The 115098-nt window shown below is 71.2% G+C and carries 100 protein-coding genes, 1 tRNA gene and 1 pseudogene (1 of these 102 only partly in view); 51 read left to right on the forward strand and 51 right to left on the reverse strand.

The window, feature by feature from the left end:
* The coding region (locus VB059_RS00050) for a response regulator transcription factor (RefSeq protein ID WP_323419972.1) at positions 1–604 on the forward strand (604 nt) is incomplete at its 5' end.
* On the opposite strand, the gene VB059_RS00055 is transcribed toward VB059_RS00050, so the two are convergent.
* Positions 571–1980: a HAMP domain-containing sensor histidine kinase gene (locus VB059_RS00055; RefSeq protein WP_323419973.1), complete on the reverse strand. Its 1410-nt coding sequence runs from the start codon at positions 1978–1980 to the stop codon at positions 571–573. The two genes, VB059_RS00050 and VB059_RS00055, sit on opposite strands and share 34 nt — an antisense overlap.
* A gap of 176 nt (positions 1981–2156) precedes the next feature.
* Here VB059_RS00055 and VB059_RS00060 point away from each other — a divergent pair, with 176 nt between their 5' ends.
* Positions 2157–3470: a phosphodiester glycosidase family protein gene (locus VB059_RS00060; RefSeq protein WP_323419974.1), complete on the forward strand. Its 1314-nt coding sequence runs from the start codon at positions 2157–2159 to the stop codon at positions 3468–3470.
* Between the two features lie 221 nt (positions 3471–3691).
* Positions 3692–4153, forward strand: coding sequence for a GNAT family N-acetyltransferase (locus VB059_RS00065; protein ID WP_323419975.1), 462 nt, complete (start codon positions 3692–3694; stop codon positions 4151–4153).
* Positions 4154–4242: 89 nt separating this feature from the next.
* On the opposite strand, the gene VB059_RS00070 is transcribed toward VB059_RS00065, so the two are convergent.
* On the reverse strand, positions 4243–6672 hold the full coding sequence (locus VB059_RS00070) for a heavy metal translocating P-type ATPase (protein WP_323419976.1): 2430 nt from the start codon (positions 6670–6672) through the stop codon (positions 4243–4245).
* 257 nt (positions 6673–6929) lie between these two features.
* Between VB059_RS00070 and VB059_RS00075 the strand changes: the two genes are divergently transcribed.
* Both VB059_RS00075 and VB059_RS00080 read left to right on the forward strand, forming a co-directional pair.
* On the forward strand, positions 6930–7913 hold the full coding sequence (locus VB059_RS00075) for an aldo/keto reductase (RefSeq protein ID WP_323419977.1): 984 nt from the start codon (positions 6930–6932) through the stop codon (positions 7911–7913).
* Between the two features lie 9 nt (positions 7914–7922).
* Complete coding sequence (locus tag VB059_RS00080) at positions 7923–8906, forward strand: aminodeoxychorismate lyase (RefSeq protein WP_323419978.1); 984 nt, start codon at positions 7923–7925, stop codon at positions 8904–8906.
* 47 nt (positions 8907–8953) lie between these two features.
* On the opposite strand, the gene VB059_RS00085 is transcribed toward VB059_RS00080, so the two are convergent.
* Complete coding sequence (locus VB059_RS00085) at positions 8954–9415, reverse strand: NUDIX hydrolase (RefSeq protein WP_323419979.1); 462 nt, start codon at positions 9413–9415, stop codon at positions 8954–8956.
* Between the two features lie 444 nt (positions 9416–9859).
* Between VB059_RS00085 and VB059_RS00090 the strand changes: the two genes are divergently transcribed.
* From VB059_RS00090 to VB059_RS00105, 4 genes are all read left to right on the forward strand, one after another.
* On the forward strand, positions 9860–10531 hold the full coding sequence (locus VB059_RS00090; RefSeq protein ID WP_323419980.1) for a 4a-hydroxytetrahydrobiopterin dehydratase: 672 nt from the start codon (positions 9860–9862) through the stop codon (positions 10529–10531).
* An 86-nt stretch (positions 10532–10617) separates the two neighbouring features.
* Positions 10618–12465, forward strand: coding sequence for a cation:proton antiporter (locus tag VB059_RS00095; protein ID WP_323419981.1), 1848 nt, complete (start codon positions 10618–10620; stop codon positions 12463–12465).
* Between the two features lie 281 nt (positions 12466–12746).
* A complete protein-coding gene (locus VB059_RS00100; RefSeq protein ID WP_323419982.1) occupies positions 12747–13532 on the forward strand; it encodes a PadR family transcriptional regulator in 786 nt (261 codons plus the stop codon).
* On the forward strand, positions 13529–15217 hold the full coding sequence (locus VB059_RS00105) for a DHA2 family efflux MFS transporter permease subunit (RefSeq protein ID WP_323419983.1): 1689 nt from the start codon (positions 13529–13531) through the stop codon (positions 15215–15217). The genes VB059_RS00100 and VB059_RS00105 overlap by 4 nt, the downstream gene beginning before the upstream one ends.
* 179 nt (positions 15218–15396) lie before the next feature.
* Here the strand turns inward: VB059_RS00105 and VB059_RS00110 are convergent, their stop codons facing one another.
* Both VB059_RS00110 and VB059_RS00115 read right to left on the reverse strand, forming a co-directional pair.
* Complete coding sequence (locus VB059_RS00110) at positions 15397–17826, reverse strand: nitric-oxide reductase large subunit (RefSeq protein WP_323419984.1); 2430 nt, start codon at positions 17824–17826, stop codon at positions 15397–15399.
* Between the two features lie 106 nt (positions 17827–17932).
* Entirely contained in the window at positions 17933–18772 is an 840-nt protein-coding gene (locus VB059_RS00115; protein WP_323419985.1) for a YhfC family intramembrane metalloprotease, read from the reverse strand.
* A 98-nt stretch (positions 18773–18870) separates the two neighbouring features.
* Here VB059_RS00115 and VB059_RS00120 point away from each other — a divergent pair, with 98 nt between their 5' ends.
* Positions 18871–19206: a PadR family transcriptional regulator gene (locus tag VB059_RS00120; protein ID WP_323419986.1), complete on the forward strand. Its 336-nt coding sequence runs from the start codon at positions 18871–18873 to the stop codon at positions 19204–19206.
* Positions 19203–20024 (forward strand): DUF5808 domain-containing protein, encoded by an 822-nt coding sequence (locus tag VB059_RS00125; protein ID WP_323419987.1) that lies wholly within the window; start codon positions 19203–19205, stop codon positions 20022–20024. The genes VB059_RS00120 and VB059_RS00125 overlap by 4 nt, the downstream gene beginning before the upstream one ends.
* A 113-nt stretch (positions 20025–20137) precedes the next feature.
* Here the strand turns inward: VB059_RS00125 and VB059_RS00130 are convergent, their stop codons facing one another.
* Positions 20138–20491, reverse strand: a complete 354-nt coding sequence (locus VB059_RS00130) for a GNAT family N-acetyltransferase (RefSeq protein ID WP_323419988.1) — start codon at positions 20489–20491, stop codon at positions 20138–20140.
* A 133-nt stretch (positions 20492–20624) separates the two neighbouring features.
* Here VB059_RS00130 and VB059_RS00135 point away from each other — a divergent pair, with 133 nt between their 5' ends.
* Positions 20625–21275 carry an NADPH-dependent F420 reductase gene (locus tag VB059_RS00135; protein WP_323419989.1) on the forward strand — a complete coding sequence of 217 codons (651 nt, stop codon included), beginning with the start codon at positions 20625–20627 and terminating at the stop codon, positions 21273–21275.
* 533 nt (positions 21276–21808) lie between these two features.
* The gene (locus VB059_RS00140) at positions 21809–22369 is read left to right on the forward strand and encodes a GNAT family N-acetyltransferase (protein WP_323419990.1); all 561 of its coding nucleotides are present in this window, start codon (positions 21809–21811) and stop codon (positions 22367–22369) included.
* Between the two features lie 133 nt (positions 22370–22502).
* Here VB059_RS00140 and VB059_RS00145 read toward each other — a convergent pair whose 3' ends face one another.
* Positions 22503–24314, reverse strand: a complete 1812-nt coding sequence (locus tag VB059_RS00145; protein WP_323419991.1) for a DUF885 domain-containing protein — start codon at positions 24312–24314, stop codon at positions 22503–22505.
* Between the two features lie 155 nt (positions 24315–24469).
* Here VB059_RS00145 and VB059_RS00150 point away from each other — a divergent pair, with 155 nt between their 5' ends.
* Positions 24470–25660 carry an amino acid aminotransferase gene (locus VB059_RS00150; RefSeq protein WP_323419992.1) on the forward strand — a complete coding sequence of 397 codons (1191 nt, stop codon included), beginning with the start codon at positions 24470–24472 and terminating at the stop codon, positions 25658–25660.
* Between the two features lie 222 nt (positions 25661–25882).
* Positions 25883–27202 (forward strand): MATE family efflux transporter, encoded by a 1320-nt coding sequence (locus tag VB059_RS00155; RefSeq protein WP_323419993.1) that lies wholly within the window; start codon positions 25883–25885, stop codon positions 27200–27202.
* A gap of 222 nt (positions 27203–27424) precedes the next feature.
* Here VB059_RS00155 and rplI read toward each other — a convergent pair whose 3' ends face one another.
* The 4 genes from rplI to rpsF all read right to left on the reverse strand — a co-directional run bounded on the left by rplI (position 27425) and on the right by rpsF (position 29311).
* Complete coding sequence (gene rplI / locus VB059_RS00160; RefSeq protein WP_323419994.1) at positions 27425–27871, reverse strand: 50S ribosomal protein L9; 447 nt, start codon at positions 27869–27871, stop codon at positions 27425–27427.
* Between the two features lie 22 nt (positions 27872–27893).
* Complete coding sequence (gene rpsR / locus VB059_RS00165; protein ID WP_317691612.1) at positions 27894–28127, reverse strand: 30S ribosomal protein S18; 234 nt, start codon at positions 28125–28127, stop codon at positions 27894–27896.
* A gap of 127 nt (positions 28128–28254) precedes the next feature.
* Positions 28255–28860 (reverse strand): single-stranded DNA-binding protein, encoded by a 606-nt coding sequence (locus VB059_RS00170; protein ID WP_323419995.1) that lies wholly within the window; start codon positions 28858–28860, stop codon positions 28255–28257.
* Positions 28861–29017: 157 nt separating this feature from the next.
* The gene (gene rpsF / locus VB059_RS00175) at positions 29018–29311 is read right to left on the reverse strand and encodes a 30S ribosomal protein S6 (RefSeq protein ID WP_323419996.1); all 294 of its coding nucleotides are present in this window, start codon (positions 29309–29311) and stop codon (positions 29018–29020) included.
* A 234-nt stretch (positions 29312–29545) separates the two neighbouring features.
* Between rpsF and VB059_RS00180 the strand changes: the two genes are divergently transcribed.
* Both VB059_RS00180 and VB059_RS00185 read left to right on the forward strand, forming a co-directional pair.
* Entirely contained in the window at positions 29546–30004 is a 459-nt protein-coding gene (locus VB059_RS00180) for a DUF805 domain-containing protein (RefSeq protein WP_323419997.1), read from the forward strand.
* Between the two features lie 251 nt (positions 30005–30255).
* Positions 30256–30960 (forward strand): DUF805 domain-containing protein, encoded by a 705-nt coding sequence (locus tag VB059_RS00185; protein ID WP_323419998.1) that lies wholly within the window; start codon positions 30256–30258, stop codon positions 30958–30960.
* Between the two features lie 122 nt (positions 30961–31082).
* On the opposite strand, the pseudogene VB059_RS00190 reads toward VB059_RS00185, so the two are convergent.
* Positions 31083–31508 (reverse strand): annotated as a pseudogene (locus VB059_RS00190) (transposase); the annotation flags it as partial.
* 1102 nt (positions 31509–32610) lie between these two features.
* On the opposite strand from VB059_RS00190, the gene VB059_RS00195 reads away from it, so the two are divergent.
* Positions 32611–32853 carry an NINE protein gene (locus VB059_RS00195; protein ID WP_323419999.1) on the forward strand — a complete coding sequence of 81 codons (243 nt, stop codon included), beginning with the start codon at positions 32611–32613 and terminating at the stop codon, positions 32851–32853.
* Positions 32854–33058: 205 nt separating this feature from the next.
* On the opposite strand, the gene VB059_RS00200 is transcribed toward VB059_RS00195, so the two are convergent.
* From VB059_RS00200 to VB059_RS00210, 3 genes are all read right to left on the reverse strand, one after another.
* Positions 33059–34921 (reverse strand): long-chain fatty acid--CoA ligase, encoded by a 1863-nt coding sequence (locus VB059_RS00200; protein WP_323420000.1) that lies wholly within the window; start codon positions 34919–34921, stop codon positions 33059–33061.
* Between the two features lie 8 nt (positions 34922–34929).
* Positions 34930–35988: an L-glyceraldehyde 3-phosphate reductase gene (mgrA, locus tag VB059_RS00205; protein ID WP_323420001.1), complete on the reverse strand. Its 1059-nt coding sequence runs from the start codon at positions 35986–35988 to the stop codon at positions 34930–34932.
* Positions 35989–36152: 164 nt separating this feature from the next.
* Positions 36153–36605, reverse strand: coding sequence for a DUF3592 domain-containing protein (locus VB059_RS00210; protein ID WP_323420002.1), 453 nt, complete (start codon positions 36603–36605; stop codon positions 36153–36155).
* Positions 36606–36826: 221 nt separating this feature from the next.
* Between VB059_RS00210 and VB059_RS00215 the strand changes: the two genes are divergently transcribed.
* The 7 genes from VB059_RS00215 (at position 36827) to VB059_RS00245 (ending at position 43631) form a co-directional block, all read left to right on the forward strand.
* The gene (locus tag VB059_RS00215) at positions 36827–37630 is read left to right on the forward strand and encodes a deoxyribonuclease IV (RefSeq protein WP_323420003.1); all 804 of its coding nucleotides are present in this window, start codon (positions 36827–36829) and stop codon (positions 37628–37630) included.
* Positions 37631–37649: 19 nt separating this feature from the next.
* Complete coding sequence (locus VB059_RS00220) at positions 37650–38435, forward strand: SDR family oxidoreductase (protein ID WP_323420004.1); 786 nt, start codon at positions 37650–37652, stop codon at positions 38433–38435.
* A complete protein-coding gene (locus tag VB059_RS00225; RefSeq protein WP_323420005.1) occupies positions 38425–38592 on the forward strand; it encodes a hypothetical protein in 168 nt (55 codons plus the stop codon). Before VB059_RS00220 ends, VB059_RS00225 begins: the two co-directional genes overlap by 11 nt.
* A gap of 38 nt (positions 38593–38630) precedes the next feature.
* Entirely contained in the window at positions 38631–39410 is a 780-nt protein-coding gene (locus VB059_RS00230) for a lysophospholipid acyltransferase family protein (RefSeq protein ID WP_323420169.1), read from the forward strand.
* The gene (locus VB059_RS00235) at positions 39407–41155 is read left to right on the forward strand and encodes an FAD-binding oxidoreductase (RefSeq protein ID WP_323420006.1); all 1749 of its coding nucleotides are present in this window, start codon (positions 39407–39409) and stop codon (positions 41153–41155) included. The genes VB059_RS00230 and VB059_RS00235 overlap by 4 nt, the downstream gene beginning before the upstream one ends.
* Positions 41156–41264: 109 nt before the next feature.
* Positions 41265–42416, forward strand: a complete 1152-nt coding sequence (locus VB059_RS00240) for a lipid II:glycine glycyltransferase FemX (protein WP_323420007.1) — start codon at positions 41265–41267, stop codon at positions 42414–42416.
* 150 nt (positions 42417–42566) lie between these two features.
* Entirely contained in the window at positions 42567–43631 is a 1065-nt protein-coding gene (locus VB059_RS00245) for an alanine racemase (RefSeq protein WP_323420008.1), read from the forward strand.
* A 178-nt stretch (positions 43632–43809) separates the two neighbouring features.
* Here VB059_RS00245 and VB059_RS00250 read toward each other — a convergent pair whose 3' ends face one another.
* The 3 genes from VB059_RS00250 to VB059_RS00260 form a co-directional block, all read right to left on the reverse strand.
* Positions 43810–44145: a hypothetical protein gene (locus VB059_RS00250; protein WP_323420009.1), complete on the reverse strand. Its 336-nt coding sequence runs from the start codon at positions 44143–44145 to the stop codon at positions 43810–43812.
* Between the two features lie 147 nt (positions 44146–44292).
* Complete coding sequence (locus VB059_RS00255; protein ID WP_323420010.1) at positions 44293–46737, reverse strand: YhgE/Pip domain-containing protein; 2445 nt, start codon at positions 46735–46737, stop codon at positions 44293–44295.
* On the reverse strand, positions 46734–49817 hold the full coding sequence (locus VB059_RS00260) for an MMPL family transporter (protein WP_323420011.1): 3084 nt from the start codon (positions 49815–49817) through the stop codon (positions 46734–46736). The genes VB059_RS00255 and VB059_RS00260 overlap by 4 nt, the downstream gene beginning before the upstream one ends.
* Before the next feature lie 319 nt (positions 49818–50136).
* Between VB059_RS00260 and VB059_RS00265 the strand changes: the two genes are divergently transcribed.
* Together VB059_RS00265 and VB059_RS00270 are read left to right on the forward strand one after the other, a co-directional pair.
* A complete protein-coding gene (locus VB059_RS00265) occupies positions 50137–50799 on the forward strand; it encodes a TetR/AcrR family transcriptional regulator (protein ID WP_323420012.1) in 663 nt (220 codons plus the stop codon).
* Positions 50800–50818: 19 nt separating this feature from the next.
* A complete protein-coding gene (locus VB059_RS00270; RefSeq protein ID WP_323420013.1) occupies positions 50819–51757 on the forward strand; it encodes an SMP-30/gluconolactonase/LRE family protein in 939 nt (312 codons plus the stop codon).
* Positions 51758–52303: 546 nt separating this feature from the next.
* On the opposite strand, the gene galE is transcribed toward VB059_RS00270, so the two are convergent.
* From galE to VB059_RS00315, 9 genes are all read right to left on the reverse strand, one after another.
* Positions 52304–53329, reverse strand: coding sequence for a UDP-glucose 4-epimerase GalE (galE, locus tag VB059_RS00275; RefSeq protein WP_323420014.1), 1026 nt, complete (start codon positions 53327–53329; stop codon positions 52304–52306).
* Between the two features lie 188 nt (positions 53330–53517).
* Positions 53518–53949: a DUF3955 domain-containing protein gene (locus VB059_RS00280; protein ID WP_323420015.1), complete on the reverse strand. Its 432-nt coding sequence runs from the start codon at positions 53947–53949 to the stop codon at positions 53518–53520.
* Positions 53946–54410 (reverse strand): RNA polymerase sigma factor, encoded by a 465-nt coding sequence (locus tag VB059_RS00285; protein ID WP_323420170.1) that lies wholly within the window; start codon positions 54408–54410, stop codon positions 53946–53948. The genes VB059_RS00280 and VB059_RS00285 overlap by 4 nt, the downstream gene beginning before the upstream one ends.
* Before the next feature lie 399 nt (positions 54411–54809).
* Positions 54810–56015: an ROK family transcriptional regulator gene (locus tag VB059_RS00290; RefSeq protein WP_323420016.1), complete on the reverse strand. Its 1206-nt coding sequence runs from the start codon at positions 56013–56015 to the stop codon at positions 54810–54812.
* 56 nt (positions 56016–56071) lie between these two features.
* Positions 56072–57097 (reverse strand): ABC transporter permease, encoded by a 1026-nt coding sequence (locus VB059_RS00295; protein ID WP_323420017.1) that lies wholly within the window; start codon positions 57095–57097, stop codon positions 56072–56074.
* Between the two features lie 3 nt (positions 57098–57100).
* Entirely contained in the window at positions 57101–58606 is a 1506-nt protein-coding gene (locus VB059_RS00300) for a sugar ABC transporter ATP-binding protein (protein WP_323420018.1), read from the reverse strand.
* 57 nt (positions 58607–58663) lie between these two features.
* A complete protein-coding gene (locus VB059_RS00305; protein ID WP_323420019.1) occupies positions 58664–59758 on the reverse strand; it encodes a sugar ABC transporter substrate-binding protein in 1095 nt (364 codons plus the stop codon).
* 453 nt (positions 59759–60211) lie between these two features.
* Complete coding sequence (locus tag VB059_RS00310) at positions 60212–60976, reverse strand: SDR family oxidoreductase (RefSeq protein WP_323420020.1); 765 nt, start codon at positions 60974–60976, stop codon at positions 60212–60214.
* A gap of 531 nt (positions 60977–61507) precedes the next feature.
* Positions 61508–62944: a DNA polymerase IV gene (locus VB059_RS00315; RefSeq protein ID WP_323420021.1), complete on the reverse strand. Its 1437-nt coding sequence runs from the start codon at positions 62942–62944 to the stop codon at positions 61508–61510.
* Positions 62945–63222: 278 nt separating this feature from the next.
* Here VB059_RS00315 and VB059_RS00320 point away from each other — a divergent pair, with 278 nt between their 5' ends.
* Positions 63223–63825, forward strand: coding sequence for a hypothetical protein (locus VB059_RS00320; protein ID WP_323420022.1), 603 nt, complete (start codon positions 63223–63225; stop codon positions 63823–63825).
* A 118-nt stretch (positions 63826–63943) separates the two neighbouring features.
* On the opposite strand, the gene gcvH is transcribed toward VB059_RS00320, so the two are convergent.
* The 3 genes from gcvH to VB059_RS00335 form a co-directional block, all read right to left on the reverse strand.
* Positions 63944–64327: a glycine cleavage system protein GcvH gene (gcvH, locus tag VB059_RS00325; protein WP_323420023.1), complete on the reverse strand. Its 384-nt coding sequence runs from the start codon at positions 64325–64327 to the stop codon at positions 63944–63946.
* Positions 64328–64379: 52 nt separating this feature from the next.
* A complete protein-coding gene (gene gcvT, locus VB059_RS00330) occupies positions 64380–65501 on the reverse strand; it encodes a glycine cleavage system aminomethyltransferase GcvT (protein ID WP_323420024.1) in 1122 nt (373 codons plus the stop codon).
* Positions 65502–65632: 131 nt separating this feature from the next.
* Positions 65633–68632 (reverse strand): glycine dehydrogenase (aminomethyl-transferring), encoded by a 3000-nt coding sequence (locus VB059_RS00335; protein WP_323420025.1) that lies wholly within the window; start codon positions 68630–68632, stop codon positions 65633–65635.
* 543 nt (positions 68633–69175) lie between these two features.
* Between VB059_RS00335 and VB059_RS00340 the strand changes: the two genes are divergently transcribed.
* Positions 69176–69928, forward strand: coding sequence for an MOSC domain-containing protein (locus VB059_RS00340; protein ID WP_323420026.1), 753 nt, complete (start codon positions 69176–69178; stop codon positions 69926–69928).
* A 115-nt stretch (positions 69929–70043) separates the two neighbouring features.
* On the opposite strand, the gene VB059_RS00345 is transcribed toward VB059_RS00340, so the two are convergent.
* Positions 70044–71375 carry a hypothetical protein gene (locus VB059_RS00345; RefSeq protein WP_416339467.1) on the reverse strand — a complete coding sequence of 444 codons (1332 nt, stop codon included), beginning with the start codon at positions 71373–71375 and terminating at the stop codon, positions 70044–70046.
* Between the two features lie 58 nt (positions 71376–71433).
* The gene (locus VB059_RS00350) at positions 71434–73596 is read right to left on the reverse strand and encodes a transglycosylase domain-containing protein (protein WP_323420028.1); all 2163 of its coding nucleotides are present in this window, start codon (positions 73594–73596) and stop codon (positions 71434–71436) included.
* Positions 73597–74228: 632 nt separating this feature from the next.
* Between VB059_RS00350 and VB059_RS00355 the strand changes: the two genes are divergently transcribed.
* From VB059_RS00355 to VB059_RS00375, 5 genes are all read left to right on the forward strand, one after another.
* Positions 74229–74301: transfer RNA gene (locus tag VB059_RS00355), tRNA-Ala, on the forward strand.
* A 587-nt stretch (positions 74302–74888) separates the two neighbouring features.
* Complete coding sequence (locus tag VB059_RS00360; protein WP_323420029.1) at positions 74889–75323, forward strand: BlaI/MecI/CopY family transcriptional regulator; 435 nt, start codon at positions 74889–74891, stop codon at positions 75321–75323.
* Positions 75316–76188: a hypothetical protein gene (locus VB059_RS00365; RefSeq protein WP_323420030.1), complete on the forward strand. Its 873-nt coding sequence runs from the start codon at positions 75316–75318 to the stop codon at positions 76186–76188. The genes VB059_RS00360 and VB059_RS00365 overlap by 8 nt, the downstream gene beginning before the upstream one ends.
* A gap of 150 nt (positions 76189–76338) precedes the next feature.
* Positions 76339–77079: an ATP-binding cassette domain-containing protein gene (locus tag VB059_RS00370; protein ID WP_323420031.1), complete on the forward strand. Its 741-nt coding sequence runs from the start codon at positions 76339–76341 to the stop codon at positions 77077–77079.
* Positions 77076–78584, forward strand: a complete 1509-nt coding sequence (locus VB059_RS00375) for a hypothetical protein (RefSeq protein WP_323420032.1) — start codon at positions 77076–77078, stop codon at positions 78582–78584. Before VB059_RS00370 ends, VB059_RS00375 begins: the two co-directional genes overlap by 4 nt.
* 234 nt (positions 78585–78818) lie before the next feature.
* On the opposite strand, the gene VB059_RS00380 is transcribed toward VB059_RS00375, so the two are convergent.
* Both VB059_RS00380 and VB059_RS00385 read right to left on the reverse strand, forming a co-directional pair.
* Positions 78819–79739, reverse strand: a complete 921-nt coding sequence (locus VB059_RS00380; protein ID WP_323420033.1) for a DUF4236 domain-containing protein — start codon at positions 79737–79739, stop codon at positions 78819–78821.
* A gap of 196 nt (positions 79740–79935) precedes the next feature.
* Positions 79936–81039: a type I restriction enzyme HsdR N-terminal domain-containing protein gene (locus tag VB059_RS00385; protein ID WP_323420034.1), complete on the reverse strand. Its 1104-nt coding sequence runs from the start codon at positions 81037–81039 to the stop codon at positions 79936–79938.
* Positions 81040–81250: 211 nt separating this feature from the next.
* Here VB059_RS00385 and VB059_RS00390 point away from each other — a divergent pair, with 211 nt between their 5' ends.
* Complete coding sequence (locus tag VB059_RS00390; RefSeq protein WP_323420035.1) at positions 81251–82384, forward strand: site-2 protease family protein; 1134 nt, start codon at positions 81251–81253, stop codon at positions 82382–82384.
* A gap of 100 nt (positions 82385–82484) precedes the next feature.
* Here VB059_RS00390 and VB059_RS00395 read toward each other — a convergent pair whose 3' ends face one another.
* Positions 82485–83594, reverse strand: coding sequence for an endo alpha-1,4 polygalactosaminidase (locus VB059_RS00395; protein ID WP_323420036.1), 1110 nt, complete (start codon positions 83592–83594; stop codon positions 82485–82487).
* A gap of 177 nt (positions 83595–83771) precedes the next feature.
* Positions 83772–84938, reverse strand: coding sequence for a hypothetical protein (locus VB059_RS00400; RefSeq protein ID WP_323420037.1), 1167 nt, complete (start codon positions 84936–84938; stop codon positions 83772–83774).
* A 254-nt stretch (positions 84939–85192) separates the two neighbouring features.
* Between VB059_RS00400 and VB059_RS00405 the strand changes: the two genes are divergently transcribed.
* Positions 85193–85999: an HAD family hydrolase gene (locus tag VB059_RS00405; RefSeq protein ID WP_323420038.1), complete on the forward strand. Its 807-nt coding sequence runs from the start codon at positions 85193–85195 to the stop codon at positions 85997–85999.
* 331 nt (positions 86000–86330) lie between these two features.
* Positions 86331–87212, forward strand: a complete 882-nt coding sequence (locus tag VB059_RS00410) for a Cof-type HAD-IIB family hydrolase (protein WP_323420039.1) — start codon at positions 86331–86333, stop codon at positions 87210–87212.
* A 9-nt stretch (positions 87213–87221) separates the two neighbouring features.
* On the opposite strand, the gene VB059_RS00415 is transcribed toward VB059_RS00410, so the two are convergent.
* The 5 genes from VB059_RS00415 to VB059_RS00435 all read right to left on the reverse strand — a co-directional run bounded on the left by VB059_RS00415 (position 87222) and on the right by VB059_RS00435 (position 93343).
* Positions 87222–87752, reverse strand: a complete 531-nt coding sequence (locus VB059_RS00415; RefSeq protein ID WP_323420040.1) for a YbhB/YbcL family Raf kinase inhibitor-like protein — start codon at positions 87750–87752, stop codon at positions 87222–87224.
* A 126-nt stretch (positions 87753–87878) separates the two neighbouring features.
* Positions 87879–88955, reverse strand: a complete 1077-nt coding sequence (gene amrS / locus VB059_RS00420; protein ID WP_323420041.1) for an AmmeMemoRadiSam system radical SAM enzyme — start codon at positions 88953–88955, stop codon at positions 87879–87881.
* Positions 88956–89318: 363 nt separating this feature from the next.
* Entirely contained in the window at positions 89319–90974 is a 1656-nt protein-coding gene (locus VB059_RS00425) for a fumarate hydratase (protein WP_323420171.1), read from the reverse strand.
* Between the two features lie 57 nt (positions 90975–91031).
* Entirely contained in the window at positions 91032–92330 is a 1299-nt protein-coding gene (locus VB059_RS00430) for an AI-2E family transporter (RefSeq protein WP_323420042.1), read from the reverse strand.
* 29 nt (positions 92331–92359) lie between these two features.
* A complete protein-coding gene (locus VB059_RS00435; RefSeq protein WP_323420043.1) occupies positions 92360–93343 on the reverse strand; it encodes a LysR family transcriptional regulator in 984 nt (327 codons plus the stop codon).
* 229 nt (positions 93344–93572) lie between these two features.
* On the opposite strand from VB059_RS00435, the gene VB059_RS00440 reads away from it, so the two are divergent.
* The 5 genes from VB059_RS00440 to VB059_RS00460 all read left to right on the forward strand — a co-directional run bounded on the left by VB059_RS00440 (position 93573) and on the right by VB059_RS00460 (position 97436).
* Positions 93573–94175 carry a hypothetical protein gene (locus VB059_RS00440; protein WP_323420044.1) on the forward strand — a complete coding sequence of 201 codons (603 nt, stop codon included), beginning with the start codon at positions 93573–93575 and terminating at the stop codon, positions 94173–94175.
* A 117-nt stretch (positions 94176–94292) separates the two neighbouring features.
* Complete coding sequence (locus VB059_RS00445) at positions 94293–95294, forward strand: LCP family protein (protein WP_323420045.1); 1002 nt, start codon at positions 94293–94295, stop codon at positions 95292–95294.
* A 205-nt stretch (positions 95295–95499) separates the two neighbouring features.
* A complete protein-coding gene (gene trxB, locus VB059_RS00450) occupies positions 95500–96435 on the forward strand; it encodes a thioredoxin-disulfide reductase (protein ID WP_323420046.1) in 936 nt (311 codons plus the stop codon).
* 41 nt (positions 96436–96476) lie between these two features.
* On the forward strand, positions 96477–96809 hold the full coding sequence (locus tag VB059_RS00455) for a thioredoxin family protein (protein WP_323420047.1): 333 nt from the start codon (positions 96477–96479) through the stop codon (positions 96807–96809).
* Positions 96810–96914: 105 nt separating this feature from the next.
* Positions 96915–97436, forward strand: coding sequence for a hypothetical protein (locus VB059_RS00460; RefSeq protein ID WP_323420048.1), 522 nt, complete (start codon positions 96915–96917; stop codon positions 97434–97436).
* 58 nt (positions 97437–97494) lie between these two features.
* Here the strand turns inward: VB059_RS00460 and VB059_RS00465 are convergent, their stop codons facing one another.
* Both VB059_RS00465 and VB059_RS00470 read right to left on the reverse strand, forming a co-directional pair.
* Positions 97495–98232, reverse strand: a complete 738-nt coding sequence (locus VB059_RS00465; protein WP_323420049.1) for a hypothetical protein — start codon at positions 98230–98232, stop codon at positions 97495–97497.
* Positions 98229–98885, reverse strand: coding sequence for a GNAT family N-acetyltransferase (locus tag VB059_RS00470; RefSeq protein WP_323420050.1), 657 nt, complete (start codon positions 98883–98885; stop codon positions 98229–98231). Before VB059_RS00470 ends, VB059_RS00465 begins: the two co-directional genes overlap by 4 nt.
* 91 nt (positions 98886–98976) lie before the next feature.
* Here VB059_RS00470 and VB059_RS00475 point away from each other — a divergent pair, with 91 nt between their 5' ends.
* The 4 genes from VB059_RS00475 to VB059_RS00490 are packed head-to-tail and all read left to right on the forward strand — an operon-like array spanning position 98977 to position 102589.
* A complete protein-coding gene (locus VB059_RS00475; RefSeq protein WP_323420172.1) occupies positions 98977–100293 on the forward strand; it encodes a PLP-dependent aminotransferase family protein in 1317 nt (438 codons plus the stop codon).
* A 19-nt stretch (positions 100294–100312) separates the two neighbouring features.
* Positions 100313–101404 carry a D-alanine--D-alanine ligase gene (locus tag VB059_RS00480; RefSeq protein ID WP_323420051.1) on the forward strand — a complete coding sequence of 364 codons (1092 nt, stop codon included), beginning with the start codon at positions 100313–100315 and terminating at the stop codon, positions 101402–101404.
* Positions 101405–101406: 2 nt separating this feature from the next.
* Entirely contained in the window at positions 101407–102177 is a 771-nt protein-coding gene (locus VB059_RS00485) for an SURF1 family protein (protein ID WP_323420052.1), read from the forward strand.
* Between the two features lie 19 nt (positions 102178–102196).
* A complete protein-coding gene (locus tag VB059_RS00490) occupies positions 102197–102589 on the forward strand; it encodes a DUF3817 domain-containing protein (RefSeq protein ID WP_416339462.1) in 393 nt (130 codons plus the stop codon).
* A 415-nt stretch (positions 102590–103004) separates the two neighbouring features.
* Here the strand turns inward: VB059_RS00490 and VB059_RS00495 are convergent, their stop codons facing one another.
* From VB059_RS00495 to rpmH, 8 genes are all read right to left on the reverse strand, one after another.
* Entirely contained in the window at positions 103005–104222 is a 1218-nt protein-coding gene (locus VB059_RS00495; RefSeq protein ID WP_416339463.1) for a ParB/RepB/Spo0J family partition protein, read from the reverse strand.
* Positions 104222–105148 (reverse strand): ParA family protein, encoded by a 927-nt coding sequence (locus VB059_RS00500; protein WP_323420053.1) that lies wholly within the window; start codon positions 105146–105148, stop codon positions 104222–104224. The genes VB059_RS00495 and VB059_RS00500 overlap by 1 nt, the downstream gene beginning before the upstream one ends.
* An 855-nt stretch (positions 105149–106003) precedes the next feature.
* Positions 106004–106726: a 16S rRNA (guanine(527)-N(7))-methyltransferase RsmG gene (rsmG, locus tag VB059_RS00505; protein ID WP_323420054.1), complete on the reverse strand. Its 723-nt coding sequence runs from the start codon at positions 106724–106726 to the stop codon at positions 106004–106006.
* A 3-nt stretch (positions 106727–106729) separates the two neighbouring features.
* Complete coding sequence (locus tag VB059_RS14490; RefSeq protein WP_416339464.1) at positions 106730–107431, reverse strand: protein jag; 702 nt, start codon at positions 107429–107431, stop codon at positions 106730–106732.
* Between the two features lie 76 nt (positions 107432–107507).
* A complete protein-coding gene (gene yidC, locus VB059_RS00515) occupies positions 107508–108578 on the reverse strand; it encodes a membrane protein insertase YidC (RefSeq protein WP_323420055.1) in 1071 nt (356 codons plus the stop codon).
* 14 nt (positions 108579–108592) lie between these two features.
* Entirely contained in the window at positions 108593–108928 is a 336-nt protein-coding gene (gene yidD / locus VB059_RS00520; protein WP_323420056.1) for a membrane protein insertion efficiency factor YidD, read from the reverse strand.
* 9 nt (positions 108929–108937) lie between these two features.
* The gene (rnpA, locus tag VB059_RS00525; protein WP_323420057.1) at positions 108938–109276 is read right to left on the reverse strand and encodes a ribonuclease P protein component; all 339 of its coding nucleotides are present in this window, start codon (positions 109274–109276) and stop codon (positions 108938–108940) included.
* Positions 109277–109299: 23 nt separating this feature from the next.
* The gene (rpmH, locus tag VB059_RS00530) at positions 109300–109437 is read right to left on the reverse strand and encodes a 50S ribosomal protein L34 (RefSeq protein WP_153571839.1); all 138 of its coding nucleotides are present in this window, start codon (positions 109435–109437) and stop codon (positions 109300–109302) included.
* 443 nt (positions 109438–109880) lie between these two features.
* Between rpmH and dnaA the strand changes: the two genes are divergently transcribed.
* The 5 genes from dnaA to gyrB form a co-directional block, all read left to right on the forward strand.
* The gene (gene dnaA / locus VB059_RS00535; protein ID WP_323420175.1) at positions 109881–111317 is read left to right on the forward strand and encodes a chromosomal replication initiator protein DnaA; all 1437 of its coding nucleotides are present in this window, start codon (positions 109881–109883) and stop codon (positions 111315–111317) included.
* 475 nt (positions 111318–111792) lie between these two features.
* Positions 111793–112944, forward strand: a complete 1152-nt coding sequence (dnaN, locus tag VB059_RS00540) for a DNA polymerase III subunit beta (protein WP_323420058.1) — start codon at positions 111793–111795, stop codon at positions 112942–112944.
* Between the two features lie 5 nt (positions 112945–112949).
* On the forward strand, positions 112950–114125 hold the full coding sequence (gene recF, locus VB059_RS00545) for a DNA replication/repair protein RecF (protein ID WP_323420059.1): 1176 nt from the start codon (positions 112950–112952) through the stop codon (positions 114123–114125).
* Positions 114115–114792, forward strand: coding sequence for a DUF721 domain-containing protein (locus tag VB059_RS00550; RefSeq protein ID WP_323420060.1), 678 nt, complete (start codon positions 114115–114117; stop codon positions 114790–114792). The genes recF and VB059_RS00550 overlap by 11 nt, the downstream gene beginning before the upstream one ends.
* A 132-nt stretch (positions 114793–114924) precedes the next feature.
* Positions 114925–115098, forward strand: the beginning of a protein-coding gene (gyrB, locus tag VB059_RS00555) for a DNA topoisomerase (ATP-hydrolyzing) subunit B (protein ID WP_323420061.1). Its footprint extends 1860 nt past the window's final position; the window shows 174 of its 2034 coding nt (coding positions 1–174); the start codon lies at positions 114925–114927; its stop codon lies off the right edge, out of view.

Below are 115098 nucleotides of genomic sequence, written 5' to 3' on the forward strand. Positions count from 1 at the left end.
CGCCGGCGCGCCCACCGGCCGCGACGGTCTGTGGATGGCGACCGAGGGCACGTACGACGTCGCGGTGATCGACATCATGCTGCCCGCGCTCAACGGCTACGATATCGTCAAGGGGATGCGGGCCCGCCAGGTCTGGACCCCGGTGCTGATGCTGACCGCGAAGGACGGGCCGTACGACCAGGTGGACGCCTTCGACGTCGGCGCGGACGACTACCTCACCAAGCCGTTCGACTTCGTCGTGCTGGTCGCCCGGCTGCGCGCGCTGATCCGTCGCGGCGCCCCGGAGCGACCGACCGTGCTGGCCGTGGGGGACCTCTCCCTCGACCCCGGCAGCCACCGGGTGTGGCGCGAGGAGACCGAGATCGAGCTCACCGCCAAGGAGTTCTCACTGCTGGAGTTCCTGATGCGTCACCGCGACCAGGTCGTCACCAAGTCGCAGATCCTCGACAGCGTGTGGGACCCGGAGTTCGCCGGGGACACCAACATCATCCAGGTCTACGTCAGCTACCTGCGCCGCAAGGTCGACGAGCCGTTCTCGCGGCACTCGATCGAGACGGTCCGCGGTGTCGGCTACCGCTTGGTCGACAGCCCGCCGGCGGGCTGAGCCGGCTCCGGGCTGTCCAGCGGGAGCCGTACGGTGAACCGGGCCCCGCCCAGCGCGGAGGCGTCGACGGCGACGGTGCCACCGTGGCTCGCGACGAGTTCGCGGACGATCGCCAGCCCGAGCCCGCTGCCGCCCTCGTCGCGGGTGCGGGCGGGGTCCAGCCGGACGAACCGCTCGAAGACCCGTTCCCGCTCCTCCGGCGGGATCCCCGGGCCGTCGTCCTCCACCCTGAGCACGGCGTGGCCGTCCTCGGTCTCCACCGACAGGACCACCCGCGCGGTCGCGGCCCGGACGGCGTTGTCGGCCAGGTTGCGCAGCACGCGGACCAGCTGCAGCCGGTCGCCGCGGACCCGGGCCGGCTCGACCTCGAACGCCACCTCGACCCGCCCCGGGCTGCGCGGCCGGCGGGCCTCCTCGACCACCAGATCGTCGAGGTCGACGTCACGCCACCGGCTGGCGGTGACCATCCCCGCGTCCCCCCGGGCCAGGGTGAGCAGGTCGTCGACCAGCCGCTCCATCCGCCGGGTCTCGGTCGACATCACCGGGGCCAGGTCCTGCCAGCGTCGCCCGGTGGGGTCGGCGGTGCCCATGTCGAGCGCGGTGTGCAGGCTGGCCAGCGGCGAGCGCAACTCGTGGCTGGCGTCGGCGACGAACTGGTTCTGCTGCTGACGGCCGCGTTCGAGCCGGCTCAGCATGGCGTTCATCGTCAGGGCCAGCCGGCCGATCTCGTCGTCGACCGTGGGGATCGGCACCCGGGCGTCGAGGTGGCGCGAGGAGATCGACTCGACCGTCGTCCGGATCGCCTCGACCGGGCGCAGCGACCGGCTGACCAGCCACCAGGCCACGACACCGGCGGCGATGACGATCAGCGGGGTGCCGACCAGCAGCAGTTTGAGGACCGTGTGGACCGCCTCGTACTGGGAGTCCTGGGAGACACCGACGACGGCTGTGCCGCGCTGGTCGCCGTACGCCACGCCGGTCGAGGCGACGACCAGACCGGGGTCGTCGGTCGGCTGCGGCAGCGGGGTCGCCCCCTCCAGGACGACCAGGCCGACGGCGGGCCGGGCCCTGGTCAGGGCGGTGGCGCCACCCGAGGAGTAGACCGTCGCGCCGTCGGCGCCGATCAGCTGCACGGTCACCCCTACGGTCACCGCGGCGCCGTTCTCACCGCTCAGCCCGTCGACCCCCTCACGGCCGACGAGGTCGGCCACCGCGGTGAGCTGGCCGGTGGCCTCCTTGGTCACCGAGGACATCAGTGCGGTGTAGAGCGCCAGACTGACGATGCCGGTGCCGACGACCAGGGCGATGCCGACGATCGCCATCGTGGCGGCGGCGAGCTTGACCCGCATGCCGATGCCGGGCACACCGCGTACCATCCGTCCTCCTGTACGGACCCCTGCGCACGGTCCGCGTCGGCCAGCCTAAGCGCCGCAATGGCACGAGGGACAGCGTTCTCACCCTCCTCTCACCGGAGGGCGGCAGGGTGGTGGGTGATCCGCTGGCCGGGGTTCGGGGTGACGACGCCCGGTCTGTCGCTCCCGGAAGGACCCCTGTGCCCGATCTCGTCTCCGACCCTCTCTCCCCGCATCCCCGCCGCGCCCTGCTGCCCTCGCACGAGACCGGACCCGCCCACCGCGCGCCCGCCCCGTCGCGCGAGGCCACCGGGGCACGGGGGACGTTCCCCGGGCCGCAGGCTTCGGTCTGGTCCCGCGAGGCCCACCAGGCCCCCGGGAGGCGCGGGATCCCGGCCGGGCGCCGCGCGAGGCGTACGCACCGATGGTGGCAGCGGCGTTGGCTGGCGGCCCCCGCCGCCCTGCTCGTGGCCGTCGTGCTGTGGACCTCGGTGTCGCTGGGGTCGGCGCTGGCGGCCCCGGGCACCGACACCACGGCCGCCCGGGTGGCCGAATGGGCCCGGGACCACTACCTGGGCGGGGTCATCACCCTGCTCGAACAGTGGCAGTACCAGCTCGACCCGCCGAAGTCGGGCGGCGCCCCGGACGCCTCCGCACTCGAGGTCGGCTCCAGCGCGACGGTCCGCACCAAGACCGCCCGGCCGGCGACCATCCCGTCCCAGGCGGGCCCGGCGCTGCCTGGCGAGGGGGAATGGCGACCGCTCTACTCGGCCAAGGGGGACACCGCGGCGATGGTCACCTCGCTGCGCCCCGATGCGGTGCACACCTCCTACGTGGTCCATGCGGTCTGGCTCGACCCGAAGCTCAACTCCTTCGTCCTGCACCCCGGCACGAAGGAGCCGGGGCCGGTCGCCGGCCAGTCCAGCCAGCTCACCGGGCAGGCGGCGGGCACGGTGCTGGCCAGCTTCAACAGCGGCTTCAAGATGTCCGACGCCAAGGGCGGCTACTGGCAGGCGGGCCACACCGTCGCCCCGCTGCAGGCCGGTGCCGCGTCGATGGTGCTGGGGACGAACGGCTCGCTGAAGGTGATGACGTGGCCCGGTGGCGACCCCGGCGAGGGGGTCGCGGCCGTACGTCAGAACCTCATCCCGCTGGTGCACGACGGCCGGGTCAGCCAGGAGGTCTCCGACCCGAGCGCCGCGGTCTGGGGCAAGACGGTCGGCAATGCGGCCGCGGTGTGGCGCAGTGGTGTCGGCACCCGGGCGGACGGCTCCACGGTGGTCGTGCTCGGGCCGTCGCTGACCGTCGGGGCGCTGGCCCAGATCCTGCACGACGCCGGCGCGGTCGAGGCGATGCAGCTGGACATCAACAAGGACTGGACCAGCTTCATCACCTACACCCACGGGTCGTCCACGCCCGCCGTCCCGAAGAAGCTCACCGACGACGAGACCGCCGCGGCGGACCGCTATCTGCAGCCCTCCAGCCGCGACTTCGTGGCGGTGATGCCACGGTGACGCTGCGATGATGCGGCGGTGGCACCGCGGTTGACGGCTTGGTGACGGCGCGCGGGTGAGCGCCGCACCGGGAGCCGCGGCCCGGCACCGATGGGGTCGACCGGCGTCAGCCGTACGACCCGCCGGCCCATACCACACCGGCACGAAACACTCAGAGTCTCCACAGGCAACCGTGGGCCATCGAGTTGGTGCGGCGACGTTACGGTGTCATCATCGTGCTCATGGCACTTACCCTGCCCTTGACCGTCCGACACACGACGGAGGGCGACATCGAGGCGATTCTTCGCCTGGAGAAGTCGACGGACACGGCTGAATGGCTCGGTCCGACAGGCCGCGACTACCACGAGGCGTCGCTGGCCGATCCCGACCAGGAACATCTTCTCCTCTTCGACGGCCACGACCTGGCCGGTTACGCCGTTCTGGCCGGCGTCCTCGACGGCGGCGACATCGAGCTCCGCCGCATGGTGATCGATCCGGCGCACCGGGGCAAGGGCCTCGGACACCTCTTCGTGCAGTACATCGTCGACTACGCCAAGGAGACGTACGCCAGCCGTGGCATGTGGCTCGACATGAAATGCCACAACGCCCGCGCCCGCCGGCTCTACGCCAGCGAGGGCTTCACCTCCTTCGTCCCGGCCCGCGACGGCAAGCTCGGCCGCTCGTACATGCGTCGCAAGTTCTGACCGCACCCCTGACCCGTGCCGGCCGGCGGTCGCCGACGGCCGTGGGCGGCCGGGGCGATCTCCCCGGCCGGGACGCCGATCGGCGCCGCTCAGATCTTCGCCAGGCGTAGCCGGGAGGCGTTGGTGATGACGCTGACCGACGACAGCGCCATCGCCGCCGCGGCGATCATCGGCGACAGCAGCACCCCGAAGGCCGGGAAGAGCACACCGGCCGCGATCGGGATGCCGATCACGTTGTAGATGAACGCGAAGACGAGGTTCTGGCGGATGTTGCGCATCGTCGCGTGCGACAGGTGCCGGGCCCGGACGATGCCGTTCAGGTCGCCCTTCAGCAGGGTGACCCCGGCGCTCTCGATCGCCACATCGGTGCCGGTGCCCATCGCGATCCCGACGGCCGCAGCGGCCAGGGCCGGCGCATCGTTGACGCCGTCGCCGGCCATCGCGACCACCCGGCCCTGCGCGGTGAGCTGCTTGACCACCTCACTCTTGTGCTCGGGCAGCACCTCGGCGCGGACCTCGTCGATGCCCAGCCGGCGGGCCACGGCCTCGGCGGTCGCCCGGTTGTCACCGGTCAGCATGACCACCCGGATGCCGTCGGCGCGCAGCGCGGCGAGCGCCTCCGGGGTGGTGGGCTTCACCGGGTCGGCAATGGCCAGGACAGCGTACGGACGGCCGTCGACCGCCAGGTGTACCACCGTGGCGCCGTCGGCCCGCAGCTCGTCGGTCCCATCGCCTTCGGTCCCGTCGTCTTCACCCCGAACGTTGTCGGTCCCGTCGCCGAGCGCGTACGTGGCGTTGCCCACGGCGACGAGGTGGCCGTCCACGGTGCCGCGGACGCCGCCGCCCGGCTCCGACCCGAAGTCGGTGACCTGGGACAGGGACAGCGCGGCGTCCTTCGCCGCGGCGACGACGGCTTGGCCGAGCGGGTGCTCGGAGGCCTGCTCGACGGCGGCGGCCAGCCGCAGTGCCGTCCGCTCGTCGGCGCCGGCCAGGGCGAGCACGCGGGTGACGGTGGGGCGGCCCTCGGTGAGGGTGCCGGTCTTGTCGACGACGAGGGTGTCGACGCGTTCGGTCACCTCGAGGGCCTCGGCATCCTTGACCAGGACCCCGGACCGGGCCCCGCGCCCGACGCCGACCATGATCGACATCGGCGTGGCCAGACCGAGGGCGCACGGGCAGGCGATGATCAGCACCGAGACCGCCGCGACCAGCGCGTGCGGCAACCGGGGGACGGGGCCGACCACGGCCCAGACGATCCCCGCGAGGACGGCGGTGCCGATCACCGCCGGCACGAAGACCTGGGAGACCCGGTCGGCCAGCGCCTGGATCGGGGCGCGGGAACGCTGCGCCTCGGCCACCATCGCGACGATCCGGGACAGCATCGAGTCGGCCCCCAGCGTCTCGGCGCGGACCACCAGCGCACCGCTGCCGTTCAGCGTGCCGCCGACCACCCGCTGACCGACCGACTTCTCGACCGGCAGTGACTCGCCGGTCACCAGGGACTCGTCCACCGCGGAATGTCCCGACTCGACGATGCCGTCGACGGCCACCTTGTCCCCCGGCCGGACCCGGACCAGGTCGCCGACCGCCAGCCGGTCCAGCGGCACCTCCTCCTCGGTGCCGTCCGGGGCGAGGCGCCGGGCGGTGGCCGGCGCGAGGTCGAGCAGGGCCCTGATCGCCCCCGAGGTCTGCTCGCGGGCGCGCAGTTCCAGCACCTGGCCGAGCGCGACCAGGACGGTGATGACGGCGGCGGCCTCGAAGTAGACCTCCACCAGCCCCTCGGGGGTACGGAAGGAGGCCGGGAACGCGCCGGGAACCAGCAGAGCGACCAGGCTGTAGGTGTACGCCGCCCCGACGCCGAGCGCGATCAGGGTGAACATGTTGAGCTCGCGGGTGACCAGGGAGCGGGCGCCCCGGGCGAAGAACGGCGCGCCGGCCCACACCACCACCGGGGTCGCCAGGACGAACTGGATCCACTGCGACACTCCCAGCGGGATCACGCCGTGCAGGGCCGGGACGAGCGGCACCAGCATCGACAGCAGCAGCACCGGCAGGGCCAGGGCGGCACCGATCCGGAACCGGCGGCGCATGTCGACCAGCTCGGGGTTGGGCCCCGACGCGGCCGTCATCACCACCGGTTCGAGTGCCATGCCGCACCTGGGGCAGCTGCCCGGCCCGGGCCGGCGGATCTCCGGGTGCATCGGGCAGGTGTACTCGACGTCCGCCCGGGCACGGCGCGGATGGCCGGCGTCCTCCGGTCGGGCGTGGTCCCGGTGCCCGGCGTGGTCCCGGTGGCCGGTGTGGTCCCCGCCGGCGTCGGCACGGGCGGCGGACGTGTCCGCGAGGTGGGCCACGTACGCCGCGGGATCGGCCTCGAAGCGGCGCAGACACCCGTCGGAGCAGAAGTGGTACGTACGGCCATCATGGACGGTGCGGTGGGGCGTGGTGGGGTCGACCGTCATCCCGCAGACCGGATCGATGACGCTGACCGCCGCGCGAGGGTCGGGCTGAGTGGCCATGGCGTTCCTCTCGACGGTTTCATCATACCCCTGGGGGGTATATGACGTGAAGGGTGGAATCGGGTACCGAGGGATCCCGGTGGCAAAGGATGCCGGTGGCGAGCGCGGTCGGGCGCGTACGCCGCACCTGTCGCCGCCTGTCCCCTTCCCGCCGGCACCTCCCCCTGGTCCTGTGCTCGCCGGCGCTTCCGCTGCGGATGTCAGCGGTGCCGCCTAGACTCCGCAGCAGCGACGTACCCCCATGGGAGGAGACGACGATGGACCAGATCCGGCTCGGGGACTCGGGCCTCCGTGTCAGCCCCGTCACCATCGGCTGCATGAGCTTCGGCACGCCCGGCGAGGGCCCGCAGAAGTGGGCGATGGGTGAGGCCGACAGCCGTGCGGTGATCCGCAGGGCCCTGGAGGCGGGCCTGACCACCTTCGACACGGCCGACATGTACGCCCAGGGGCGCAGCGAGGAGATCCTCGGCGCCGCGCTGGCCGACCTGACCCGCCGGGACAACGTGGTGATCGCCACCAAGGTGTTCTTCCCGATGGGCCCGGGGCCGTACGACAAGGGGCTGTCCCGCAAGCACATCCTGAGCGCGATCGACGCGAGCCTGACCCGGCTGGGCACCGACCACGTCGACCTCTACCAGATCCATCGCTGGGACTACGACACCCCGATCGAGGAAACGATGGAAGCCCTCCACGACGTGGTGCGGGCCGGCAAGGCCCGCTACATCGGCGCCAGCTCGATGTGGACGTGGCAGTTCGCGAAGGCGCAGTACACCGCCGACCTCAACGGCTGGACCCGCTTCGTCTCGATGCAGGACCACTACAACCTGTTGACGCGCGAGGAGGAGCGGGAGATGCACCCGTTCTGCCTCGACCAGGGCGTCGGCGTGATCCCCTGGTCGCCGATGGCGCGCGGCAAGCTGGCGCATCCGCTCGGCCACCACACGCCGCGGCAGGACACCGATCGGCTGGTCCGGGCCGGGATGTACGCGCACAACCCGGACTCCGATGCCGCGATCATCGGGGTGGTGCAGCAGATCGCGCAGGCCCGCGGGGTGTCGATGGCGCAGGTGGCACTGGCCTGGGTGATGTCGAAGCCGGCGGTGACCTCCCCGATCGTCGGGGTGACCCGGCCCGACCAGCTCGACGACGCGATCGCGGCGATCGACCTGCGGCTGAGCACCGAGGAGATCGAACGGCTGGAGGCCCCCTACACGGCACGGCACCCGGAAGGGCACGAGTAGGGGCCGGCCATGAGCCAGCAGCAGCCCGGCAGCCCGCCCCAGGGGCCCAGCTCGGAGCCCGAGCAGCGCGGCTCGGAGCCCGAGCAGCGCAGCAGTCCGCCGCGAGGACGCGGCTCCGGTCGCCAGGAGCACAGCCGTGAGCCACGGGAGCTGGTCGCGGTGCTGGGGCGCGGGATCGTCGATCCCGACGTCCCGGTGCTGTACGCCGACGACGCCGGCCTGACCCGTGGCGACGGCTGCTTCGACTCCTGCCGGGTGGTACACGACGGGACCGCCCGGGTGCTCCACCTCGAGCGGCACCTGGCCCGGTTCACCCGTTCGGCGGCGTTGCTCGGCCTGCCGGCGCCCGACCTGTCCGCCTGGCGCGGGCTGGTGGCCGAGGCACTGGCCGCCTGGACCGAGCCCGGCGAGGCGAGCCTCAAGCTGATCTGGACCCGCGGCGCCGCGCACCGGCCGGGGACACCGACCGGCCTGCTGCTGCTCACCACGGTCGACGCCGCCGCCCAGCAGCGGGCCCGGCGCGGGCTGCGCGTGGTGACGCTGAGCCGCGGTTACCGTTCGGACGTCTTCGCCGCCGCCCCGTGGCTGCTGGGCGGCGCCAAGACCTTGTCGTACGGGGTCAACGTCGCCGCGAAGCGTGAAGCGACGGCGCGCGGGGCCGATGACGTGCTGTTCGTGTCGACCGACGGCTACCTGCTGGAGGGGCCGACCTCGGGACTGGTCGTCGCCCGCGACGACCAGCTGGTCTCGGTGCCCACCGGGGACACCGGGGTCCTGGAGTCGGTGACGGTCGCCACCCTGATGGCCGCCGCGACGAGCGCCGGCCGGCGGACCGTCGCGCAACTACTGCGGCCGGCCGACCTGCTCACCGCGCGGGGCGCCTGGCTGGTCTCGACCGTCCGCGGGGTGTGCCCGGTGCTCGACCTGGACGGTGAGCCGTTGCCGTACGATCCGGCGCTGACCGCCGAGGTGGCCGGCTGGGCCGGCTTCTGATCCCCGGCCCGGTCCGGATCGCCGGCTCCGGCCGGTGGCAGGTGCGCTCAGCCGACCCCGTCGACCGGGCGCCCGTTCTCCAGGTAGACGCAGTGGCGGGCGTCCAGACCGCGGCGTACGCGCCGGCGGACCGGCTTGCGCAACAGAGTGAGCGCCTCGTCGAGCGGGGCGAAGCGGTGGTCCTCGATCTCCACCCGGTCGATCACGATGCCGAGGGCCTGTTCCGGGCGCAGGGCACCGCAGTGGAAGAGGAACCGCAGGCCGAGCTTGCGACCGTCGTGGGCCGGGCGGGTGTCCACACAGACCAGCCGGCCCGCCTCGACCACGAGCCCGACCTCCTCGAAGACCTCACGGCGGCAGGCCTGCCAGGGGGTCTCGCCGCTCGCCTCCATGATCCCGCCGGGGATCGTCCAGCCCGCCTTGTAGGTGGGCTTGAGGATCAGCAGCCGCCCCCGGTCATCGAGGATGATCGCTCCGGCCGAGACCGGGATCTCCTGCGGAACGAACATCGCTGACTCCGGTGACCCCGAGCCTGACCCCGGTAACCCCGAGCCTGACCCCGATGGGCCCGAGCCTGCGAGGGGCGCGGCATTGGCGTCGGTCATGCACCCAGCATGCCGCGTCAGCCCCCACCCGCGTACACAGGGGCTGGCGCGAACGCAGGTGTCCGCGCCGTCAGGTGCGGCGATGCGGGCGGAAGCGGCCCGCCCACGTACGGAGGGTTGGTCCGCGTCCGGAGGCGTCACCCTCATCCGAAGGAGTTGCCGGCGGACGGGTCCGCCGGCGGAGGGGCTGCGGCGGAGGGGTTCACAGGCCGGGGCGCAACGGTGACCATGGAGGCAGCGGCCGCGAGTCCGGCGGACAGCAGCCGTCCGCCGGACGCCGGCCGCGGCCCGCCCATCACGGCCCGGCCAGGAGGGACCTGCGATGAGCCCGACGAGGAAGGACCTGCCATGAGCACCGTACTGTCCAACCGCGAGGCGAGCGTCGCCGCACCCGGCTGGCGGCTCCTCACCGACCGCCTGCATCTGAGCGCCGACTTCGGCGACTTCGACCGGGCGCTGGAGTTCGTCACCGAGGTGGCCGACATCGCCCGTACGCTCAACCACCACCCCGACATCGAGATCCGCTGGTCCCGGGTCCACCTGACCGTCGCGAGCCACGACGTGGGCGCGATCACCGACCGGGACGTACGTCTCGCCACCCGGATCAGCGGGTTGCTCGCCGCGCGCGACGTGCAACCCGACCACCACCGGCTCACTGTCGTCGAGGTCGGCGTGGATGCCCTGGACCGGCCGGCCGTCCGGCCGTTCTGGGCGGCCGTGCTGGGCCGACCGATGTCGGTGGTGGACTCCCCGGAGGAGAGCGACCTGGCCCTGCCCGACCCGGACGGGCTCGGGCCGGCGGTCTGGTTCCAGCAGATGGACGCCCCCCGCCCGCAGCGGAACCGGATCCACCTCGACGTCTGGGTGGCCCATGATGAGCTGCAGCACCGGTTGGACGCGGCCCTCGGAGCCGGCGGCCGGCTGGTCAGCGACGCCCACGCGCCGGCGTTCTGGCTGCTCGCCGACCCCGAGGGCAACGAGGCGTGCCTGTGCACCTGGCAGGGCCGCGACCCGGACTGACCGAACGGGCCGGGCCCCGATCGCGGGTCGACGCCGCCGAACCGTCGGCCACGGCCCACGGACACCGCACCCCCTACCATCGGCGCATGGAGATCGTCGTCACGGTCACGCTGTTCACCTTCGTGGTGCTGGTGGTGACGTGGTGGGCCGACAGACTGCGGATATCGGCACCGCTGGCCCTGATCCTGGTCGGGATCGTGGGATCGGTGCTGCCGTTCGTGCGGGTCCCGGCGCTGTCGCCGGAGCTGGTGCTGGTCGGGCTGCTCCCGCCGTTGCTCTACGCCGCGGCGGTCAACACCCCACTCGCCGACTTCAGGTCCAACATCACCTCGATCGGCTGGCTGTCGATCGGGCTGGTGTTGTTCACCATGGTCGGGGTGGCCCTCGTGGTCCGGCCGATGCTCGGCGTGCCGTGGGCGGCGGCGTTCGCGATCGGCGCCGTGGTCGCCCCACCCGACGCGGTCGCCGCCACCGCGGTCGCCCGCCAGGTCGGCCTCCCCCGCCGGGTGGTCACCATCCTCGAGGGCGAGTCCCTGGTCAATGACGCCACCGCCCTGGTGAGCCTGCGCTCCGCAACACTGGCCCTCACCGCGGCCCTCTCGGCCGGCGCGGTGGCGCTCGATTTCGGCCGGGCCGTCGTGCTGGCCGTCGCGATCGGCCTCGGTGTCGCCCGGCTCGCCGGGCTGTTCTTCCGCCGGCTGCAGAACGCCGCGATGACGGTCGGTCTGTCGTTCCTCGTCCCGTTCACCGCGTACGCCCTCACCGAGCTCCTGCACGGCTCCGGGGTACTCGCCGTGGTGGTCGCCGGGATCGTGCTCGGGCACCGGGCCCAGCGCGAACAGACGGCCGAGGCCCGCCTCTCGGCACGGATCAACTGGCACACCCTGCAGTTCCTGCTGGAGAACGCCGTGTTCCTGCTGATCGGCCTGCAGACCCAGGAGATCGTCGCCGCCGCATGGACCTCCGACACCGGCCACGGCACGGTGATCGCCGTCTGCCTGGCCGCCCTGGCAGCGGTCATCCTGCTGCGGCTGGTCTGGTTGCTCGTCACCGGGGTGTTCCTGGTCCGCCGCGGGGCCCGGCCCTGGGCGGAGACGCTCGTCCTCGGTTGGGCCGGGATGCGGGGCGTGGTGACCCTGGCGGCCGCCCTCACCCTGCCGCTGGACACCCCCGGGCGTCCGGTGCTGGTGCTGATCGCCCTGGTCGTCACGATCGGCACCCTGCTGGTCCAGGGCCTCACCCTGCCGCCGCTCGCCCGCGCCCTGCGGCTGCGCGGCCCGGATGTCCGCGAGGACGCGATCGAGTCCGCGATGATCCTGCAGCGTGCGACCGCGGCCGGGCTCGCGGCGGTCGACGAGGCGGCCCACCCGGAGGACCGGGACACCGTCGCGCAGCTGAGAGCGGAGACCACCCACCGGCTCAACAATCTGTGGGAACGGCTCGGCCGGCCCGGCGCCGAGCTCGAGACGCCCGAGGCGGCGCACCGCCGGCTGCGCCGGGTGGCACTGGACCGCGAGCGTGAGGTCATCCTCGACATCCGCGACGAGGGCCGCGCCGACCAGACCGTCATCTCCGAGGTGCTGAACGTGCTCGATCTCGAGGACGTGATGACCCAGCGGTTGGTCGACCGCGGCGACGCCGTCCGCGGCGCCCTCGCCGTGCACAGCATCGCCGAGCCGTGCCTCCATCTGCAAGAGGCCAGGGACTGCGCGGTGCCCAACTCCTACACCGGCTGCCCCGACTGTGAGCGCGAAGGCCTGACGCCCGTGCACCTGCGGATGTGCCTGACCTGCGGCAACATCGGCTGCTGCGACTCCTCCCCCGGCAATCACGCCCGCAAGCATTTCGACGCGACCGGGCACCCGGTGATGCGCTCGTTCGAGCCGGGCGAGTCCTGGCGCTGGTGCTACCTCGACCAGGTGATCTCCGACTGAGCAGACCCCGGGATCCGGTCCCGGGACGTGGCTACTGGAATGTGGCTGCAGGGCGATGCTTGCCCCGACGGCTCGACCCAGGGCTGGTCCATGCCGCAATACTCCAGCTGGAATAGTTGGCACGGAACACCTATGGTGTGACGGCGACCACAGAACGGTCGCCACGGGAGCACCCGCACCGGACGGCGATCCCACGCGGCACCCGCAAGGCCACGAGGTCAACAGGCCCACGAGGTCAACAAGGCCACGGCCACGAGCCCGCACCCCCGGAAGGAGACCCGATGCCCCTCACACCGCTGCAGCTCTCGGCCCTGGCAATCCTCCACGAGGGCCCGTCGCACCCGTACGAGGTGTACCAGCTCATGCTGCAGCGCCGCGAGGACCGGGTGGTCAAGGTCCGCCCGGGCACGCTCTACCACGCGATCGGCCGGCTGGCCGACGAGGGGCTCCTCGCGTCGTGCGGCACGGACCGCTGCGGCAACCGGCCGGAGCGGACCACCTACCGGATCACCGAGGCCGGCCGGGCCGCACTGCGTGCCACCGTCGACGAATGGGTCTCCAGACCGGTGTACGAGTACCCGCGCTTCCCGTGCGCGGTGGCCGAGTTGCACGAACTGAGCGCCGAACGCGCCGTCGAGCTGCTGACCGTCCGCGCCGAGCGGCTCGAGGCCGAGCACGCGCTGCTCATCGGGGCCCTGGCGTACGTGGCCGACCGCGGTCTGCCGGAGCGGTTCACGCTCGATCTCGACTACCAGGCGACCCTCCTGCTCGCCGAGACCCGCTGGTTGCGGACGCTGGCCGGGCGGATCGTCGACGGGTCCGTCAGCTGGGGCGCCGCCGCGCCGCCGCGCGGTCCGGGCGCCCTGCCGGAGCGGCCGCTCAGCAGCTCGCCCTACTACGACCCGTCCCTGTACGGGCCCCCCGAACCGTCCGGGTACGGACCGCCGGAGACCCCGGCACCCGCGCCACCCGACAACCCGGCACCCGGAGCGCCGGCACCGGAGACCCCCGTGCCCGCGTACGCCACTGCCGCGTCCACCCCCTCCGATCCTGAGGAGCAGCCATGAGCACCACCCGTGACGAGAAGGCCGCACCGATCGGCACCGATGCCACCGGCTCCGACGCCACTTCCACCGCCCCCGATGCCACCGGCTCCGACGCCACCAGCACCGGCACCCTCGGCCCCGGCGCCGCCGGACTGCAGGTCGAGGACCACGGCGTCTCCACCCGGGACGCCTGGCGCGCCCTGGTCGCGCTGGTGGTGGGGTTCTTCATGATCCTGATCGACACCACGATCGTGTCGGTGGCGATGCCGCACATCATCACCGGCCTCGACACCACACTGAACGCGGCCATCTGGGTCACCAGCGCCTACCTGTTGGCGTACGCCGTGCCACTGCTGATCACCGGCCGGCTCGGCGACCGCTACGGCCCCAAGAACCTCTACCTGATCGGCCTGGCCGTCTTCACCATCTCCTCGCTGGCCTGCGGCCTGTCCCGCACCGCCGGCGCGCTGATCGCCTGGCGGGTCGTCCAGGGCCTCGGCGCCGCCCTGATGACCCCACAGACGATGGCCGTGATCACCCGGCTCTTCCCGCCGAAGGAACGCGCCCAGGCGATGTCCCTGTGGGGTGCGACGGCCGGGGTCGCGATGCTGGTCGGCCCGCTGCTCGGCGGCCTGCTCACCGACGGTTTCGGCTGGGAGTGGATCTTCTTCATCAATGTGCCGATCGGTGTCCTCGGCTTCCTCGCCGCCGTCCGGCTGGTGCCGGTCCTGCCCGTGCATGCGCACCGGTTCGACTGGCTGGGCGTCGCCCTCAGCGCGATCGGCACCTTCCTGCTGGTGTTCGGCATCCAGGAGGGCAACACCTACCACTGGGGCGCCATCACCACCGACCTGACCGTCGGCGGGCTGCACACGCACATCCCGGTGTCGGTCTGGGGGCTGATCAGCGCCGGCCTGGTGGTGCTCGGGCTGTTCGTCGTCTGGCAGGCGGTCAACACCCGCGAACCGCTGGTGCCGCTGGCACTGTTCCGGGACCGCAACTTCTCCGCCGCGAACGCCGCCATCACCGTGATGGGCTTCTGCGTGGTCGGGACCTCGTTCCCGCTGATGCTCTACTACCAGGAGGTGAGGGGGCTCACCCCGACCCAGGCGGCTCTCACGATGATCCCGATGGCCCTGCTCTCCGGCGGCCTGGCACCGGTGACCGGCAAGCTGCAGACCAGGGTCAACCCGAAGTGGCTGGCCGTCCTCGGTTTCCTGCTCTTCTCGCTGTCGCAGGTCTGGGCCTGGTCGATCACCAAGGTGGACACCCCGATCTGGATGTTCCTGCTGCCGCTGGCGCTGCTCGGCCTGGCGAACAGCCTGATCTGGGGCCCACTGTCGATGACCGCCACCCGCAACCTCCCGCCGCGGCTGGCCGGCGCCGGCTCGGGCGTCTACAACACCACCCGGCAGATGGGCAGCGTGCTCGGATCGGCCTCGATCGCGGCGGTGATGTCGGACCGCCTGCAGGTGCAGATGACCAGGACGGTGGCGGCCCTGCCGCCGGCCCAGCGCGCCGCCGTGCCGGCCGGGATGTCGACCGACGGCTTCTCCGGGACCCTGCCGGTGTTCCTGCACGACGCGTTCGCCACCGCGATGGGCCAGTCGCTGCTGCTCGGCGCCGGGGTGATCCTGCTGGGCCTGGTGGCGGCTCTGTTCTTCGCCAAGCCGCCGGCCGAGCACATGGACCGCCCGCTCCGCTGAGGCCCGCCGGGTCGTACGACCCCGCGGGAACGTACGACCCGCAGCACGTACGACCCGCAGCAGGCAATGCTCCGGAGCGGGTACCACCCGGCACACGGACGACGCGCAAAACACACGACCACAGCCGAGCGGCCCCCCCCCCAGTGCGGGCCGCTCGGTGTGCAAGGGGTGGGAGCGGGTCACTCCTCCGACGCCGCACCGGCGCCGACGGTGACCTCCTCCTCGTCGTGGAGCTGGTTGAAGACCGAGCCGCTGATCTGCTCGCCGCCCGACGTCCGGACCGACCAGCCGAACAGCAGGCCGACCATGAAGACACCGATCGACAGCCCGCCGATGGTGAAGACGATGTCGCCCGGGGTGCGCAGCCAGCGCAGCACGGTCAGCACCGGGGTGTAGAGGAAGTCGGAGCTGCGGGCGTACCACAGGCCGTGGGTGATCGACGCCCACGCCTGCGCCAGGCCGAGCGGCAGCAGCGACATCAGGCACATCATCAGCAGGCCGATGTTGAGCCCCCAGAAGCCGACGGCGATCGCCTTGTCGTTCCACTCCCGGCTCGGCATCAGCGAGCGCAGGCAGAACAGCATCAGACCGATGCCGAGCATGCCGTACACCCCGAAGAGGGCGGCGTGGCCGTGCAGCGGCGTGAGGTTGAGCCCCTGCACGTAGAACAGCGAGATCGGCGGATTGATCAGGAAGCCGAAGATGCCGGCACCGAGCATGTTCCAGAAGGAGACGGCGACGAAGAAGTAGACCGCCCACTTGTAGCCCACGGCCCACTCGCTGACCCGGAGCAGACGCAGGTGCCGGAAGGCCTCGAAGCCGACCAGGGCCAGCGGGACGACCTCCAGGGCGCTGAACGCGGCGCTCCAGGCCATCAGCAGGTCGTTCGACCCGGTGAAGTACAGGTGGTGGCCGGTGCCGATGATGCCGCCGGCCAGGAAGACCGCGGTCGAGGAGATGGTCGCCGTGGCCGCCGTCCGGGCGCGGACCAGGCCGAGCCGGGCGAAGAGGAAGGCGATCACCGTGGTGGCGAAGACCTCGAAGAAGCCCTCCACCCACAGGTGGACGACCCACCAGCGCCAGTATTCCTGGATCGACAGGTGCCCGCCGTCGGACATCCCGAAAGCCGCGCCGAAGAAGCTGGCGATGGCCAGGGAGCTCAGCAGCAGCATGACGATCAGCGAGCGCTGCCCGCCGGCGGCCAGCGGCGCGGTCTCGGTCGGCCGGTTGACCTCGCCACGGCGGGCCCGCCGGACCGCCGGCCACATCCCGCGGGCGACCAGGAAGAACCAGAGGAACAGGCCGATGAACAGGCCGATCTGCCAGACCCGGGCCAGGTCGAGGTACTCCTGGCCGGTGGTGCCGAGCCACCAGTTGATCGCCAGACCGTGGCCCATGTAGCCCATGATCGACAGCCACTCGCCGACCATGGAGCCGGCCACCACGACGATGAGCGCCCAGAACAGCACGTTGACGCCGAGCCGCTGGTACTTCGGCTCGCGACCGCCGACGGCCGGGGCGACGTACAGACCGGTGGCGAGCCAGGCGGTGGCGATCCACAGGATGCCGAGCTGGGTGTGCCAGGTGCGGGTCACTGCGTACGGCAGGATCTTGTCGATCGGGATGCCGTAGAGCGAGCCGCCCTCGACGCCGTAGTGGGCGCTGATGATGCCGACGGCGATCTGCGCCACGAACAGGGCACCGACGATGTAGAAGTACTTGATCGTCGCGCGCTGCGACGGGGTGGCCCGGTAGCCGAGCAACGGGTCGCGCTCCGGCACCTCGTCGGCGGACGGGGCCTCCTCGTCATCGGCGTGGTAATTGTGGTACCAGACCATGCCGGCGATGCCGCCGAGCAGCAGGATGAAGCTGATGATGCTCCACAGCACGTTGGTCGGAGTGGGGACGTTGTCGATCAGCGGCTCGTGCGGCCAGTTCTGCAGGTAGGTGGCGTCATGGCCGGGGGCGTTGGTCTCCGCCGCCCAGGCGCTCCACCAGAAGAAGTCGCTCATCTGCTGCAGCTGCGTCGAGTCGGTCAGCGTGCCGCTCGGGATCGCGTAGCGCTCGTTGCCCTGGGCGAAGACCTGGGCGAAGTGCGCCGAGTTGAGCTTCCAGGCCTCGGCCCGCAAATGGTCGATGGTGATGGTGTCGGTCGTCGCGTCGTACGTGTTGGTGCGGATGTCGGCCTTGAGACGGGCCTTCAGTGCGGCCTGTCGCTCGGCGTCGAGGGCGTCGTACGAGGCCGCCCCCTCCTTCCGGGCGTACTGGTCGAGGACGTAGGTCAGCTCGCGGTGCAGCGTGTCGGCCGTCCAGTCCGGCGCGACGTACGCACCGTGACCCCAGACGGAGCCGATCTCCTGGCCGCCGATGGACTGCCAGATCCGCTGGCCCTCGGTGATGTCCGCGCCGGTCATCAGGACGGCGCCGTTGGCGTCGACCACCTTCGCGGGGATCGGGGGCTTGCTGATCCGGATCTGGTCGCCGAGGAACAGCAGCACGGCGAAGGACGAGACGACGACGAGGACGAGTGCGGTCCACCATCGCCGATCACGGCGGTTCAGGGAACGCTGGTGCGCGGGTGGTGGGTTGAGATCCCGGACGGTCGACAACGGAGGACTCCTTTAAATACGGGTATGCCGTATTTAATATCGCAGACAGGTCCCCCGCGGCAAGACACTTGACGTCCGCCACCGGGCGATCGCGCTGTGGGTCTTGTCACACCGGGGGCACCGGGGGCGGCATCCGCCGCAGATCGGGGGCCACCTGCATGGCGAACGCCGGGCGCAGGCGTACCGCCAGCGCCAGCAGTGCCGCCGCGAGGACCAGCACGGCGAGCTCGATCCACCAGAGGTTGACCTTCGCGCCGGCCAACAGGACCGCGGTGAGGTTCACCGTGCCGTGGAGGACCACGGCGAGCACCCAGGCCAGCAGCTTGCGGGACCGGTGCACCCCCCACAGCACCAGCACCGACAGCGCCACGTGGACGCCGATCGCGCCGATCCGCTCGACCCCGCCGGCCAGGAACGTCGTCGGGGCCGTGCCGGTCATCACGTCGCGGATCTGCTGCGCCCGGTCCGCGGGCAGCGCGGCGGCGAGGGATGACCACCCACCGGTGTTGATCATCACGGCGATCACGAGATCGGACACGAAGGTGAGGCCGACCAGCGCCATCGCCTCCAGGCCGCCGTGCCCGAGGCCGAACGCGACGCCGTCGACCCAGCGGTGGAAACGGCGCAGCAGCAGCACCATCACCACCAGCCGGCCGGTCTCCTCGAACAGACCGGCGGTGTAGCTGGCAACCGGCCCGGACAGCAGGAAGGCGGCGACCGGGTGCGGCAGCTGGGGCACCACCACGGCCATCAACGGCAGCCGGGTGAGCAGCTGGGAGGCGGCGAAGGCGAGCATGCCGCAGAGGAAGGCCCGGCCGACCGCGGGGTACCGCGCGGCGCCGTCCGGCGTCCGCCGGGTCGCCAGCCAGGCCAGCCCGCCGAGCGGGATGCCGAAGCAGATGATGACGTCGACGACCAGGAACACGAGCGAGGCAACGGGGACCATGGCACTCTCCGGGGAGATCGGTGGCGCGGACCCGGTCGAGGGATCCGGGTGTCTCCAGCGTATTGACACGACCGGGTACTTTGCAATGCAATATAGGTATGCGCGCCGACCACCTGACCCAGTTGCGCAAGGGCGCTCTCGAACTGGCCGTCCTCGCCCTGCTCGACCGTGCTCCGTCGTACGGGTTCGAGATCGTCGAGGGTCTCGCCGGGCTGTCCGGGCTGGAGGCCACCACCGGCACCATCTACCCGCTGCTCACCCGGCTGAAGAACTCGGGCCTGGTCGGGACCACCTGGCGGGAGTCGCCGAAGGGACCGCCGCGCAAGTACTACACGCTCAGCGACGCCGGCCGCACCGAGCTCGCCGACCAGGCGGCGGCCTGGCGGCAGGTGGTCGCGGCGATGGACACCCTGCTCAGGGAGGAATCACGATGACCGACCCGATCTCCACCTACGTCGACGAGGTCGCCCGGCACCTGCGGGCCCGGGGGAACGCCCGGCGCCAGGCGCTGGCCGACCTCGAGGCCGCGTTGCGCGAGACGGCCGCCGGCTACGACGGACCCGACGACCCGTCGGCCGCGGCGGTGGCCTCGTTCGGCTCGGCCCGCGCGTACGCCGCCGAGCTCGACGAGGAACTGCGCACCGAGCGCCCGCTGAAGACGGTGTTCGGCATCCCCAACTCCCTCACCGCCGGGGTCCTCGAGCGGATGGCGGCGACGTTCGACCCGTCCGACCCGCACGTCGTGGTGCCGCACGTCTTCGGCATCGGCTGGGCCCTCAACATGGGCGCGATCGCCGCCCGCCTCGGCCTGCTCAACCCCGACGACCTCGACGACGAACTGCTCGAGCAGGCGATCGCGGGCCCGGGACGCTGGGCCCGCGCGCTGGCCTGGCTGAGCGTCGGGGCGGCCGCCGTGGCCACGGTCGGGACGATCGCGCAGCGTCGCCGGCTGGGGTTCACCGGCCGGCGGGCCTGGGCGGATGTCCCGGGGGCCGCGAGCATCGGCGCGGTGGCCGGCATCCTGGTCGCGCTCGGCGGCGACGATGGGCTACCCGCCCGCCAGCGGCTGGTGGCCCCGGCCTACGGTGCGCTCTTCGCCACCATCGGCGCCGCCGCACCGGGCGGTCTGCGCCCGGACGGCACCCGGCCCCGGTGGGCCGGCTGGTGGGGGCTGCCGCTGGGCACGGTGCTGTGGTGGGCCGCCACGTACGGTCCGGTGAAGGCCGCGGTCGGCCGGGCGGTGCGCCGCTGAGCGCACCCGGTCCGGTGCCATCCAGCCGTGGCCGGCGGCGGTCATGGCCCGCACCGAGCGTGGCGAGCCTGTGCCGGTCAGGCCTCCGAGTCCGGGTCAGGTCTGAGTCCAGCTCAGGCCTCCCAGTACTCCTCGGGGACGACCGACCGGTACTCGGCGGTCACCGGGGCCACGTGCGGCCCGTACTGCGGGTGCTTGCCGACGTACGCGCGGATGTAGGGGCACCAGGGCACGATGGTGAGGCCCTGGGCCACCGCGTCGTCGAGCGCCACGGCGGCCAGCCGGGCCGCGAGCCCCCGTCCGCCGTACTCCTTGTCGACCTCGGTGTGGTAGAGCACCCGGACCGTGCCGTCCGGCCCGTACGGCGCGTACGCCAGCTGCCCGATCAGCTTGTCGCCGTCACGCAGGACGTACTGCTGCCCCTGCGGGTCGGACTCGAGGGTGATGCCATCGGCGTCGTCACTCATGCGGCGAGCCTAGCCGCCGGACCGGAACGGCACACGGGACTACGGCGACCCCCGACCGGCGTGCGGGAGGTCGGCCCGGGCCACCCCGTGGCCGACGACGGCCACCGGGCCCGGCGACGATGACAATGGCCGGGTGAGATCACCGCACCACCTGACCGTCGGGATCCTCGGGGCCGGGCACCTCGGGATGGCGATCGCCGCCCGCCTGCTCGGCACCGACTACGACGTACGCCTCGCGACGCGGCGGCCGGCGCGGGTGACGGCCGAGCAGATCGCCCCGTTCCTGCCCGGGGTCGAGGCGGTCCCGCGCACCGAGGCGTACGCCAGCGACATCGTCATCGCCGCCATCCCGCTGCGGCGCTACCGCTCGCTGCCGGCGGAGCCGCTGGCCGGACGCATCGTCGTCGACGTGATGAACTACCTGCCCCTGATCGACGGGCGGATCCCCGAGATCGACGACGATCCCCGCTCGACCAGCGAACTGGTCCAGCAGCACCTGCCCGGCTCCTTCGTCGTCCGCACGCTCAACCACATCGGGGCCCGCGAGATCAGCACCGACACCCGCCCGAGCGGTGAGGAGGGGCGCCGGGCGCTGGCGGTCGCCTCGGACCGCCCCGAAGCGACGGCGAGGGTCAGTGCCCTGCTGGACGCCATCGGGTTCGATGCCGTCGACGCAGGGCCACTGGCCAACGGCAGGTTGTTCGCCCCGGGCACCCCGATCTTCCACGGGCGCTGGACGGCGGACGGGCTCCGTACAGCGCTGGCCGACGCGCTCGCCCGCTGACGTCCGCCGAACAGGCCCCCGCCGGGTGACTCCCGTCGAGCAGGTACGTCCGGGTGGGTGCCGGCCAGCAGGTACCGCCGACTGACTCCCGTCGAGCAGTACGGCCGGATGAGGCCCGGCCCTCGCCGCCGACGGCCGGGGAGACGCGGGAGGTGAAGACGACGCAACAAGCGGGAACATGGCGAGCCGGGTGGTGTGCAACAAATGGGGGATTGCCGTCCACCCGGCCCACCACCACGCTAGGGCGTCCACCCGGGCGCCGGCCATCATCGAAAGGCTATTCCCGCCGGCTCCCGGCGGGCCACCGGCCCGGGACCGGGGCGGGAACGGCCCGCGCGCGCCACCGGAGGAGGAGGGAGCTGGCGGCGCGGCGCGGGCACGCGGTGAGGTGCGGCATCACCAACAGCAGACCCTGCCCGACCGGGGCTGAGAACACGGTGAGGGAGGCGGCGAACACGGTGAGGGACGCCCACCTGTCCCGGCGGGGCCCCGGTGGACGGGCGGGCCGGGACCGTCCTAGCCTTGGGGACGCCATGCCGCGCAGTTCAGTTCTCAGCATCCGCCTCGCCTCCCCGGTGGACTTCCCCGCCGTGCAGGCGATCATTCGCTGTCAGGTGGGACACGAGCCGCTGCTCGGTGGACCGGACACCTTCCGCCACGACCCGTACGGATTCGCCCTCGTCGCGGAATCGGACCGTACGATCGTCGGGGTCTGCCTGGGCACCACGATGAAGCCCGGCCCGATGGCCCGGATGCTGCGCAGTGGCCTGCCCGATGTGCTCCATGCCCGGCGGATCGGCCTGCTCGACACGGTGGCGGTGCACCCCGACCACACCGGCCGCGGCCTCGGCACCCACCTCACCCAGGCGGCCCGCGAACAGCTCCGTCGGCAGCGCGCCGGGGTCTGGGCCGCGGTGGCCCGACAGACCCCGCACGGCGTCACGATGGGCGCCATCCTCGAGCGCGTCGGGCTGGAACCCTTCGCCGAGGTGCCCGGCTTCTGGAGCGTCGGCGAGAACGCGCCGGCCGGCTGCCCCGCCTGTGGTGGCGCGGCCTGCCGCTGCTCCGCGGTGATGTACGCCGGCGCGATCTGACCGCGCCGCCCCGCGGGCGCACCGGGACCGCCCCGGGGTCGACCGCCTGCGGCCGATCACCGGGATCGGGACCGTCGGGACTGCCCCGATCGGGATCCGGACCGCCGGGATCCGGGGCTACCGGGGTCGGGCCTCAGCCCGCGAGGGCCGTCCGCAGCACGTCGAGTGGCAGGGAGCCGAGGGACAACGCCCGGGCGTGGAAGTCGGCGGCCGAGAACACCGTCCCCCGCGCGACGGCAGCCGCGGCTGCGTCGGCGCGCAGCTCCTGCCACATCCGCTGGCCGATCATGTAGCTCGGCGCCTGGCCCGGCCAGGTGAGATAGCGGTTCCACTCGAACCGCAGCGTGCCCTCGTCGGAGGCGACGTAGTGCCGCAGGAAGGCCCATCCCTTGTCGGCGTCCCAGGTGCCGCCGCCGAACTCCTCCGGCGCCGGCTTGCCCAGGTGCACCCCGAGGTCGAACACCACCCGGGCCGCGCGCAGCAGCTGCGCGTCGAGCATGCCGAACCGGTCCCCCGGGTCGTCGAGGAACCCCAGCTCGGCCATCAGCCGCTCCGCGTAGAGCGCCCAGCCCTCGCCGTGCCCGGAGGTCCAGCAGACCAGGCGTCGCCAGGTGTTCAGCTCGTCCTTGTTGGCGACCGCCTGGCCGATCTGCAGGTGGTGGCCCGGCACACCCTCGTGGTAGACGGTGGTGCGTTCCCGCCAGGTGGTGAAGTCGCTGACCCCGGCCGGCACCGACCACCACATCCGCCCCGGGCGGGACCAGTCGTCGCTGGGCGCGGTGTAGTAGATGCCGCCGGTGTTCGTCGGCGCGATGCGACACTCCAGCCGACGCAGATCACCGGAGATGTCGAAATGCACCCCGTCGAGCGCCTCGATGGCCTCCCCGCTGACCCGGGTCATCCACTCCTGCAGCGCGTCGGTGCCGTGGATCCACCGCGCCGGGTCGGCGTCCAGGACCTCGATCGCCTGCCGCACCGTGGCACCCGGTCCGGCGATCCCGGCGGCGAGGGCCTGCTGTTCGGCGGCCAGCGTGCGCAGGTTGTCCAGGCCCCAGTCGTACGTCTCGTCCAGGTCGACGGCAGCGCCGACGAAGTCGCGGGAGAACCGCGCATAGCGCTCCCGGCCCACGGCATCGGCCTCCGGCGCACCCGGCAGCACCTCATCGCGCAGCACCCCGACCAGCCGGCTGTACGCCACGGCGGCGCCCTGGGCCGCCTGCTCGAGGCGGGCGGTCAGCGTGGAGTCGGCGAGCCCGGGCGCGGTGAGGTGGGTGACGAACCACGAGGCCGTGGGATCGGCGAGCAGCGCCGCGTCGGCGAGGGCCTGTTCGGCCTGTCGGCGGGTCGGCCGCGGCCCGCGGTCAGGGCCGGAGCCGGCGCGGGTGCCCTCCGCCAGGCCCTCCCGCAGGCAGGCGATGTAGCCGTCGACCGCCTGCGGGATGTCGGCCACCCGCGCGGCGACCACCTCCCAGTCTGCGGCCGAGTCGGTGGGCATCAGGTCGATCACCTCGCGCAGGCCCTGCACCGGCGACTCGATGTTGTTCGCGGCCGCCCGGTACTCGCCGGCCTCGTACAGCTCGAGCTCCAGGCCGAGCCGGTCGCGCATCGCCGCGAGGGTGACGGTGTCCCGGGCGGCGATGTCCGCCGGAGTGTCCCGGGCGGCGATGTCCGCCGGGGTCTCCGCAGCGCCACGGCCCGCGGGCCCCTCCGGAGCCACGTCGTCACCCGGCGCCGCCGCGACCCGGTCATCCACCGCGACCCGGTCCAGGCGGGCCAGCGTCCGGCGGACGAGGTCGGCGTAGGCCGCGTGGCCGGCGGGCGAGAAGTCGCCCATCCGGTCGTCGTGGCCGGGGACGCCGAGAGCGGTCGCCCAGGTGGGCCGCAGCTCGGCCAGCCGCCGGGTGTGGTCCTCGGCGATCGTGTCGATGGCGCTGGGATTCCTCACCGTGCCGACGCTACCCCGAGGCCCGACACCGTGTCCGGAGGGAGGCCCGACACCGTGTCCGGAGAGTCGTGCGGGGCCTCCATCGCGCGCTCCGCGCACTACGCTGGACACCGCGCCACCCCGCGCGCAGCCCAGCTCCGAGCGAAGGGGTCTCCATGTCCTTGTTCTCCGCCGTCGAAATGGCTCCCGCCGACCCGATCCTCGGCCTGACCGAGAAGTTCAAGGCGGACACCGATCCTCAGAAGGCGAATCTCGGGGTCGGCGCCTACCAGAACGCGGCGGGCAAGCTGCCCCTGCTGGCCTGCGTCGCCGAGGCGGAGAAGCGGATCGCCGCCACCCCGCAGCCGAAGCCGTACCTGCCGATCGACGGACTGGCCGCGTACAACGCGTACGTCAAGGAGCTCGTCCTCGGCGCCGGCAGCCCGGTGATCGAGCGCACCGCGACCGTCCAGTCCCTCGGCGGGACCGGCGCCCTGCGGGTCGGCGCGGAGTTCCTCAAGAAGGTCGCCGCCGGTGCGACGGTGCTGATCTCCGATCCGTCCTGGGAGAACCACCGCGCGTTGTTCACCGCGGCCGGCTACCCGGTGGAGAACTACCGCTACTACGACGCCGCCACCCGGGGCATCGACTTCGACGGGATGATCGAGGACCTGCGCGCCGCAGCCGCCGGCACGATCGTCGTGCTGCATGCCTGCTGCCACAACCCGACCGGCTACGACCTCGACGCCGGCCAGTGGGGCACGGTCATCGAGGTGGTCAAGGAGGGCGGGCTGGTCCCGTTCCTCGACATGGCCTACCAGGGCTTCTCGCAGGGCCTGGAGGAGGACGCCCAGGTGGTCCGCCGGTTCGCGGCCGCCGGGCTGCAGTTCGTCTGCTCGACCTCGTTCTCCAAGAGCTTCTCCCTGTACGGCGAGCGCGACGGCGCCCTGTCGGTGATCTGCGGCGACGCGGACGAGGCCCGGCGGGTGCTGTCCCAGCTCAAGCCAGTGGTCCGTACGCTCTACTCCAACCCGCCCACCCACGGTGCGAAGATCGTCGCCACCGTCCTCGGCGACCCCGAGCTGCGGGCCCAGTGGGAGGTCGAGCTCGGCGAGATGCGCGACCGGATCAAGCAGATGCGCGCCGCTCTCGTCGCCGGGCTGAAGGCCGCCGGCGTCACCGACGACGTCTCCTTCATCACCGACCAGGTCGGGATGTTCTCCTACTCCGGCCTGTCGAAGGACCAGATGGTGCGGCTGCGCGAGGAGTTCCACGTGTACGGCACCGACAAGGGCCGGATCTGCGTGGCCGCGCTGAACCCGGGCAACATCGACCGCGTCGCCGAGGCGATCGCCGCGGTCTGGTGACCTGACGTCGGGATCACCCGACCGGGTCCGTGTCACCGGGGCCTGACCGATCGACACTGCCGCAGAACGGGGAGATGACCCGGCCCGCAGGGGGAAGCGCCGAAACCGGGACTCGCTTCGCGGCTGTGTGCTCGAAGCGACCCGGTCCACGGGTGGGGACCCGGCCCCGCCCCGGCTCGTCGGTGGGTCGGGGCCCGTGCGCCGGGACCCTATGCTGACCAGGTGATCGAGACTCCCAGGACCGTACGTTCGCTGAACCGGGAGATCCTGGCGCTGGCGGTCCCGGCGTTCGCGACGCTGGTCGCCGAACCGCTGCTGATCCTGGCCGACACCACCATCGTCGGGCACCTCGGCACCGCGCAGCTGGCCGGCCTGACAATGGCCTCCACCGTCATCGGGTTGCTCGTCGGCCTGTCCATCTTCCTGGCGTACGGCACGACGGCGACCGTGGCACGGCTCCTGGGCGCCGGCGACCGCCGCGGGGCGCTGGCCGGCGGCCTGGACGGCATGGTCCTCGGCCTGCTGATCGGGGTCGTGCTGTGTGTCGGGCTGCTGGTCGGCGCCCCGGCGATTCTCCGCCTGTACGGGTCCACTCCCGAGGCGACCGGCTATGCGACGACGTACCTGCGCCTGGTCGGCCTCGGCCTGCCCGCGCAACTGGTCAGCCTCGCCTCGACCGGCGTGCTCCGCGGACTGCAGAACACCCGCATCCCCCTGCTGGTCGCGGTCGGGGTCAACCTGGTCAACATCGCCCTCAACCTCACCCTGGTCTACGGCGCCGGTCTCGGGATCGCCGGCGCCGGGATCGGCACCGCGCTGTCCCAGTGGGCCGGCGCCGCCGTGCTCGGCACGACCGTACTGCGCGGTGCGGCGAGCCACGGCGTCCGGTTCGAGCTGCGGTTCGGCGGGGTGCTGGCAGCCGCCCGGTCCGGCGGCTGGCTGATCCTGCGCGCCGCGACCCTCCAGGTCGCGATCGCGGTCACGACGTTCACCGCCGCCGGGATGGGCGAGGTCGCCCTGGCCGGCCACCAGGTCGCGTACAGCCTGTGGCAGACGATGGCGTACGCCCTGGACGCGTTCGCGATCGCCGCGCAGGCCCTGATCGGGCTGCGGCTCGGCGCCGGTGACGTCACCGGGACCCGGCGGATCACCCGCCGCGTGCTGGTCTGGGGGGTGGGCTTCGGGGTGGTGGTCGGGGTGGCGCTGGTGCTGCTGCGGCCGGTGCTCGGCGGCCTCTTCACGCCGGACCCGAGGGTGCACGGCGTCCTGATGGTGACCCTCGTCGTCCTCGCCTGCATCATCCCGGTCGGCGCCGTGACGTTCGTGCTCGACGGGGTGCTGATCGGCGCCGGCGACGCCCGCTACCTCTCCCTGGCCGGGCTGCTCGCCACCGCGGTCTACGCCCCGCTCGCCCTGGTCGTACGGGCGACGGACGCGGGCCTGGCGTGGCTGTGGGCCGCGTACGGCGTGTGGATCGCTGCCCGGGCGGTGACGCTGTGGCTCCGCGCCCGCGGCACGGCGTGGATGGTTGTCGGCCACTGAGCCGCTTGGGACGCGCCGTCGCCACCAGGGGGTGCGGCCGCCATCCCCACCCCGGGGCGCGGCACACGCCGGAGGTGCGGCCTACCGGCGGCGGCATGCACCGGAGAAGAACGTTACGGGAGGCGGCACGCGCCGGAGGTGAGACGTACGCAGGAGGGGCCGACCCCGCAGGATCGGCCCCTCCGTACGTTCAGCGCCTCAGACGGCGCATCGATCGGCGCCTCAGGCGGCGACGACCTCCACCGGGAAGTGCGCGGTGACGGCCTCGTGGATCTTCACACCGACAGTGTGCTCGCCCACGGTCTTGATCGGCTTCTCGACCTTCACACCGCGCTTGTCGATGGTCGGGCCACCGGCGGCCTTGACGGCCTTGGCGATGTCGGCCGCGGTGACGGCACCGAAGAGCTTGCCCTCCTCGGAGGCCCGCACGGCGATCTGGACCTTCAGGCCCTCGATCTGCACACGCAGTTCCTCGGCGTGGGCGCGGTCATGCACCTGGCGGGCGTCGCGGTTGCGCTTGATGCCCTCGATCTGGGACTCCGCACCGCGGCTCCACTTGATCCCGAAACCCTGCGGGACCAGGTAGTTGCGGGCATAGCCGTCCTTGACCTCGACGACGTCACCGGCGATACCGAGGTTCTCCACTGCATTGGTCAGGATGAGCTTCATGACTGTGTTCTCCTCTTCCTGATCAGCGGGAGGCCGAGGCGTACGGCAGCAGGGCCACCTCGCGCGCGTTCTTGATGGCGATGGCGACCTTGCGCTGGTCCTGGACCGACAGGCCGGTCACCCGACGCGCACGGATCTTGCCACGCTCGGAGATGAACTTGCGCAGCAGCGCGGTGTCCTTGTAGTCCACCTTGCCGATGCGGGTCTTCTTGATCGGCGCAGCCTTCTTCTTGCTGATGGGCTTGCGTACGGCCATTGTGGTGCTCTCCTTTCAGAGCCCGGCGTGATGCCGGAATGTGCCTTCGGATGTGTGGTGTGCTCTCGACGGGAGCAGATCAGGGTCCTGCCGGATCAGTAGCGTTTCTGATCAGCGGCGGGCCCGATCAGAACGGGGGCTCGTCGCTCTGCGGCTGACCCCATGGGTCGGCCAGCTGCTCACGGTTGTCGCCACCGTGCGATCCCTGACCGGACTGGCCACCCTGGTTGCCGCCGAAGCCGCCACCCTGGTTGCCGTAGCCGCCGGCGGACTGGCCACCCTGGGAGCCGTAGCCGCCCTGATTGCCGTACCCGCCACCCTGGTTGCCGCCGAAGCCGCCGCCCTGGCCACCCTGACCGCCCTGGCCACCCGAGGACCGGGTGACCGCGGCGGTCGCGTAACGCAGCGACGGGCCGACCTCGTCGACCTCCAGCTCGACGACCGTACGACGCTCGCCCTGCTGGGTCTCGTAGCTGCGCTGCCGCAGCCGGCCCTGCACCAGCACCCGCATGCCCTTGCGCAGCGACTCGGCGACGTTCTCGGCCGCCTGGCGCCACACGGAGCAGTTGAGGAACAGGGCGTCGCCGTCCTTCCACTCGCCGGACTGCCGGTCGAACGTCCGCGGCGTGGAGGCCACGGTGAAGTTCGCGACGGCCGCCCCGGAGGGGAGGAAGCGCAGCTCGGGATCGGCGGTGAGGTTTCCGACGACGGTGATGACGGTTTCGCCAGCCATGAAGGATCTCCAGTCGAGATTGTTGATGTCCGTGGACCCGATGCAGACGTCCTGGGTCAGAGGGATCTGACGTGTCGGACCGATGCTCCCACCTTGCCAGGGGCCGCTGACAGTCAGGGTCCCGCTCGGCGGGCCGGGTCGTCCGGACGGAGGACGATCAGGCGTGCAGGTCGGGGCGGAGCACCTTGGTCCGCATGATCTGCTCGTTGATGGTCATCAGTCGGTCCATCTCCTGGACGGAAGCCGGCTCGGCGGTCAGGTTGATGACCGCGTAGAACGCCTCGGACTTCTTGTTGATGTCGTAGGCCAGCTTGCGCTTGCCCCAGTGGTCGATGTTCTCGACCGAGCCGCCTTCGTTGGTGATGGTCTCGAGGTGCTTCTCGATCATCGGGGCGACCTGACGGTCATCGGTGTCCGGATCGATGAGGACCATGATCTCGTACTTGCGCATACGCGTATCCCACCTCCTGTGGTCTCTGCGGCCATGGGTCTGTCCCATGGCAGGAGGGCGTGTGCCGGCCCCCGCTCATGGGGAGTGAGGACCAAGGGACGAGTCTAGGCGCCGGGCAGCGCGGATGCCAATCGGCCGCCCGCCGGACCCCGATGCCCGACATTGCCCTCTTTTTCAGTACGGTCCTCCTCGCGAGGCCGGCAGAATCCGCCGGCCCGGACCACAGGAGCACATATGGCCTTCCTCGACGCGATCAAGACCTGTTTCCGCAAGTACGTCGTTTTCTCGGGTCGCGCGACCCGTGCGGAGTTCTGGTATTTCGTCCTCTTCACCTTCATCGTCAGCCTCATCGCCGCCGGGCTGGACAACGCCCTCGGCCTCACCCCGGAGGGCGCCGTCACGGGCATCCTCTCGTCGCTCGCCGGCCTGGCCCTGCTGCTGCCGAGCCTCGCCGTGACCGTCCGGCGCCTGCACGACGTCAACCGTTCCGGTTGGTGGATCCTGCTCGCCCTCGTGCTGGTGATCGGCGATCTCTTCCTGATCTTCGCCTTCTACATCAAGAAGTCCGTGGCCGGCGCCAACCGGTTCGGGCCTGACCCGCTCGTCGCCACCCGGCCCACCACTGCCCCGGCCCCGGTGACGGCCCCGGCCGGATACACCGACGGCCAGCTGACCGGGACCCCCGAGGCCTGACCCCGGCCCCACCCCAGCAGGTGCCGCAGCACCATGACGGCCCGGCGCGACCAGCCCGGGCCGTCATGCCGTCCCCGGCCCCGTCGTCGGATCCCGGTCCGGGTCCGCACCGTCGCAGGGCCCCGCACGAGCGACGACCCGCACGAGTGACGAGACTTTCCTCCGCAGGACCCTGCATCGCGGGCCCGCCCGGCCGTACCGTTGTCGTGTGACCGGACCCTGCGCCGGTCCCTGACCCTCCGGGAGTGACCATGGGCTTCTCCGAAGCGATTCAGACCTGTTTCAGCAAGTACGTCACCTTCACCGGCCGGGCCCGACGGTCCGAGTTCTGGTACTGGGTCCTGTTCGTCGTCATCGCCGACGCGGCGGCCGGGATCCTCGACAAGATCCTCTTCAGCCGCAGCACCGCCACGCCGATCGCCGGTCTGGTGAGCCTCGTCCTGCTGCTGCCGGGCATCGCCGTCGCCATCCGACGCCTGCACGACATCAACCGGTCCGGCTGGTACCTCCTGCTCGGCCTGATCCCGGTCATCGGCGTCCTCCTGCTGATCTTCCTCTACTACATCAAGGACTCCCAGCCCGGCGACAACCAGTACGGCCCCAACCCCAAGGGCGTCGCGGGCGATGGCTCCGGCTACCCGCAGGACCCGTACGGTCAGTACGCACCGCAGGGCTATGACCAATACCCACCGCAGGGGTACGGCCAGCAGCCCCAGCAGCCCTCCGGCCAGCAGCCCCAGCAGCCCTCCGGGCAGGCACCTCAGGATCCCTATGGGCAGCAGCCCTCCGGGCAGGCACCACAGCAGCCGTATCCGCCCCAGCAGCCGCCGGCCCCGTCACCGGAACAGCCGTTCGGCCAGCAGTCGCCGTTCGGCCAGGCGCCCCAACCGCCGCGGACCGCGCAGACTCCGCAGGGACCTGACGACCCGACGGCCCCGCCCGCGTCCCAGTCCTGACGGGTCAGGCCGGCGCGGTCAGGGCGCCGGTGGCTCAGTCCTGACCCGGCGCCCGCCTGACCCGAGCCCGCCGGCGTCGGCCTGCCCGGCAACGCGACGCACCTGAGATGACCAGGACGACGCCCCAGGGGGTCGGTCGGGGAGGAGACTTTCAGGCCGCGGGCGCGCAGGCCGCGGAAGAACTCGGTCCAGAGATCGGTGATCTCGGCGTCACCGAAGGCCAGGCCGAGGATCTCACGACGCCCGGTCGCGGCGATCCCGGTCGCGATGACCAGGGCCTGGGAGACGACCCGTCCGCCGAGGCGGACGTGCAGGTAGGTCGCGTCGAGGTAGGGGAACCAGGTGTGGTCCAGGACCCGGCCGCTGAACTCGCCGACGGCTTGGTCGATCTGGGTGCAGACGCGCGAGACCTGAGAACGGGAGATCCCGGCGGTGTTGCCGAGGGCCTTGAGCAGCTGGTCGACCTTGCGGGTCGAGACGCCGTCGATCCAGGCCTGGCAGATCACCACCCGCAAGGCCTTGTCGACGCGGAACTGAGGCCGACGAAGGTCAGCTCACCTTCTTCCATGTCCCGCACCTCTTAGTGAGTGCATCCGAGGGCAGCCCGGTCCCACCGTCGCCCCTGATTTCGCGCCCCGGCGAGCATGTCCGACGCCGCCCACTGCTGAGCGTTGGTCATGCTGCTGCTCCACTCGCGGCAGGTGGTGGAGCTGTAGGACTTCGCCCACGTCTGCCTGAACTTGCTCGTCACCGTCGCACCCATGAGCTGACGCCGGAGGTGCCTGCTCAGCACGCCTCGCCTTCGCCCCAGCAGTGCTCCACCGAGCTGCCCCACGACCATGTCGAGCACCTCCGGGTTCAATCCCCGGACAGTGAGGATGGTGTCTCCGATTCTGTCCTTCTGCATGGCCCAGAACCCGCGCGCGTCTGCAGCTGCCTTTCGCGTCACGGGCCTTGCTGCCTCTCTGCTGCGGGGAACCGATACCGGCGCTCTGACTGAATCAAGAGAGCGATCCATGGCGGACTTCACATGTCAACGGCCCAGAGGGTTCCGGTACCGCACTCACTACTCGAGCACCCGAAGAATGCCAGAATGAGGCGTCGCTCGCCGCGTCCGTGGCGACGAACCTCAAGTCACAGGAGCGATCCATGAGCACTAACGGTTCCCAACCCGCGCCAGAAGGCGACTGGCAGGCCTCTCGGCTGCCTGACGGTCAGGCAGCCGAAACCCGGCCGACGGACGCCCCTCAACAGTCATTCCTAACGGATCCGACAAGCTCCGCCGCGTCTCCGTACGCAGCCGAGCCGGCCTCCGCATTCGACGTCGACTCTCCCCGACCGAACGGCCAGCCCATGCCCATCAGTAACCCGGGTGTTGAGGGTCTGCCATTCAATCCTGCAGGCGCACCCGCAGGGTACGAAACTCCAGTCCCTCCGGCCCAGTCGGGGCGCCAGGCCCCGTGGGAAGGCTCACCCCAGACCCATCAAGCAGGCATGCCCGGCCCCCTCACACAACCTCCTTACCAAGGCCAGCCCGGATACCAAGGCCAGCCCGGATACCAGGGCCAGCCGGGATATCCGGCACAGCTGCACTACTCGCAGACTGCGGGGCTGCCGGTCGCCCAACAGTTCCCTGAGCAGAGGTCCCGAGTGGCGGCAGCACTTCTGGCCTTCTTTCTCGGAACTCTGGGTATCCACAATTTCTACCTGCACCGCATGGGCCGGGCAGTTACCCAGCTGGCACTGACCATTGTGGGGTGGATCACTGCCGGCATCGTCGTAGGATTCATTCTCGTCTTCGCAGTCGCGGTATGGGCGTTCGTCGAATTCATCCTCATTCTCGTCGGCTCCGGCTCGTACGCCACCGATGGGGACGGCCATCCGCTCCGATAGCCCCGGCCCATCGCGGGCCTTCCTCAGGATCGCGCGGTGGCCCGGGCAGATCGCCCCGGCCACCGTCGCCCTGGGACACCCGTCGTGTCCACGACCCCGTCGCTCCACTCACTGTCGCCAGCACCAGGCGCTCTGATGCAGAGGCAGGATCAGGTTCTGTCACCGTCGTAGCGACGGCACCATCGACACGCGAAACCGCCTTCCTTTACCGGTCGCCGTTCAACCGGTGTAGCGCCTGGTCGGCAGCCTCCCGGGCGTGCTCGGCGGCGTCCTTGGCGACCTTCCGGGCAGCGGCGATCCGGTCGTACATCTCGTCGACAACGGCGGCGAAGCGCTTCTCCACCGCGCGACGGCGCACCTTGAGGGTCGGGGTGAGCAGACCGTTCTCCATGGTGAACTCGTCGAAGATCACCCGCAGGTCGCGGATCTTCTCCTGGTGCGGCAGCTTGGCCGACACCTTCTCCACCCGGCGGCGCAGTTCGGCGAGCACGTCGGGATGTGCCACCAGGTCCTCGAGCGACCCGTACGCGATGGCGTGCGCCTCCGCCCAGGCCTCCAGCTCGCCCACGTCCGGGGAGATCAGCACCGTCACGCAGGGCCGGTCGTCGCCGACGAGCACGGCGTGGGCGATGAACGGGTCGGCCCCGAGCTCCTCCTCGATCGGGCCGGGCGCGATGTTCTTGCCCTGCCGGGTGACGATCAGGTCCTTCAGCCGATCGGTGATGACCAGGTAGCCGTCGGGGTCGAAGTGGCCGATGTCGCCGGTCCGGAGCCACCCGTCGTCGAACGCCTCACGGGTCGCGACCGGGTCGTCCCAGTAGCCGAGCATCACGTTCGGCCCCTTGAACTGGATCTCGCCGTCGCCCGCGCCGAGGTCGTCGCTCCGGATCCCCGGCACCGGCACGATCCGCACCTGGGAACCGCGCATCGGCCGCCCGACCGACCCGAACCGCAGGTCATCCGGCGTGTTGTACGTCATCAGCGGGGCGGCCTCGGTCATCCCGTAGCCGGTGGTGATGATCATCCCACAGGCCCAGAAGAACTCCTCGACCTCCGGGCGCAGCGGGGCACCACCGGCGACCATCAGCTTCTTCTGCCCGCCCAGGGCATGGCGCACCTTCGACAGCACCAGCCGATCGGCCAGCGCGAGCCGGCCCCGCAGCAGCGGATCGGCTCGCAGCCCGTCCCGGCCGGCCCGCTGGGCCGCCAGGCCGGTGGCGAGCGCCCAGTCGAGGATCCGCCGCTTCGCCGGCGACGCCGCCTGCTCCCGCACCGTGCTGAGCACCCGTTCGTACACCATCGGGACCATCACCATCAGCGAGGTGCGGGCCAACGGCATCATCGTCGCGAGGGTACGGGTGTCGGTGACGTACGTGTTGGCCGCCCCGGCGGCCAGCACGCAGAAGGTCCAGGCCCGCTCCAGGGCGTGGGCCAGCGGGAGGAAGCACAGGCTGCTGTCCTGCGGCCCGAGGTGGAAGGAGTCCTGCACCACGGCGATCTCGGCCAGGAACGCCCCGTGGGTGAGCATCACGCCCTTGGGCGTGCCGGTGGTGCCGGAGGTGTAGATGATCGTGGCGAGGTCCTCGGGGCGTACGGCCGCGCGGCGCCGCCGGACCTCGACGTACGCCTCGGTGGCGGGCTCCTCGGAGAGGTCCTCGTCGTCCATCACCACCACCCGGTCCAGGTCGGGCAGATCGTCGCGGACCTCGGCGATCCGGTCGGTCTCCAGGAACGACCCGCAGAACACCCAGCGCGCCCCGGACCCGGCCAGGATGGTCCGGGCCTGCGTGGCCGTGGAGGTCTGGTAGATCGGCACCACGATCGCGCCGACCGACTGCACGGCGACATCGAGGACGGTCCACATCGGTGAGTTGGGGGCGAAGATCGCCACCCGGTCCCCCACCTCCAGCCCGTCGGCCACCAGGCGGGAGGCCGTCGCCTCGACGGCGGCCCAGAGCTCGGCGTACGTCATCGTCAGCCAGGCGTCGTCCGCCCGGACCCGGGTGGCGACCCGGGTCGGGTGGGCGGTCACGCTGGCCGCCAGCAGGTCGGTGATGGAGCTCGGCATGGCCGGGATCACTCCTCGATCTGCTTGGCCCAGAGGTTGATCCCCGATTCCACGGCGAACTCGTCGATCGCCGCCAGTTCCGCGTCGGTGAAGTCGAGGTGCGCCAGCGCACCGAGATTGTCCTCCAGCTGACGCACGCTGGAGGCACCGATCAGGGTCGAGGACATCCGCTCGTCGCGGAGCACCCAGGCCAGCGCCATCTGGGCCAGGGACTGGCCGCGGCCGCGGGCAATCTCGTTGAGCCCGCGGACCCGCCCGAGGGTCTCCTCGTTGAGCCAGTGGGTGTCGAACGAGGAGTGCTGCGCGGCCCGGGAGTCCGCCGGGACGCCCTCGAGGTAGCGGTCGGTGAGCAGGCCCTGGCCGAGCGCGGTGAAGGCGATGCAGCCCATCCCCTGCTGCTCCAGCTCGTCGAGCAGACCGGTCTCGATCCACCGGTTGAACATGTTGTACGAGGGCTGGTGGATCAGCAGCGGGGTGCCGAGGTCCGCGGCGATCCGGGCGGCCTCGGCCGTCTTCGCCGCGGAGTACGAGGAGATACCGACATAAAGGGCCCGGCCGGACCGGACCGCCTGGTCGAGGGCCATCATGGTCTCCTCGATCGGGGTCTCCGGGTCGAAGCGGTGGCTGTAGAAGATGTCGACGTAGTCCAGCCCGAGCCGCTCCAACGACTGGTCCAGCGAGGCCAGCATGTACTTGCGCGAGCCGCCGCCCTGGCCGTACGGGCCGGGCCACATGTCCCAGCCGGCCTTGGTGGAGATGATCAACTCGTCGCGATAGGGCTTGAGGTCGGTACGCAGGAACTGCCCGAAATTGATCTCCGCGGCCCCGTACGGCGGGCCGTAGTTGTTGGCCAGGTCGAAGTGGGTGATCCCGGCGTCGAACGCGCGGTGCAGGATCTCGCGCTGCTGCCCCAGCAGGTGCAGGTCACCGAAGTTGTGCCACAGACCCAGCGAGAGAACGGGCAGCTTCAGCCCCCACGTGCCGACCCGTCGATACACCATCGCGCCGGGGCGATCGGCGTCGTATCGGTCCTCGGCAGCGACGTACGGGGTTCCGGAGAGCATCATGGCGCCCATTGTGCTCGTTACCTGTGACACCCGTCCGCCGGTCCCCGCCCCGCATGGATGGTCATCCCTCACACACGGACCCGGGGAGGCCGCTACGGATGCGATCGTCTCCTGTCCGTCATGCCGGCCCGCTGGAGCCGATCCACCTCCAGGTCGACGTCGCCTCAGCCGTGCCAGCCGGCGATCACCAGCAGCCCGGCGCCGACCAGGCCGGACATCAGCGCGAGCAGGACCAGCAGCAGGCCGGCGGTCCACAGCCCGCGGGCCCGGGCGGCAGGCCCCATCCACCGGTCGTCGACGATCGCGATCCGCGGGTCCTCGGGGGCGTGGAGCACGGTGATCGGCAGCGCGATCCGCGGGGCGGGTGCGGCCGGCGCCCCGGGGCGCCGCTGGGCCAGCACGTACGGCCGCCCGTCCGGCCCGAGGTAGGTCACCTCGACCGCCCGGGGCCGCCCGGAGGCCATCGGCAGCTTCGAGATCGCCCCGGTGGTACGGACCCGCTGCGTACGCCACCGCGCCAGCCGTAGGCGGCTGACCAGCGCCCCGCCGAGGAGCGCGCCGGCGATGATCAGGACCACGGGGACGGCCAGCACGAACGCCCAGCCGGCCGTGGCCATCGCTGCCCCTCCCGTCGCCGTCCACGCATCGCCCAGGGCCCGCCCACTACCCCTGGAGCCGTCACCGCATCGTCCCACCGTCTTGCACCACTCATGGGTCGTGCCGGACTCACGTGCCGTGTCGGCGTCGCCCCGCGGGCCAGTCTCCCAAACCGGCGCGGGAAGCTCCGGGCCGAACAGGAATTGGACCCGGCACCCGGGGGCGGGGCTAGGGTCGCACCATGGCTGAACTCCCCGTGCTGGTCGGCGCCCACGTCGACGCGCCCACGTCGCTGGACGAGGCGCGCGCCGTCGGGATCCACGCGGTCCAGATCTTCATCGGTGATCCGCAGGGCTGGAAGAAGCCGGTGCTCGACTTCGAGGGCGGTCCGACCGCGCTGCGCGAGGCACTCGGGGAGGCCGGCGTCACCGCGTACGTGCATGCGCCGTACGTGATCAACGTGGCGTCCACCAACAACCGGATCCGGATCCCGTCGCGCAAGCTGCTCAACCAGACGCTGCACGCGGCGGCCGAGATCGGCGCCGCCGGCGTGATCGTGCACGGCGGCCATGTCACCGCCGACGACGACCCGGGCCAGGGCTACGAGAACTGGTACAAGGCCGTCGAGGGTGCCGAGATCGAGGTGCCGATGCTGATCGAGAACACCGCCGGCGGCGCGCACGCGATGGCCCGAGAGCTGTCCTCCCTGGAGGCCCTGTGGGCGGCGATCTCGGCCGCCGACGGCTTCGACCGGGTCGGGTTCTGCCTCGACACCTGCCACGCCTTCGCCGCCGGGCTGGACCTGGCCACCGTGCTGGACGACGTCCGGGCGATCACCGGCCGGCTCGACCTGGTGCACCTCAACGACTCCCGCGGCGAGGCCGGGTCGGGCGCCGACCGGCACGCGAGCCTCGGCAAGGGGCTGATCGAGCCCGACCGACTGGCCGCCCTGGTCCGCGACGCCGGTGTCCCGGCGATCCTCGAGACCCCCGGCGGCATCGAGGAGCGCCGGGCGGACCTGGCGTGGCTGCGTGAGCACCTCTGACCCCGATAGGCTGCCGACCATGGGAACTGCGCTGATCACCGGGGGGACCTCGGGCATCGGGGCCGCGTACGCACGGGCGCTCGCCGAGCGGGGTGACCACCTGGTGCTGGTCGCGCGGGACCACGCCCGGCTCGAGGCGACCGCTGCCGAGCTGCGCGCCACGTACGGGGTGCAGGTCGAGGTGCTGCAGGCCGACCTCGCCGACCGTACGCAGGTCAACTCGGTCGTCGCCCGGATCGAGTCCTCCGTCGACCCGATCACGACGTTGATCAACAACGCCGGCTTCGGGTTGCACGCAGACCTGCTGACGTCCGACACCGAGACCGACGAGCGGGCGTTCGACGTGATGATCCGCGCCGTCTACCTGCTCGGCGGGGCGGCCGCCCGGTCGATGCTGCGCCGCGGCGGCGGGGAGATCATCAACACCGCCTCCTCGGCGGCCTTCATCACCACCGGCAACTACTCCGCGATCAAGTCCTGGGTGCTGATCTACTCCGAGGGGCTGGCCACCCAGCTGCAGGGCAGCAACGTCCATGTCACCGCGTTCTGCCCCGGCTGGGTGCACACCGAGTTCCACCAGCGGGCCGAGATCGACTCCTCGAAGCTGCCCTCGATCGTCTGGATCGATGTCGACAAGGCGGTCCGCGAGGCCCTGGACTACGTCCGGAAGGGCCGGGTGGTCTGCGTCCCGACGCCACAGTGGAAGCTCGCGGTGGCCCTCGCCCGGGTGGCCCCGCGCGGCGCCATCCGGTGGGTCTCGGGCAAGCTGACACGGTCCCGGGCCAAGGACTCCGATGTCTTCTGAGGTGCCCGGACGAGTGTCCGTCGAGCGGCCCGTACGCGTCTGCCCCGAGGTGCTCGCCCGGACGGTGCCCGAGGTGCTCGCCCGGCCGGTGCCCGGGGTGCTCGCACCGGGACCGCGGTCGGCGAGCGCCGATCCGGGTCCTAAGGTGATGCCGTGAGCACCGGACACCATCGCTACACCTCGGCGAGCTGGGCGATGGCCCGTTTCGTCGCCCAGCGCGGCTTCATGAAGCCGCTGTTCTGGAGTCTGCTGAACGTCCACGTGCACGGCAAACGGAACCTGGCCGGCATGTCCGGGCCCTACATCGCGGTGGCCAACCACTCCAGCCACCTCGACGGGCCGCTGGTGATGAGCGCGCTGCCGCCCCGGCTGACCCGCTACCTCGCCACCGGTGCCGCGGCCGACTACTTCTTCACCAGCCCCACCAAGGCGTTGGCGCCGGTGATGTTCATGAACGCGTTCCCGGTGGAACGCGGCGGCAGCCGGTCCAAGCACCGGGGCCTGTCGGGCAACCTACTCACCGAGGGCGTCCCCATCCTGCTCTTCCCCGAGGGCACCCGGTCCCGCACCGGGGCGATGGCCGCGTTCAAGCCGGGCCCGGCCGCGCTGTGCATCTCCCGCAACGTGCCGGCGATCCCGATCGCGCTCGTCGGCGCCCATCTGGCGATGCCGACCGACTCCGCCCTGCCGAAGTCCGGCCGGCCCGATGTGCACATCGTGCTGGGCAAGCCGATGTGGGCCGAGAAGGGCGAGACGGCCCGCAAGTTCGCCGATCGCATGCATGACCAGGTGCTGCGGATGCACGACTCGATGGCCCTGGCCACCGGGTTCCCCACCAACGCCGACTACGCCGCCGAGGCGGAGCGCAAGAAGGTGGAGAAGGCCGCCGCCGAGCAGGCGGCACTGGAGGACAGCAAGCACGCAGGGGCGGACCGCCCGACCGCGCGTGACCGTGAGCGGAAGGACAACCAATGACCGGCGTCAAGCACCAGAAGTGGTGGGGTTGGGGTGTCGAGGGGATCGGCTTCGACCCGGAGGGCAAGCCGAACTTCGCACCCTTCGTGAAGAAGCAGATCGGCCTGGACATCTCCGCGCCCGGCACCCCGCCCCGGTTCGAGGAGCTCGACGTGCCGGCCCCGGTGATCGGCACCGAGCTGCGCGACCGGCTGCTCGGCATCGTCGGCGAGCGCTTCCTGCTCGACGACGACCTCGACCGCATCGTGCACACCTTCGGCAAGGGTGTCCGTGACCTGATCCGGATCCGCCGCGGGGACCTGCGCCGGGTCGTCGACGTGGTCGTCTACCCGGCCGACGAGGCCCAGGTGCAGCAGATCGTCGACACCTGTGTCGAGGCCGACGCGGTGCTGATCCCGTTCGGCGGCGGCTCGAACATCGTCGGCGCCCTGGAGCCGATGCCGGCCGAGCGCCGTACGGTGGTCTCGGTCGACCTCGGCCGGATGACCAAGGTGCTGGAGATCGACGACGAGTCCGGGCTGGCCCGGATCCAGGCCGGCGCGCTCGGCCCGCAGATCGAGGAGCAGCTCGGCCGGCGCGGCTGGACGATGGGGCACTTCCCCGACTCGTTCACCCACTCCACGCTGGGCGGCTGGATCGCCACCCGGTCCACCGGCATGCAGTCGGACAAGTACGGCGACATCGCCGACATCGTCAAGGGCCTGCGGGCCGTACGCCAGGGCGAGGTGCTGTCCCTGCGGGCGCTGCCGTCCACCTCGTCGGGGCCCAGCGTCCGGGAGATGATCCTCGGCTCCGAGGGCCGGCTCGGCATCATCACCGAGGCCTGGGTGAACGTCCACCGGGTGCCCGACGTCCGCGAGATCGTCGGCTACTTCTTCCCGGACTTCACCTCCGGTCTGCGGGCGATGAAGGCGATCAACGACTCCGACGCGCACGTCACCGTCTCCCGGGTCTCCGACGCCAATGAGACGCAGTTCTCCTTCGCCACCCAGCGTGCCCAGCGCGGCGTGAAGAAGCTCGTCATGGGCAGCATGTTCGGCTACCTGAAGCGCCGCGGCTGGGACCTCGACCAGATGTGCCTGTCCTACATCGGCTTCGAGGGCGGACGACGCTACGTCAAGCAGAACCAGGCCATCGTCAAGGAGATCGTCAAGGCGCACGGCGGCATCGTCGTCGGCACCGGGGTGGGCTCGGTCTACGACTCGAAGAAGTTCCAGACCCCCTACATCCGCGACTTCCTCCTCGACCGCGGCGCCACCGCCGACGTGTCGGAGACCGCCACCCCGTGGGCCAACCTGCAGAACCTCTACGACAGCACCATTGAGGTGGTCGAGCAGGCCTTCGTGACGGCGCAGACGCAGGGCTTCGTGATGTGCCACTTCGCGCACTCCTACCACAGCGGCGCCTGCCTCTACTTCACCTTCGCCATCCCCGACACCGACCCGGCGCACACGTACGCCAACTACGACACCGTCAAGCGCGCCATCCAGCAGAACTTCATGGACGTCGCGGCGACCGTCTCCCATCACCACGGCGTCGGCAGCGAGCACGCCCCGTGGCTGGACCAGGACATCTCCGTGGCCGGCACGAAGCTGCAGCGGATCCTGCTCGAGGGGGCCGACCCGGGACGCAACTTCAACCCGGGCAAGATCCTCCACGACGGCAAGCCGGGAGTGGCGATGCATTCGTACGACGCGCCGCTGCCGGGCGGCGTGCCGGGCACCCCGGCCGCACCGCAGGACTGACCCCACCCCCCTGTCGCACCGTCGGCCGCAGGTCTGTCGCACCGTCGCCGGCCTGTCTGTCCGCCGACGGTGCGACAGGATCCCCCGCCACGACCGGTAGAGTCGAGCCGTGGCGATCACCGTACGCAGCATCCCGGCCTCCCAGCACCTGGAGTACATCTCCACGCTCCGCTCGGCGAGCTTCCTGCAGACCCCGGCGTGGGCGCAGGTGAAGAGCGAGTGGCGCCACGAGTCGCTCGGCTGGTTCGAGACCGACGACGCGGCCACCGGGCCCGGGGCACGGGCCGGTGAGCGGCTGGTCGGCGTCGCGCTGGTGCTGTACCGCCGGATCCCCCGGCTCAAGCGCTACCTGGCGTACGTGCCCGAGGGCCCGCTGCTGGACTGGGAGAACGTCGACCTCGAGGCCTACCTCGAGCCGTTCGTCGCGCACGTGAAGCGCCAGGGCGCCTTCGGGGTGCGGATCGGCCCGCCGGTCGTGGTCCGCCGCTGGGGCACCCGGACGATCAAGGATGCGCTGGCCGACGATGCGGTGACCTCGCTGCGCGTGGTGGAGCCGGACGAGACCAACATCGGCGCCGCCCGGGTGCACAACGCACTGCGGACGCTCGGCTGGCGCCCGCCGAAAACGGGCGAGGGGTTCGCCGCGGGCCAGCCGGAGTTCAACTTCCAGCTGCCGCTCACCGGACGTACGCCCGACGAGGTGCTCAAGGGCATGAACCAGCTCTGGCGGCGCAACATCAAGAAGGCCGACAAGCTGGGCGTCGAGGTCCGGCGCGGCACCATCGCCGACCTGCCGGCCTTCCACGCGCTCTACGCGGAGACGGCCCGGCGCGACGGGTTCACGCCACGCCCGGCCGGCTATTTCCGCACCATGATGGAGGCGATGGAGGCGGAGGACCCCGACCGGATCCACCTCTACCTCGCCGAGCACGAGGGCGACCTCGTCGCCGCCACCACCTGGGTGCGGGTCGGCGGGCACACCTGGTACTCGTACGGTGCCTCCTCGACGCAGAAGCGCGAGGTGCGCGGCTCGAACGCGATCCAGTGGCGGATGATCCAGGACGCGATCGCCGCCGGGGCCGATGTGTACGACCTGCGCGGCATCACCGACTCGGTGGACCGGAACGACCCGCACGTCGGGCTGATCGAGTTCAAGGTCGGCACCGGCGGTGAGGCCGTCGAGTACCTCGGCGAGTGGGATCTGCCGCTCAACCGGGTGCTCTACGCCGCGTTCGACCTGTACATGAAGCGGCGCGGCTGAGCCCCGATCCTCTCCCTCCCCCCGACCGACCGGTCGTGGTCGTACGGCAGGCGCGAGCTGTCCCTGACCGTGTCCGCGGCGGCGCGGCGTGACCGAAGCCGCGCGGCGGGCCCGGGCGTGCCGGGCGCTCGGCCGGTTAGGCTGGCCACCGTGAGCGGACTGACCCTGACCATCGACACCGACGCCTGGCGGGCCCACCAGCGGGCTGTCGTCGAGCGGACCCCGGGCATCATCCCCGTCGCCAAGGGCAACGGGTACGGCTTCGGCCTGGCCCGGCTGGCCGAGCAGGCGCAGGCCCTGGGCGTCCGGACCCTCGCGGTCGGGGTGCCGGGCGAGGTCGCGGCGGTCCGCGACCACTTCGACGGCGACATCGTCATCCTGCAGCCGTGGCGGCCGTTCGACTCACGCGCCGTCGAGCTGGCCCGCGACCCGCGGGTGATCTCCACGGTCTCCCGGCTCGACGACCTCGAGGTGCTGGGCAATCTCGGCGGTGACGTACGCCCCCGTGTGGTGCTCGAGGTGCTCACCTCGATGCGCCGCCACGGGCTGGCCACCACCGACCTGGCCGGGGTCGAGGCGGCGTCCGGGATGGTCGAGATCGAGGGCTGGACCATCCACCTGCCGCTGCACTCCGACGCCACCGAGGCCGAGGCCCGGGCCCTGGCCAGCCGTGCCGTGGACGCCTTCCGCGCCTCGGTCTGGCTCTCGCACGTGCCGACCGCGACCGCGCAGGCGATCGGCCGCGAGCTCGGCATCCAGGAACCGCTGGAGACCCGGCTGCGGATCGGCACCGACCTGTGGCTGGGCCGACGCTCGGCGTACGCCACCACGGCGACGGTCCTCGACCTCCACGAGGTCTCCCGGGGCGAGCGGGTCGGCTACCACCAGCACCGCTGCCCCGGCGACGGCTGGGTGGTGGTCGTCGCGGGCGGCACGGCGAACGGCGTCGGCATGGAGGCCCCGACCTCCGGCTCGACGATGCGGTCGAAGGCGATCTCGGTGGCGACCGGCGCACTGGAGGCGGCCGGCCGGGCCCTGTCGCCCTACACGCTGGACGGGAAGAAGCGGATGTTCCTCGAGCCGCCGCACATGCAGTCGTCGATGGTGTTCCTGCCGAAGGGGTCGACCCCGCCGGAGGTGGGCGACCAGGTGCCGGTCGAGATGCGGATGACCACCGCCCTGTTCGACGAGATCGTCGCCGCGCGGACGGCGTAGCACCAGGTAGCAACAGGACGTAGCGGCCCCGACGCCCCGCGGTCGCTGCTGCGGTCGGCCCCGACGCCCCGCGGGCGGCGCGGCAGTCGGCCCCGACGTCACACTGGGTCGCGCCCGTGTCGCTGCCGAGGTCAGCACCGTCGGGCCGCCTACCGGGTGCCCAGCACCGTCGGGCCGCCTACCGAGTGCCCAGCGCCCCCAGGACGAAGCCACCGACCACCAGCACCACCACGGTGATCCCCCACCCCAGGTGCGTACGGCCCGGCGCGTCCCGCCCGCCGTGCGGGGCGTCCGCGGCGATCGGCAGCGCCAGCCATCCGGCCACCGCGGCGCCGAGGAAGAGCACCGCGGAGGCCGCGAACTCCCAGCGGCGCAGCGTCACCGCGAGCAACAGCTCCACCACCGTCATGAACAGCAGCGAGACCAGCAGCGCCCAGCGCGAGGACAGCTGGTGCGGCTTGCGCCGGCTCGGCGGGAGCCGCCGGGGCGACACGGGTTCACGGGGATCCGTCACGGCGCCATGCTACGGCGGCGCACCACCCGGCCCGCTCCCACCGCGCTCACACCACCGGGCGCACGTCGGCCCGGCCCGGCCCGGGCACGGCCTGCGGTCCGCAGCCCTGCCTCAGGCGTATGTGCCGCCTCACGCGTACGTCCCGCCTCACGCGTACGTCCGGACGAACTGCGCCACACCGACGCGACGTTCCCGCATCACCGCCAGGCCCCCGGCGACCGCACCGAGCAGTGCCCACGCCAGGATCCCGAGCAGCGGCCCCCCGACCGACCCGCCGGTGACCGCGGCGCGCACCGCATCCAGCACCGGACTCAGGGCCAGCAGAGGTCGTACGGTGTCGAAGAAGGCGGGCACCGCGGAGGTGACGCCGGCGGCGAGGGTGAGCACGGCCATCAACAGCGCGATCGCCCGGCCGACGTTGCCGCCCCAGGCCACCAGCGCGTGGTGGACCAGGGCGAACATCACGCCGCCGAGCACCAGCACGCCGAGCACCGCCGCGGCCCGGCCGAAGGACAGCCCGGTCCCTGCCCGGGCGGTCACCGCCTGGAAGGCGAGGGCGATCCCGACCGCTTGGACGACGGCGATGCCGACGCCGGGCCCGACGGTGCGGGCGAGCAGCCACGGGGTGGAGCGGGTCGAGCCGAGCAGCCGTGTCGGGACGGCCCGGCGCAGCACGTACGTCGCCAGGGTGCCGAACCACAGCGCGATGACGGCGATCAGCGCGCCGGCGGCCAGCACCGGGGTCGCCGACACGACGCTGCCGTCGGTGGCGACCGGGGAGGCCACGACGGCGGCGAGGTTCTGGCGTTCGGCGTCGGTGTAGGTGGGGATGGCGCTCACGTTGTCGCTCACCCCGCGGGCCAGCTGGTCGGTGCCGGCGGCGAGCTGGGCGGCGCCGTCGGCGAGCCGGCCCATCCCGTCGGCGAGCTGGCGGCCACCGTCGGCCGACTGGGCGATACCGGAGGACAGCGGGACCATGCCGGCGGCCAGCTGCTGGGTGCCGTCCGCCAGTTGCGCGGCGCCGGAGGACAGCCGGGTGGCGCCGGCGGCGGACGCGGCGGCCCCGTCGGCGAGTTGCTTGCCGCCGGTGGCCAGTTGGCCGGCGCCGTCGACCAGCGCCGGGCCGTTGGCCTTCAGCTGGGCGAGGCCGCCGGACAGCTGGGCGGCCCCGTCGTTGAGCTGGTGCACACCCGTTTGCAGCTGGGCGACCTGGCCGGGCAGGTCGGTGAGGGCGGCCATGATCAGGTCGATCTGGGCCGGGTCGAGACCCGGCAGGGTGCCGCCGTTGGCGCGGACCAGCTCCTGGAAGCTCGTCGCGGCGGTGTCGGCGGCCTTCGCCGCGGTGACGACGCTGTAGCCGGTCCTCGGGTCCTTGGTGGTGAGCAGGGCGAGGGCCCGGTCGGCCCCCTGCTTGACACCCGCCTTCCAGCCGTCACAGGCCGCCTGGCCCTGGGCGGCGATGTCGGCCGGGCAGGTCACCGCACCGGAGGAGAGCGCGGTCAGGTCGCTGACCGTGGTGTCGAGGCCCTTCACCACGGCGCCGGTGCCGGCGCTGAGCCGGTCGGCGGTGCCCTGCATGTCCTTGAGCGCGGCGGTGATCTGGTCGAGCACCGGGCGCAACCGGTCGATCACCTTCTGGATCTGGGCGAGCTGCTCGGGGCTGGGCAGGGCGGAGTCGAGCCCGCTGCTGAGCTGGTCGATCCCGGCGCTGATCTGCGCGGCGCCGTCGGCGGCCGTCCCGACCCCGTCGGTGTACTGCTTCACCCCCGCGGCGTACGTGGACGCCCCGCCGGAGAGCTGGTCGGCGCCGGCGGAGAGCTGCCCGAGCCCGCCGGAGAGCTGGGCCATGCCGTCGGAGACCTGTCGGGAGCCCGCGGCGAGCTGGGCGGTCTGGGCCGGCAGCTGCGCGGTGCCGGCCTTCAGCTGGGCCAGGCCGTCGGCGAGCTGGACCGACCCGGAGTGGGCCGAGCCGACCCCGCCGGACAGCTGGGCGGCGCCGTCGGCCAGGTCGGAGGTGCCGGACGCGAGCTGACGCATGCCGTCGGCGGACCGGTTGAAGCCCAGGTACACCTGGTCCAGGTAGCCCTGGGTCAGCGTGCTGTTCAGGCTGCGGGCGGCGGCATCGGCGAGCTGGCGGGCGATCTCGGCGTCGGCGACCCCGGTGATCGAGGAGGTGGTGACGTCGATCCTGGCCTGGTGGGCGTCCTTCGCCGCCCCGCCGTACGAGGTGGCGGCCGCGGAGAAGTCCTCCGGGATGACCACCCGGGCGACGTAGCGCCCGGAGGCGAGCCCGGCGGCGGCGTCGCTGTCGTCGCTGAGCACCCAGGTGTAGCCGGTGCCCTGTGCCGGGCCCTTGACCAGCGCGGCGGACAGCTGACGGCCCATCGGGGCCAGCTGGCCCTGGATGGTCACCGGCACGTCGTGGTTGACGATCGCGGCCCGTACGGTCGGCCGGCGGCTCTCGGCGCTGGCGGTCACCCAGCCCAGCGAGCCGACGATCAGCAGCGGCACCAGCACCAGACCGAGCACGACGCCCCAGCGTCGGACGGCGCCGGCCCCGGCGCGGGACCGGCCGGCGGAGTTCGTGGTCATCGGTGGTCTCCTGTCTGGAGGACGGAGTCGGAGGATCCGGCCGGCGGCCGGTGGTCCGCGGTGCCGGCGGGGACGTTCCCGTCCGGCGGGGCGGCAGCCGGCCCGCCCGCGCCCAGCGGGACCGTGTCGGGCCCGCCCGCGCCCAGCGGGACAGTGCCGCCGACTGCGCCTGATGGGACGGTGCCGCCCGCTGCGCCCAAGGGGGCGGTGTCGAGCCCGCCGACGGCCATGCCGTCGAGGTCGGCCGCGGGGGCGGCGGTGTCCGGCGGCGGTGCGGTCGGCCCGCCCCGGTCCGGGGCGGCGGGCCCGCTGTCCGCCGCCACGTACGGCCGGGCCATCACCCGGGGCGTGCCGAACGGCAGCAGCGGCTCCAGGCCGCGCTCGTCCAGGGCGCCGATCACCACGGTGGCGGGGCTGTGCCGCACCAGGGTGGACAGCAGCGCGCGGGTGCGGGCGTCGGCGGCCATGTCGGCGTCGTCGATGACGATCACGTGCTCGGCGTCGGTCGGGCGGGCGATCAGCCGGGAGAGGTCGACGGCCGGGTCAGGGCTGCGCCACAGGTCGACGTACGCCACCCGGCGGCGGACCCGGCCGGCCTGCTCCAGCAGCCGGCCGGCGACCCGGGCGCGGCCCTCGGCCACCGGCAGCCGGCCGGACAGCGCCAGCAGCAGTGCCGTACGGTCGGTCGGTTCACCGGTCACCAGCAGCCGGTCGCCGGGCTGCAGGCGCAGGTCGACGGGGTGGTGCAGCTTGCGGTCGGCGTCACCGGCGACCAGCGCCTCGGCGGTCAGCACGGTCGGTTCGCCGGGGCCGGGCCAGTGCCGCAGCGCGAGTTCGCGGGCCAGATCGGACCCCTCGACGTCGAGCATCGGCAGCCGGACGTCCAGCCAGTGCGGCAGCCACCAGGCCTTGTCGCCGAGCAGGGCCATCACGGCCGGGACGAGCGTCATCCGGACCAGGAACGCGTCGATCGCCACCCCGACGGTCAGCGCGAAGGCGATCGGCTGCAGCGAGCCGCGGTCGGACTCGGGGACGAAGAAGGCGAAGACCGACACCATGATCACCGCGGCCGCCACGACCACGATCGAGGAGCCGACGAAACCGGTGTGCACGGCGGCCCGCGCCGGCCGGCCGTGGACGTGCTCCTCCCGCATCCGCGAGACGAGGAACACCTCGTAGTCCATCGACAGGCCGAAGAGGATGCCCATCGTGATGATCGGCAGGAAGGAGATCAGCGGCCCGGGCACCTCGACGTTGACCAGCCGGGCGCCGAAGCCGTCGGTGAAGACGAGCGTGGTGAGGCCGAAGCAGGCCAGGACCGACAGCAGGTAGCCGATGGTGGCCTTGATCGGCACCACCAGCGAGCGGAACACCATGGTGAGCAGCACCATGGAGAGCCCGACCACGAAGATGCCGAACGGGAGCAGCGCCGCGCCGAGCCGCTGCGACACGTCGATCGCCACCGCGGTGTAGCCGGTCACCGCGGTCTCGGTGCCGTAGCGGGCCTGCCAGCCGGGTGCCGCCGCCCGGATCCGCTGCACCAGCAGTTCGGTGGCGGGGTCGTCGGGGGCGGTGGTGGGGAAGATCTGCACGATGCCGGTGTCCGCGGTCCGGTTCGGGGTGGCGATTGGCACCACCGCGACGCCGGGCATCGCCTCGATGTCCTTCTTCAGGCCGTCCATCACCCCGAGCGGGTCGGTCGAGCCGACGATCTGCGCGGTGACCACCAGCGGGCCGTTGTAGCCGGGCCCGAAGTGCTCCCGGATCAGGTCGTACGCCTCGCGGGCGGGGGTGCCGGCCCGGGCCTGACCGGCGTTGGGCAGGGCGAGGTGCATGTCGCGCACCGGCACCGCGAGCGCGCCGAGGACGAGCACCACGGCGATGATGGTGAGCGCCGGGCGGCGGGTGACGGTGCGCACCCACCAGCCCGCCGAGCCACCGCCGCGGCCCTCGGCGACCGCCTGCATCCGCCGCCGGGCAACCTCGTACGGGTCGTCGGTGGAGGTGTCGTCGGACGCCCGGTGCCGCGCCCGGTGCCGGGCGGTGAGCCGGCGTGGCCTGGGCCGCATCCGCTCCCCGGCGAGCCCGGCCAGGGCGGGGACCAGGGTGAGGGCGATCGCGACGGTGATGGCGATCGCCATCGCGGCGGCGACGCCCATGGTGGTGAGGAACGGGATCCCGGCCACGCCCAGACCGATCAGCGCGATGAACACCGTCAGGCCGGCGAAGACGACCGCGGACCCGCTGGTCGCGACGGCGCGGGCGGCGGATTCCTCGGTGGCGAGCCCCTGGCCGAGCTGTTCGCGGTGCCGCGACAGGATGAACAGGGCGTAGTCGATGCCGACCGCCAGCCCCAGCATCAGGGCCAGCATCGGGGTGGTGGAGTTCATCCGGGTCAGGCCGGTGGAGGCCATGATCAGCGCCATCGAGATGCCGACGCCGATCACCGCGGTGAGCAGCGGCATGCCGGCGGCGATCAGCGACCCCATCGTCAGCACCAGCACCACCAGGGCGACGCCCAGGCCGAGGAGCTCGACGACGCCGAGGCTGGGAATGGTGGCGTTGAACGCCTCACCGCCGAGCCGCACCGTGGAGCCGGGCGGCAGCTGGGTCTGCAGCCGGTCGGCGGTGGCGAGCAGGGTGTCCTTCTGCTGGGTGGTGAAATCCGTCATCGGGACGGTCAGCATAATCGAGGACAGCCCGGCCCTGCGGTCGGAGCTGATCATCCCGTGCATCATCTCGAAGTACGGCGACTGGGACTGGCGGACGAAGTCGAGCCTGCCGATCTCGTCGGTCGTCCGTTCGATCGCCGCCCGGACGTCGGGGTCGTCCAGAGAATGGCCCGGCCCGGTGACGACAATCATCGTGGCCGAGGCGCCGGACATCTCCGGGAAGGTCATCCCCAGCTGGTCGAGGGCCTGCTGGGACTGGGTGCCGGGCAGGGTGAACGAGTCGTCGAACCGGTCCATCATCAGCAGAGCCGCGCCGCCGGTGACCGCCAGCACCAGCAGCCAGCCGATCAGGACGCGCCCGCCGTGGCGGAAGCACCACCGGCCGATGGAATACAGGACCGACGACATCGCGACTCCCCAGCAGCTTGCCGCGTCGGAGGGATCCGCACCGGCGCGCTCGAGACACCAGTGTATCCATCGGATACGGGAGCCCTCCCCAGAGTCGCGTACGTCTCCACGACGCGGGCCGGAGGCGCGTACGACCCCCTGCGACGCAGCCCGGGAGGTGCGTACGACCCTGCGACGCGGCCCCGCGCCACCGCGCCGGTAGATCGCGCACGCCCTACAGCGCAGCCCTGCGCCACGGCCCCGACCGGCCCGGTGAACGTCGGCAGCGGGCCGATCCGGAGCGACTATCCTGCTCGCGACACCCCCAGCGAGGAGCACCATGTCCGACATCCCGATCTCACCCCGCCGCGCCGAGACCCGGCAGCGGCTGCTGGAGGGGGCCGTCGGCGTGTTCGCCGATCGCGGGGTGCTGGCGGCGAGTGTGGAGGAGATCTGCGACCGGGCGGGCTTCACCCGCGGCGCCTTCTACTCGAATTACGCCTCGAAGAACGATCTCGTCCTGGCCCTGCTGGCCCAGGACCGCGCGCGTCAGGAGGCGATGGTGGCCGGCGTCGCCGGCTCCGACCTGGTCAGCCAGCCGGTGACCACGTCCCAGGAGCTCAGCACCCTGGTCGAGAGCGCGGTGCGCCGGTTCGCATCACTGCAGCGCCTGGACCGGGACTGGGTGATGGCGTCGGCCGAACTGCACCTCTACGCGGCGCGGGAGCCGGAGATCCGCGAGGCGTACCTCGCCCACCAACGCGCCACCCGTGCGTCGCTGCTGCGCGGGGCGCTGACCATCGCCGGGATGTGCGGCTGGGAGTTCAGTGTCCCGGAGGACTCGGTGCTGCAGATCCTCGAGAACATGTACGACGGGGCGGTCCTCCAGGCCCTGCTGCTCCACCCCGACCTGGGCGACGAGGAACGGGTCCAGGCCTGCCTCGGCCCCTTCATCCACGTGATGGCGAGCATCGTACGACCCGTCGGCGCGCCGCCGGCCTGAGCGGACGTAGCCTGAGCCCATGACACCCGTACGCCGCACCGCCACCCGGATCACCGAGCCGCTCTGCTACCACGCCGAGGGCCCGGTGTGGTCGGCCGCGTGGGGCGGCCTGCGCTGGGTGGACATGCTCGCCGGTGACCTGCTCACCCTGCGCACCGACGGCACCGTCGACCGACTGCACGTCGGGACCGGCCCCTGGGTCGACGCCGCGGCCGGCACCACGCTGGGCCGGGAGTGGAAGCCGATCGCCGCGTTCTGCCGGCCCCGGGCCGAGGGCGGCTACGTGGTCGGCCTGGAACGCGGCTACGGCCTGGCCGACGAGGTCGACGCCGCACCCGAGCGGGTCGTCGCGCTGTGGGACGACCCCAACCTGCGGATGAACGAGGGCGGCACCGACCCGTGGGGTCGCCTGTACGCCGGCGGGATGGCCTACGACCGGACGCCGGAGGCCTCGGCGCTCTACCGGATCGGCCCCGACGGCACGGTCCGAGTGGTCACCGACGAGGTGACCACCTCCAACGGCATCGCCTTCACCACCGACCGGTCCCGGGCCTACTACAACGACACCGGCCTGAAGCGCACCGACGTCTTCGCGGTGGTCGACGACGAACTGGACGGGCGCCGACCATTCCACGACGCGCCGATCCTCACCCACGGGGAGCGGGCCGGCTCACCGGCCAGCCCCGACGGCCTGTGCGTGGACACCGCCGGCAACGTCTGGATCGCGATGAACCGGTCCGGTGAGGTGCACCAGGTCTCCCCGGAGGGTGAGCTGCTCACGGTGGTCGAACTGCCGGTGCAGCTGGTCACCGCCTGCACCCTGGGCGGGGACGACCTGCGCACGCTGTACGTCACCACCTCGCGGGAGAACCTCACCGACCCCGAGCCGGAGGCGGGCGCGATCTTCGCGCTGCCGGTGGAGGTGCCCGGGGCGCCGGTCACCCCGTACGCCGGTTGAGGTTCCCGGGGCGCCGGTCACCCCGTACGCCGGTTGAGGGCACGCGGCTCGAGCCCTTCCGAAGATCAGCGGTGCGCCGCGGACAGCAACGGAACGATCGCGCAGGAGCCGTTCGGGGACCCCCTCCGGGGCCGGGAGTCAGGCCGGCAGGCAGGACGTGGGACGTGATCGTCACGCCGCCGATGCGGCTGCTTCTGCCAGCCGCCGCCGTTTCAGCGATCTGCTGCCCGCCGGCAGGCCGCAGCTGACTGAAAGCGCGGCGGCTGGCAGACACCCGCGCGTCTGCGGGGAGGCGTTCCCCGTTGGCGGCCAGGCCATCACCTTCACCAGACACCCGCGCGTCTGCGGGGGAGGCAGGCCCCGCGCCACCCCTGCCTGTTGCTCGAGGCGCACGTTCGTCCCGCATTCTCCTGAGCGTTACCTGAGAGACACCGGGACTCACTATTTCTTGGCGTATGCATCAACCCAACGCATGAGCGAAACGCATAGGTGAGAGAGCCCACTGCTTCCCCGAACGCACCTCAGGCCGCTGCCCCGGGAGACACCTCAGGCCGTCGGCGCGCCCGCATAGCCGTACGGGTTCTGCTCCTGCCAGTGCCAGTGGTCGCGGCACATCTCGTCCAGGTCGCGGGTCGCGGCCCAGCCGAGGTCGGCCAGGGCCGACGACGGATCGGCGTACGACACGGCGACGTCACCGGGACGGCGGGCGACGATCTCGTACGGGATCGGCCGGCCGCTGGCCCGCTCGAACGCGGCGCGGACCTCGAGCACGGAGTAGCCGCGGCCGGTGCCGAGGTTCCACCGGTGCAGACCGCCACGCTCGGCCAGGTACTCGACCGCCGCGACGTGGCCCTCACCGAGGTCCATCACATGGATGTAGTCGCGCACCCCGGTGCCGTCCGGGGTCGGGTAGTCGTCGCCGAAGACCATCAGCTTCTCCCGGCGCCCGACGGCGACCTGGGCGACGAACGGCATCAGGTTGTTCGGGATGCCGTTCGGGTCCTCACCGATCCGGCCCGACGGGTGCGCGCCCACCGGGTTGAAATAGCGCAGCAGTGCGACGTTCCACCGCGGGTCGGCGGCCGCGACGTCGGAGAGGATGTCCTCGACCTGCTCCTTCGTCCGCCCGTACGGGTTGACGGCGTCGAGGTCCAGCTTCTCGGTCAGCGGCATCTCGTCCACCTCGCCGTAGACGGTGGCCGAGGAGGAGAACACGATCGTGCGGCAGTCGACCGCCTCCATCGCGCGCAGCAGGCTGATCGTGCCGGCGACGTTGTTCTCGTAGTACGTCAGCGGGATCTGGGCCGACTCCCCGACGGCCTTCATCCCGGCGAAGTGGATCACCGCGTCGGGCCGGACCTGCTCCATCACCCGGTCGATCGCCGCGCGGTCGCGGATGTCGGCCTCCACCAACGGCACGTCGTGCCCGCTCAACTCGGCCACCCGCTGCAGCGCGACGGGCGAGGAGTTGGAGAGGTTGTCGACGACGGTCACGTCGTGGCCCGCCTCCTGGAGCAGCAGCACGGTGTGGGAGCCGATGTAGCCGGCACCACCGGTGACGAGGATCTTCATGGCCCCCACCGTACTGGGCCGCCCCACCCCCGCGACGCGCGGGTTTGCCCGGCCCACCCGTCGGCCGCCGACCTCAGCGGACCGGCTCAGCCGACGCCGCCGGACCCGGCGAGCACCGCCGGCCCCTCCGGCCTCAGTGTCCCCTCCGGCCTCAGTGTCCCCACCGCCTCGAAGTGTCCCCGCCGATCTCAGTGGGCCCGCTTCCGCGTCCCCACGACCAGCGCCGCCGCGCCCGAGACGACCGCGATGAGGCCGAACATCCACCCCAACGGGATCAGCGCGAACGGTTCGTGCAGCAGCCCGTCCGCGTCCACCCAGCCCGGGTTGGTGGCCAGTCCGATCAGGCACCCCGCCACGCCGAGCACCGAGACGGCGAACACGCCCAGCAGGAACGCCAGCCGCCGCCGGCGGCGCAGCAGTGCGGCCAGCGCACGCAGTGGAGCGGCCTCGGCCGAGGGGTCGGCCGATACCCCGACCCGGGTCTGCAGGTCGGCCAGTTCGCGGCTGCACGCGTCACAGCTGAGCAGATGCTCGTCGACCATGTCGCGGGTCCGGTCGGTGCACACCTTGTCGTAGTACAGCGGCAGCAGATCGTGGATCACATCGCACGACAGGTTCATTCCAGTTCCTTCCTCAGGTGCAGCTTCGCGCGGTGATAGGTGACCCTCGCCCAGCTCTCGGTCCGGCCGAAGATGCTGGCGATCTCGGCGAACGGAAGCTCCCCCAGCGCACGCAGGGAGAACACCTCCTTGTACGGCTCGCCGAGCTCGTGGAGGGCGCGATGGACCTGTCTGGCCGACTCCCGATCGGCCAGCCGGCCGACCACATCCGGGTCCGCCACGGGGGTGTCCGGGTCGGCGTCGGTGAACCGCCCCGACCGCCGCCTCTCGGAGAGGAAGACGTTCCGGGCGATCCGGCACAGCCAGGTCGGCATCGAACAGTCGCCGCGGAACCCGTCCAGGCCCTTCACCGCGCGCAGGAACGTCTCCTGGGTCACGTCCTCGGCCTCGTGGACACTCGCCCCGAGCGTGCGGACGTAGGCGTACACCTGACGGCTGTATGCCGTGTAGTCGGCCTCCATGTCAGCCACTCCATCACCTCGCATTCACCGGTATGACGCGCCACCCCGACATTCGTTACAGGTCGCGGCGCCGCTCGTGACAAACCCGCTCCTCGTGACCGCCCCGGCTCCGGCCGTGACGGGCCCGGCTCCGCTCGCGACCGGCCCGGCTCCGGCCGTGACCGGCCTCGGTCCCGGTCAGGGCGTACGCCGTCGACTTCCCGCGGTCCTTGTGATGTTCCCGCTGCCACCGGGGTATCCGCGGGAACTCAGAAACATCCGCGGATCGGCCGGCGTGCCGCTCAGACCCCGGCGGCACTCAGACCCCGGCGGCACTCAGATCCCGGTGCCGCTCAGATCCCGGTGCCGCTCAGACCCAGCAGCGCTCAGACCCCGGTGCCACTCAGACCCCAGCGGCACTCAGACCCCGGTGGCGCCCCGGCCGGGCACCGACCAGCGGGGCGGTTGGCTGTAGCCGAGGGACCGGGACGGGGGCCGGCCCAGCCGCTGACGGAACTCGTCCACCAGGTAGAGCGCGGCGCCGACGGCGATCGGGTGCTCACGGACACTGGCCGGCACCAGGAACGTCCGTGAGTCGGTGTCGAGGAAGTCGAGTTGCTCGACCTTGCGACGCAGGTCGTCCAGTTGCGCGCCGCTGTGCGCGCCGACGTCGCCGCCGAGGACGATGGTGCAGCCGAACATCACCCGGATGTTGTTGACGGCGATCGCCAGGTCCGTCGTGTAGCGGTCCCACACGGGCGCCAGCACCGGATCGCCGGCGGCCAGCCCGGCGAAGAAGTCCTCGACCGAGCCGTCGGTGTGCGCGGACAGCACGGTCGAGTTGCAGTACGGGTCGAGGCAGCCGTCCCGGCCGCAGTAGCAGCGCAGCCCGTCGTCGTGGATCCGCATGTGGCCGATCTCGCCGGCCAGTTCGCCGTCGCCGCGGTACATCGCGTTCTTGATCAGCACCGAGCCACCGACGCTGTGCGACAGGCTGATGTAGAAGGCGTTGTCGACCGTCGTCTTGTCCCAGAACTCCGCGAACCCGGCGGCCTCCGAGTCGTGGACCAGCCGCGTCTCGTACGGGATGTGGGCGGCGAAGTCAGCGGCGCTGAGCCCCTGGTTGTCGATCACCCGGCCGTACGTCACCCGACCGGTGGTCCCGCTGATCAGGCCGGGCACCGCGACCCCGACCCCGAGGATGAGGTCACGGTCGACACCGGTCTGCGCGATCGTCGCCGCCACCTCGCCCCCGACGAAGGCGAAGTAGTCCTCGGAGCGCTCGAACACGCGGCGCGTACGCCGCGTGCCGAGCACCCGTCCCTCGAGATTCACCACCAGGCAGCGGACCCGGTCGCGGGTCACGTCCACCCCGACCGCGAAGCGGCCGTCCGCCACGCAGGTGTAGGCGATCGGGCTGCGCCCGCCGTGGTCGCCCGACGACAGCTTCGCGCCCTCCTCGAGGAGCCCGGCCTCGAGAAAGTAGCTGAGGTACTTCGCGACGGTCGGCAGGCTGATCCCCAGACCGTCGGCGATGTCCTTCTTCGTCGCCAGCCCGCGCTCGCGGACGAACTCGTAGACCGCCTGCCGGGTCCTCCGCCGGGTGCTGTCGGGCGCACCAGCCATCGCCTTGTCTCCGCTCCCTCGTCCGTGGACCTCCCCCGGGCCCAACGTTAGGGGGATCAGCTGCGGGAGTTGTACAGATTCCGCGACGCGTCGATCAGCACGGCCACGAAGATCATCAGGCCGCCGGCCAGGGTGATCAGGGTCGACTGGATGCCGAGCACCGCCAGGCCCACCTGGATGACGGTGAGCAGCAGGGTGCCGGCGAGGACGCCGATCATGTTGCCCCGGCCGCCGGTCAGGCTGACGCCGCCGATGACCGCGGCGGCGATCACCTGCATCTCGTACGTGGTGCCGAAGGAGGACGTCACCGCGCCCATGTAACCCGACAGCAGCCAGCCGGCCAGGCCGGACAGCAGGCCGGACACGACGTACGCCCCGATCTTGACCCGGTCGACGTCGATGCCGGCGATGTAGGCGCCGCGCGGGTTGCCGCCGACGGCGAACAGGCCGCGGCCGAAGCGGGTCCGCTCCCAGATGATGTAGAACACCGCGAACACGACGATCAGCACGATCGGCAGGGCCGGGAAGGCACCGATCCGGCCCTGGCTGACGAACTTGTACGAGGCGGGCAGGGAGGTGATGCTCTTGCCGCTGGTGATGGCCAGCAGCGCGCCCTGCAGCACCATGTTCATCGCCAGGGTGGCGATCAGTGCGTTGGCCCGCAACTTCGTGACGATCAGGCCGTTGACCAGGCCGACGAGCGAGCCGACGACCAGGATCAGCAGGATCGCCAGCGGCACCGGCAGGCCGGCCTTCATCGCCATCACCCCGAGCAGGGCGGAGAAGCCCGCGGTGCCGACGGTGGCGAGGTTGATGTCGCCGAGCAGGATCACCATCGAGATGGAGATGGCGAGGATGCCGAGCACGGTCGCCTGGACCAGGATGTTGGACAGGATGCCGAACGAGTAGAACGACGGCTTGAAGATGCCCATGATGACGATGGCGAGGACCAGCAGGATCCACACCGCCTGGTCCATGGAGAAGTCGAGCACCTTGCGGGCGATCGAGCCGACCGCACGGCCCGCCGGCGCGCTCGCCGGTGCCGTCGTGTCGGTCGGCCCGGTGGTGGATGTCGTCGACATGATCTATGCCGCCTCCTTCGCGCGATCGCGGATCGCCGTCAATTGGTCGATGGTGACGCCCTTGTTCTCCAGCACCGACGCGACCCGGCCCTCGTCGAAGAAGACCAGGCGGTCGGCGACGCGGAGGAGCTCCTCGTAGTCGTTGGTGAGGTAGATGGTGCTCATCCCGGCGCGGGTGAGCTCGAGCACCGTGGAGATGATCTCCTCGCGGCTCTTGATGTCGATGCCGACGGTCGGCTCGTCGAGGATGAGGAGCCGGGGGTCGGTGCTCAGCAGCCGGCTGACGATGACCTTCTGCTGGTTGCCGCCGGACAGGCTGGTGATGTCGTCCTCGACAGAGCTGCAGCGGATCTTCAGCGCCTTGCGGTAGTCGTCGGCCACCGACCGGCGCAGCGCCAGGTCGAGGAACCCGCCGGCCCGGCGCAGCTTGCCGGCGTAGCTGCTGATGCCGATGTTCTCCTCGACGTCGAAGGTCGGCATGATGCCCTCGCGGTGCCGGTCGTACGAGATGTACGCGATGCCGTGCCGGATGGCCTCGGCGGGGCTGGTCAGCCGTAGCTGTTGCCCGCCGACGAGGATCGTGCCTGCGGTGAGCTTCTCGATCCCGAACAGGGTCCGGCAGAACTCCCGGGCCCCCGAGCCGGGGAACCCGATCACCCCGAGGATCTCGCCGCGGCGGACGGACAGCGAGACGCCCCGCAGGTCCTTGCTCCGCAGCTCCTCGGCCCGGAGGAACTCGGCGTCCTCCGGCGGGGCCTCGTCGGGCCGGCGGCGCGACAGCTCGACCTCCTCGCCGGCGACCAGGCCGGCCAGGTGCGCCTCGGAGACGTCCTCGAGGTCGTCGACCGGGTACATCCGCCCGTCGCGCAGCACCGAGATCGAGTCGGACAGCTCGAGCACCTCGCCCAGGTAGTGGGAGATGAAGATGAAGGCGGTGCCCCTCGCCCTCAGGTCGCGGACGAACTCGAACAGCTCGGCCCGCTCGCGGTTGGTCAGCGCGGTGGTGGGCTCATCGAGGATGATCAGCTTCGCGCCGCTGTGCATGGCGCGGATGATGTTCAGCTTGCGGGCGTCGATCGAGCTGAGCTCGCGGACCGGGGTGCGTGGGTCGACCTCGAGGCCGTACGCCGCGAGCTCCTCGGCGGCGTCGTGGTTGATCCTCGTCCAGTCGACCAGGCCCCGGCGGGTCGGCAGGACGCCGGTGAAGATGTTCTCGGCGACGGTGAGGTCGGGGAACGAGTTCTCGTGCTGGGGGACCAGCCGGATGCCGAGCTCCTGGCGGGCGAAGATGTTCAGCGGGCGCAGGTCGCGGCCCTCGAACAGGACCTCACCGGTGGTGGGCGGGTAGATGCCGGCGATGATGTTCACCAGGGTCGACTTGCCCGCGCCGTTGCGGCCGAGCAGGGAGTGGATCTCGCCGGGGTGGATGACGAGGTCCGCGTCCGACAGTGCGCGGGTGGCCCCGAACACCTTCGAGACTCCGCGGACCTGCAGCAGTACGTCAGTCATGGGTCGCTCCGGCCGCCGGGTGCCGGCCGCCACGGCGACGGCCGGCACCCGATCGGGTCACTTGCTCGCGTTGCCCCAGATCAGGGGGTTGTCCGCAGAGGAGGCGTCGACCACCACGGGGTCGAGCATGACGGTCGGGCCGGACTCGCCCTGGGTGAAGGTGACCTCCTTGTTGAGGTACTGGCCCTTGGGGGTGAAGGTGCCCGAGGTCGGCACAGCCTGTCCCTGCATCGGGTACGCGTGCAGGATCTCGGCGGCGATGCCCCCGACACCGAAGACGTCGATGGCGACCTCGCGGTCGACGTAGCCGTCCTTGACCAGCTTGAGGATGTCACCGAGGCCGTCGTGGGAAATGATCATCACGTGGCCCTCGGTGCCCTCCTTCTGCCACAGGTTGTTCGTCCGGAGCGACTCGATGACGCCGAGGGTGGCGGTGTCGGTCGGCGTGTTGACCAGGTCGATCGTCCGGCCGGCGGCCTTCTGGTCGGCGATCACGTTGTTGAGGGCGCTGGTGGCCTTGTCGGCCTGCGGGGCACCGAGCACGGAGATCAGCTTGATGTCGGGGTACTTCTTGATCACGCTCTCGAAGCCCTCGGCACGGTCCTTGAACACCTGGGAGACGACCTCGCCGTAGAGGTCGACGACGACACCCTTGGGCTGGCCGTACTTCTTGGTCAGCATCTCGACGGCCTGCTCACCTGCCAGTTGGCCCGACTTCTTGGAGTCGAAGAGGACCGAGACGTCCACCTGGGAGTTGTTGGCCTTGTTGTCGACCACGGCGACCGGGATCTTGGCATCCTTGGCCCGGGTCAGCACGTCGGTGACCGAGTCACTGTCGTACGGGTTGACGACGATGGCGGCCGGCTTGATGTTCTGGACGAGGTTGTTGAGCTGGTCGTTCTGCTTGGCCGCGTCCGCCTCGGCGACGACGACCTTGCCGGTGTAGCCGAGCAGCTTGGCGGCGTCGGTGACGCCCTGCGCCATCGCGACGTGCACCTGCTCGGTGGAGTTCTTCGTGGAGTACCAGATCTCACCCTGGGACCCGCCGGCCGAGCCGCCGGTGGAGGGTGACGCGCTGTTGGCGCCGGTGGAACATGCCGTGAGGGACAGTGCCACGGCGACGAGGGCGGCGGCGACGCCGATTTTCTTCATGGGGATTCGCTCTCTCTTGCAGCGGAAAGGACGGGTGAAGACGGGTGAAACAGGTGTGAAGACGGGTGAAACAGAAAGACGTGGAACGGAAGAGACGTGCTCGTGGGCGACGCCCTCGTGGAGGAGGACGTGCTCGTGGAAGGCGTGCTCGTGGCGGGACCCGGCCCTACCCGGTGGTCCGGGGGATGGTCCGGGGTGGTCGACCGACCGTGCGTTGGGTGGGAGGGGCGGGATCGTCCGGTGACGTCCCGGCCCGGGCGTACGTCGCCGAGCAGCGTACGTCTTGCGGGTCATGCCGAGGCCCTGTGCCCGCGGTGCCCGACGAGAGTGCCGGGCGGAGCGGTCCAGGCGGAGCGGTCCAGGCGGAGCGGTTCCGGACGGTACCGATCTCCGACGGTGCGGATCCCGGACCGTACGGACCTCAGACCGTACGGGATCCCGGACGTGGAGGGCTCAGACGGTGACGAAGCAGCCGTCGATGATCAGGTCGGCGCCGGAGGTGTAGGTCGAGGCGTCCGACAGCAGATAGATGACCGCGCCGGCGAGCTCGTCCGGGTTGCCCATCCGCTTGAACGGGATCATTTCGGTCCAGATCTCGCGCCAGTCCTGGCGGACGTTGCCGGTCATCTCCGTGTTGATGTAGCCCGGGCTGATCGAGTTGACCCGGATGCCGAGCGGGGCCCACTCCACGGCGAGCGACTTCGTCAGGTGCATGACGCCGGCCTTGGAGGAGTTGTACGAGGCCTGCCCCTGCGGAATGTTGACGATCGTGGCGGACATCGACGCGGTGTTGACGATGTTGCCGCGCTTGCCCTGCGCGACGAGGTAGCGGGCGAACGCCTGCGCGACGAAGAAGATGCCGTTCAGGTTGACGTTCACCACGGTGGTGAAGTCCGCCGGTGTGCAGTCCAGCGCCGGCTTGTGCAGGCAGATGCCCGCGTTGTTGAACAACAGGTCCAGTGTGCCCATCTCGGCGGCCGCCTGCTCGATGGCCTGCGCCACCCCGTCCGGATCGGTGACGTCACACTGCACCGCCATGGCCCGTACGCCGTGCTCGGCGGCGATCTGCGCGGCGACCTCGCCGGCGTCCGCCATGTCGAGGATCACGACGTCCGACCCCTGTGCGGCGAGCCGGTGCGACACCACCTTGCCGATGCCCTGGCGACCACCGGTCACGACCGTGACCTTGCCCGCCAGTGAGAAGCGATCCGAGTCCATACCCACTCCCAACCTTCGCACCCTTGCGACCTGGAACCGGCCACTTCGTTGTGACCTGAGAGTTCAAGAAAGGCGTTTCGTAAAATGAGTTTAAGATCTCTCGATGACGGCTGTCAAGAGATCTGCGGGAGGTCCTACGGGGTTGCCGGGCGGCAGGCGGCAGGCGGCAGGCGGCAGCATGATCGTGCCCGGCAGCGTCCACGCGGCTCGGGCAGCGTCCACGCGGCTCGGGACGTACACCGACGGGTTCCCGCGGTCCTTGTGACGTTCCCGCTGCCACCGGGGTATCCGCGGGAACTCAGAAACGTCCGCGGATCGGCCACCAGGCCCGTGAGTCGCCCACATATCGGCCACCAGGTCCGTGAGTCGCGCACATATCGGCCACCGACCCATGGGTCACCCACCCATCGGCCGCCCACCGGTAAGGTCGCCACGGTCTTGCACCGCCCCACCCGGCATCGGCGCCCGGTGGACCGCCACGGCCTCGGGCTGACCGCGACCGGTGCGCTCAGAGCACGGGCAGAGCGTCGCTCAGACCAGGTGCAGGGCGGGGTCACCCAGGTCGTACGTCCGCACCGGCCCGGGCCCGGTCCCGGCGGTCTCGAACCGTACGGTCACCCGGCCCAGCCCGGTGCCCCAGATCCAGCCCGGACCCATCTCGTCGTGCACGACGTCGGCGCCGGGCAGCCAGCGCGGGATCCGCCGCTCGAGCGTCTCGGTGGCGTCGCCCTCCGGCACCCCGCTCCCGGCTGAGCCCGCTGCGCCACTTCCGGTCCGGTCCCCTGCCCCGCTCCCGCTCCCGGTCCGGTCCCCTGCCCCGCTCCCGGCCACGTCGACCGCCGCCCTGCCCTGCCCCTCCGCACCGCCGGGGACGATCTCCTCGTGGTCCTCCCGGGCCTCGAACAACCGGTCCTGCGCGACGGTGGTGAGCCCTGAGACGCCGACGCCGAGCAGGCGTACGCCCTGGTCGAGGGCCAGGCCGGCGAGCAGGTCGGTCGCCTCGGTGGCGACCACCTCGGCACTGTCGGTGGCGCCCTCCAGGGTGCGGGAGCGGGTCCAGGTGGTGAAGTCGTGCAGCCGGACCTTGAGCGTCACCGTCCGGGCGAAGACCCCGGTCGCCTTCATCCGCTGGGCCACCAGACGGGCGTCGCGGACGATCCGGGCGACCATCTCGTCGCGGCCGGCGAGGTCGGTCTCGAAGGTGTCCTCCACCGAGATCGACTTGCGGTCCCGGTCAGGAGAGACCTCGCGGTCGTCGCGGGCGAAGGCGAGGGCGTGCAGCGCGGTGCCGTGCGCCCGGCCGAGTTCGCGGACCAGTTCGTGTTCGGAGCGGCGCTGCAGGTCGGCGACCGTCGCCACGCCGAGGCGGGACAGCCGGTCGAAGGTGGCCGGCCCGACCCCGGGGATCACCCGTACCGACAGCGGGGCGATCGTCTCGATCTCGGTGCCCGGCACGACGAGGTGGATGCCGTCGGGCTTGTCGAGTTCGGAGGCGAGCTTGGCGATGAACTTCGAGCTGCCCAGGCCGACCGAACAGGTCAGTCCGCCGGTCCGCTCGGCGACCTCGGCCTTGGCCCGGACGGCGACCGCGCGGATGCCCTCGTCGGACAGGTCGAGCGGCTCGCGGGCGGCGGCGAGGTCGACGAACGCCTCGTCGAGCGACAGCGGTTCGACCAGCGGGGAGAGGTCCTCGAGGATGGCCATCACGATCCTGCTGGCCGTCCGGTAGGCGCCGAACCGGCCGGCCAGGAAGGCGGCGTTCGGGCACAGTCGCCGCGCCTCGTGCATCGGCATCGCCGAGTGCACCCCGTACGTCCGGGCCTCGTACGAGGCGGTGGCGACCACGCCGCGCTGGCCGAGGCCGCCGACGATGACCGGCTTGCCGCGCAGGGACGGCTTGTCGCGCTGCTCGACCGAGGCGAAGAAGGCGTCGAGATCGAGGTGCATGATCGAGGCCTGCCGCCGCACTCCACACCTCCGTCCCGTCGCTCGCCACCCATCATGACCGCCACCCATCATGACTGCCACGCGGAAACCTCGTCGAGGAGCCGCGCGCGAGCCGCCCACCGGTACCGCCGACTCCCGGGCCACTGTCGACACCGCCGACTCCCGGGCCGCCCGTCGACACCGCCGGCTCCCGGGCCGCCCGTCGACACTGCCCGATGGCAGGGCCGGCTGTCGGTGCTGCCGACTATCGTGGTGCCCCGGCCACCGGGGCTGGTGAGAGCGACACCGAGAGGGACCCCATGTCACGTACGTCCAGGAAGGCCGGCGGTCGGCGCCAGCAGGGATCCGGACAGCGTAGCGCCCGCCGTGCCCAGCAGCCCCCGGCGCCGGCCGGCGGTGATCGTACGCCCACGACCGAGGGACGCCCTGCCGAGCGCGACGTGGGCGCCAACGTGCTCGCCGATCACCCGATGCTGGCGACGATGCCGCACTGCGGCTCCTGCGGCGGTTCGATCCGCTGGATGCTGCCCGCCGAGCTGAAGGACATCGACCGCGAGGCGTTCCGGAAGGTGACCGCCGGACTCGCCCCGGAGGTGGTCGAGCGCTCCGACGTGTGGTGGTGCCCGACCTGCGGGGCGGTCGGGATCGAGGACGACCCGTACGCGACGGACGTCCGCACCGACGAGGAGGATCTCGCCGCGGTCGATCTCGACGACCGTTGCACCGACTGCCGCACCGAGGTCGAGTGGTACGACCCGGCCCACGTGGCGACGATCGACAAGGACGTCTACATGCTGGCCAAGCGCGCCTTCGGGGCCGCCGATCTGCTCGGCGGCGACGCCGCGGTCTGCCCCGGCTGCGGCCGGATCACGTTCTTCCCCGCCCAGGACATCGACGGCTGATCACCACGTCCGTGATGTCCCCGGCAGGACTGACCGGGGCAACCGGCCGGTGCAGACGAAGCGACCGGGGCAGACGCCGAGGGCCCGGTGGGTCTGCGCCTGCCTGGGCGGGTCCCGCTCAGGCGAGCTCGCCGCCGTTGCGCGCCAGGTACTCCTCGGCCGACAGCAGCGCTCCCTCGGCGGAGACCTCGACGGTGAACAGCCAGCCGGCGCCGTACGGGTCCTCGTTGAGCAGGGCCGGGTCGTCGAGCACCGCCTGGTTCACCTCGACGACGGTCCCGGCGGCCGGCGCGTACAGGTCGGCGACGCTCTTGGTCGACTCGATCTCGCCGCAGGCGTCACCGGCGGCCAGCACGGTGCCCAGCTCGGGCAGTTCGAGATGGACGACGTCACCGAGCGCCTCGACGGCGATCGCGGAGATGCCGACCCGGGCGGGGGTGGCGGCCGTGTCGAGCCACTCGTGGTCCGCGGAGTAGCGGAGGCCGGCCTTGACTGTGCTCATCGGGATGCTCCTGTGCTGGTGGGTTGCTGCTGGTCCTGCGATGGGTTCCGGCCTACTGCTGCCGCCGATAGAACGGTAGTGCGACGACCTCGAAGGGCTCGGGGCGACCGCGCAGATCGACGTCGAGGCGGGTGCCGGGCGCGCTGAGCCCGACCGGGACGTACGCCAGGGCGATCGGGTGGCCGAGTGTCGGGCTGGGCTGGCCCGAGGTCACCTCGCCCACCGCGACGCCGTCCTTGAGCACCGGGTAGTGGCTCCGGGCCGCCCGGCGGCCGAGGCCGCGCAGGCCGACCAGTCGCCGCCCCGTCGTGGTGCCGACGCCGGCGTCCTGCTGCCGCTGCAGCACGGCGCGGCCGACGAAGTCGCCCTCCTTGGCCAGCGCGACGACGCCGCCGAGACCCGCCTCGTACGGCGAGACCTCCCGGGAGAGTTCGTTGCCGTAGAGGGGCATGCCCGCCTCGAGCCGCAGCGAGTCGCGGCAGGCGAGCCCGCAGGGCACCAGCCCGGCGCCCTGTCCGACCCCCTCGAGTGCGGCCCACAGCGCCGGTGCAGCTGCGGTGGGGACGAAGAGCTCGAAGCCGTCCTCGCCGGTGTAGCCGGTGCGGGCGACCAGCGCCGATGTCCCGGCGACGGTGGCCCGCAGGCAGGCGTAGTGCTTCAGCGGGCCGACCCGTCCGGCGTCCTCGGCGGACAGCAGCGCGAGCAGGATCGAGGCGGCCCGCGGGCCCTGGACGGCAATCAGGGCGGTCTGTGCGGAGGCGTCGTGGACGGTGACATCGAAGCCGGCGGCCCGCTCGCCCAGCGCCGTGACGACGGTGGCGGTGTTGCTCGCATTGGGCACCACCAGGTAGTCGTCCTCGGCGAGCCGGTAGACGATCAGGTCATCGAGGATGCCGCCGTCCGCGGCGCAGATCAGCGAGTACTTCGCCCTGCCGACCGCGATGGCCGAGAGCCGCCCGACCAGGGCGTGGTCGAGGAACGTACCGGCGCCCGGGCCGGCGACCCGGACCTCGCCCATGTGGGAGAGGTCGAACAGGCCGGCCGCCTCGCGGACGGCACGGTGCTCGGCGAGTTCGGAGCCGTACCGGAGCGGCATCTGCCAGCCGCCGAAGTCGGTGAAGTGGGCGCCGAGACGCTCGTGCACGGCATGCAGAGCGGTGCGGTGCTGAGCCATGGATCCTCCGATGGGCGGACGGGTCGGGTCGGACCCGAGGGGGACGGAACGGGGCGGAATGGGCCGGGACAGGGGACGGGTCTGAGCGGGACGGGACGAGCCGGGACAGGGGGACGGGGCGGGGCGGCCCATCAGTCCTGGAAGGCTTCGACGGGCGGGCAGGCGCAGACCAGGTGGCGGTCGCCCGCGGCCTGGTCGATCCGCCCGACGGGGGCGAAGTACTTGTCCTGGCGCGACGTACGCCCCGGGAAGGCGGCCTGCTCGCGACTGTACGGGCGGTCCCACTCGGAGCTGACGACCGCCGCCGCGGTGTGCGGCGCGCGGCGCAGCGGCGAGTCGGCGACGGCGATCTCGCCGGCGGCGACCCGGTCGATCTCGGCGCGGATCGTGATCATCGCGTCGACGAAGCGCTCCAGCTCGCCGAGGTCCTCCGACTCGGTCGGCTCGACCATCAGCGTCCCGGGCACCGGGAACGCGAGGGTCGGCGCGTGGAAGCCGAAGTCGATCAGCCGCTTGGCGACGTCCTCGGCGGTGACCCGGGTCCGGGCGGTGAGCTCGCGCAGGTCGAGGATGCACTCGTGCGCGACGAGGCCGCCCTGACCGGTGTAGAGGACCGGGAAGTACGGGTCGAGCCGCTTGGCGAGGTGGTTCGCCGCGAGCAGCGCCGACATTGTCGCCGCGGTCAGGCCCGCACCGCCCATCAGCCGCAGGTACGCCCAGGAGATCGGCAGCACACCGGCCGAGCCGTAACGGGAGGCCGACACCGGCAGACCGTGGTCCAGGTCCGCACCGGACCAGTGCGCGGCGTCGGCCGGCAGGAACGGCGCCAGGTGCTCGCGGACGCCGATCGGGCCCACCCCCGGACCGCCGCCGCCGTGCGGGATGCAGAAGGTCTTGTGCAGGTTCAGGTGGGAGACGTCGCCGCCGAACCGGCCCGGCCGGGCGAGGCCGACCAGAGCGTTGAGGTTCGCCCCGTCGACGTAGACCTGGCCGCCGGCGGCGTGCACCGCGTCGCACACGTCGCGGACGTCGGCGTCGTAGACGCCGTACGTCGACGGGTAGGTGATCATGATCGCGGCGAGTCGATCCCGGTGGGCCTCGAGCTTCGCGGTCAGGTCGGCCCCGTCGATCGCGCCGTCGTCGGCGGTGGCGACGACCACGACCTTCATCCCGGCGAGCACCGCGGAGGCGGCGTTCGTGCCGTGCGCGGAGGCGGGGATGAGGCACACGTCGCGCCGGCCCTCGCCGCGCGAGGCGTGGTAGCCGCGGATCGCCAGCAGCCCGGCGAGCTCACCCTGGGAGCCGGCATTGGGCTGGAGGGAGACCCGGTCGTAGCCGCTGATCGTCGCCAGGCTCTGCTCGAGGTCGGCGATCAGGGTGCGCCAGCCCTCGGTCTGGGCATCCGGGGCGTACGGGTGGATCCCGGCGAACTCGGGCCAGCTGATCGGCTCCATCTCGACCGCCGCGGTCAGTTTCATCGTGCACGAGCCGAGCGGGATCATCGTCCGGTCCAGTGCCAGGTCCCGGTCGGCGAGCCGCCGCAGGTAGCGCATCAGCTGGGTCTCCGAGCGGTACGAGTGGAAGACCGGGTGCTGCAGGTAGGGACTGGTCCGCCGGACCGCCGGGTCGAGGGCGAACACCCCGTCGTACGAGCCGTCCGGCGCCGCGCTGGCACCGATGGAGCCGACGGCGACCGGCCTGTCCTGGACCGAGGCGTCCGGGACCGAGGCGTCCGGGGGCAGGCCGTCCGAGGTCGAGCTGTCCGGGGGCAGGGCGTCCAGAACCGGGCTGTCCGGGGCCGGGCGCCGGGCGCCGAAGACGCCGGCGACGATGTCGATGATCTCCGCGGTGGTCGTCTCGTCGCAGGAGATGCCGACGGTGTCGGGGTCGACCGGCCGCAGGTTGATTCCCGCGGCCTCCGCGGCGGCGACGTACGTGGCCGCCCGGCCGGGCACCCGGACCGTGAGCGTGTCGAAGAAGCTGCGGTGCACGACCTCGACGCCGGCGGCGGCAAGGGCCGCGGCCAGCGTCACGGCGTGGCCGTGGGTGCGCTCGGCGATCGCGCGCAGGCCCTCGGGGCCGTGATGGACCGCGTACATCGCGGCGACGACGGCGAGCAGTGCCTGGGCGGTGCAGATGTTGGAGGTCGCCCTCTCCCGGCGGATGTGCTGCTCGCGGGTCTGCAGCGCGAGACGGTACGCGGGCCGCCCGGCGTCGTCGACGGACACCCCGACGAGCCGGCCCGGCAGCTGGCGTTCCAGCCCCTTGCGCACGGCCATGAACGCGGCGTGCGGACCGCCGTAGAACAACGGCACGCCGAAGCGCTGCGCGCTGCCGACAGCGATGTCGGCGCCCTGCTCACCGGGGGAGGTGATCAGCGTGAGGGCCAGCAGGTCCGTGGCGACGGTGACCATCGCCCCGCGCTCCTGGGCCGCGGCGATCAGCCCGGTGGCATCGGTGACCCGGCCGGAGGCGCCCGGGAGCTGGAGGACCAGGCCGTTGATCGGGCCCGCCGGCAGCCCCTGGGTCAGGTCCGCGACCTCGATCCGGAAGCCGAGCGCGTGGGCGCGGCCGCGGACGACGGCGAGCGACTGCGGGAACAGCTCCGCGTCGAGGACCGTACGTCCCCCGGCCGCCTGCTTGTCCTTGTTGGCCCGACGCATCAGCAGCACCGCCTCCATCACCGCGGTCGCCTCGTCGAGCAGGGACGCGTTGGCGATCTCGAGGCCGGTGAGGTCCTCGACCACGGTCTGGAAGTTCAGCAGGGCCTCCAGCCGGCCCTGGGAGATCTCCGGCTGGTACGGCGTGTAGGAGGTGTACCAGCCGGGGTCCTCGACCACGTTGCGGCGGATCACGGCGGGGGTGACGGTGTCGTAGTAGCCCTGCCCGATCATCTGCACCCTCGGCTTGTTCAGCGCAGCGAGGCGGCGCAGCTCGGCGAGCACCTCGGACTCGCTGTGGGCCGGGCCGAGGGCCAGCGGAGTCTCCTGCTTGATGCTGTCGGGGATCGCCGCCACGGCCAACGCGTCGAGACTGTCACACCCGATGGTGTCGAGCATGCGGGAGATGTCCTCGTCCCGGCGGACACCGATGTGCCGGTCGACGAAGGTCGCTGACTGGGCAAGGTTCATGAGGGATTCCGGAGGCAGGCCGGCCGGGCCGGCAACGGCTGGGTTCCTCCCCGCTCGGTGGTGGGGAGCGGAGAGGATCCCGGGGACGTGGTGCTCCTGGACGCCTGCTCACTCTCGTGTGCAGGAATCTCCTGCCGCAGCAGCGCTGCAGGGCAGCGCAGCTCGAAAGGGATGGCAGTTCGGATCTTGCCGTTCGAAAGGACTGTGCGGTCGGAAAGCGCTGAGCGGTTCGAATAGGGATGACAGTTCGACAAAGCTGTGTAGTTCGAAAATGCTGTGCAGGTCGACAAGATGCGCGGTTGGAAAGGCATCGCCGGCATCGGCGATGGAGGTCAATATACGTCGACAGGAACACGTCGAACAGGCCTGTCGGCAAAGGCTCTCGGCAGCGATCCCTGCGACGGGACGTGCCCGGGTGGGTCCGGTCGCCCGTTGTGAGGCCGGGGATCACCGGCACCGCACTCCGTGTAAGAGCGGGGATCGCCGGCACCGCTCGGTTGTGAGGGCGGGGATCGCTGGTACCGCACTCCGTATCATGGCGCCATGGTCCGCCTCGAACACGTCTGCGTCGTCCATGAGATCCTCCCCGACGCGGGCCGGGTGGGTCGTACGGGGATCGACAAGCGGCCGGTCGACGGTCCGGTGGAGGTCGGTCCGCTGCAGGTGGTCGGCGACACGATCTGCGACACCACGCACCACGGCGGTAGGTTCCGCGCGGTGTACGTCGTCTCCGACGAGGACGCCGCTGTGGTGGAGACGCTCCTGACGAGGACGCCGGGTGCCCCTGCCTTTCCCGTCGAGGTCCCGGCTCGTATGCGAGAGGTCCCGGTCGGGACGTCGGAGGCGAGCCGGGAGCGCACCCCGGGGGTCCCGGACCGTACGCCACCGGTGGGCTGGATGGGCGAGAACTTCCGGGTGTCGGGAGTGTCGATGAGCGAGGTGCTGCTCGGCGAACGCTGGCGGATCGGCGATGTCGAGATCGCGTTCACCGAGCCGCGCGTGCCGTGCGCGACCTTCCAGCGATGGGTCGGTGAGGAGTCGTGGGTGCGCCGGTTCGCCGATCTCGGTCACCCGGGCGCGTTGGCCGAGGTGATCACTCCCGGCACGGTCCGGGCCGGCCTGCCGGTCGAGGTGGTGCACCGGCCGGCGCACGGGCTGAGCATCGGGGAGGCGTTCCGACCGGCGATGCCGGCCGACAAAGCGGCGGAGTTCCTGGCGACGTACGCCCCTGCCGACATCCAGCCCGACATGCTCAAGAAGGCCCGGGCCGCGGTCAACCGCTCTCCGGGAGCCTGACCGATGGCACCTGACCGGAGGGCACCTGATCAGAGGGCACCTGATCAGAGGGCGGCCAGCCAGGAAGCGACAGCCGGCCCCGCTTCAGCGCCGGCCCGCGGTGAACGGCGTGCGCTCAGCTGGACCACTGGCCGGTGGCGAACATCCACGCCCACCACACCATCATCAGCACCGACCCGGCCCCCGCGAGCGCGACGACCACCCGACCGACCCGGACCTGACCTGCCCGCACCCGACCCCGACCGGCCCGGACCGGAGCGCCTGCACCGGCCACCGGGGAGGCCTCCGCCGGCGCTGCGGGCCCCGCCGCCCGGGACACCAGTTCGCCGATGATCATCCAGGTGGGGAACCACAGCAGCACCGCCCGGTTGACCGACATCAGCCAGGGCGAGAACGAGAACGCGAGGAGCTGCACGCCGACCCAGGCCGCCTCGGCCCAGCGGCGCCGGCGCAGCATCCAGCCGGTGGTCAGCAGGCCCACGGCGAAGGACACCAGCTCGTAGCGGAACATCCAGCCCCACCCGTTCGCGTCGGCGTAGCCGCCGGGCCGTACGGCGGTGAGGGTGGCGCTGATCGAGTCCCAGGGCAGGGTGAACGTCCGCTGCCAGCCGGCCTGCTGCGCCGCGAACCAGGCGGTCCACGAGCCGGTGAGCGACCACAGGTACCAGACGTACGCCGCCAGCACCGCGAGCGGGACCAGCAGCCAGGCCAGCCGGGTCACCACGCCGCGCAGCCGGGCGATGACGGGGAGCGTACGGTCCGCCGGGCGGCTCAGGGCGAGAATCGCGAGGGCGCCGATCAGGAACAGGCCGGAGACCCGGAAGGTCGTCGCGACGGCGGCGAGACCGGCGGCTGCGGCCCACCGCTCGGAGCGGGCGCGTTCCCAGGCCCAGAAGGCGGCCGCGCAGAAGAGCGCCTCGGTGTAACCGACGACGGTGAAGACGGCGGTCGGGGCGATCAGCCAGGCGACCGCGGCCCAGGTGCCCGCCGACACCCCTGGCGCGGCGTCCCGGGCATCACGCAGCGCTGTGGTCGCCGGCCCGGCGCCCCGCGGCGCCGCGTCTCCCGCCCCGTCGACGATCCGCGCCAGCGCCCAGGCGGCGAGGGCGGACCCGACCAGGCAGAGCAGGACGCCGGTGATCTCGGGGGCCAGGCCGACGGCGGACCCCAGCCGCATCAGTAGCGGCAGACCGGGGAAGAACGCCATCTCCCGAGGGTCGGGCGCGTAGCCCTGCCGGGCGATCCGCGCGAAGTGCGCCACGTCCCAGTTGCCGAGGACCCCGCCGACGCTCCAGCCGTTGATCGCCGCCGTCACCAGCAGCGTGCCGAGCAGCAGCGTACGACTGCCGATCCAGGCCGGCACGAGCCAGGCCCGACCGGTCCGCGCCGGGGCGGTGGCGCCGGCGTCCCGACCAGGGCGAGCCGCCGCGGTCCCGGCGGGACCGATCCCCTGCCGCTCCACGCCGGCCGGACCGATCTCACCGCGCCCGGTCGGCGGCACCGGATCAGCCACCGGTCGTCGTGCCCGAGCCCTTGCCACCGCCGTTGCCCGACCCGGCGCCTGTCCCGCCGCCGGCGCCGGCGCCTCCCCCGGAGCCGGAGCCGCCGCCATTGCCGGTGCCGGTGCTCGGCGGCGTGCTCGGCTCCTTCGACGAGGCGCCGGAGGTCGGCTGGGTGCTGCTCGGGGCGGTGCTCGGCGCCTGGCTGGCCGGTGCCGAGGCGGTCTGCTTGGGCGTAGCGACCGGCAGCGGGGTCGCCGTGCGCCGCGCGACGGCGTTGGCCGGGGCGTCGAAGCTCTGGGTGGGCAGGCCCTGGCTGGCCACCTGCATGTACGACAGCCAGGTCGACGCCGGGAACCCGGCCCCGAAGAACGTCTGGGTGCCCGCCTGGCGGTACGGGTCGAGGTCGCTCTGGCCGTCGTCACCGGCGACGTACATCACGGCGGTGGAGATCTGCTTGGTGTAGGCGACGAACCAGGCGGAGGCGATGTCGTTGCCGACACCGGCGGTGCCGGTCTTGCCGGCGACCGGCCGGCCGAGGGCGGACGCCTTGGCGCCGGTGCCCTCGTTCACCACCGACTGCAGGGCGCTGGTGGTGGAGGCGGCGACGTTCTGCTCGACCGTCTGCTTGTTGGCGGGGGCGGCCTGGTAGAGGACGTTGCCGTCGCGGTCCTTGACCTCGCGGATGACGTGCACCTGATTCTGCTTGCCGCTGTTGGCGAGGGTGGCGTACGCGTTGGCCATGTTGACCGGGCTGACCTCGGCGAAACCGAGGACGATGCGGTTGTACGCGTCCCAGGCGCCGGCCTTCGGGGCGCCGGCGTCATTGGCCGCCTGGATCACCTTCTGCGGGCCGTGGTCCATCTGCGACACCATGTCGACGAACGCCGTGTTGATCGACTGGGCGGTCGCGGTGCGCAGCGACACCGGACCGTACTGCTGATTGAACTCGTTGCGGACCGTCTCGGACTCGCCCCGCGGGGTGAAGGTGTTGCCCTGGAAGGTGGAGTCGAGGGTGAAGCCGTCGCGCAGGCCGGCGATCAGGCCGAACGTCTTGAAGGTCGAGCCGGTCATCCGGGCGGTGGATGCCCAGTTGCGGGAGTTCTTGACGAAGTCGTCGCCGCCGTACAGGGCGATCAGCTCACCGTTGGAGGTGTCGACCGAAGCGATCGCGGCGTGCACCGCCGAGGCCTTCGAGCCGCGCGACCTCGCGGCCGCATTGGCCTGGGCCTCGTTGGCCTGCGCGGACTTCTCCGCCGCCGCCTGGCTCTTCTGGTCGAAGGTGGTCGTCACCCGCAGGCCGCCGCCGTTGATCTGCGCATCGGTGAAGCCCAGCGAGGCGAGCTCCTGCTCGGCCATGTTCACCAGGAAGCCCTTCGGGCCCTGGTAGCGCGGGTTCACCTTGACCGTCGGCAGGTCCGGCAGCTTGCCGGTGAACTGGTTGTACTGGTCCTGGGTGATGGACTTCTCGTCGAGCATGCCGGACAGCACGTACTCGTAGCGGGCCTTGAGCCGCGACATGTTGTCGGGGTCGACCTTCGGGTCGAGGATGCTCGGGTTCTGCACCACCGAGGCGAGGACCGCCGCCTGGCCGATGCTGAGGTCCTTCGCATCGATGCCGAACCACGCCTGCGACGCGGCCTGCACACCGTACGCACCCCGACCGAAGTAGACGGTGTTGAGGTAGTTGGTGAGGATCTCCTCCTTGCTCAGCCGATCGCTCAGCTTGAGCGCGAGGATGACCTCCTTCACCTTGCGGGAGACCGTCTTCTGCGGCGTCAGGTACATCAGCTTGATGTACTGCTGGGTGATCGTCGAGCCGCCCTGCACATCCTTGCCGGACGCGATCGCGATGAACGCACGCAGCATGCCCATCGGCGAGATGCCCGGGTTGGTCCAGAACGTCCGGTCCTCGGCCGCCACCTGGGCGTCCTTCATCGCCTTCGGGATCTGGTCGTACGTCAGGCTCGTCCGGTTCTGCACCGCCAGATCGGACAGCTGCGTCGTACCGTCGCCGTAGTAGAGGTAGGTGGTGTTGGTCTGGAAGTCCGCGTTCGGATCGGGCACCTTCGTGGTCGCGTAGAGCCCGGCGAACGCGACGCCGCCGACCAACACGACCGCGAGGACGCCCGAGACCAGAACCGTGAGGATCTTCTGCCAGAGGGCCATCCTCCGCCACCTCGACGTCTTCGCGGCGGGTCCTCGGCGGGAACCACGTGCCGCGGGTCGCGGTTGCGGGGTCTTGTGATCCATGGATGTCCTCGGCGGTCGGCTGCCGACCCGGTGATGGCGAGGCACCTCCACGTCAGGCAGGACGGATTGCTTCTCGTGGACACAGTGCCACTTGGGGTACAGAATAGGTCGGCACCGCAGCCGGACCGAACCACACCCTGAGAGATGTGGCCGGATCGGCACCGCGGGGTGGCGTCATCGGGGGCATCCGGTCCTCAGGTGCAGGCCCGCCATGGTGCCCGGGGCCCTGCTGCCGGGAACGTGGCCGAGCGTACGCCTTGAGCACATCGGGTCGCCGCTCGTCGGATGTGCACCTGGCGCGGCCAACCGGGTCACCAAGCATCGGGTCCTCCGCCGCACGCTGGCCCGCTGGCCGATCGCGGGATGGTCACAGGCCCCGTCCGCGTGCACGGGATGGGCGCGCCGTCCCGGCGGTCTGCGGTGGCGCACCGTTTGGGCAACCTGCCGATGGTCCCGTATCGTAGGTGGTCGTCGCGTACGTCGTACGCCGCGCTCGGGACATCGACGCAGCGGGTGACACACCTGCGTTGGCCCGGACAACTCAACAAGGGGCACTGGCGCAACTGGCAGCGCACCGCTTTTGCAAGGCGGGGGTTAGGGGTTCGAGTCCCCTGTGCTCCACGTTTTTCCCTTTGTCAGAGGCCCTTTCCCGAACGGGAGAGGGCCTCTGCACGTGGCCGGGACGCGACACGGTCAGGACTCGTCCCGAATGTCCGGTGGCCGCCGGCCAGCTGTCGGTCGGCCACGCCTTCCGGCGGAAGACTACTGGCTCAAGGGGCAATCGCTGAGAAGTTCTGCACCCGGAGTGGCCCGTTTCGCGCCGAGCCCTCGGCGGCTCTCCGGTGTGGGTATCTCTGACATGGATCTGGTGCCGAGCCGACCTCGCCGGGCGCATGTCATCCGGGACTCGGTTCGGGCCCCTGATCACGCATGACGGCCCTCAGCTGATCGTCTTCGCCGTGACCTACGCGCGGGCCGGCATGTCGATGGACTGCCGCGCGACATCCGGATCGAAACCCGGGCGACATCACACAGCTCGGCAGAAGTGCACGGCGTCTCCGCCAAACGATGCGCCAGTGCCAGACGCTGCAGGGAATACCGAACGCGACCGGAAGTCCCGCCGCGTATGCACATTTCCCGCAGCGTCTGAAGGTCCCGCAGCGTCTGGCCCATCACCCAGATGCACACCTTCTGCTACAGTGTGTCGCATGTCGTCCGATGATCGCGCTTCCGGGTCCGATGATCATCCTTCCGGCCTGTCCGGCCGCTACGGCCCGCTCGCGCTGCGGGTGATGGAGCGCGTCTGGCGGGATGCCCCGGTGGACGTCCGGACGGTCCACTCGGAGTTGGTACGTGATGGCCAGCAGATCGCCTACAGCACGGTGAAGACGATCATGGAGCGGTTGGTGGTCAAGGGGGAGCTGACCCGCGAGCGCGAGGGTCGGCAGTTCATCTACTCGCCGGTCCGTACGAGAGCAGAGACCGAAGCGCTCGTCACCCGGGGCGCGGTCGATGAGCTGCTCGACCGCCACGGTGACCTGGCCGTGTCGTTCTTCGTGGATCGCGCCCGACAGGATCCTGCCCAACTGGCCAGGTTGCGTCAGATGCTCCGCGAGATGGAAGCGGAGGACGGCGATGACTGAGCTGCTGCTGTACCCACAGGTCGTGCTCCTGCTCGCGCCGCTCCTGCTGCGGGCGATCTGGGCAGCCTCCCGCTCATCGCTGCAGCACGTGGACCCGCGAGCTCGCGCCGCGGTGCTGTTCGCGATAACGGTGCTGCCGGTGGCCGCGATCGCGGTGCCGTACGTTCCGGCGCTGGCACCGCATCTGCCGGTGCCGTGGCGTGCGCCGATCGCGTGGGGTATGGCGAACTACCCGGCACCGTCCGCATGGATCGCCCAGATCGTCGCCATCCTGGTGACTGACGCGTTGCTCCTGGTGCCCTCTGCCGCGCTCATCGTCCTGACGGTCCGCGCGGCCCGTCAGACCCGAGCACTCACCGGACTGGAAGGCGAGGCACATCCGTCGGGTTTCATCCTCGTGCCCGGTCGTGGCGTCGCCCTCACGGTCGGCCTGTGGCGTACGCGAGTGCTCCTCTCCTCCGACGTGTGGGAGGGCGAGCACGGTGCGGTCATCCTGCGTCATGAGCAGGCGCATGCCCGGGGGCGGCATCCGCTGCTGCTCCTGCTCGCCCGCGCCGCGCTGGTGCTGTGGTGGTGGATCCCCGGGTCGGCGCGCCTGCTGGAGGATCTGCGCGATGCGCTGGAAGAATCCGCCGACGCCACGGCTGCTCGCCGACACGGCCGCCTCCGGGTCGCCCGCGCCATCATCGACGCCGCAAGCACGCGGACGCCTGCATCCGCCCCCACCCCCGCCCTCGGCTTCGGCAGCCCGGGTGGCGCCGAGCAGCGCGTCGCGACTCTCGCGCACGGCTCCGACCCGACCCTGACCCGGGCCGTGGCGGCGGTGAGCACGGTGATCGTGCCGCTCTGGTTACTGCTCCTCTGACCCCCACCTCCCCCGCAAACACCGCCTTCCCGTACGGCACCACCCCACCCGTACGACACTGCATCGCGGTACGGCACCACCCCACCCGTGTCTGCACACGGGCGACCCGCAAGTCAACCTGCTACAGGATGTAGCAAAAAGGATGGAACAATGACTTCTTCTCAGGCGACGCCGGTGGCGGAACTGGTCGATGTGTCCTACGGGTACCGGCGCAGTCCGGTGCTCACCGGCCTGGACCTGCGGGTCCGGCCCGGCCGGGTGTACGGGCTGCTGGGCCGCAACGGTGCCGGGAAGTCCACGACGATGAAGCTCCTCGTCGGGCTCCTCACTCCGTCCAGTGGGCAGGTGCGGCTGTTCGGTTCCCCGTTCGCCCGGACGAGCCTGGCCCGGGTCGGCGCCTCGATCGACGGGCCGGCGCTCTACGGCCACCTGTCCGCGACCCAGAACCTGCAGGTGCACGCCGCTCTGCTCGGTGTCGGACCCGACCGTGTGCGCGACGTGCTCGCCGCGGTCGGGCTCGCGGACACGGGGCGGCGGGCAGCCGCCAGGTTCTCCACCGGGATGAAGGTGCGCCTCGCGCTGGCGATCGCGCTGCTCGGCGACCCGGAACTGCTGATCCTCGACGAACCCCAGAACGGCCTGGACCCCGAGGGCATCCGCGAGCTGCGCGGACTCCTGCGCGACCTCGCAGACGCGGGCCGCGCAGTGCTGGTGAGCAGCCACGTGCTGGGCGAGGTCGAGCAGATCGCCGACGACATCGGCGTCCTCGCCGCCGGACGCCTGCAATACGAGGGGCCGCTGACGCGGCTCGCACCCGACGGAGACCTCGAACGCGCCTACTTCACCCTCACCGAGACCCGTGAGGCCGTGACCCGCAAGGCCGTACGATGAGCGGCCGTGCGATGAGCGGGATGCTGCTGGCCGAGATCCGCCGCTGGCCACGCTCGGGAGCATGGATCGTCCCTCTGCTCGGCCTGGCGTTCGGGACCGTGCAGGTCGTGATCGTCCGGGCCACCGGAGCCACGACCGGGTGGAACAGCCTGATCGCGGGAGCCGTGATGTGGGCGACCAGCCTCTCCGGGCCCGCCGCGGCGCTGCTGCTCGCCCTGGTGCACATCCGTGAGCGCCGTGCCCGCGGCGGCGGAGCCTGGTGGCGGCCCGGGAGCCCCGTCACCGCAGGGCTGTGCCGGATGCTCGTCTGTGCTGTGGTGGTGGCGTTCACGAATCTGCTCGTGCTCGCCCCCGCCGCCGTCATCGGTCGTCTCGCCGCTCCTGCGACCTTCCCCACCGCACGACTGCTCGCGCTCGCCGGGGCACTCACCCTGGGCGCGATCGTGCTGTACCCGGTGCTCGAGCTCCTCGCCGCCCACTGGGGCACCGCCGCCGTACTGATCCTGGCGGCCGTCTGGACGCTCGCCGGCGTCCTCACCGCCGAGCACCCGCAGTGGATGCTGATCCCGCCCGCCTGGCCGGTGCGCGCCGTGCTCCCGCTGCTCGGCACCCACGCCAACGGCATCGCGCTCGCACCGGACGATCCCCTCACCGTCGAGAGCCCGACGACGGCGCTGCTGCTGACCGCGGCGACGCTCCTCATCCTCCTGGTCGTCCACCTGCTCGCCGGACGCATCCTCCACCGGCCGCACTCCCAGGCACGGCCCGCCGCACCACAGTCCGCACAGCGACAGGCCCGTGAGGTGCCCGCGGCGACGGCATCGTTCGCCCCGCTCCCGGCCGGGCCCGTGAGGCGCACTCGGCCGCCGCTGCTGCTGGGGCAGCCGGGCTCACTGCGGCGTACGCCCCTGTCCTGGCTCATCCCGGCGGGCCTCGTCCTCCAGCTCGGGGTCGTGCTGCTCTGGCGCAGCCCCGGCTACGCCGAAGGTTTCGCCGAGCTCGTCCTCGTGCCGGTGGGGGCGGTGCTGCTGGGCATCATCGGCTGGACCAGCACCCGCGACGCCTGGCCCGCCATCGCCATCACCCGGCATCGCCTCGGCCGGATCATGCTCGCGCGGCTCCTCACCCTGGAAGTCGTCCTGACCTTCACCGTCCTGATCGCCGGCCTGCTCACCCTCGCGACCGGCGCCGACCCGGGTCGGACGCTCCGAGCGGCCCTACTGTCGCTCGCCGTGGGGTGGATGCTGCTCGTCGCCGCATTCTGGCTCACCGTCCGCTGGTCGCCCGGCCTCACCGCGGCCGTCAACGGCATCGGCCTCATCGTCAGCCTCGTCCTCGGCGCCGGCGCGCTCGCCACGTCCTTGTGGCCGTACGCGCCCTGGGCCTGGGCCCACACCCCGGCGAGTCTCGGCCGGACGACCACCGCCCTGATCGCAATGGCCGCGCTGCTCCTCGGAACCGCGGTCACCCCGCTCGTGGCATCCGCACTGCGGCGCCCGCGGTAGAACGCGGCGACCCCGCCGGGCATCCTCGCCCTCCCCACCCAGCCGCGGGCTGCCAGCCGGTACGCGCCCACTCGCGCGAGGATCGCGAGCAGGGGCGTCAGCGCCGGCCACAGGGCGAGGGTGTCCTCCTCCCGGCCCAAGCCGTCGGGCCGATCGCGGCTGACTCGTGTTGGGGCTCGGGCCGCGATCGCGACCTGGCGGACAGGGTCGGCGCCGTCGACGATCAGCGACGAGCTACTCGCAGGCGACACCGTCACCGTCACGATCGAGCTTCGACGAGTACCCCGGATCGCCACGGTGCAGTGGCGCCGCACCGGCGGCCTTCGCAGCTTTGCAGTTCGCGTACGACACCGAGCTGCTGCTCGTGCCGCCGTTCGAGGAGCCGGTCTTCCCGCTCGTGCTGCCTGACCCGCTGCTGCCGGACCCGCTCGTTGCTGCCTTGCTGGTCTGCGTGGCTGCGAGGGGCGCCACAACGGCCGACGGACTGGCTTGTGCTGTCGGCGTCGGCGTCGGAGTGGGCGTGGGCGCAGGAGTGACGGGTGGTGTCGGGGTGGCCGTGACGGTCGCCGTCACCGTCGCGGCAGGGGTCGGCACCGGCGGCCGCTGCTCGGCCTGTGCGCTCGACTGCCCGATGCCGGCGACCAGCAGTGCAACACCCGCCGCGATCAGCGGCCACTTCACCTCGCTGGACTGGACGATCGCCCAGCCCGCGAGCCCGACACCCGCCAGCATCAGCGCCGCCCCTGCGATGCCTGCCAGCGAGAAGATCATCGCCACGACGGCAGCAGCCAGGACGACGTACTGCCAGATGGCCGGCCTGCGCTTCGGCGACTGCTCCGGAGCCACGGCCGCCATCGGCACGCCCGACGTCCCCGCGCCCGGCCACGTCGGCTCCTCGGCTCCATGCGGCTCATCGGGCCCCGCAGCCTGATCGGCCACCCTGTGCCCGCGGCGCGGCTTCGGAGCAGCACCCTTGACGGTTTCGCGGTAGTAGACACCGGTGCCCGGGATCCCTCCGGACACCGTCGTCCGGCCGGTCGTCGACTTCGTGACACCGAACCCGCGCCCCCCGAACCGGACCGATGCGCTCTTCTTGCCCAGATTCAGCCGTACACCGGGAGCGATCTTCACGCTCCGCCGGAATCCCCACCCCATCGCCGTTCCCCCTCGAGTTGTCAGGGGCGGCCGGTCGCCGGCATGACACACCCGCGGCCTGCCCTGCCCCTCAGCAGCATCTCACGGGGAGTAGAGCGGTCGACGTTTCACACGAAACCGGTTCGGCGCACGGCTGTACGTGCCCACAGGTCCCGCGACCCCACGTGGTCCGGCGACATCCTCGGTCCGAGTTCGCTCAATCGACGTACGCGTCGACGGTCGCCCGCAGCGCGTCGACGTGGTCGTAGATCTCCTCGACCCGCTCGAGGGGGATCTTGGTCTCGTTCTTCTCGCCGTCGAACAGGCCGAGGTATTTCTGCTTGCGGTTGAAGTGCAGTCGACAGATCGGCTTGCGGTTGTTGTTATCGAGCAGGACCCCGAAGTACGACTTGGTGTCGCGGTGGGCGACCCGATCCAGTGGCACCTCGGAGGCGACGATCGCCCGGACGATGTTGTAGGCCTCGAGCTCCTCCTGGGTCGTCTCGATGCCACGGTCGGCGTCCTCGGTCTCGCTGTCACTGTCGCCCTCGACGTCGGCACCGGCGGTGTCGGGGACCGGGACCGCGGCGCCGATGGCCGGGCCCTGCCCCTGCAGCGCGGACTTGAGTCGTTCGTTCACGCGGTCATTGATGTACTGGGTGGCCGCCTTGCGCGTGATACCGAGGAAGAATTCGCGCATCTTCGCCGTCAACGATCCTTCGTAGACGCGGGTCGCGAACAGACGCATGAAGTCCTCGTCCGGTTCGGCGAATTCGCGCGCAATCTCGGCCTTCACCGCCGAGACGTACTTCAATTCCTCGGCCGCGACGAGGACGGACTCGAGGTCGAACGTGGACTTGGTGAGCTTCTTCAGTTCCGGCAGCGTGTACGGGTCGACGTCAAGAAGGTTCAGGCGCAGGAACGGCTTCTCGTCCATCACATTGGGCTTGTCGAGGTCGGTGTAGAAGTTCCAGTACTGGCCGTTGGTGAGGACGCCGATCCGGGCATTCGAGACGTGGAAATAGCGTACGAGCTGCCCCGCATTCTCGAGCGTGAGCGGGGTGCCGATCTGCTTGGCCTCGATGAGCATCTGGACCACGCCGTCACGCATGACCGCGTAGTCGATCTTCTCGCCCTTCTTCGTGCCGATGTCGCAGATGAACTCCGGCACCACCTCCGCCGGGTTGAACACGTCGTACCCGAGGACTCGGCTGATGAACGGCATGATGACCGCGTTCTTCGTCGCTTCCTCGGTCTGCAGTGTCTCCCGGTACTCCGAGACCTTCGACGCGAGATCGGTCAGTGCATCCTCGAACGCCACGATGCGTCCCCCTTCTTGTCGCCCGGGACGCTCGTCGGTCCGGTCCCGGCTGTCCTTCCGACCGTACGGCCGGATGTCCATCATTGCCTCTGCAGGTGTCTTCCGGGTCGTGGTCGCGACAGGCGGAGCCCCCGCTCTCCGCTCCGGCCCGTACCGACGCCACGTAGGCTGAAGGGAAAGGATCGTTCCTCCGGCACAAGGTGGTGGCGACATGGGCGCGGACATCCGTCTGGGACGGATCGCGGGGATCGAGATCAGACTCCAGTGGAGCGTGGTGATCATCTTCCTGCTGATCACCTGGAGCCTGGCGACCCTGCAGTTCACCCAGGTCGCCGGGGCGGGCCCGACGGCCCGGTGGGTGGCGGCCGTCATCGCCTCACTGCTGTACTTCGGTGGCCTGCTGGCCCACGAGTTGGGCCACGCCCTGCTGGCCACCCACAAGGGGCTCGAGGTCGAGGGCATCACTCTGTGGGTGTTCGGTGGGGTGTCGAAGCTCAAGCAGGAGGCCGAGGGGCCGAGCGATGAGTTCCGCATCGGCGTGATCGGTCCGCTGGTCAGCCTCGGGCTCGGCGCCGTGTTCGCCGGCGTGGCGGTCGCCCTCGGCGCGCTGGGGGCCCCGGCCCTGGCGATCGCGGTGGCGCAGTGGCTGGCGCTGATCAACGCTCTGCTCGGCGCGTTCAACCTGCTGCCCGCCTTCCCGCTCGACGGCGGGCGGGTGCTGCGGGCCTGGCTGTGGCGGCGCAGCGGTGACCGGGCCCTGGCGACCCGGCGGGCGGCCGCCGTGGGGCGCGCCTTCGGTGTCGCCCTGATCGCGGTGGGTGTCTTCCTGTTCTTCGCCGGCGCCCCGATCAACGGGCTGTGGTTCGCGCTGATCGGCTGGTTCCTGTTCGGGGCGGCCCGGGCCGAGGAGTCCCACGTCCTGCTGTCCGCGGCCCTGCGGGACGTACGCGTGGGCCAGGTGATGACGGCGCACCCGGTGGTGCTGCCGGCCGACATGACCCTGGAGGACTACGTCAACCACGCGATGACCTCACGGTTCACGTCCTTCCCGGTCGTCGACCCGCAGGGCCGGGTGGTCGGCCTGCTGACGATGCGCCGGGTCCGGGCGGCGATGGCCCACGGCGAGCAGCGCGCCACGGTGGGCCAGGTGGCCGTGCCGCTGGCCCAGGTGCCGGTGGTGTCCCCGTACGACACCGCCACCCAGCTGCTCGAGAAGCTGCAGGGTTCCCCGGATGGACGAGCGTTCGTCTTCGACGACGGGCGGCTGGTCGGCATCATCTCCCCCACCGACCTGCAGCGCATGCTGGATCTGGCGCAGTTGCGACCGCGACAGGCCGACCGCTGACGTGCGCGGCCCCCGCCCCGGGGCTCAGCAGCCACCCGGGAGAGCAACAGCCCCCGGGGCAGCGCCGGAGGGCCGCAGGCCCGGGTCGGCACGGCGGGGGTCAGCAGATGGTGCCGCCCGGGCCGAGTTCGAGCTTCGCGACGTACGACGACATGCCGGCCGGGCGACCGGTAGGGCACCCGCCGGCGTACTCGACGTTGTAGACCGGCTTGCCGGAGGCGAGGAAGCTCGAGTACGCGCCGCATTCCCCGTACTCGTGGCACTGCTCGTTGACGGCGAAATCGACGATGTCGGCCATCTGGGAGACCTGCTCCACATCGTTCTTCAGCCCGATCGCCAGACCGCGCTGGTGTGCGGCGTCGGCCAGCGCGCGTTGGTAGGTGACCTGGTCGGCCTTGGTGATCGCGAAGCCGGTCTGCTGTGACCAGCCGTCGGTGTTGTCCGGGTCGATCGCGTCGAAGCCCTTCTGCTTGCACACGTCCATCCGCGCCGCCATGATCGGCATCAGTGTGGCGGTCCGGCGTACGTCGAGCCAGTTCTCGCCGGGCCAGCCGTCGAGGGCCTCGCCCTTGACCGACGCCGGGAACTTGGCGTCGTCGCGACGCCAGTTCTCGGAGGACCCGGCGCTCAGGTAGCAGATGACGTGGACGCCCCGGGAATGGAGCTGCTGCACCTGCGCGGCGGTGGTGTTCTCCCAGTCGAGGTTGTAGACCTTCGCCGGCCGGTTCAGGTCGACCGTCCCGGTGTACTGGATGACGAACGACTCGCCGGCCTTCGGCTGCCAGCGCCCCGACGTGGACACCGGGACAGCCCCTTGGGTGGACGCCGTGGCGGAGGCCTTCGGCGTCGCGCTGGGGGCGGCGCTCGGCGTGAGGCTCGGTGCCGCCGAGGAGACCGCGGTTGGGGTGCGCTCCTCGGACCTGGTGGCCCGGTCGGCCGTACGATCCGCGGCGGTGGTGACCGCCGGGGCGGCGTGCTGCTTCCGGATGTTGCCGACGTGGGTCATCGCGACCGCGGTGCCGGACGCCAGTGCGGCGACCGCGACGCCTGACATCACCAGGCGGGCGCCACGCCTGACATCGCGCCGGCGGTGTGGGGCGGCCGGTTCCGCCAGTGCCCGGGTGGCGTGGGGGGTGGTCCTGCCGGGGCGCGCAGCATCCCGCAGGGTGGTCCAGGGGGTGCGGGACGCCGCTCGACGTGCATGGCTCACGATCATTTGCCTTCCGGTCGGGGCCGGAGTCAGCCTAGACAACAACAGAAAAGATCACAAATTGATCACAATGTCGTGTGTGGGGCGAGTCGTGTCCGGAGTGAGCCATGCGCGCAAGTGGTCCATGGGGGCGAGCCGCGCACCGGGCGAGCCGTACATCGGCAGACCCGTGACCGCTCAGTCGATCGTGGCTTCGGGAACGCCGGTCTCGGGAACACCGATGTCCGGAACCCCGGTCTCCGGAACCCCGGACACCCCCGGCAGTGCCGCAACCGGGTCGACCCGGACGAACGGCCAGAAGGCGAAGCAGTCGCTCATCACCGCCAGCAGCGGGAAGGTGACCGCGAGCAGCGCGGACGCCAGCCACACCTCGCCCTGGAAGCCGGGTGCCCCGAACGCGACGTCGTCTGCGACCGCCGGCAGGACGAGCACGTACAGCTGCCCGAGCGCCACGCCCACCACGGCCGCGATCAGCGCCGAGACGAGGCCGCGCGCCGGCTGGGCCCGCGGGGCCGGGACGGTGCCCTGCAGGATGTTCTGCACGACGATGGAGCCGAACAGGAACGCCACGGTCACGCCGGTGAGCATGGTGGGCCAGGGCAGCCCGAACAGCCCCACACCGATCGCCTCGACCACGGCGGTGACGACTGCGATCAGGCCGGTCGAGGCGAGGGCCGCCGTCGTCGGGTTCGTCCGGATCCGCTCGGTCAGCGGCCAGTGGCCGAGGTGCAGGAGCAGCAGCCCGGCGGCCATCGAGGTGACGACGGTGGTCATCACCGGCCAGATGTCGAACGGCCCGTGCGGGTCGAGAGTGGCGACGTACGCCGGGCCGCCCTCGAAGGAGCTGTAGTTGGCGAACACCAGATAGGTGACGATCGACAGCCCGTACGCGACGAGCATCAGCAGGTAGCCGCCGAGCACCGGCGAGGAGATCGCCCGGAACGGCTGGCCGCCCCAGATCACCGCCAGTAGGAAGGTGTACGGCACGGCCATGATGGCGATGTGGGCCACGTTCGGCGTCGGCGGGGTCAGCCCGCCGCCGAACAGCGCGATGAGCAGGGTGGCGATGACGGCCGCGTTGACCAGGGCCAGCCCGAGGAAGGCCAGGCCCCGCCGGGGCTGGCCGAGGCGACCGATCCGGCCGGGGCACTCGGCGTGCCAGAACGCGCCGATCACGAACAGGCTCGGCACCGCACAGACCAGGCCGTACGACACCCAGTCGCGGAAAGTGGGCCAGGAGAACAGGGAGATGAAGCCCAGCGAGAGGGCGACGGCCACGACGAGGACGACGATGCCGAGCAGCGGCTGGTCGAGGCGGCGGGCGGGCAGCGCGGATTCGTTCATCAGGGTCCGTTCTGGGGGCACACCCGTGCCGGCGGATCCCGCAGGAACGTCACCGGTCCGGTTGAATATTGAATGAGATTTTCGACGAGGGTACCCCCGGTCCCCGTCACCGTGACGTGTCGTTCGTGACACCGGGACGCGGTCCGGCCCGGTCGGTCCTCCCGTCCGCCCCTCCCGGCTGCCCCGCCCCAGCGGATCGGCACACGGGGCGCTGACCTAAGCTGGACCACCTCACCCCGACGAAGGATGATGCGGTGGATCCCCAACTGAGCAGCGCCGAGCACGCCGGACCCGCTGTCCTGGTCTGCGACCTCGACGGCACGATCGTCTTCGACGGGCAGGTGCCCGCGGTCGAGGCGGCGGCGCTGCGGGCCTGGACCGAGGCCGGCAACCTCCTGGTCCTCAACACCGGCAAGTCGGTCGACGCCACCCGCCGGGTGTGGCACGCCGGTCTGCCCCGGCCCGACTACGTGATCGCCTTCACCGGGGCGGTGATCACCGACGGGGACCTGGTGCCCCTGTCGGTGACGGCCCACGACCCGGCATTGTTCCCCGAGGTGTTCCGTACGGTCCGCGAGGAGCGGCTGGCACTCTACGCCTCGACGATGGAGCGGGACTACGAGGTGTTCAACCGGGCCGGGACCCACTCGATGATCCTGCCGGCGTTCGAACCGGCCGATGCCGCGTGGGTCGCGACCCAGCAGCTGTTCGGCATCCCGCTGCTGGTCCCCGGCGACGACGACCGCAGCCGGCTGGCGGACTCACTGGCCGAGCTGACCGGTGACCGGGCGGTCGTGCACCGCAACCAGATCTTCCTCGACATCGTCCCGGCCGGCGCCACCAAGGGCCTCGGTCTGCGCCACCTGCTGACCGAGCTGCTCCCGGCCCACGGGCCGGTCTGGACGATCGGTGACTCCTGGAACGACCTGAGCATGCACGCCGAGGCCGACCATCCGATCGCCCTCACCCACTCCCCCGCCGAGGTGCGCGACGCCTGCGAGATCGCGGTGCCCAGCACCCACGCGCTGATCGAGCAGATCCTCGCCGGCCGGTTGTCCTGAGGGCCGGATCCGCCGTCGCGTCCGCAGCGAGGGCCCCGGACGCACGGGCCCGAAGGGTCGCCGGGGCGTACGACGTAGAATCGGCGCGTGCGGACCGCCCGGGGCCCGCCGGCACCGCAGCCTGCCCGGCGGACGTACGTCCCAGCACCGGCGGTACCGTGACCGGTGCGGCAGCGCCAGGAGAGATCGCGTGACCGACCGCCTCGCCCCCACCCCTGTTTCCGCGCAGGGTCCCACGCCCACCCCACGTACCCCCGGGGTCATTGCTGCGTCCTACGCTCTCGGGGCTGTCCCCACCGCTTGCAACCCCGGGGCTGTCCCCAGCTCCGGGGTGGAGCTGCCGCCGGTCCCCGCCGGGATCCGGCTCGTCGTCGCCGACATGGACGGCACCCTGCTCGATGAGGCCGGCGATGTCCCCGACGCGCTGTGGCCGCTGCTGACCCGGATGCGGGAGCGTGGCATCGCCTTCGCCCCGGCCAGTGGTCGTCAGTACGCGACCCTGCGCCGGCAGTTCGACCGGGCCGGCGACGGGATGGTCTTCATCGCCGAGAACGGCTCCATCGTCGTCCGCGACGAGGTCGAACTGAGCTCGAGGCCGCTCGACCGGCCGTTCGTCGAGGACGCGATCGGGCGGGTCCGGGCACTCGCCCGATCCGGCCGCGACGTCGGCGTCGTCCTGTGCGGCAAGTCGTCGGCCTACATCGAACGCCGCGATGCAGCCTTCGTGTCGCAGGCCGAGCCCTACTACGCGGCCCTGGCGACGGTCGACGACGTGCTGGCCCCGCAGGACGAGGTGCTGAAGATCGCCGTCTTCGACTTCGAGAGCTCCGCGCTGACCGCGCAGGCCCTGGCCCCGCTGGGCGCCGACCACCGGGTCGTCATCTCCGGCCACCACTGGGTCGACCTGATGGCCGACCGGGCCAACAAGGGCAACGCGGTCCGCAGCCTGCAGGCGGCGATGGGCATCGGCCCCGCCGAGACGATCGCCTTCGGCGACTACCTCAACGACGTCGAGATGCTCGCCGCGGCCGAGCACTCGTACGCCATGGCGAACGCCCACCCCGACGTCCTCGCCGCCGCCCGCCACGTCGCCCCGTCCAACGCCGACCAGGGCGTGATCACAGTGCTGTCGGCGCTGTTGGACTCGCCTCTGCCGGACTCGACCGGCCCGGACTCGACCGTGCCGGGCCGCGCCCCGGGGCGGGACCGGTGACCGACCGCCTCAGTGACCGAAGGTCGGGGTGAGCCAGGCGCGCCCGATCGAGTGGAAGAACAGGTTGAAGCCGAGCGCCGCCGGCGTCGTGTCCGGGCCGAGGCCGAGGCTCTCCACGTCGACCGCGTGCACCATGTAGAAGTAGCGATGGTCGCCGTGACCCTTCGGCGGCGCGGCACCGAGGTAGCCCGGCAGACCGGCGTCGTTGCGCAGGGAGATCGCCCCGGCGGGCATGCCCACCCCGTCCGGCCCACCCGCCCCGGTGGGGAGTGCGGTGCAGTCCGGCGGGATGTCGAGGACGGCCCAATGCCACCAGCCCGACTGGGTCGGGGCGTCCGGGTCGTAGCAGGTCAGCGCGAAGGATCGGGTGGCCGGCGGGAAGTCGGACCAGCTGAGCTGCGGCGACACGTCCTCGCCACCGGGGATCTGCATGATGCCCGAGCGGTGCCGCGGCGCCAACTCGACGCCCTCGGCGATGTCGGTGCTGGTGAGCCGGAAGCGCGGGACCTCCTGCAGCTTCGCGAACGGGGAATTCTCCATGGGTCCTCCTCGAGTGGGTGTTCCGGGTGGGCGTCAGGGGAGCTCCGAGTGACTGTCACCGGGAGCTCTCGGGTGATGTCAGCGAGTCTGGCAGCTGGCGGCCGGGTCGGTGGGCTCTTCTGCCGGTCAGCGGGCCAGCCGCACCGGGATCCGTCGTGACCCGAAGTGCCCCGGCGCGGCGGCGAACCGGCCCGGGATGGCGGTCCCGCAGTCCGGACACCGTCCCTCGGGGGTGAGCCGGTAGCTGTGCAGGTCGTACCAGTCGCGCACGATCAGCGCGGATCGGCAGGTCGGGCAGAAGGTGGTGTCCCCGTCGCGGTGGTGGACGTTGCCGGTGTAGACGAAGTGCAGGCCGGCCTCCATCGCGATCTCACGGGCGCGGACCAGCGTCTCCCGGGGCGTGGCCGGGGTGTCCTGCATCCGCCAGTCGGGGTGGAAGGCGGAGAAGTGCAGCGGCACGTCGGGGCCGAGCTCGGTCATGATCCACCGCGTCATCGCCCGCAGTTCCTCGTCACTGTCGTTCTGGCCGGGGATCAGCAACGTGGTGATCTCGAACCATACCGATGTCTCGCGTTTGAGATAGACAAGCGTATCGAGCACTGTCTGCAGGTGGGCGCCGGTGAGCCGCTGGTAGAAGTCCTCGGTGAACCCCTTGAGGTCGACGTTCGCCGCGTCCATCACGGCGAAGAAGTCCCGGCGGGCCTGCCCCTGCACGTAGCCGGCCGTCACCGCGACGGTGTGCACGCCGCGTTCCCGGCAGGCCAGTGCGGTGTCGATCGCGTACTCGGTGAAGATCACCGGATCGTTGTAGGTGAAGGCGACGGAGTCGCAGCCGTACGTCCGGGCGGCGACGGCGAGTTGCTCGGGTGAGGCCTGGTCCATCAACCGGTCCATCTCGCGCGACTTGCTGATGTCCCAGTTCTGGCAGAACTTGCAGCCGAGGTTGCAGCCGGCGGTGCCGAACGACAGCACCGACGTGCCGGGGTGGAAATGGTTGAGCGGCTTCTTCTCGATCGGGTCGATGCAGAATCCCGACGACCGGCCGTACGTGGTGAGGACGATCTGGTCGCCCTCCCGCATCCGGACGAAACAGAAGCCCCGCTGGCCGTCCCGCAGGTGGCACTCACGAGGGCAGACGTCGCACTGAAGACGTCCGTCGTCCAGGGCGTGCCAGTAGCGGGCGGGGTGGGACGGAGTGGTCACGGAGTCCTCCTGCCGAGCACTCCCCGGACGGGTCCGGCCGGCCCCGGAGGGGCCTGGTCCTGCTGCCGGGAATCCACCCCGTACGGACGGGATGGACAGAGATGTCAGGGAAACGCCCGGATGAATCTGAGCGAATTCTACCCCTGAGGTTCCTGCGCACCAGGCTGCAGCGCCACCGCCCCGACGCCGCCCTGGGGCCGACGGCCGCGGCCCTCGGCGTCACTACCCCGGCCCACCAACTGCCTCCCCGGCCCACCGGCCCACCGGCCGGGCGGCCCACCAGCCGGGCGGCCCACCGGGCACGGCGCAGCCCCGCCACCCCTTCGGGATGGCGGGGCTGTCAGCGGCGAGCGGGGAGCGGGCCTACTTCGCGCCCTCGCGCACCGGGATCGTCCGGGCGATCGGCTTGCTCACCTGGGAGAAGAAGTCGTTGCCCTTGTCATCGACGATGATGAAGGCCGGGAAGTCCTCCACCTCGATCCGCCAGACGGCTTCCATGCCGAGCTCGGGGTACTCCAGCACCTCGACCTTCTTGATGCAGTCCTGGGCCAGCCGGGCGGCCGGGCCACCGATCGAGCCGAGGTAGAAGCCGCCGTGCTCGGCGCAGGCGTCGGTGACGGCCTTCGACCGGTTGCCCTTGGCCAGCATGATCATCGACCCGCCCGCGGCCTGGAACTGGTCGACGTAGGAGTCCATCCGGCCCGCGGTGGTCGGGCCGAAGGAGCCGGACGCCATCCCCTGCGGGGTCTTGGCCGGGCCGGCGTAGTACACCGGATGGTCCTTGAGGTACTGCGGCATCGGCTCCCCGGCGTCCAGCCGCTCGCGGATCTTGGCGTGCGCGATGTCGCGGGCGACGACCAGGGTGCCGGTCAGCGACAGGCGGGTCTTCACCGGGTAGTGGCTCAGCTCGGCGAGCACCTCGGCCATCGGCCGGTTGAGGTCGATCCGGACCGCCTCGTCCTCGGTGCCGACGTGCTCGTGGGTGACGTCGGGCAGGTAGTGGCCGGGCTCGAACTCCAGCTGCTCGAGGAACACCCCCTCCGGGGTGATCCTGCCCTTGCACTGCCGATCGGCGGAGCAGGAGACCGCGATCGCCACCGGCAGCGAGGCGCCGTGCCGGGGCAGCCGGACGACCCGTACGTCGTGGCAGAAGTACTTGCCGCCGAACTGTGCGCCGATGCCGAAGTCCTGGGTGAGCTTCAGGACCTTCTGCTCCATCTCCGGGTCACGGAAGCCGTGGCCGGTCGCGGACCCCTCGGTCGGCAGCGTGTCGAGGTACTTCGCGGACGCGTACTTCGCCGCCTTCAGCGCGGCTTCCGCGGAGGTACCGCCGATCACCACGGCCAGGTGGTAGGGCGGGCAGGCGGCGGTGCCGAGAGTCCGCAGCTTCTCGTCGAGGAAGGTCATCATGGCGTCCTCGTTGAGGATCGCCTTGGTCTCCTGGTAGAGGTACGACTTGTTGGCCGAGCCGCCGCCCTTGGCCATGAAGAGGAACTCGTACTCGGTCTCGTGACCGGGATGGGTGTCGGCGGCGATGTCGATCTGGGCGGGCAGGTTGCAGCCGGTGTTCTTCTCGTCCCACATCGTCAGCGGGGCGTTCTGCGAGTAGCGCAGGTTGAGCTTGGTGTACGCGTTGAAGACACCGCGGGAGATCGGCTCCTCGTCCTGCACCGAGGTCAGCACGTGCTGGCCGCGGTGGGCCGACACGATCGCGGTGCCGGTGTCCTGGCACATCGGCAGCACGCCGCCGGAGGCGATGTTGGCGTTCTTCAGCAGGTCGAGTGCGACGAACCGGTCGTTGTTCGACGCCTCGGGGTCGTGCAGGATCTTCTGCAGCTGCGCAAGGTGGGCCGGGCGCAGGAAGTGGGCGATGTCGTGCATCGCCGTCTCCGTGAGGAGGGTGATCGCCTCCGGGTCGACCTCGAGGAACGTACGCCCACCGGGTCCCTCCACGGTCCGGACGCCCTCAGTGGTGAGCAGGCGGTACGGCGTCTCGTCCGGCTTGACGGCCGGCAGCATGTCCTCATAGAAGAACTCGGTCACGGATCACTCCTTCGTGCGGATCACAGTGTGCTGTCATTTTTCCACGCCCCCCTGACCTCGCTCGCGCGGGTCGGCGTCCTCCGGGCCGAGGCGGCCGCGCTCGGGTCGGCGCGGGCCGGTCTGGGCCGACCACGGCAGCCAGCGCGGCAGTGAGGGGACGTGCACGGGTGGCCAGTGCGGGCGGATCGGCGGTTCCTCGGCGTCCTTCGAGCGCAGGAAGACGTTCACCCAGGTCAGCCGGGGGCTGGAGTCGATCAGCAGGGACTTGGCGAACAGGGTCAGCGGCACGGCGAGGATCGAGCCGAGCGCGCCGATCACGACGGTCCAGAAGACCAGCGAGACGAACGTCACGGTGGTGTTCAGCCCGACGGCGTCGCCGGTGAACTTCGGCTGGATGACCGCCTGGATGACGAAGTTGAGCACCGAATAGGCGATCACCACGATCAGTGCCTCGACCGGCCCGCCGTCCAACAGGGCGAGCAGGGCCGGCGGGACCAGGCCGATGACGAAGCCGATGTTGGGGATGTAGTTCGTCACCCAGGCGAACAGCCCCCAGACCAGCGGCAACGGCACCCCGAGCGCGAACAGCACGACGGTGTCCAGCGCCGCGACGATCAGGCCGAACAGGGTGTTGACCACCCAGTAGCGGCGGACCCGGTAGCCGAAGTCGCCGAGCGCGGCCGCCAGGTACGGCTGGTACTGCCGCAACGAGGCGAGCCGGCCCTCCATCTCGGTCGAGTCCACCAGCAGAAAGGCCACCGCCATCGCCAGCACGAAGATGATCGTGCCGGCCGAGGACACCCCGGCGAGCAGGCCCTGCAGCACGGTGATGATGCGGCCCAGATCGATCTGGCCCAGCAGCAGCGTCGCGTTGGAGGTGTCGAGCCCGCGCTCGGCCAGCCAGGCCAGCACCTGGGTCGACATCTCGTTGACCGTCCCCGCGTACCGCGGCAGCACCGCCACCAGCTGGACGATCGACACGGCGAAGCCGGCCAGGATGCCGAAGATGATCGCGTACAGCAGCAGGAGCATCAGCAGGCTGGCCAGCCAGCCCGGCAGGTGCCGGCGCACCAGGCGCTGCCGCATCGGGCCGACGGTGAGCACCAGGGTGAGGGCGAAGAACGTCGGGGCGATGATCCCCGCGGTGTAGCGCAGCCCGACCGCCACGACGACCAGCGCCGCCGCGATGATGATCAGGCTGACCCCCATCGGCAGCGGGGTGTCGTCGCGGACCAGGCCGGTCCCGCGGGCCCGCCGCGGCCCGGCGGGCCGACCCGGGTCGTACGGGGCGTGATCGTACGGACCCGGGTCGTACGGGGTGGGCTCGGTCATGGTGGCTCCTCGGTCCCGCAGGCTCCGGACTAGGCGAGCTCCGCGACCGGCTCCCCGACCTCCGCGACCGACTCCTCGACCGCCTCCGGCAGGGGCAGGCCCTGGCCCACCTCGACGATGGCCTGCATCGTCTGCAGCACCCCCGGCACCGAGGCCAGCGCCTTCGTCGTCACCACCGAGACCCGGCGGAACCGCTTCTGCAGCAGCGGCTTCAGCACCAGGCCGGCGTCGTGCCTGGTCGCCATCAGCATCAGGTCGGGCAGCAGCGCGACGCCGAGCCCCGCTGCGGCGAGGCCCTGCAGGGCGATGTAGTCGTCCGTCTCGTACGTGATGTCGGGCTGGAACCCGGCCACCGAGCAGACGTCGACCAGGTTGCCCTGACAGGACGGACAGCCGGAGATCCACCGCGCCCCGCGCAGCTCGCTGACGTCGACCTCGGCCTCGACCGCCAGCGGATGCGAGCGGGGCATCGCCAGCCAGATGTGCTCCTCGAGCGCGGTCTGCCAGATCTCGTCGGGGTCGTGGCGCAGCTCCGGGCGGCGCAGGGTCATGTTCTCGGAGTGGTACTCGTACACCAGCGCGATCTCGCAGTCGCCCTTACGCAGCAGATCGAGGGACTCCTCGGTCTCCGCCTCGCCCAGCCGGAAGCTGATGCCGGGGTGCTCGTCGGCCATCCGGGCCAGCGCCCGCGGCAGCAGCGCTGCGGCGCCGGAGGCGAACGCACTGATCCGGATCTCACCACCACGCAGACCGGCGATGGCGGCGATCTCCGACTCCGCCCGGGACAGCGACGGGAGAACCTGACCGGCGTGGCGCAGCAGCACCCGACCCGCCGAGGTGAGGCTGACCCCGCGGGACTGCTTGGTCACCAGGGGGGTGCCCAGCTCCTTCTCGAGGCGCTGCATCTGCTGGGTGATCGCCGGCTGGGACAGGCCCAGCTCGCGGGCGGCCCCCGACAGGGTGCCGTACTTGTCGATGGCAGCGATGAGCCGCAGGTGCTTGACCTCGATCATGGGACGATTCTACGTGATACTTCTTCTGACATCCATAAGTTGATGTGATTCACTCCGCGGACCTCCGGGCCCCGGCCGTCGCCGTACCCCGATTTCGCCGCCGGTCGCGGCCGGTCGCAGTATCGGGATCCCCGTCGCCGTACCGGGAGCCGCCGCTGGTCGTGGCCGGTCACCGTGGGCCCGCGCGCCGCCCCGCGGGGCACCCGGACGGATCGGCTACCGTCGGGGCATGCGAAACGGCGTGGCCGCCCTCCTGCTCCTGCTGCCCCTGCTCGGTGCCTGCTCCGCACCCGGCACCACGGACGCCACCTCGACCACGCCCACGGCCGGCTCGACGGCCGTCCTGCCCGGCTCCGGGGCGACCGCGGCCGTCTCGGCACCCGCCGACCCGACCGATGCACCGACCACCCCGCCGATCGGGGAGAAGCTGACCGTCGACCAGGCGGCGGACTTCCCCGACGGCCTGTCGGTCCAGATCGACGGGCTCACCGCGGCCACCGCCCCGGCGGGCGTCACCGGCGCGGAGGGCACCGGCGGCGAGGTCGTCGCGGCCGACGTCGTGATCACCAACCGGACCGCGGCCCCGTACGACGCCGGCGGGCTGGTCATCCACGGGTACTACCGCGACGCCGTCGGTGCGGTGATGCTGAGCGACGCCGGGGGCACCTTCGGCGTGGGGTTCGCCGGCCCGGTGCCCGCCGGGGCGCAGCGCAAGGTGCACGTCGGCTTCGCCGTTCCCCGCGCTGACGCCGGGAACGTGACGATCAACGTCGATCCACGTGACGGGACGCACAATGCGGTCCAATTCCAGGGCTCCGCGGTTGGGAACTGAGCCTCGGATCGCCAGACTGGGGGGCAGTGTCCGGCCGACGGACCCGTGGGGGGTCCGCCTGCCACCGGACACGGTCCGCGCCGACGGGCGGGACCGCAGGACTATCGAGGATTGCAGATGACCGACATCTTCCAGGCAGCAGGCGCTCCCGCCGCGGGCGACCCCGGGCGTACGCCACGGAAGAAGCGGCATCCGGTGCTGATCGCGGTCGGCGCGCTGCTGGCCATCGTCCTGGTCGTCGTCGGCGCCCTCGGCATCTATCTCAACGCGATCCGCAGCAGCTTCGACAACAACGTGCATCGCACCAGCGGTGTGATCACCCCCCAGGCCAAGCAGGGCGACGCGCTCAACATCATCCTGATGGGCACCGACACCCGCGACGCGAGCCAGGAACGGGGCCGCAGCGACGCGCTGATGCTGGTGCACATCCCGGCCGACCGCAAGGACGTCACGATCATCTCCTTCCCCCGTGACATGTGGGTGCCGATCCCCGACCACGGCCAGGCGAAGATCAACGCCGCCTACTCCTGGGGCGGCCAGGCGCTCACCGTCCGCACCATGCAGGATCTGCTCGGCATCCCGATCGACCACATCGTCACCACTGACTTCCAGGGCTTCAAGGACATGACCACCGCGCTGGGCGGGGTCGAGGTCTACAACCCGACGGCCAGCCACCAGGACATGAACTTCCCGGCGGGGAACATCACCATCCAGGGCGACGCGGCACTGGCGTACGTCCGGGAGCGCTACGACCTGCCCCGCGGCGACTTCGACCGCGCGGAGCGGCAGCGTACGGTCGTCCAGGCGATCGGGCGCAAGGCGCTGAGCACCGACGTGCTGGCCAACCCGGGGCAGTTCACCAACTTCGTGGCCAGCTTCTCGAAGTACCTCACCGTCGACAGCGCACTGACCGACACCGAGCTGGTGAAGACCGCGATGTCCATGCGTGGCATCACCGGCGACGACATCCACCTGATGCAGGCCCCGGTCGCCGGCACCGGCCGGTCGGCCGACAAGCAGGCGATCGACATCGTCGACCAGGCCAAGCTCACCGAGCTGAAGGACGCCCTGGCGCACGACACCCTCGGGCAGTACCGGGCCAAGTACCCGCAGGGCTGAGCCCGCCGGTCGCGGCCACGGAACACCGCCGGTCCCGGCCACGGGAACATCCGGCACGACAGTGGAAGCATCCGCAGCGGGCCCGGGACACCCCGGCGCCGGGCGCGGGAATGCGGCGGGCATGGCACCGGGCCACGGCAGGCATGGGAATAATGGGACCGGCAGAACGGTTGTCCCGGCGACCGACCCCCGAGCGAGGAACCCCATGAGCGACGTACGCGACCTGATCATCATCGGCAGCGGCCCGGCAGGCTACACCGCAGCCATCTATGCCGCCAGGGCCCAGCTGAAGCCGCTGGTCATCGAGGGCGCGGTCGACGCGGGCGGTGCCCTGATGACGACCACCGAGGTGGAGAACTTCCCGGGCTTCCCCGAGGGCATCCAGGGCCCCGACCTGATGGACGCGATGCGCGCCCAGGCGGAGAAGTTCGGTGCGGAGTTCATCACCGAGGACGTCATCGACGTCGAGCTCACCGGCGATGTCAAGGTGGTCAAGGACTCCGCCGACGACACCCATCACGCCCGCGCGGTCATCCTGGCGACCGGCTCCGGCTACCGCCGCCTCGGCCTGGCCGACGAGGACCGGCTGGCCGGCCACGGTGTCTCCTGGTGCGCCACCTGTGACGGGTTCTTCTTCCGCGACAAGCCGATCGCCGTGGTCGGCGGCGGCGACTCCGCCGTCGAGGAGGCCACCTTCCTGTCCCGGTTCGGCAGCTCCGTGCTGATGATCCACCGCCGCGACCAATTGCGCGCGTCCCGGATCATGATCGACCGCGCGATGGCGGACCCGAAGATCCACTTCGCCTGGAACAGTGAGGTCGCCGGGATCAACGGCGACGGCAAGGTCGAGTCGGTCACCCTGAAGGACACCCGGACCGGGCACCTGCGCGATGTCGCGGTGGAGGGCCTGTTCATCGCGATCGGGCACAACCCCCGGTCCGACCTCTTCCGCGGTCAGGTCGAGCTCGACGAGGGCGGCTACGTACGCGTCGCCAGGGACAGCACCGCCACCAACCTGGACGGTGTCTTCGCCTGCGGTGACGTGGTCGACCACACCTACCGGCAGGCCATCACGGCCGCCGGGACCGGCTGCTCCGCAGCCCTCGACGCCGAGCGCTGGCTCGCCGCCCGGGGAGCCTGAGCCGCCGGCGCTGCCCCGGGGGCGGGCTAGACTCCCGGCCCGTGGAGAACCAGCCCCTGGACGCCGTGACCGATGCGACCTTCGCCGACAGCGTGCTCAGCGCCGCTGTGCCGGTGGTCGTCCACCACTCGGCGGCCTGGTGCTCCCCCTGCCGCCAGCTGGACCCCATCCTCCAGGAGCTCGCCACCCGGTTCCGCGACCGCGTCCGGTTCGTCCGGCTGGACACCGACGCGAACCCCGTCACGCCGGCCGAGCAGGGCGTCCACGGGGTGCCGACGGTGCAGATCTTCGTCGGCGGGCGGGAGGTCAGGCGCTTCCAGGGCGCCCGGACCAAGATGGAGCTGCAGGACGCGGTCGAGTCCGTCCTCGCCTGACGATCGCTCGCCCGACGGTGCGTCCCGGGGGTCCGGGGGCCCTCGGGTGCCCGGTTATTGTGGAGGTCGCGCGCCCTCACCGAGGGACACCGAGCGGAGGATCCGATGAGCACTGCCCGTGACACATCCCCCAAGCGGATGACCATCATGGTGTCGATCGCGGCCGCGGTCGTCGTCCTGGGGGTCGTGGTCCTGATCGGCTGGCTGTCCTCGCAGGCGGGCTCGCGGTCGTCCTCGGCCAATCCGGCCACCACCCCGATCGTGCTGCCCCGGAAGGCCGGCGACCTGGTCATCGACCCGAACGCCCAGCCCTCGCCGACGACGATGGCGCTGGGCGGTGGCCAGGCCCAGACGGTCACCGGCACGTACTACAAGGGCAATGACAAGGAGCTCCTGGTGATGGCGGTCCGCCCGGTGAGCGACACCACCACGCTGATCAACGATCTCTCCATCACGGCGGTGCACCAGGTCGGGGCCGGCATGTGCGGGCGCTACAGCACCGGTCAGGACGTCTGCGTGGTCCGTGGCGACAACGCCGCCGTGGTCGGGGTCGGTCTGGTCAACCAGACGCTGGAACAGGTCGTCTCGCAGAGCAGCCTGGTCGTCCAGGCGCTGGCCTCGCAGTGACCCGGCCCGCCGTGACCCACCTCGCTGTGATCCGCCGGGCCCCGGCGCGCCCTCGCCCTCAGGCCCGCTCGAGGTACCGGCTGTGCGACACGTACGCCTCCAGCGACAGCGGCCGCGGGGACTGCGCGTAGATCCGGGCCGCTTCGGCCCGGGCGGCCTCGCGGGCGGCCGGGTTGTTCGCCGGGGCGGCGACCAGGTGACCGGAGTCGGGCAGCCACACCAGCGCCGGCGCGTCGAAGACGCCGAGGGCGATCTTCAGCACGGTCGGATAGAGCGCCCAGGCGCTCGCGGTCCAGTCCTCCGACGAGACGACCACCACGCCGTCGACGCGGGTGACCGGCTCGAACGGGGTGAGCGCGAAGCGGGTCCGGACGGCGGAGAACACCTGCTCGGCATCCACCTCCCAGGCGGACAGGTCGGCGGTCGACACGTACCCCTCGCCGTGGGAGATCGCCTCGAGCAGGCCCTCGCCCACCGGCCGGGACAGGATCCAGCCGGGCAGGTCGGTGCCGACCAGGGTCGGTGCCAGCTCGTTCACCGGCACGGAGGAGGGCAGCGGCCCGGTGCTCACCAGCATCGCGTACGTCCAGTCGTGGATCGCCTTGTCGGTGAGATTGCCGACGGCGACGAAGCCGCCCACGTCGAGGATCCGGAAGCTGCCGTCCCGGTAGGTGACCCGCAGCTGCTGTTCGCTCAGCGGGGCGACCTGGGCACCGGCGCCGTGCGGCGCGGCGGGCAGGATGTGGCGGGCCGCTTCGGCGACCTTGTCCCGGATGTCCTCGACACTCTCGTTCACGGGGACAGCCTACGGGGGTGGGACCGCTGCGCCGGCTCGGGCCCCGGGGCGGGACGCCGGGCCGGTTCGGGGCCGGCGGGTGCCGGCCGGCCGACGAGCGAGCGCAGCCCGTCGGCGAGCGCCGACCAGGACGGCAGCCAGGTCCGGGTCGCCCGCAGGTCCATCCGCAACCGGGCCGCGAAGGCGTCCTCCCGCAGCACCCGGAAGCCGTGCACCAGCAGCCAGTCCTCCGGCGGCGCGATGCAGGTCGGGCCCTTCCGCGAGGCGCGGATCTCCAGCCCGGCGACCCGGCGGCGGACCAGCAGCGCGGCGAGCTCCTCGAGCAGCCGGGTGCCGATGCCGCGGCCCCGGTGGTCCGGGTCGACGTACATCTGGAGGATGACGGCGGCATCGGGACTGACCCCGGCCGAGGCGTACGGCCCGCGGACGGGGGCGTTCAGCGGTGGGGAGACGAGGATGTGTCCGACGACGGTGTCGCCGATCCGGGCCGCCACGCCGCAGAACCCCCAGGTGTGAGCGGCGGCGTACACCCAGGACTGCCCGCTCCCCGGCGGGACCCGGTGCGGCAGGGGGCAGTCGGCGCAGACCATCGGGAGCCGGGCCACCCCACCGGGCTGCAACGGCTCGACCCTCAGCTGTTCACCGCCGGCCATGCCCACATCCTATTCCCGCGTACGGCACGGACAATCTGAACACCGAGCCCCCCCGGCGGGGTGCAGTGGCACACTGGGCGGGGTGAGCTCGATGGAACACCAACGCCGCGACACCCGACTCGACCTTTACCACGACCGTTACGCCGCTCGAGCGTTCGGGATGAAGGAGTCGGCCGTACGAGCTCTGTTCGCCGTCGCGAACCGGCCCGAGGTGGTCTCGCTCGCCGGCGGCATGCCGAACATCGCCGATCTCCCCCTCGACGTGGTCGCCGACGCGCTGAGCGACATGATCCAGTCCCCCGCCGGGCCCAAGGCGCTGCAATACGGCTCCGGCCAGGGCGAGCCGATGCTGCGCGAACAGATCTGCGAGGTGATGGCCGAGGAGGGCATCCGGGCGCACCCCGACGACGTCACCGTGACGGTCGGCAGCCAGCAGGCCCTCGACCTGATCACCCGGATCTTCTGCGACCCGGGCGACGTCATCCTCGCCGAAGCGCCCAGCTACGTGGGGGCGCTCAGCACGTTCGCTTCGTACGAGACGCAGGTCGTCCACGTGGAGATGGACGAGGACGGCCTGGTGCCGGAGCGGCTCCGGGAGGCGATGCTGACCCTCACCGCGGCCGGCAAGAAGGTGAAGTTCCTCTACACCATCCCGAACTACAACAACCCCAGCGGCATCACGATGACGCTGGAGCGTCGCCGGGCGATCCTCGAGGTGGCCCGGGAGACCGGCCTGCTCATCGTCGAGGACAACCCGTACGGCCTGCTCGACCTGGAGGGCGAACGGCTGCCCGCGATCCGGTCGATGGAGAGCGAGCAGGTGCTCTACATGGGCTCGTTCTCCAAGACCTTCGCCCCCGGCTTCCGGGTCGGCTGGGTGCTCGCCCCGCACGCCGTCCGGGAGAAGCTGGTGCTGGCCCAGGAGTCCGCGACGCTGTCCCCGCCGACCTTTTCCCAGTACGCCGTGTCGACGTACCTCAAGGTGCACGACTGGCGCCACCAGATCGTCGTCTTCCGTGACATGTACCGGGAGCGTCGCGACGCGATGCTCGCCGCGCTGCGCGACTACATGCCGGCCGGCAGCAGCTGGACCCATCCCCGCGGCGGGTTCTTCGTCTGGCTGACCCTGCCGGCCGGGATCGACTCGCAGGCGATGCTGCCCCGGGCGGTGACCAATCGGGTGGCCTACACCCCGGGCACGGCCTTCTACGCCGATGATCTCGGCGCCCGCAACATCCGCCTGTCGTACTGCTACCCCACCCCGGAGCGGATCCGGGAGGGCGTACGCCGCCTCGGGGAGGTGCTCGACCGCGAGGCCCAGCTGAACCGTACGTTCGGCCTCCACCCGGGTGCGACGCACCCGCACAGCGTGGTCGAGCCCACCAGCCCCCGCCCCGACCAGGCGTGACGAGCCTCCAGGAGGAATGATGACCGCCACCGACAACGAGACCACCGCCCCGAGCGGGACCGCCGCTACCGGGACCACCCCGAACGACGCGACACCCACCGAGACCTCGGACACCCGGACCTCGTCCACCGGGACCACCGCCGCCGCGGGCGCGGCTCCGCTCTCCGGCCCTGACCTGGGCGTCATCGTGGTGCTGGCCGGCGGCCTGTCCCACGAGCGCGAGGTGTCGCTGCGTTCGGGGCGCCGAGTCGCCCAGGCCCTCCGCGACCGCGGCTGCACCGTGGTCGAGTCCGACGTGAACTCCGACCTGATCACCCTGCTGCGCGACCTGGACGATCCGGTGGTCTTCCCCGTCGTGCACGGCGCCACCGGTGAGGACGGTTCGCTGCGCGAGGTGCTCGGCCTGCTCGACGTCCCCTTCGTCGGTGCCACCGGGGCCGACAGCCGGGTGGCCTTCGACAAGTCGATCGCCACCTCGGTGATCCGCGGCATCGGACTGACCACCCCGCAGCAGGTCGCCCTGCCCGACGAGGTGTTCCGCGAGCTGGGCGCCCGTGCCCTGATGGACGCGCTGGGCGAACGGATCGGCTACCCGATGTTCGTCAAGCCGTCCCGCTCCGGCTCGTCACTCGGCTGCACCAAGGTCGCCGTCCCCGGCGAGCTCGCCTCGGCGATGGTCGGCGCGTACGCGTACGGCGACGTCGCGGTGGTGGAGACCTACATCGACGGGATCGAGGTGGCCGTCACGGTGATCGACCGCGGCAACGGCCCTGAGGCCCTGCCGGCCGTCGAGATCCGCCCCGATTCGGGCGATTACGACTACTCGTCGCGCTACACCGCCGGTTCGACGCGTTTCATCACGCCGGCCGAGGTGCCCGATGACGTCGCCGCCGCCTGCGCCGACATGGCCCTGCGCGTCCACGAACGGCTGCACCTGCGTGACATCTCCCGCACCGACATGATCATCCGCGACGGGGTGCCGCACTTCCTGGAGTGCAACGTCGCGCCGGGGATGACCGAGACCTCCCTCGTCCCGCTCGAACTCGAGGCCGCCGGCCTCGACCTGGGAGAGCTCTGCGAGGCCCTGGTGCACCAGGCCCGCCTCCGCTGACCATGGCGTCGACCAGCCTCGTCCGGACCCGGGTCCAGCAGGTCGCCCTGGTCGTCGTCGGCCTGGTGCTCGCCGGGGTGATGATCGGGCTGGGGCTGTGGCAGATGCAGGTCTTCCAGGACCAGGGGCAGAGCGGTGCCGTCGCGCGGATGAACGAGCCGGCCGTCCCGCTGGCGGAGGTCGCCCGGGCGGGACAGCAGATCACCGACGGATACGGACGTACGGTCGAATTCAGCGGCACGTACGTGCCCGCGGAGGAGCTGCTCATCCCGGTCGACGGGAAGCCGGGCACCTTTCGGGTGCTCACGCCGCTGAGGACCTCGGACGGCACGCTCGTCCCGGTCGTCCGTGGCGAGACCACCGGCGCCACTGCCCCGGCGGCGCCCACCGGGACCGTCGACCAGCACGGCGTGCTGCTCGCCTCGGACAAGGAGGGCACCGGCGCGCTGCCGACCGGGCAGATCGGCTCGGTCTATCTGCCGGTGCTGGTGCAGCGCTGGCAGGATCCGATGATCGCCGGCTACGTGACGCTGCCCGCCGACCTCGCCGCCGCGCAGGGCCTGGCGGCGGCGACACCACAGCTGCCGTCCGGGCGCGGCTCGGTGCAGAACTTCGGCTACGCACTGCAGTGGTGGGTGTTCGCCGCGTGTGCGCTGGGCTTCGCGATCTACCTGGCCACCTACATCGGCCGTGCCGCCGATCGGCGCCGACTCGCCGATCTTGGTCTCATCACGCAAGATGAGAAAGGACCCGATCCCGATCGGATGTCCTGACCCCTAGGAACAGAGGAACATGGATCCCCAGAAGCGCTCCGCCACCCTGGCCGCCCTCACCCGCTATCGCATCATGGCGTGGGTCGTCGGCGTCCTGCTCGTCGTTCTCGTCTGCGTCGCGATGCCGCTGAAGTACATCTGGCACCAGCCGGACCTCGTGACGTACCTCGGTGTCGCCCACGGATGGCTGTACATGGCCCTGCTCATCACGGCGTACGACATCGGCCGGCGGGTCGCCTGGCCGTGGGTCAATCTGCTGCTGATCGCGCTGGCCGGCACCGTGCCGTTCCTGTCCTTCGTCGCAGAGCACTACGCCACCCGCAACGTCCGTGGGTGTCTCGCGCAGGCCGACGCCGCCGCGGTGATCACCGGCCCCGAGGTGGCCGTCGAGAGCACCGGCGAGGTCGAGTAGTCACCTCCTGGGGCGGTCGATCAGAGACTCTCAGAGATTATTGGATCAACACTAGAAAGCTCCAGAGAGCCCGATCACGCGCTGCCGGAGTGGCACGGACCTGCTCCCCTCCCCCACCCGGGAGCACACCCACCCGACAAGCAAGCAGACCACAGCAGGCGTGCGGCACAGCAAGAAGATATGACGAAGGCCCCCGGATCATCCCGGGGGCCTTCGTCAGATACGTGTCAGCCTGTGGGCCTACGGTCCATGGGCACACGGTCCGTGCACGTATGGACCGTGGGCGTGGGTCCATGGGCGTACGATCCTCGCTGGCTCACCGGGCCTCTCGTCCGGCTCCACACCTTGTCCGGCTCCACACCCCTTGCAGGACTACCGGCGGCCTCTCGGTCTCGCTACCTGTCGAGGTGGTGGATCAGGCCGTACGGGCCGGGCGACGGCTCCCTGGCTGGAGCAGGTCCATGATCCGTTGCAGATCCTCCTCGGAGACGAACTCCATGACGATCTTGCCCTTGCGCGCCCCACGGGTGACCTCGACCCGGGTGTCGAAATAGTCCCCCAGCTGGGTCGAGAGCTCCTGGAGCCGCGGATCACGGTCGCGTCCGTTGCGCCGGCCGGGCTGCGGACCCTGGTCGGAGCCGCCGGCCACGATCTCCTCCGTCTTCCGCACCGACAGCCCCTCGGTGACGATCCGCGTGGCGAGCCGCTCCTGGGCCCAGCGGTCCGGCAGCCCGAGCAGGGCCCGGGCGTGTCCCGCCGAGATGTCACCGGCGGCCACCTGACGCTGCACTGATGGTGGAAGGTTCAACAGTCGGATCATATTGGCGATCTGGGACCGGGAGCGCTTGATCCTGGCTCCGAGCTCCTGCTGGGTGCAGCCGAAGTCCTCCATCAGCTGCTGGTAAGCTGCCGCCTCTTCCAGCGGGTTGAGCTGGACACGATGGATGTTCTCCAGCAAGGCGTCGCGGAGCATGTCGTCGTCCGCGGTCTCGCGCACGATCGAGGGCACCGTTTCCAGTCCGGCAAGGGCGGATGCCCGCCACCGGCGCTCCCCCATGACCAGTTCGTACGCGCCGTAGCCGTCCTCACGGACGACGATCGGCTGCAGTAGTCCGACCTCACGGATCGATCCCACCAGCTCCTGGAGGGCATCCTCATCGAAGACCTGCCGAGGCTGCTTCAGATTGGCATGGATCCGCTCGATCGGGATCTCCGCGTAGTAGCCATTGGCCGGGTCGACGACGCCCTCACGTCCACCATTGCTTCCCTCGGTGGTGGCAGCGTCCGCCTCGACCGCCGCAGCGTCGTCGGTCACGATCGCCTGGGCCTCCCGCACATTCCGGACGCCCTGCGACCTCTCGGCCTCCTGCGGGGCCCCCGGAGCCCCGTCACGCTTCGCGTTGACCGGGGAGTTGTCGGTCGTGCGTGTTGCTTCGGCCGGCGCCTGGGTGGTTCGCGAGGCCGTCGGGCGGGCCGTGGACGCCTGGGACCGGGCGGGGCTCTCCCCGGGCTTGGCACCGTGCAGCTTGTCGACAATGACATGCTGATCGACCGGGTGTGCTGGGGCCTCCAGATCGGTGCGCTGGAACAGCTCACCCAGTCCACGCCCGAGTCCTGCTCGTCGTTCTGCCATCAGTACTGCTCCGCTCCGCGTCGTGCCAACTCTTCGGCTGCCTCCAGGTAGGCCTTCCCGCCGGCAGAGGCCGGCTGGTAGGTGATGACCGTCTGCCCGTAGCTGGGAGCCTCTGCGATGCGGACGGATCGGGGGATGACGGCTTCCATCGTCTCCCGAGGGAAGTACTGCCGGACCTGTCCGGCAACATCGGACGACAGTCGCGTACGGCCGTCGAACATGGTCAGGATCACGGTGCGGAGTGCCAGTGAGGGGTTGATGTTGGCCTGGACCATCGAGATCGAGCGCTGCAGCTGGGACAACCCCTCGAGGGCGTAGTACTCACACTGGATCGGGATGAGCAGCTCCTCGGCGGCGGCGAAAGCGTTCACGGTGAGGATGCCCAGCGAGGGGGGACAGTCGATGATGATGTAGTCGACGTCATGGTCAGCGACGTACGCGTCAACGGCCCGCTTGAGCCGTGTTTCACGTGAAACAACCGAGACGAGCTCAATCTCGGCGCCGGCCAGGTCCATCGTGGCCACCAGAACCTTGAGATTCGGGGCCTCAGGCGACGGCTGTGCATGATCGGCGATGGCGGCTTGGTCGATCAACACCTCATAGGTGCCGGGCTCACCATTGCGATGCTCGCCACCGAGGGCCGTGGAGGCGTTGCCCTGTGGATCGAGGTCGATCAACAGAACACTGAGTCCTCCGAAGCCGAGCCCGGCAGCCAGATTCACCGCGGTCGTCGTCTTCCCGACCCCACCCTTCTGGTTCACCACCGCAATGACGCGCGGCGCCGGTGGGCGGGGGAGCGGGGCCCGTGTTTCACGTGAAACATCGTCCAGATCATCCGGGGGCTCGATCTCAGGGGTCTCATCCATCTCGTAGAGGGCCCGCTTCGGCCCCTTGGGGGTCGCGGCGTGACGCTTCAGAAGAGCCATGTGTGTTGAACCTTTCACGGCCGGCGAGGAAGCTTTCGAGCTTCATCCTGATCCACGGTTCAGACAATTCTGCGAACCGTTCAGCGTGTGACTTCCATGAAATCACACGTCCGTGATTCATGCACATCGTCTCTCACCAGGTCCCGAACATCACGATCATCGGTGTCTATCTCTTAATCTAGGACATCTTTTAGATAGCTAGATAGATCGACATCGGGTCGATCATCCCTCGAAATCACCGTGCCCCACATGCCGGGCAGCCGCGGAGTCCCAGCTGAACCGGCCGGCCCACCCGTGCCGGAACCCCGTGCTGGTCGACCGGCTGTCCGCACAGATGTTTCCCGTGAAACATCGCGCCTGTGTTCCAGTAGACCGCGACCGCGAGGGTGTCGGCTCCGACCCGTTCCCTCGCACCATGAGGTCCACATCATCACCCGCGCGGAGGAGTGAGGACGTGGAGAAGTGGGGCCCGGGGGAGCAGACGAGCGGGGGAGTAGACGAGCGGCGGAGCCGGGGAGCGGACGAGTAGGGGAGCGGGACCTGCGGGAGCCGGGCCTAGGGAGTGGGGCGCAGCGGAGTGGGCCGCCGGACGCCGGTGGGTGCCGGAAAGGCTTCTTCCACAGCTCTTCTCGGGCGATCTCCGGGAAAGAAAGACCCCTGGCCAGGCCATCACTTCGCTCAAAATCGCTCCTGACGAAGCATTCACGAGCCCCTCAGGGCGCCTGAGGCGGACCGGTGGACGCCGTACCCTGGCCTCGGATCCCCGTCCGATGCACGTGGTTCACTCCGCGACCGGCGCTGACGATCGGGCGCAACCCGACGTCGGAGCGGTGGCGACGCGGATCGGAGCGGTGGCTACGCGGACACGTGCGGCCGACCGGTCCGGATGAGTCGGACCACCGTCGTCGGCTCGGTGCGCGGATCGGCGCGTACGTTCAGCACCTCGGCCCTCAGCCCCGCCTTGCGCAGCTCCTTGGTGGCCTTCTCCACCTCCGCGATCGCACTGGCACCCTTGAGGGCGAGGATCTCCCCGCCACGGTCCGCACCACCACGGTCCGCACCACCACGGTCCACTCCGCTCCGACGGACCAGCGGGAGGCACCAGCCGATCAGCTTGGTCAGCGCACCGACGGCGCGTGAGGTCACCACGTCGAACCCGACTCCGGGATCGAACTCCTCGGCCCGACCGTGCAGCACCTCGACGCGCTCGCCCAGGTCCAGCTCGGCGACGGCCAGTTCGAGGAAGTTCACCCGTCGCTGCAACGGTTCGATCAGACTGACCCGGACATCCGGGCGGCCGATCGCGAGCACCAGGCCCGGCAGTCCCGCACCCGAGCCGACATCGGCGACCGTGCAGCCGTGGGGGAGGAGATCCATCATCGCGGCACAGTTGAAGAGGTGGCGCTCCCACAACCGGGGCGTCTCCCGGGGGCCCATCAGCCCCCAGGTGATCCCGCGGGTGGCGAGGATGTCGGCATAGGCGCGGATCACCGGTTCCTGCGGACCGAAAACCGCCCGGACGATGTCCGGGTCGGGAGTCTCGACCTGGGCGTCGCCGGGCGGCATCGTGTCCGACATCGATCAGTCCTCGGACGCCATCACCACGACCCGGCGGTTGGGCTCCTCGCCCTCGGACTCGGAGAACAGCCCGGCGGCGGCCACCGCGTCGTGGACGATCTTGCGCTCGAACGGGTTCATCGCGGTGAGGCGGACCGACTCGCCGGTCTCCTTGACCTCCTCGATGGCGTCGGCAGCCATCTCCTGCAGCTCACGACGCCGGCGTTCACGATGACCGCCGATGTCCAGCATCAGCCGGCTGCGGTGGCCGGTCTCGACCAGCACGGCCAGCCGGGTCAGCTCCTGGAGCGCCTCGAGCACCTCGCCGTCGCGGCCGATCAGGGTGTCGCTGTCGGTGATGATCGACACGTGGGCCCGGCCGGACTCGACGAAGGTGTCGATGTCCCCGTCCTCATCGGCGATGTCGAGCAGTTCCTCCAGGTAGTCGGCCGCGACCTCACCCTCCACGTCGAGGGGTCCGTCGAGCTCCTCCTCCTCGTCCTCGTCGTCGCTGTCGGCACCCTCACCGGCGTCGGCATCGGCCTCGTCAGCCTCGTCGTCGACATCCTCGGCAGCGGGCGCCGCCGTGGTGTCCTCCTGCGGGTCGAGCTCGTCGTGGGCGCCGGCCGCCTGCTCGGCGTCCTGGCTTTCGCTGCCGGCGGCAGGTCCGCCGGACACCTCCGGCGACGGGTCCACGGTCTCGGCGCTGACATCCGTATCGGTCATGGGAAAACTCCTCGGGGAGAACGGTGAGAACCAAGGGGTGCGTACGGACACCGGCGGGCCCGGCGCCGGGTACGACCTACTTCTTCTTGTTGGTGCGCTTGGCCCGGCTGCTCTGCGTCGGCTGGTGCCGGGTGGCGGCCGAGGGCGGCGGCGTCTTCTTCTCCTTCTTCGGCGCCGCAGCCTGCTGCTCCGCCACTTCGGCGGCCTCGGCCGCCTTCAGCTCGGCGATCCGCGCCCGGGTCAGCTTGTCACCGGGACGCACCTTGCGAGGGTTGAGACCCTTGGCCCGGATCCGCTCCTCCCAGTCCAGGTACGCCGGCGTGCCGGCGGAAGGGTTGTTGCGGATGATCCACTCCTGCTGCCCGAACGACCACAGCGTCGTCGTGAGCAGGTAGATCAGCACACCCATCGGGATCGTGGTGCCGAAGAAGATGTACATCGCGGGGAAGAGGTACACCATCATCTTCTGCTGCTGCGCCATCGGCCCGGTCATCGCCTGCGGCGACATGTTGCGGGTGTACATCTGGCGCGAGGTGAAGAACTGCGCGACGACCATCACGATCGTCATGATCGCGGTGAGGATCTGGACCCCGCCGAAACCGTTCTCGAACGGCCAGAACCGGCCGGACAGCGGGACGGTGAAGATCGTCGCGTGGGTCAGGGAGTCGAGCAGCTGCTGGTTCTGCGGACCCGCCAGCCACGACCCACGGGCCTGGCCGCGCGCCGCACCGTCGATCACCCGGTAGAGGGAGAGGAAGAACGGCATCTGGATGAGCAGCGGCAGGCAGGAGGCCATCGGGTTGACGCCCTCCTCCTTGTAGAGCTTCATCGTCTCCTGGCCGAGGCGGTCCCGATCGTCCGCGTACTTCTTCTGCAGCTCCTTCAGCTTCGGCTGCAGTTCCTGCATGCCGCGAGTGCTGTTGATCTGCTTGACGAACAGCGGGATCATCGCGGCGCGGACCGTCACGGTCAGCAGCACGATCGACAGGCCCCACGCGGCACCGCTCCCGGCGCCGAAGATCGGCGCCAGCAGCCAGTGGAAGCCGACCATGATGCCGGAGACCACCCAGTAGAGCGGCTGCGCGAGGGCGCTGAAGAAATCATTGATCCCGGCGAGCGGGACCAGGAGCGGCAGGAGCAGATCCATAACGGTGCAGACCTCTACGACGTCGAGCGGGTGGACAAATCATCGGGGCCGGCCGGCACGCCCGGCTCGTAGTGGAGTCCGTCGGCGGTCGGACGGGCCTTCGCCGCCTGTTCCTCGGCCCACTCCTCGGCTGCGGGTGTTCCCGGTACGGGATCGTAGCCACCGGCGGCCCACGGATGGCAGCTCCCCAGCCGGCGGGCGGCCAGCCAGCTGCCCTTCAGGGCCCCGTGCACCTGCACCGCCTCCAGGGCGTACGCGGAACAGGACGGGTAGTAGCGGCAGACCGGCCCGTACAGCGGACTGATCACGGCCCGGTAGAGCTTCAACAAGCCGATCAGCAGGTACTTCATCCCGGTCCCTCAGCGCATCCGGGCAAGGGCGCGATCCCACGCCGTGGTGAAGTCCTCGACCAGGCGCTCCGGAGTGGCCGAGGCCGCCGGCAGCGCCCGGACGACCACCCGTGCGGTCGCCGGCAACCCGGCCAGCCGATCGGCTGCCAGGTGGCGCAGGCGCCGCTTCGTACGGTTCCGGGTCACCGCGTTCCCCACGGCCTTGGATACGACGAAACCCACCTGGGCAGGCGGGTCGTCTCCGAGGCGCGCGTGGACCACGACGCTCGGTCGTGCCGCACGGACCCCACGGCGCACCGTGAGCCGGAACTCATCGGACGAACGCATCCGAGCGCCGTTGGGCAACATCCGTGCGACAGGTCGTCGTACGATCAGGCGGAGAGCTTCTCGCGACCCTTGGCGCGACGACGGGCAATGGTGGCGCGACCGGCACGGGTCCGCATCTTGGTGCGGAAGCCGTGGGTACGGGCCCGACGCCGGTTGCTCGGCTGGTAGGTGCGCTTGCTCACGAATATCTCCCAAGGACTGAGATCGACAGGACGTACCGAGGGGCCGATACGCGTACGGACACCACGGTGGTGACCGGTCCACGGTACGCGGAGGGGCCGACAAAGGCAATTCCACGAACCGCTGGCGACCCACCTCCACCGGTGCAAAGATCCTGCCTGCAGGAGTTGTCCACTCGCCACGCCGACCGGCCGGTGAGAAGTCCTGAGTGATGTTGCAAGGGGTCGGACCGGCCGAGTACCCTCGGGCCTTCCGGCCTCCGCCGACAACCGCACACCAGCCCCCCTTGGAGCAGCCCCCGTGGCACCCGTCACGCCGGGCGAGATCTGTTGTCCACACCTGTGGAAAGATGTGTGGATGCGGCGCCCGCAGGACCGCATCGAGGACAGGAAGGGCACGCGTGACTGGGAGCACCCCCGAACACCCGCGGTTCACCACTGACCAGCTGCCCGAGGCCTGGGCCTACATCGTGAAGCACTCCGGAGCCCGACATCGCGGCCTGTTGCGCAACACCAAGCCGCTGACCGTGGTCCAGAACACCGTGATGGTGGCCGTCCCGAACGAGTACACGCGCGACCAACTGGAGAACCGGCTGCGCCCCGGGATCGAGGAGGCACTGTCGGACTGCTTCCGGCACATGACCCGGCTGGCCGTCACCGTCGACCCGGACATCGCCCTCGACATCGCCGAGCTGCCGCTGGAGGCGCCGGAGTCGACCGATGACGAGCTCGACGACGAGTGGTCGAACGAGGAGCTCGACAGCGGTGAGCGGGTCGGTCCGTTCGTGCCCCGGCCCAACCCGGACACCGGCCGCGACGGCCACCTCAACGGCCAGGTCCTGGAGAGCAGCCGTCTCAACCCGCAGTACACCTTCGACAACTTCATCATCGGCCCGTCCAATCGGCTGGCCAACGCGGCGGCCCGGGCGGCCGCCGAGACTCCGGGCAAGGTGTTCAACCCTCTGGTCATCTACGGCGGTTCCGGGCTGGGCAAGACCCACCTGATGCACGCCGTCGGCCACTACGTACTACACCTCTACCCCGATGCGCGGGTGCGCTACGTCTCCACCGAGGAGCTCACCAACGAGTTCATCAACGCGATCTCGGAGAACAACACCGTCGAGTTCCGGCGCCGCTACCGCGAGGTCGACGTGCTGCTGATCGACGACATCCAGTTCCTCGAGGGCAAGATCCAGACCCAGGAGGAGTTCTTCCACACCTTCAACACGCTGCAGAACGCCGAGAAGCAGATCGTGATGACCTCCGACCGGCCGCCGAAGCTGCTCGAGGCGCTCGAGCCGCGGCTGCGGTCGCGGTTCCAGTCCGGCCTGATCGCCGACGTGCATGCGCCGGACCTGGAGACCCGCATCGCCATCCTCTACAAGAAGGCGGAGCAGGAGCGGCTGGCGATCGACCCGCAGGTGCTGCAGTTCATCGCGGAGCGGATCCAGACCAACATCCGCGAGCTCGAGGGGGCACTGATCCGGGTCGCGGCGTTCGCCTCGCTCAACGGGGAGCCGGTCGACCTGCCGCTCGCCCAGGTGGTGCTGCAGGACCTCATCCCGGCCGGCAACGGCTCGGAGATCACCTCGGGCCTGATCATGGCGCAGACGGCGTCGTACTTCAGTCTGACGGTCGACGAGCTGTGCAGCACGTCGCGCACGCAGCACATCGCCACCGCCCGCCAGATCGCCATGTATCTGTGCCGGGAGCTCACCGACCTGTCGCTGCCGAAGATCGGCCAGCAGTTCGGCGGCCGCGACCACACCACGGTGATGCACGCGGAGCGGAAGATCCGCCAGCTGCTCTCGGAGCGCCGGGAGGTCTACACCCAGGTCGCCGAGCTGACCACGCGGATCCGTCAGAAGGCCGAGCAGGTCTGACCCGCCGCACCTGACCCACCACCGCGCCTGACCCACTGCGGACCCACCTGACCCCACCGCGAAGCCCCCGGGACCTCCCGGGGGCTTCGTTCTGCCCGGACGGTCTGCCCGGGTCGTCGATTTTGTCCCACATCGTTCTTGTCAACACGTGTGGACGAGGCTGTGGATAATTGTGGACAGCCCCCGGGTCGCCTGCGGACAGGATGAGGATCGCGGTGGACGGCCGATCCGTACGTCCACATCTTCCACCCATGTGATTTCCAGTAGTCCACCACTCCTGTGGACGGTCATTCGATGGGTGACTAGGGGAGACGGCACTTCTCCACAGTATCCACACGACCTATGACTACTGCTGTATCCATATATCGATGACAACGACGCAGGAGCAGGGCCGGACCGGTCCGGCCACTCGGGAGCCCGGGGGCTGCGCAGTCGATATGATCGGGTGGCCAGAACGATCCCCTCAGGAGGCCCAGTGAAGTTCGAAGTCGACCGCGACGTGTTGGCGGAGTCCGTTGCCTGGGTCGCCCGCAGCCTGCCGACGCGCCCGTCGATCCCGATCCTGGCCGGCCTGATGATCCACGCCGAGGGTGAGTCGCTGATCCTGTCCAGCTTCGACTACGAGACCTCGGCCCGGGTCGACCTGCCCGCCACCGTGCACGACGAGGGCACCGCCCTGGTCTCCGGGCGGCTGCTCGCCGACATCACCCGCTCGCTGCCGCACGCCACGGTGGCCGTCGACACCTCCGCCGCCGCGATGGAGCTCACCTGCGGCAGCGCGCACTTCACCCTGCAACTGCTGCCCACCGACGACTATCCGGTGCTGCCGGCGATGCCCACCGAGACCGGCCGGGTCGCCAGTGACGACCTCGCCGAGGCCGTCTCGCAGGTCGCGGTCGCCGCAGGTCGCGACGAGCTGCTGCCGATCTTCACCGGCGTCCGGGTCGAGATCGACGGGCAGACGCTGTCGATGCTCGCCACCGACCGCTACCGGATGGCGCTCAAGGAGCTCAGCTGGACCCCGGCCCGGCCCGACTTCCGTGGCAACGCGCTGGTCCCGGCCAAGGTGCTCTCCGAAGCGGCGAAGTCGATGGCCGGTGGCGACTCGGTGAGCATCGCGCTGTCCCAGCCGGGCAGCGGCGAGGGCATCATCGGCCTGGCCGGTGAGTCGCACGGCACCCAGCGCCGGATCACCACCCGGCTGCTGGACGGCGAGTTCCCGAGGGTCCGCCACCTGATGGAGATCCAGGCCGCCCTGACCGTACGATGCGCCACCGCCGACCTGATCGATGCCGCCAAGCGCGTCGCCCTGGTCGCCGAGCGCAACTCGCCGCTGCGGATGGTGATGGGGGAGGGCGAGGTCACCCTCGAGGCGGCCAGCGGCGACCACGCCCACGCCTCGGAGCAGATCGAGGCGGTGCTGGAGAGCACCGCCGAGCCGATGAGCGCGGCCGGCTTCAACCCGCAGTACCTGCTCGATGCCCTGGGCGCGCTGGATGCGGCGTACGTGAACTTCTCCTTCACCCAGCCGGGCAAGCCCTGCCTGCTGACCGGCGTGGCGGCCCTCGACGGCGAGCCGCTGCTCGACTATCGCCACGTCATCATGCTGATGCGCCTGCCGGACTGAGCCTGGTGTACGTCGACCACCTGACACTGGCCGACTTCCGGTCGTACACGTACGTCGATGTCGACCTGGAGCCGGGTGTGGTGACCTTCGTCGGGTCCAACGGTCAGGGCAAGACCAACCTGGTGGAGGCGGTGGACTACCTGGCCACCCTCGGCTCCCACCGGGTCTCCTCCGACCTGCCGCTGGTGCGGCACGGCGCCGAGCGGGCCACGGTGAAGGCCCGGGTGCGGGCCGGCCGCGACGACGACCGGGCGCTGGTGCTGGAGATCGACATCCACCCCGGCCGGGCCAACCGGGCCCGGCTCAACCGGGCACCGCTGCAACGACCGCGGGAGCTGCTCGGCATCCTGCGCACGGTGGTCTTCTCCCCCGAGGACCTGGCCATCGTCAAGGGCGACCCGGCCGCCCGGCGGGCCTTCCTCGACGCGCTGGTCGCCACCCGCTGGCCGCGGATGGCCGGTGTCCGCCACGACTACGACAAGGTGCTGCGGCAGCGCAACAGCCTGCTGAAGACGATGTCCGGCCGCGGCGGACGGACCCCCGACCCGTACGCCCGGGACACCCTGCAGATCTGGGACGACCAGTTGGCCGCCATCGGCGCCGAGGTGCTGTCGGCCCGCCTCGACACGCTCACCGCGCTGATGCCGCACACCACGCAGGCGTACGCCGACATCGCCCCGGCCAACAACGTCGCGACCGCCCGCTACCGCAGCTCACTGGACACCGGCGACAGTGACGACACCGACGATGGCGCCGACCGCCCCGCGACGACCGACCGGGAGGAGCTCCGGCACCGCCTGCTGGCCCGGATGGCCGAGCGCCGCGGCGAGGAGATCGCCCGCGGGGTGTCGCTGGTCGGGCCGCACCGCGACGACATCGAGCTCGTCCTCGGCGACCTGCCGGCCAAGGGCTACGCCAGCCACGGCGAGTCCTGGTCGTACGCCCTGGCGCTGAAGCTGGGCGGCTTCCACCTGCTGCGGGCCGACGGGATCGAGCCGGTGCTCATCCTCGACGACGTGTTCGCCGAGCTGGACGCCACCCGGCGCGACCGGCTCGCCGGCGGCGTGCTCGGGGCCGACCAGGTGCTGGTCACCGCGGCCGTCGCCGAGGACCTGCCCGACTCCCTGGCCGGCCAACGCTTCCGGGTCGCCGCGGGGGAGGTGGTCCCCGATGCCGTCTGAGCCCCCCGAGCCGGTGCTGCCGGAGCCGGAGCTGTCCCGATCTGACCTGTCCGGCCCGCCGCCCGCGGCGGTGCCGTCGGCGCCCGTCGATCGCGAGGACGACCGCGGGCCCGGCGAGCGCCGGTCGGCCGCAGATCCGGACGTCGAGCGCGAGCACGATGCCGAGGTCGACATCCCCGAGGCGGACGGTCTCGACCTGGCCCGCCGGATCGCCCGGCAGATCAACGCCGGCGCGCCCGCGCCACAGCGCACCCCACGCCGGAGGCGCCGCCGCCCGACCGAACCGCTGTCCTCGGGCGCCCGGCCCGACGACCGCGACCCCCAGCAGATCGGCAACGTGTTGCGCCGGATCGTGGCGGAGCGGGGCTGGCGCACCGACCTCGACGTGCACGCCCTGATGGCCCGCTGGCCGGAGCTGATCGGCCCGTCGAACGCAGCGCACTGCCGTCCCGAGGCGTACGAGGACGGCGTGCTCACCGTACGGACCTCCTCCACCGCGTGGGCGGTGCAGATGCGCGGCATCGCCCCGGCAGTGATCGCTGGGCTGAACGAGCGGCTGGGCTCCGCCGTGGTCCGCCGGATCGTGGTGAAGGGGCCCGACGCGCCGTCCTGGTCCCATGGCCGGCTGCGGGTCCGGGGCCGCGGACCGCGCGATACGTACGGGTGATTCTGCCGATCCGATCCCCCGCCGACGTGGTCACCCCTGCGAATGACCCCCTCGGAGCCCCAGACAGCCCTCCAGGGCCGTCTGGGCGCGTGTGTGACATCGGCCACGGACCCGGTGCGGTAGGATGCAGCAGTGACCGAAGCCGAACAGCAGAACACTCACGTGGCCCCCGACACGTACGACGCCAGTTCCATCAGCGTCCTGGAGGGCCTGGAGGCGGTTCGCAAGCGACCCGGCATGTACATCGGCTCCACCGGCGAGCGCGGCCTGCACCACTTGGTGTACGAGGTCGTCGACAACTCCGTC

It is taken from the genome of Raineyella sp., from assembly GCF_034933565.1.
Classification (GTDB): Bacteria; Actinomycetota; Actinomycetes; order Propionibacteriales; family Propionibacteriaceae; genus Raineyella.

What these genes read in the sequence shown, in the direction of transcription:
- VB059_RS00055 (WP_323419973.1), bottom strand. Translation starts at nt 1,980, where the DNA reads ATGGTACGCGGTGTGCCCGGCATCGGCATGCGGGTCAAGCTCGCCGCC.
- VB059_RS00065 (WP_323419975.1), top strand. Translation starts at nt 3,692, where the DNA reads ATGGCACTTACCCTGCCCTTGACCGTCCGACACACGACGGAGGGCGAC.
- VB059_RS00070 (WP_323419976.1), bottom strand. Translation starts at nt 6,672, where the DNA reads ATGGCCACTCAGCCCGACCCTCGCGCGGCGGTCAGCGTCATCGATCCG.
- VB059_RS00075 (WP_323419977.1), top strand. Translation starts at nt 6,930, where the DNA reads ATGGACCAGATCCGGCTCGGGGACTCGGGCCTCCGTGTCAGCCCCGTC.
- VB059_RS00080 (WP_323419978.1), top strand. Translation starts at nt 7,923, where the DNA reads ATGAGCCAGCAGCAGCCCGGCAGCCCGCCCCAGGGGCCCAGCTCGGAG.
- VB059_RS00085 (WP_323419979.1), bottom strand. Translation starts at nt 9,415, where the DNA reads ATGTTCGTTCCGCAGGAGATCCCGGTCTCGGCCGGAGCGATCATCCTC.
- VB059_RS00090 (WP_323419980.1), top strand. Translation starts at nt 9,860, where the DNA reads ATGAGCACCGTACTGTCCAACCGCGAGGCGAGCGTCGCCGCACCCGGC.
- VB059_RS00095 (WP_323419981.1), top strand. Translation starts at nt 10,618, where the DNA reads ATGGAGATCGTCGTCACGGTCACGCTGTTCACCTTCGTGGTGCTGGTG.
- VB059_RS00100 (WP_323419982.1), top strand. Translation starts at nt 12,747, where the DNA reads ATGCCCCTCACACCGCTGCAGCTCTCGGCCCTGGCAATCCTCCACGAG.
- VB059_RS00105 (WP_323419983.1), top strand. Translation starts at nt 13,529, where the DNA reads ATGAGCACCACCCGTGACGAGAAGGCCGCACCGATCGGCACCGATGCC.
- VB059_RS00115 (WP_323419985.1), bottom strand. Translation starts at nt 18,772, where the DNA reads ATGGTCCCCGTTGCCTCGCTCGTGTTCCTGGTCGTCGACGTCATCATC.
- VB059_RS00120 (WP_323419986.1), top strand. Translation starts at nt 18,871, where the DNA reads ATGCGCGCCGACCACCTGACCCAGTTGCGCAAGGGCGCTCTCGAACTG.
- VB059_RS00125 (WP_323419987.1), top strand. Translation starts at nt 19,203, where the DNA reads ATGACCGACCCGATCTCCACCTACGTCGACGAGGTCGCCCGGCACCTG.
- VB059_RS00130 (WP_323419988.1), bottom strand. Translation starts at nt 20,491, where the DNA reads ATGAGTGACGACGCCGATGGCATCACCCTCGAGTCCGACCCGCAGGGG.
- VB059_RS00140 (WP_323419990.1), top strand. Translation starts at nt 21,809, where the DNA reads ATGCCGCGCAGTTCAGTTCTCAGCATCCGCCTCGCCTCCCCGGTGGAC.
- VB059_RS00150 (WP_323419992.1), top strand. Translation starts at nt 24,470, where the DNA reads ATGTCCTTGTTCTCCGCCGTCGAAATGGCTCCCGCCGACCCGATCCTC.
- rplI (WP_323419994.1), bottom strand. Translation starts at nt 27,871, where the DNA reads ATGAAGCTCATCCTGACCAATGCAGTGGAGAACCTCGGTATCGCCGGT.
- rpsR (WP_317691612.1), bottom strand. Translation starts at nt 28,127, where the DNA reads ATGGCCGTACGCAAGCCCATCAGCAAGAAGAAGGCTGCGCCGATCAAG.
- VB059_RS00170 (WP_323419995.1), bottom strand. Translation starts at nt 28,860, where the DNA reads ATGGCTGGCGAAACCGTCATCACCGTCGTCGGAAACCTCACCGCCGAT.
- rpsF (WP_323419996.1), bottom strand. Translation starts at nt 29,311, where the DNA reads ATGCGCAAGTACGAGATCATGGTCCTCATCGATCCGGACACCGATGAC.
- VB059_RS00180 (WP_323419997.1), top strand. Translation starts at nt 29,546, where the DNA reads ATGGCCTTCCTCGACGCGATCAAGACCTGTTTCCGCAAGTACGTCGTT.
- VB059_RS00185 (WP_323419998.1), top strand. Translation starts at nt 30,256, where the DNA reads ATGGGCTTCTCCGAAGCGATTCAGACCTGTTTCAGCAAGTACGTCACC.
- VB059_RS00200 (WP_323420000.1), bottom strand. Translation starts at nt 34,921, where the DNA reads ATGCCGAGCTCCATCACCGACCTGCTGGCGGCCAGCGTGACCGCCCAC.
- mgrA (WP_323420001.1), bottom strand. Translation starts at nt 35,988, where the DNA reads ATGATGCTCTCCGGAACCCCGTACGTCGCTGCCGAGGACCGATACGAC.
- VB059_RS00210 (WP_323420002.1), bottom strand. Translation starts at nt 36,605, where the DNA reads ATGGCCACGGCCGGCTGGGCGTTCGTGCTGGCCGTCCCCGTGGTCCTG.
- VB059_RS00215 (WP_323420003.1), top strand. Translation starts at nt 36,827, where the DNA reads ATGGCTGAACTCCCCGTGCTGGTCGGCGCCCACGTCGACGCGCCCACG.
- VB059_RS00220 (WP_323420004.1), top strand. Translation starts at nt 37,650, where the DNA reads ATGGGAACTGCGCTGATCACCGGGGGGACCTCGGGCATCGGGGCCGCG.
- VB059_RS00225 (WP_323420005.1), top strand. Translation starts at nt 38,425, where the DNA reads ATGTCTTCTGAGGTGCCCGGACGAGTGTCCGTCGAGCGGCCCGTACGC.
- VB059_RS00230 (WP_323420169.1), top strand. Translation starts at nt 38,631, where the DNA reads ATGGCCCGTTTCGTCGCCCAGCGCGGCTTCATGAAGCCGCTGTTCTGG.
- VB059_RS00235 (WP_323420006.1), top strand. Translation starts at nt 39,407, where the DNA reads ATGACCGGCGTCAAGCACCAGAAGTGGTGGGGTTGGGGTGTCGAGGGG.
- VB059_RS00255 (WP_323420010.1), bottom strand. Translation starts at nt 46,737, where the DNA reads ATGACCACGAACTCCGCCGGCCGGTCCCGCGCCGGGGCCGGCGCCGTC.
- VB059_RS00260 (WP_323420011.1), bottom strand. Translation starts at nt 49,817, where the DNA reads ATGTCGTCGGTCCTGTATTCCATCGGCCGGTGGTGCTTCCGCCACGGC.
- VB059_RS00265 (WP_323420012.1), top strand. Translation starts at nt 50,137, where the DNA reads ATGTCCGACATCCCGATCTCACCCCGCCGCGCCGAGACCCGGCAGCGG.
- VB059_RS00270 (WP_323420013.1), top strand. Translation starts at nt 50,819, where the DNA reads ATGACACCCGTACGCCGCACCGCCACCCGGATCACCGAGCCGCTCTGC.
- galE (WP_323420014.1), bottom strand. Translation starts at nt 53,329, where the DNA reads ATGAAGATCCTCGTCACCGGTGGTGCCGGCTACATCGGCTCCCACACC.
- VB059_RS00280 (WP_323420015.1), bottom strand. Translation starts at nt 53,949, where the DNA reads ATGAACCTGTCGTGCGATGTGATCCACGATCTGCTGCCGCTGTACTAC.
- VB059_RS00285 (WP_323420170.1), bottom strand. Translation starts at nt 54,410, where the DNA reads ATGGAGGCCGACTACACGGCATACAGCCGTCAGGTGTACGCCTACGTC.
- VB059_RS00290 (WP_323420016.1), bottom strand. Translation starts at nt 56,015, where the DNA reads ATGGCTGGTGCGCCCGACAGCACCCGGCGGAGGACCCGGCAGGCGGTC.
- VB059_RS00295 (WP_323420017.1), bottom strand. Translation starts at nt 57,097, where the DNA reads ATGTCGACGACATCCACCACCGGGCCGACCGACACGACGGCACCGGCG.
- VB059_RS00300 (WP_323420018.1), bottom strand. Translation starts at nt 58,606, where the DNA reads ATGACTGACGTACTGCTGCAGGTCCGCGGAGTCTCGAAGGTGTTCGGG.
- VB059_RS00305 (WP_323420019.1), bottom strand. Translation starts at nt 59,758, where the DNA reads ATGAAGAAAATCGGCGTCGCCGCCGCCCTCGTCGCCGTGGCACTGTCC.
- VB059_RS00310 (WP_323420020.1), bottom strand. Translation starts at nt 60,976, where the DNA reads ATGGACTCGGATCGCTTCTCACTGGCGGGCAAGGTCACGGTCGTGACC.
- VB059_RS00320 (WP_323420022.1), top strand. Translation starts at nt 63,223, where the DNA reads ATGTCACGTACGTCCAGGAAGGCCGGCGGTCGGCGCCAGCAGGGATCC.
- gcvH (WP_323420023.1), bottom strand. Translation starts at nt 64,327, where the DNA reads ATGAGCACAGTCAAGGCCGGCCTCCGCTACTCCGCGGACCACGAGTGG.
- gcvT (WP_323420024.1), bottom strand. Translation starts at nt 65,501, where the DNA reads ATGGCTCAGCACCGCACCGCTCTGCATGCCGTGCACGAGCGTCTCGGC.
- VB059_RS00335 (WP_323420025.1), bottom strand. Translation starts at nt 68,632, where the DNA reads ATGAACCTTGCCCAGTCAGCGACCTTCGTCGACCGGCACATCGGTGTC.
- VB059_RS00340 (WP_323420026.1), top strand. Translation starts at nt 69,176, where the DNA reads ATGGTCCGCCTCGAACACGTCTGCGTCGTCCATGAGATCCTCCCCGAC.
- VB059_RS00350 (WP_323420028.1), bottom strand. Translation starts at nt 73,596, where the DNA reads ATGGCCCTCTGGCAGAAGATCCTCACGGTTCTGGTCTCGGGCGTCCTC.
- VB059_RS00360 (WP_323420029.1), top strand. Translation starts at nt 74,889, where the DNA reads ATGTCGTCCGATGATCGCGCTTCCGGGTCCGATGATCATCCTTCCGGC.
- VB059_RS00365 (WP_323420030.1), top strand. Translation starts at nt 75,316, where the DNA reads ATGACTGAGCTGCTGCTGTACCCACAGGTCGTGCTCCTGCTCGCGCCG.
- VB059_RS00370 (WP_323420031.1), top strand. Translation starts at nt 76,339, where the DNA reads ATGACTTCTTCTCAGGCGACGCCGGTGGCGGAACTGGTCGATGTGTCC.
- VB059_RS00375 (WP_323420032.1), top strand. Translation starts at nt 77,076, where the DNA reads ATGAGCGGCCGTGCGATGAGCGGGATGCTGCTGGCCGAGATCCGCCGC.
- VB059_RS00380 (WP_323420033.1), bottom strand. Translation starts at nt 79,739, where the DNA reads ATGGGGTGGGGATTCCGGCGGAGCGTGAAGATCGCTCCCGGTGTACGG.
- VB059_RS00390 (WP_323420035.1), top strand. Translation starts at nt 81,251, where the DNA reads ATGGGCGCGGACATCCGTCTGGGACGGATCGCGGGGATCGAGATCAGA.
- VB059_RS00400 (WP_323420037.1), bottom strand. Translation starts at nt 84,938, where the DNA reads ATGAACGAATCCGCGCTGCCCGCCCGCCGCCTCGACCAGCCGCTGCTC.
- VB059_RS00415 (WP_323420040.1), bottom strand. Translation starts at nt 87,752, where the DNA reads ATGGAGAATTCCCCGTTCGCGAAGCTGCAGGAGGTCCCGCGCTTCCGG.
- VB059_RS00425 (WP_323420171.1), bottom strand. Translation starts at nt 90,974, where the DNA reads ATGCTGCCGGCCGTCAAGCCGGACGAGACGCCGTACCGCCTGCTCACC.
- VB059_RS00430 (WP_323420042.1), bottom strand. Translation starts at nt 92,330, where the DNA reads ATGACCGAGCCCACCCCGTACGACCCGGGTCCGTACGATCACGCCCCG.
- VB059_RS00435 (WP_323420043.1), bottom strand. Translation starts at nt 93,343, where the DNA reads ATGATCGAGGTCAAGCACCTGCGGCTCATCGCTGCCATCGACAAGTAC.
- VB059_RS00440 (WP_323420044.1), top strand. Translation starts at nt 93,573, where the DNA reads ATGCGAAACGGCGTGGCCGCCCTCCTGCTCCTGCTGCCCCTGCTCGGT.
- VB059_RS00445 (WP_323420045.1), top strand. Translation starts at nt 94,293, where the DNA reads ATGACCGACATCTTCCAGGCAGCAGGCGCTCCCGCCGCGGGCGACCCC.
- trxB (WP_323420046.1), top strand. Translation starts at nt 95,500, where the DNA reads ATGAGCGACGTACGCGACCTGATCATCATCGGCAGCGGCCCGGCAGGC.
- VB059_RS00460 (WP_323420048.1), top strand. Translation starts at nt 96,915, where the DNA reads ATGAGCACTGCCCGTGACACATCCCCCAAGCGGATGACCATCATGGTG.
- VB059_RS00470 (WP_323420050.1), bottom strand. Translation starts at nt 98,885, where the DNA reads ATGGCCGGCGGTGAACAGCTGAGGGTCGAGCCGTTGCAGCCCGGTGGG.
- VB059_RS00475 (WP_323420172.1), top strand. Translation starts at nt 98,977, where the DNA reads ATGGAACACCAACGCCGCGACACCCGACTCGACCTTTACCACGACCGT.
- VB059_RS00480 (WP_323420051.1), top strand. Translation starts at nt 100,313, where the DNA reads ATGACCGCCACCGACAACGAGACCACCGCCCCGAGCGGGACCGCCGCT.
- VB059_RS00485 (WP_323420052.1), top strand. Translation starts at nt 101,407, where the DNA reads ATGGCGTCGACCAGCCTCGTCCGGACCCGGGTCCAGCAGGTCGCCCTG.
- VB059_RS00490 (WP_416339462.1), top strand. Translation starts at nt 102,197, where the DNA reads ATGGATCCCCAGAAGCGCTCCGCCACCCTGGCCGCCCTCACCCGCTAT.
- VB059_RS00495 (WP_416339463.1), bottom strand. Translation starts at nt 104,222, where the DNA reads ATGGCAGAACGACGAGCAGGACTCGGGCGTGGACTGGGTGAGCTGTTC.
- VB059_RS00500 (WP_323420053.1), bottom strand. Translation starts at nt 105,148, where the DNA reads ATGGCTCTTCTGAAGCGTCACGCCGCGACCCCCAAGGGGCCGAAGCGG.
- rsmG (WP_323420054.1), bottom strand. Translation starts at nt 106,726, where the DNA reads ATGTCGGACACGATGCCGCCCGGCGACGCCCAGGTCGAGACTCCCGAC.
- VB059_RS14490 (WP_416339464.1), bottom strand. Translation starts at nt 107,431, where the DNA reads ATGACCGATACGGATGTCAGCGCCGAGACCGTGGACCCGTCGCCGGAG.
- yidC (WP_323420055.1), bottom strand. Translation starts at nt 108,578, where the DNA reads ATGGATCTGCTCCTGCCGCTCCTGGTCCCGCTCGCCGGGATCAATGAT.
- yidD (WP_323420056.1), bottom strand. Translation starts at nt 108,928, where the DNA reads ATGAAGTACCTGCTGATCGGCTTGTTGAAGCTCTACCGGGCCGTGATC.
- rnpA (WP_323420057.1), bottom strand. Translation starts at nt 109,276, where the DNA reads ATGTTGCCCAACGGCGCTCGGATGCGTTCGTCCGATGAGTTCCGGCTC.
- VB059_RS00550 (WP_323420060.1), top strand. Translation starts at nt 114,115, where the DNA reads ATGCCGTCTGAGCCCCCCGAGCCGGTGCTGCCGGAGCCGGAGCTGTCC.